This is a genomic window from Paraburkholderia sp. UCT70 (assembly GCF_050434085.1).
Taxonomy (GTDB): Bacteria; Pseudomonadota; Gammaproteobacteria; order Burkholderiales; family Burkholderiaceae; genus Paraburkholderia; species Paraburkholderia tuberum.
Map to the genome: position 1 here is coordinate 2,807,651 of NZ_JBNPVZ010000002.1, position 115,343 is coordinate 2,922,993.

The 115,343-nt window shown below is 61.8% G+C and carries 94 protein-coding genes and 15 pseudogenes (2 of these 109 running past the window's edge); 57 read left to right on the top strand and 52 right to left on the bottom strand.

Features of this window, described 5'->3' with window-relative positions; translation table 11 throughout:
* Window positions 1–821, top strand: partial view of an IS5 family transposase gene (locus tag OKW41_RS15220; RefSeq protein ID WP_429573038.1) — the 3' portion only. Its footprint begins 133 nt before the window's first position; 821 of the gene's 954 nt are visible here — the last part of the coding sequence; its start codon lies beyond the left edge, outside the window; its stop codon occupies window positions 819–821.
* Between the two features lie 301 nt (window positions 822–1,122).
* Here OKW41_RS15220 and OKW41_RS15225 read toward each other — a convergent pair.
* A pseudogene (locus OKW41_RS15225) lies at window positions 1,123–2,678 on the bottom strand (IS30 family transposase).
* A gap of 321 nt (window positions 2,679–2,999) precedes the next feature.
* On the bottom strand, window positions 3,000–3,206 hold the full coding sequence (locus OKW41_RS15230; protein ID WP_429443972.1) for an AMP-binding enzyme: 207 nt from the start codon (window positions 3,204–3,206) through the stop codon (window positions 3,000–3,002).
* 73 nt (window positions 3,207–3,279) lie between these two features.
* Here OKW41_RS15230 and OKW41_RS15235 point away from each other — a divergent pair.
* Window positions 3,280–3,644, top strand: a pseudogene (locus tag OKW41_RS15235) (transposase); the annotation flags it as partial.
* 595 nt (window positions 3,645–4,239) lie between these two features.
* On the opposite strand, the pseudogene OKW41_RS15240 reads toward OKW41_RS15235, so the two are convergent.
* The 7 genes and pseudogenes from OKW41_RS15240 to OKW41_RS15270 all read right to left on the bottom strand — a co-directional run.
* Window positions 4,240–4,569: pseudogene (locus OKW41_RS15240) on the bottom strand (aldehyde dehydrogenase (NADP(+))); the annotation flags it as partial.
* 91 nt (window positions 4,570–4,660) lie between these two features.
* Complete coding sequence (locus tag OKW41_RS15245) at window positions 4,661–4,864, bottom strand: hypothetical protein (protein WP_429573039.1); 204 nt, start codon at window positions 4,862–4,864, stop codon at window positions 4,661–4,663.
* 558 nt (window positions 4,865–5,422) lie between these two features.
* Complete coding sequence (locus OKW41_RS15250; protein WP_429573040.1) at window positions 5,423–6,994, bottom strand: UxaA family hydrolase; 1,572 nt, start codon at window positions 6,992–6,994, stop codon at window positions 5,423–5,425.
* Window positions 6,995–7,088: 94 nt separating this feature from the next.
* The gene (locus OKW41_RS15255; RefSeq protein WP_429573041.1) at window positions 7,089–7,784 is read right to left on the bottom strand and encodes a hypothetical protein; all 696 of its coding nucleotides are present in this window, start codon (window positions 7,782–7,784) and stop codon (window positions 7,089–7,091) included.
* 28 nt (window positions 7,785–7,812) lie between these two features.
* The gene (locus OKW41_RS15260; RefSeq protein WP_429443976.1) at window positions 7,813–8,706 is read right to left on the bottom strand and encodes a fumarylacetoacetate hydrolase family protein; all 894 of its coding nucleotides are present in this window, start codon (window positions 8,704–8,706) and stop codon (window positions 7,813–7,815) included.
* A 13-nt stretch (window positions 8,707–8,719) separates the two neighbouring features.
* The gene (locus OKW41_RS15265; protein WP_429443977.1) at window positions 8,720–9,532 is read right to left on the bottom strand and encodes a 2-keto-4-pentenoate hydratase; all 813 of its coding nucleotides are present in this window, start codon (window positions 9,530–9,532) and stop codon (window positions 8,720–8,722) included.
* On the bottom strand, window positions 9,529–10,341 hold the full coding sequence (locus tag OKW41_RS15270; protein ID WP_429573042.1) for an IclR family transcriptional regulator: 813 nt from the start codon (window positions 10,339–10,341) through the stop codon (window positions 9,529–9,531). Before OKW41_RS15270 ends, OKW41_RS15265 begins: the two co-directional genes overlap by 4 nt.
* A gap of 84 nt (window positions 10,342–10,425) precedes the next feature.
* Between OKW41_RS15270 and OKW41_RS15275 the strand changes: the two genes are divergently transcribed.
* From OKW41_RS15275 to OKW41_RS15295, 5 genes are all read left to right on the top strand, one after another.
* Entirely contained in the window at window positions 10,426–11,859 is a 1,434-nt protein-coding gene (locus OKW41_RS15275) for an MFS transporter (RefSeq protein ID WP_429573043.1), read from the top strand.
* A gap of 124 nt (window positions 11,860–11,983) precedes the next feature.
* Window positions 11,984–12,436 (top strand): cupin domain-containing protein, encoded by a 453-nt coding sequence (locus tag OKW41_RS15280; RefSeq protein ID WP_429573044.1) that lies wholly within the window; start codon window positions 11,984–11,986, stop codon window positions 12,434–12,436.
* 49 nt (window positions 12,437–12,485) lie between these two features.
* Complete coding sequence (locus OKW41_RS15285) at window positions 12,486–13,349, top strand: shikimate dehydrogenase family protein (RefSeq protein WP_429573045.1); 864 nt, start codon at window positions 12,486–12,488, stop codon at window positions 13,347–13,349.
* A 171-nt stretch (window positions 13,350–13,520) separates the two neighbouring features.
* Entirely contained in the window at window positions 13,521–14,540 is a 1,020-nt protein-coding gene (locus OKW41_RS15290; protein WP_429573046.1) for a Gfo/Idh/MocA family protein, read from the top strand.
* A gap of 29 nt (window positions 14,541–14,569) precedes the next feature.
* Window positions 14,570–15,598 (top strand): alpha/beta fold hydrolase, encoded by a 1,029-nt coding sequence (locus OKW41_RS15295; protein WP_429573047.1) that lies wholly within the window; start codon window positions 14,570–14,572, stop codon window positions 15,596–15,598.
* A gap of 486 nt (window positions 15,599–16,084) precedes the next feature.
* On the opposite strand, the gene OKW41_RS15300 is transcribed toward OKW41_RS15295, so the two are convergent.
* Window positions 16,085–16,897, bottom strand: a complete 813-nt coding sequence (locus tag OKW41_RS15300; RefSeq protein ID WP_429573048.1) for an IclR family transcriptional regulator — start codon at window positions 16,895–16,897, stop codon at window positions 16,085–16,087.
* Window positions 16,898–16,909: 12 nt separating this feature from the next.
* Between OKW41_RS15300 and OKW41_RS15305 the strand changes: the two genes are divergently transcribed.
* The 3 genes and pseudogenes from OKW41_RS15305 to OKW41_RS15315 all read left to right on the top strand — a co-directional run.
* Window positions 16,910–17,170, top strand: a complete 261-nt coding sequence (locus tag OKW41_RS15305) for a hypothetical protein (RefSeq protein ID WP_429443979.1) — start codon at window positions 16,910–16,912, stop codon at window positions 17,168–17,170.
* 125 nt (window positions 17,171–17,295) lie between these two features.
* Window positions 17,296–17,906, top strand: a pseudogene (locus OKW41_RS15310) (IS3 family transposase); the annotation flags it as partial.
* 3 nt (window positions 17,907–17,909) lie between these two features.
* A pseudogene (locus OKW41_RS15315) lies at window positions 17,910–18,562 on the top strand (IS701 family transposase); the annotation flags it as partial.
* Between the two features lie 505 nt (window positions 18,563–19,067).
* Here the strand turns inward: OKW41_RS15315 and OKW41_RS15320 are convergent.
* Window positions 19,068–20,219 carry an IS110 family transposase gene (locus OKW41_RS15320; protein ID WP_429573049.1) on the bottom strand — a complete coding sequence of 384 codons (1,152 nt, stop codon included), beginning with the start codon at window positions 20,217–20,219 and terminating at the stop codon, window positions 19,068–19,070.
* A gap of 445 nt (window positions 20,220–20,664) precedes the next feature.
* Here OKW41_RS15320 and OKW41_RS15325 point away from each other — a divergent pair, with 445 nt between their 5' ends.
* Window positions 20,665–21,468 (top strand): DUF72 domain-containing protein, encoded by an 804-nt coding sequence (locus OKW41_RS15325; RefSeq protein ID WP_429573050.1) that lies wholly within the window; start codon window positions 20,665–20,667, stop codon window positions 21,466–21,468.
* 151 nt (window positions 21,469–21,619) lie between these two features.
* Here OKW41_RS15325 and ltrA read toward each other — a convergent pair whose 3' ends face one another.
* Together ltrA and OKW41_RS15335 are read right to left on the bottom strand one after the other, a co-directional pair.
* The gene (gene ltrA, locus OKW41_RS15330; protein WP_187620135.1) at window positions 21,620–22,987 is read right to left on the bottom strand and encodes a group II intron reverse transcriptase/maturase; all 1,368 of its coding nucleotides are present in this window, start codon (window positions 22,985–22,987) and stop codon (window positions 21,620–21,622) included.
* Window positions 22,988–24,031: 1,044 nt separating this feature from the next.
* Complete coding sequence (locus OKW41_RS15335; protein ID WP_429443982.1) at window positions 24,032–24,349, bottom strand: DUF4148 domain-containing protein; 318 nt, start codon at window positions 24,347–24,349, stop codon at window positions 24,032–24,034.
* A gap of 773 nt (window positions 24,350–25,122) precedes the next feature.
* Here OKW41_RS15335 and OKW41_RS15340 point away from each other — a divergent pair.
* A complete protein-coding gene (locus OKW41_RS15340) occupies window positions 25,123–25,389 on the top strand; it encodes a hypothetical protein (RefSeq protein WP_429443983.1) in 267 nt (88 codons plus the stop codon).
* Between the two features lie 601 nt (window positions 25,390–25,990).
* Window positions 25,991–27,013 carry a YncE family protein gene (locus OKW41_RS15345; RefSeq protein WP_429573051.1) on the top strand — a complete coding sequence of 341 codons (1,023 nt, stop codon included), beginning with the start codon at window positions 25,991–25,993 and terminating at the stop codon, window positions 27,011–27,013.
* A 225-nt stretch (window positions 27,014–27,238) separates the two neighbouring features.
* Here the strand turns inward: OKW41_RS15345 and OKW41_RS15350 are convergent.
* The 10 genes and pseudogenes from OKW41_RS15350 to OKW41_RS15395 all read right to left on the bottom strand — a co-directional run.
* Window positions 27,239–27,445, bottom strand: a pseudogene (locus tag OKW41_RS15350) (IS5/IS1182 family transposase); the annotation flags it as partial.
* Window positions 27,446–28,046: 601 nt separating this feature from the next.
* Window positions 28,047–30,314 (bottom strand): annotated as a pseudogene (locus OKW41_RS15355) (filamentous hemagglutinin N-terminal domain-containing protein).
* A gap of 604 nt (window positions 30,315–30,918) precedes the next feature.
* Entirely contained in the window at window positions 30,919–31,722 is an 804-nt protein-coding gene (locus OKW41_RS15360) for a DUF6675 family protein (RefSeq protein WP_429443987.1), read from the bottom strand.
* Window positions 31,723–32,171: 449 nt separating this feature from the next.
* Window positions 32,172–32,360 carry a hypothetical protein gene (locus OKW41_RS15365; RefSeq protein WP_429443988.1) on the bottom strand — a complete coding sequence of 63 codons (189 nt, stop codon included), beginning with the start codon at window positions 32,358–32,360 and terminating at the stop codon, window positions 32,172–32,174.
* A 288-nt stretch (window positions 32,361–32,648) separates the two neighbouring features.
* Window positions 32,649–33,359, bottom strand: a complete 711-nt coding sequence (locus OKW41_RS15370) for an ABC transporter ATP-binding protein (protein WP_429573052.1) — start codon at window positions 33,357–33,359, stop codon at window positions 32,649–32,651.
* Window positions 33,356–34,105: an ABC transporter ATP-binding protein gene (locus OKW41_RS15375; RefSeq protein ID WP_429573053.1), complete on the bottom strand. Its 750-nt coding sequence runs from the start codon at window positions 34,103–34,105 to the stop codon at window positions 33,356–33,358. Before OKW41_RS15375 ends, OKW41_RS15370 begins: the two co-directional genes overlap by 4 nt.
* Window positions 34,102–35,061 carry a branched-chain amino acid ABC transporter permease gene (locus OKW41_RS15380; protein WP_429443991.1) on the bottom strand — a complete coding sequence of 320 codons (960 nt, stop codon included), beginning with the start codon at window positions 35,059–35,061 and terminating at the stop codon, window positions 34,102–34,104. Before OKW41_RS15380 ends, OKW41_RS15375 begins: the two co-directional genes overlap by 4 nt.
* Complete coding sequence (locus OKW41_RS15385) at window positions 35,058–35,927, bottom strand: branched-chain amino acid ABC transporter permease (RefSeq protein WP_429573422.1); 870 nt, start codon at window positions 35,925–35,927, stop codon at window positions 35,058–35,060. The genes OKW41_RS15380 and OKW41_RS15385 overlap by 4 nt, the downstream gene beginning before the upstream one ends.
* Before the next feature lie 136 nt (window positions 35,928–36,063).
* Window positions 36,064–37,326 carry an ABC transporter substrate-binding protein gene (locus OKW41_RS15390; protein WP_429443993.1) on the bottom strand — a complete coding sequence of 421 codons (1,263 nt, stop codon included), beginning with the start codon at window positions 37,324–37,326 and terminating at the stop codon, window positions 36,064–36,066.
* Between the two features lie 848 nt (window positions 37,327–38,174).
* Window positions 38,175–38,465, bottom strand: a complete 291-nt coding sequence (locus OKW41_RS15395) for a hypothetical protein (protein WP_429443994.1) — start codon at window positions 38,463–38,465, stop codon at window positions 38,175–38,177.
* 387 nt (window positions 38,466–38,852) lie between these two features.
* Between OKW41_RS15395 and OKW41_RS15400 the strand changes: the two genes are divergently transcribed.
* Window positions 38,853–39,350, top strand: a complete 498-nt coding sequence (locus OKW41_RS15400) for a hypothetical protein (protein ID WP_429443995.1) — start codon at window positions 38,853–38,855, stop codon at window positions 39,348–39,350.
* 67 nt (window positions 39,351–39,417) lie between these two features.
* On the opposite strand, the gene OKW41_RS15405 is transcribed toward OKW41_RS15400, so the two are convergent.
* The 4 genes from OKW41_RS15405 to OKW41_RS15420 all read right to left on the bottom strand — a co-directional run bounded on the left by OKW41_RS15405 (window position 39,418) and on the right by OKW41_RS15420 (window position 44,341).
* On the bottom strand, window positions 39,418–39,669 hold the full coding sequence (locus OKW41_RS15405; RefSeq protein WP_429443996.1) for a hypothetical protein: 252 nt from the start codon (window positions 39,667–39,669) through the stop codon (window positions 39,418–39,420).
* Between the two features lie 632 nt (window positions 39,670–40,301).
* Window positions 40,302–41,324 carry an IS30 family transposase gene (locus tag OKW41_RS15410; protein ID WP_429448106.1) on the bottom strand — a complete coding sequence of 341 codons (1,023 nt, stop codon included), beginning with the start codon at window positions 41,322–41,324 and terminating at the stop codon, window positions 40,302–40,304.
* Window positions 41,325–41,356: 32 nt separating this feature from the next.
* The gene (locus OKW41_RS15415) at window positions 41,357–43,387 is read right to left on the bottom strand and encodes an ankyrin repeat domain-containing protein (RefSeq protein WP_429573054.1); all 2,031 of its coding nucleotides are present in this window, start codon (window positions 43,385–43,387) and stop codon (window positions 41,357–41,359) included.
* 111 nt (window positions 43,388–43,498) lie between these two features.
* The gene (locus tag OKW41_RS15420; protein ID WP_429573055.1) at window positions 43,499–44,341 is read right to left on the bottom strand and encodes a hypothetical protein; all 843 of its coding nucleotides are present in this window, start codon (window positions 44,339–44,341) and stop codon (window positions 43,499–43,501) included.
* Window positions 44,342–44,818: 477 nt separating this feature from the next.
* Here OKW41_RS15420 and OKW41_RS15425 point away from each other — a divergent pair, with 477 nt between their 5' ends.
* Both OKW41_RS15425 and OKW41_RS15430 read left to right on the top strand, forming a co-directional pair.
* Complete coding sequence (locus OKW41_RS15425) at window positions 44,819–45,172, top strand: TIGR00366 family protein (protein WP_429443998.1); 354 nt, start codon at window positions 44,819–44,821, stop codon at window positions 45,170–45,172.
* 10 nt (window positions 45,173–45,182) lie between these two features.
* Window positions 45,183–46,550, top strand: a complete 1,368-nt coding sequence (locus tag OKW41_RS15430; RefSeq protein ID WP_429573056.1) for a hypothetical protein — start codon at window positions 45,183–45,185, stop codon at window positions 46,548–46,550.
* A gap of 708 nt (window positions 46,551–47,258) precedes the next feature.
* Here the strand turns inward: OKW41_RS15430 and OKW41_RS15435 are convergent.
* Window positions 47,259–48,397: pseudogene (locus OKW41_RS15435) on the bottom strand (IS3 family transposase); the annotation flags it as partial.
* 123 nt (window positions 48,398–48,520) lie between these two features.
* On the opposite strand from OKW41_RS15435, the gene OKW41_RS15440 reads away from it, so the two are divergent.
* The 4 genes from OKW41_RS15440 to OKW41_RS15455 all read left to right on the top strand — a co-directional run bounded on the left by OKW41_RS15440 (window position 48,521) and on the right by OKW41_RS15455 (window position 52,402).
* Entirely contained in the window at window positions 48,521–49,378 is an 858-nt protein-coding gene (locus OKW41_RS15440; protein ID WP_429444000.1) for a 2OG-Fe(II) oxygenase, read from the top strand.
* A 769-nt stretch (window positions 49,379–50,147) separates the two neighbouring features.
* Complete coding sequence (locus tag OKW41_RS15445) at window positions 50,148–50,339, top strand: hypothetical protein (RefSeq protein WP_187639681.1); 192 nt, start codon at window positions 50,148–50,150, stop codon at window positions 50,337–50,339.
* A complete protein-coding gene (locus tag OKW41_RS15450; protein ID WP_429573057.1) occupies window positions 50,332–51,144 on the top strand; it encodes a recombinase family protein in 813 nt (270 codons plus the stop codon). The genes OKW41_RS15445 and OKW41_RS15450 overlap by 8 nt, the downstream gene beginning before the upstream one ends.
* Window positions 51,044–52,402 (top strand): recombinase family protein, encoded by a 1,359-nt coding sequence (locus OKW41_RS15455; RefSeq protein WP_429573058.1) that lies wholly within the window; start codon window positions 51,044–51,046, stop codon window positions 52,400–52,402. Before OKW41_RS15450 ends, OKW41_RS15455 begins: the two co-directional genes overlap by 101 nt.
* A 27-nt stretch (window positions 52,403–52,429) precedes the next feature.
* Here the strand turns inward: OKW41_RS15455 and OKW41_RS15460 are convergent.
* Both OKW41_RS15460 and OKW41_RS15465 read right to left on the bottom strand, forming a co-directional pair.
* Window positions 52,430–53,475 (bottom strand): annotated as a pseudogene (locus OKW41_RS15460) (IS3 family transposase); the annotation flags it as partial.
* A gap of 33 nt (window positions 53,476–53,508) precedes the next feature.
* On the bottom strand, window positions 53,509–54,183 hold the full coding sequence (locus OKW41_RS15465; protein WP_429573059.1) for a hypothetical protein: 675 nt from the start codon (window positions 54,181–54,183) through the stop codon (window positions 53,509–53,511).
* A gap of 575 nt (window positions 54,184–54,758) precedes the next feature.
* Between OKW41_RS15465 and OKW41_RS15470 the strand changes: the two genes are divergently transcribed.
* The 3 genes from OKW41_RS15470 (at window position 54,759) to OKW41_RS15480 (ending at window position 57,571) form a co-directional block, all read left to right on the top strand.
* Window positions 54,759–55,511, top strand: a complete 753-nt coding sequence (locus tag OKW41_RS15470) for a hypothetical protein (protein ID WP_429573060.1) — start codon at window positions 54,759–54,761, stop codon at window positions 55,509–55,511.
* Between the two features lie 564 nt (window positions 55,512–56,075).
* The gene (locus OKW41_RS15475) at window positions 56,076–56,666 is read left to right on the top strand and encodes a TetR/AcrR family transcriptional regulator (RefSeq protein WP_184040704.1); all 591 of its coding nucleotides are present in this window, start codon (window positions 56,076–56,078) and stop codon (window positions 56,664–56,666) included.
* 140 nt (window positions 56,667–56,806) lie between these two features.
* Entirely contained in the window at window positions 56,807–57,571 is a 765-nt protein-coding gene (locus tag OKW41_RS15480; RefSeq protein WP_429573423.1) for a haloalkane dehalogenase, read from the top strand.
* 443 nt (window positions 57,572–58,014) lie between these two features.
* Here the strand turns inward: OKW41_RS15480 and OKW41_RS15485 are convergent, their stop codons facing one another.
* Window positions 58,015–58,761 (bottom strand): SDR family oxidoreductase, encoded by a 747-nt coding sequence (locus OKW41_RS15485; protein WP_429573061.1) that lies wholly within the window; start codon window positions 58,759–58,761, stop codon window positions 58,015–58,017.
* 197 nt (window positions 58,762–58,958) lie between these two features.
* A complete protein-coding gene (locus OKW41_RS15490) occupies window positions 58,959–59,933 on the bottom strand; it encodes an SDR family NAD(P)-dependent oxidoreductase (RefSeq protein WP_429573062.1) in 975 nt (324 codons plus the stop codon).
* 127 nt (window positions 59,934–60,060) lie between these two features.
* On the opposite strand from OKW41_RS15490, the gene OKW41_RS15495 reads away from it, so the two are divergent.
* Window positions 60,061–60,693: a TetR/AcrR family transcriptional regulator gene (locus OKW41_RS15495; RefSeq protein WP_429444007.1), complete on the top strand. Its 633-nt coding sequence runs from the start codon at window positions 60,061–60,063 to the stop codon at window positions 60,691–60,693.
* Between the two features lie 822 nt (window positions 60,694–61,515).
* Here the strand turns inward: OKW41_RS15495 and OKW41_RS15500 are convergent.
* The 3 genes from OKW41_RS15500 to nthA are packed head-to-tail and all read right to left on the bottom strand — an operon-like array spanning window position 61,516 to window position 63,256.
* Complete coding sequence (locus OKW41_RS15500) at window positions 61,516–61,902, bottom strand: nitrile hydratase accessory protein (RefSeq protein ID WP_429573063.1); 387 nt, start codon at window positions 61,900–61,902, stop codon at window positions 61,516–61,518.
* The gene (nthB, locus tag OKW41_RS15505) at window positions 61,899–62,564 is read right to left on the bottom strand and encodes a nitrile hydratase subunit beta (RefSeq protein ID WP_429573064.1); all 666 of its coding nucleotides are present in this window, start codon (window positions 62,562–62,564) and stop codon (window positions 61,899–61,901) included. Before nthB ends, OKW41_RS15500 begins: the two co-directional genes overlap by 4 nt.
* Entirely contained in the window at window positions 62,561–63,256 is a 696-nt protein-coding gene (nthA, locus tag OKW41_RS15510; RefSeq protein ID WP_429573065.1) for a nitrile hydratase subunit alpha, read from the bottom strand. Before nthA ends, nthB begins: the two co-directional genes overlap by 4 nt.
* Window positions 63,257–63,546: 290 nt before the next feature.
* Between nthA and OKW41_RS15515 the strand changes: the two genes are divergently transcribed.
* Window positions 63,547–64,707, top strand: a complete 1,161-nt coding sequence (locus OKW41_RS15515) for an IS30 family transposase (protein WP_429572810.1) — start codon at window positions 63,547–63,549, stop codon at window positions 64,705–64,707.
* Window positions 64,708–64,956: 249 nt separating this feature from the next.
* Here the strand turns inward: OKW41_RS15515 and OKW41_RS15520 are convergent, their stop codons facing one another.
* Entirely contained in the window at window positions 64,957–65,880 is a 924-nt protein-coding gene (locus OKW41_RS15520; RefSeq protein WP_429573066.1) for a class I SAM-dependent methyltransferase, read from the bottom strand.
* A 210-nt stretch (window positions 65,881–66,090) separates the two neighbouring features.
* On the opposite strand from OKW41_RS15520, the gene OKW41_RS15525 reads away from it, so the two are divergent.
* Window positions 66,091–67,650, top strand: coding sequence for a class I SAM-dependent methyltransferase (locus tag OKW41_RS15525; RefSeq protein ID WP_429573067.1), 1,560 nt, complete (start codon window positions 66,091–66,093; stop codon window positions 67,648–67,650).
* Here OKW41_RS15525 and OKW41_RS15530 read toward each other — a convergent pair.
* Window positions 67,582–67,929, bottom strand: coding sequence for a hypothetical protein (locus OKW41_RS15530; RefSeq protein WP_429573068.1), 348 nt, complete (start codon window positions 67,927–67,929; stop codon window positions 67,582–67,584). The two genes, OKW41_RS15525 and OKW41_RS15530, sit on opposite strands and share 69 nt — an antisense overlap.
* Window positions 67,930–68,223: 294 nt before the next feature.
* On the opposite strand from OKW41_RS15530, the pseudogene OKW41_RS15535 reads away from it, so the two are divergent.
* Both OKW41_RS15535 and OKW41_RS15540 read left to right on the top strand, forming a co-directional pair.
* Window positions 68,224–68,893 (top strand): annotated as a pseudogene (locus tag OKW41_RS15535) (DUF72 domain-containing protein); the annotation flags it as partial.
* Window positions 68,894–69,161: 268 nt separating this feature from the next.
* Window positions 69,162–70,280, top strand: coding sequence for a 3-deoxy-7-phosphoheptulonate synthase (locus OKW41_RS15540; protein WP_429573069.1), 1,119 nt, complete (start codon window positions 69,162–69,164; stop codon window positions 70,278–70,280).
* A 244-nt stretch (window positions 70,281–70,524) separates the two neighbouring features.
* Here the strand turns inward: OKW41_RS15540 and OKW41_RS15545 are convergent, their stop codons facing one another.
* Entirely contained in the window at window positions 70,525–70,803 is a 279-nt protein-coding gene (locus OKW41_RS15545; RefSeq protein WP_013092091.1) for an HU family DNA-binding protein, read from the bottom strand.
* A gap of 349 nt (window positions 70,804–71,152) precedes the next feature.
* Between OKW41_RS15545 and OKW41_RS15550 the strand changes: the two genes are divergently transcribed.
* Both OKW41_RS15550 and OKW41_RS15555 read left to right on the top strand, forming a co-directional pair.
* The gene (locus OKW41_RS15550; RefSeq protein ID WP_429444014.1) at window positions 71,153–71,536 is read left to right on the top strand and encodes a hypothetical protein; all 384 of its coding nucleotides are present in this window, start codon (window positions 71,153–71,155) and stop codon (window positions 71,534–71,536) included.
* A gap of 244 nt (window positions 71,537–71,780) precedes the next feature.
* On the top strand, window positions 71,781–73,754 hold the full coding sequence (locus OKW41_RS15555) for a putative bifunctional diguanylate cyclase/phosphodiesterase (RefSeq protein ID WP_429573070.1): 1,974 nt from the start codon (window positions 71,781–71,783) through the stop codon (window positions 73,752–73,754).
* 27 nt (window positions 73,755–73,781) lie between these two features.
* On the opposite strand, the gene OKW41_RS15560 is transcribed toward OKW41_RS15555, so the two are convergent.
* A complete protein-coding gene (locus tag OKW41_RS15560) occupies window positions 73,782–74,495 on the bottom strand; it encodes a DUF899 family protein (RefSeq protein WP_429573071.1) in 714 nt (237 codons plus the stop codon).
* A gap of 238 nt (window positions 74,496–74,733) precedes the next feature.
* On the opposite strand from OKW41_RS15560, the gene OKW41_RS15565 reads away from it, so the two are divergent.
* Window positions 74,734–75,681: a LysR substrate-binding domain-containing protein gene (locus OKW41_RS15565; RefSeq protein WP_429573072.1), complete on the top strand. Its 948-nt coding sequence runs from the start codon at window positions 74,734–74,736 to the stop codon at window positions 75,679–75,681.
* Window positions 75,682–75,763: 82 nt separating this feature from the next.
* The gene (locus OKW41_RS15570; RefSeq protein ID WP_429573073.1) at window positions 75,764–77,044 is read left to right on the top strand and encodes an MFS transporter; all 1,281 of its coding nucleotides are present in this window, start codon (window positions 75,764–75,766) and stop codon (window positions 77,042–77,044) included.
* Between the two features lie 42 nt (window positions 77,045–77,086).
* On the opposite strand, the gene OKW41_RS15575 is transcribed toward OKW41_RS15570, so the two are convergent.
* Window positions 77,087–77,692, bottom strand: a complete 606-nt coding sequence (locus OKW41_RS15575) for a peroxidase-related enzyme (RefSeq protein WP_429573074.1) — start codon at window positions 77,690–77,692, stop codon at window positions 77,087–77,089.
* 177 nt (window positions 77,693–77,869) lie between these two features.
* Between OKW41_RS15575 and OKW41_RS15580 the strand changes: the two genes are divergently transcribed.
* The 6 genes and pseudogenes from OKW41_RS15580 to OKW41_RS15605 all read left to right on the top strand — a co-directional run bounded on the left by OKW41_RS15580 (window position 77,870) and on the right by OKW41_RS15605 (window position 83,467).
* On the top strand, window positions 77,870–78,286 hold the full coding sequence (locus tag OKW41_RS15580; RefSeq protein ID WP_429444020.1) for a cupin domain-containing protein: 417 nt from the start codon (window positions 77,870–77,872) through the stop codon (window positions 78,284–78,286).
* A 306-nt stretch (window positions 78,287–78,592) separates the two neighbouring features.
* Entirely contained in the window at window positions 78,593–79,612 is a 1,020-nt protein-coding gene (locus OKW41_RS15585) for a VTT domain-containing protein (protein ID WP_429573075.1), read from the top strand.
* Window positions 79,613–79,859: 247 nt separating this feature from the next.
* Complete coding sequence (locus OKW41_RS15590; RefSeq protein WP_026226309.1) at window positions 79,860–80,081, top strand: hypothetical protein; 222 nt, start codon at window positions 79,860–79,862, stop codon at window positions 80,079–80,081.
* 378 nt (window positions 80,082–80,459) lie between these two features.
* Window positions 80,460–80,636 (top strand): annotated as a pseudogene (locus tag OKW41_RS15595) (gamma-glutamyl-gamma-aminobutyrate hydrolase family protein); the annotation flags it as partial.
* Entirely contained in the window at window positions 80,629–81,963 is a 1,335-nt protein-coding gene (locus OKW41_RS15600; protein ID WP_429444022.1) for a glutamine synthetase family protein, read from the top strand. The pseudogene OKW41_RS15595 and the gene OKW41_RS15600, both read left to right, overlap by 8 nt.
* A 49-nt stretch (window positions 81,964–82,012) precedes the next feature.
* Window positions 82,013–83,467, top strand: coding sequence for an aspartate aminotransferase family protein (locus OKW41_RS15605; RefSeq protein WP_429573076.1), 1,455 nt, complete (start codon window positions 82,013–82,015; stop codon window positions 83,465–83,467).
* 171 nt (window positions 83,468–83,638) lie between these two features.
* Here the strand turns inward: OKW41_RS15605 and OKW41_RS15610 are convergent, their stop codons facing one another.
* Window positions 83,639–85,612, bottom strand: a complete 1,974-nt coding sequence (locus tag OKW41_RS15610; RefSeq protein WP_429573077.1) for an alkaline phosphatase family protein — start codon at window positions 85,610–85,612, stop codon at window positions 83,639–83,641.
* Between the two features lie 396 nt (window positions 85,613–86,008).
* Between OKW41_RS15610 and OKW41_RS15615 the strand changes: the two genes are divergently transcribed.
* On the top strand, window positions 86,009–86,743 hold the full coding sequence (locus OKW41_RS15615) for an alpha/beta fold hydrolase (RefSeq protein WP_429573078.1): 735 nt from the start codon (window positions 86,009–86,011) through the stop codon (window positions 86,741–86,743).
* A gap of 240 nt (window positions 86,744–86,983) precedes the next feature.
* A complete protein-coding gene (locus tag OKW41_RS15620; protein ID WP_429444026.1) occupies window positions 86,984–87,715 on the top strand; it encodes a DUF2278 family protein in 732 nt (243 codons plus the stop codon).
* 132 nt (window positions 87,716–87,847) lie between these two features.
* Here the strand turns inward: OKW41_RS15620 and OKW41_RS15625 are convergent.
* Window positions 87,848–88,111: pseudogene (locus OKW41_RS15625) on the bottom strand (MFS transporter); the annotation flags it as partial.
* Here OKW41_RS15625 and OKW41_RS15630 point away from each other — a divergent pair.
* From OKW41_RS15630 to OKW41_RS15655, 6 genes and pseudogenes are all read left to right on the top strand, one after another.
* Window positions 88,111–88,629: pseudogene (locus tag OKW41_RS15630) on the top strand (LysR substrate-binding domain-containing protein); the annotation flags it as partial. The pseudogenes OKW41_RS15625 and OKW41_RS15630 overlap by 1 nt on opposite strands.
* An 84-nt stretch (window positions 88,630–88,713) precedes the next feature.
* A pseudogene (locus tag OKW41_RS15635) lies at window positions 88,714–88,994 on the top strand (5-oxoproline transporter, DUF969 family subunit); the annotation flags it as partial.
* Between the two features lie 2 nt (window positions 88,995–88,996).
* Window positions 88,997–89,422 (top strand): annotated as a pseudogene (locus OKW41_RS15640) (5-oxoproline transporter, DUF979 family subunit); the annotation flags it as partial.
* Window positions 89,423–89,432: 10 nt separating this feature from the next.
* The gene (locus OKW41_RS15645; protein ID WP_429573079.1) at window positions 89,433–90,443 is read left to right on the top strand and encodes a DUF2891 domain-containing protein; all 1,011 of its coding nucleotides are present in this window, start codon (window positions 89,433–89,435) and stop codon (window positions 90,441–90,443) included.
* Between the two features lie 155 nt (window positions 90,444–90,598).
* Window positions 90,599–92,992, top strand: a complete 2,394-nt coding sequence (locus OKW41_RS15650) for a DNA polymerase II (RefSeq protein WP_429573080.1) — start codon at window positions 90,599–90,601, stop codon at window positions 92,990–92,992.
* A 492-nt stretch (window positions 92,993–93,484) separates the two neighbouring features.
* Window positions 93,485–93,856, top strand: a complete 372-nt coding sequence (locus OKW41_RS15655) for a BON domain-containing protein (RefSeq protein ID WP_429444029.1) — start codon at window positions 93,485–93,487, stop codon at window positions 93,854–93,856.
* A 111-nt stretch (window positions 93,857–93,967) separates the two neighbouring features.
* Here OKW41_RS15655 and OKW41_RS15660 read toward each other — a convergent pair whose 3' ends face one another.
* The 4 genes from OKW41_RS15660 to OKW41_RS15675 form a co-directional block, all read right to left on the bottom strand.
* On the bottom strand, window positions 93,968–95,458 hold the full coding sequence (locus tag OKW41_RS15660) for an MFS transporter (RefSeq protein ID WP_429573081.1): 1,491 nt from the start codon (window positions 95,456–95,458) through the stop codon (window positions 93,968–93,970).
* 134 nt (window positions 95,459–95,592) lie between these two features.
* Window positions 95,593–97,548 carry an aconitase family protein gene (locus OKW41_RS15665; protein ID WP_429573082.1) on the bottom strand — a complete coding sequence of 652 codons (1,956 nt, stop codon included), beginning with the start codon at window positions 97,546–97,548 and terminating at the stop codon, window positions 95,593–95,595.
* Window positions 97,549–97,681: 133 nt separating this feature from the next.
* Complete coding sequence (locus OKW41_RS15670) at window positions 97,682–98,584, bottom strand: LysR family transcriptional regulator (protein ID WP_429573083.1); 903 nt, start codon at window positions 98,582–98,584, stop codon at window positions 97,682–97,684.
* A gap of 104 nt (window positions 98,585–98,688) precedes the next feature.
* A complete protein-coding gene (locus OKW41_RS15675; RefSeq protein ID WP_184025551.1) occupies window positions 98,689–99,417 on the bottom strand; it encodes a 2OG-Fe(II) oxygenase in 729 nt (242 codons plus the stop codon).
* Between the two features lie 213 nt (window positions 99,418–99,630).
* Between OKW41_RS15675 and OKW41_RS15680 the strand changes: the two genes are divergently transcribed.
* Window positions 99,631–100,278, top strand: coding sequence for a DsbA family oxidoreductase (locus OKW41_RS15680; protein ID WP_429573084.1), 648 nt, complete (start codon window positions 99,631–99,633; stop codon window positions 100,276–100,278).
* A 110-nt stretch (window positions 100,279–100,388) separates the two neighbouring features.
* Window positions 100,389–100,790, top strand: a complete 402-nt coding sequence (locus OKW41_RS15685; RefSeq protein ID WP_429444034.1) for a CPBP family glutamic-type intramembrane protease — start codon at window positions 100,389–100,391, stop codon at window positions 100,788–100,790.
* Window positions 100,791–100,877: 87 nt separating this feature from the next.
* Here the strand turns inward: OKW41_RS15685 and OKW41_RS15690 are convergent, their stop codons facing one another.
* Complete coding sequence (locus tag OKW41_RS15690; RefSeq protein WP_429444035.1) at window positions 100,878–101,198, bottom strand: pyrimidine/purine nucleoside phosphorylase; 321 nt, start codon at window positions 101,196–101,198, stop codon at window positions 100,878–100,880.
* 196 nt (window positions 101,199–101,394) lie between these two features.
* On the opposite strand from OKW41_RS15690, the gene OKW41_RS15695 reads away from it, so the two are divergent.
* Both OKW41_RS15695 and OKW41_RS15700 read left to right on the top strand, forming a co-directional pair.
* Window positions 101,395–101,970 carry a cysteine hydrolase family protein gene (locus OKW41_RS15695; protein WP_429573085.1) on the top strand — a complete coding sequence of 192 codons (576 nt, stop codon included), beginning with the start codon at window positions 101,395–101,397 and terminating at the stop codon, window positions 101,968–101,970.
* 55 nt (window positions 101,971–102,025) lie between these two features.
* Window positions 102,026–102,412: a BON domain-containing protein gene (locus OKW41_RS15700; RefSeq protein WP_429573086.1), complete on the top strand. Its 387-nt coding sequence runs from the start codon at window positions 102,026–102,028 to the stop codon at window positions 102,410–102,412.
* A gap of 142 nt (window positions 102,413–102,554) precedes the next feature.
* Here OKW41_RS15700 and OKW41_RS15705 read toward each other — a convergent pair whose 3' ends face one another.
* On the bottom strand, window positions 102,555–103,331 hold the full coding sequence (locus OKW41_RS15705) for a hypothetical protein (RefSeq protein WP_429573087.1): 777 nt from the start codon (window positions 103,329–103,331) through the stop codon (window positions 102,555–102,557).
* 518 nt (window positions 103,332–103,849) lie between these two features.
* Between OKW41_RS15705 and OKW41_RS15710 the strand changes: the two genes are divergently transcribed.
* The 4 genes from OKW41_RS15710 to OKW41_RS15725 all read left to right on the top strand — a co-directional run bounded on the left by OKW41_RS15710 (window position 103,850) and on the right by OKW41_RS15725 (window position 108,381).
* On the top strand, window positions 103,850–105,040 hold the full coding sequence (locus tag OKW41_RS15710; RefSeq protein WP_429444038.1) for an L-dopachrome tautomerase-related protein: 1,191 nt from the start codon (window positions 103,850–103,852) through the stop codon (window positions 105,038–105,040).
* Between the two features lie 211 nt (window positions 105,041–105,251).
* Window positions 105,252–106,457, top strand: coding sequence for a paraquat-inducible protein A (locus tag OKW41_RS15715; RefSeq protein WP_429573088.1), 1,206 nt, complete (start codon window positions 105,252–105,254; stop codon window positions 106,455–106,457).
* Window positions 106,454–107,749 (top strand): MlaD family protein, encoded by a 1,296-nt coding sequence (locus OKW41_RS15720; RefSeq protein WP_429444040.1) that lies wholly within the window; start codon window positions 106,454–106,456, stop codon window positions 107,747–107,749. Before OKW41_RS15715 ends, OKW41_RS15720 begins: the two co-directional genes overlap by 4 nt.
* A complete protein-coding gene (locus OKW41_RS15725) occupies window positions 107,746–108,381 on the top strand; it encodes a PqiC family protein (protein WP_429573089.1) in 636 nt (211 codons plus the stop codon). Before OKW41_RS15720 ends, OKW41_RS15725 begins: the two co-directional genes overlap by 4 nt.
* Window positions 108,382–108,411: 30 nt before the next feature.
* Here OKW41_RS15725 and OKW41_RS15730 read toward each other — a convergent pair whose 3' ends face one another.
* The 3 genes from OKW41_RS15730 to OKW41_RS15740 form a co-directional block, all read right to left on the bottom strand.
* Window positions 108,412–109,404: a bifunctional helix-turn-helix transcriptional regulator/GNAT family N-acetyltransferase gene (locus tag OKW41_RS15730; protein ID WP_429573424.1), complete on the bottom strand. Its 993-nt coding sequence runs from the start codon at window positions 109,402–109,404 to the stop codon at window positions 108,412–108,414.
* A gap of 281 nt (window positions 109,405–109,685) precedes the next feature.
* Window positions 109,686–110,045, bottom strand: coding sequence for a protocatechuate 3,4-dioxygenase (locus tag OKW41_RS15735; RefSeq protein WP_429573090.1), 360 nt, complete (start codon window positions 110,043–110,045; stop codon window positions 109,686–109,688).
* Window positions 110,045–110,887, bottom strand: a complete 843-nt coding sequence (locus tag OKW41_RS15740) for a gallate dioxygenase (protein WP_429573091.1) — start codon at window positions 110,885–110,887, stop codon at window positions 110,045–110,047. The genes OKW41_RS15735 and OKW41_RS15740 overlap by 1 nt, the downstream gene beginning before the upstream one ends.
* A gap of 391 nt (window positions 110,888–111,278) precedes the next feature.
* On the opposite strand from OKW41_RS15740, the gene OKW41_RS15745 reads away from it, so the two are divergent.
* The 3 genes from OKW41_RS15745 to OKW41_RS15755 all read left to right on the top strand — a co-directional run bounded on the left by OKW41_RS15745 (window position 111,279) and on the right by OKW41_RS15755 (window position 114,201).
* The gene (locus OKW41_RS15745; protein ID WP_429291528.1) at window positions 111,279–111,980 is read left to right on the top strand and encodes a GntR family transcriptional regulator; all 702 of its coding nucleotides are present in this window, start codon (window positions 111,279–111,281) and stop codon (window positions 111,978–111,980) included.
* Window positions 111,977–113,284, top strand: a complete 1,308-nt coding sequence (locus OKW41_RS15750) for a LysR family transcriptional regulator (RefSeq protein ID WP_429444043.1) — start codon at window positions 111,977–111,979, stop codon at window positions 113,282–113,284. The genes OKW41_RS15745 and OKW41_RS15750 overlap by 4 nt, the downstream gene beginning before the upstream one ends.
* Window positions 113,285–113,604: 320 nt before the next feature.
* Window positions 113,605–114,201 (top strand): molybdopterin-dependent oxidoreductase, encoded by a 597-nt coding sequence (locus OKW41_RS15755; RefSeq protein ID WP_429573092.1) that lies wholly within the window; start codon window positions 113,605–113,607, stop codon window positions 114,199–114,201.
* On the opposite strand, the gene OKW41_RS15760 is transcribed toward OKW41_RS15755, so the two are convergent.
* Window positions 114,196–115,343, bottom strand: the 3' portion of a protein-coding gene (locus OKW41_RS15760) for a tetratricopeptide repeat protein (RefSeq protein ID WP_429573093.1). 988 nt of this gene lie beyond the right edge of the window; only the last 1,148 of its 2,136 coding nucleotides appear in the window; the start codon falls outside the window, past its right edge; the stop codon is at window positions 114,196–114,198. The two genes, OKW41_RS15755 and OKW41_RS15760, sit on opposite strands and share 6 nt — an antisense overlap.

The window sequence follows — 115,343 nt, forward strand, 5'->3', positions numbered from 1 at the left end:
AAACCGGTCGGCCACCGTTCCCGATTGCAACGATGCTACAGATTCATTTCATGCAGCAATGGTTCGGTCTGTCAGACCCTGCTATGGAAGAGGCACTCTATGACGTGCCGCTTTATCGCCAGTTCGCGGGTCTCGACGGCGAGATGGTCCGCTTGCCGGATGAAAGCACAATTCTCCGGTTCCGCCATCTGCTGGAAACGCACGGGCTGGCGATGCAAATGCTGGCGCTGGTCAATGAAATCCTGACGGCGCAAGGCCTGATGCTTAAGGCCGGGTCGGCAGTCGACGCCACCCTGATTGCCGCACCCAGTTCGACAAAGAACGACTCCAAAACGCGCGATCCGGAAATGCAATCCACGCAGAAAGGTGGCAACTGGTACTTCGGGATGAAAATGCATATCGGCGTGGACGCCGACTCGGGCCTGGTCCATACGGTCGTTGGGACTGCGGCCAACGTTCACGACATCACCGTAGCCCAGGCGCTGCTGCATGGTGAAGAAACGGATGTGTACGCGGACGCCGGATATCAGGGGATCGAAAAGCGTTGTGAGACTGACGCGGTTCGGTGGCATGTTGCAATGCGACCGGCAAAGCGCAGGAAACTGGATCTGAGTGATTCATTGGACGCGATCTACGATCAGATCGAACGCCTGAAAGCGGGTATTCGGGCCAAGGTCGAACACCCGTTTCGTATCCTCAAGCGGCAGTTCGGTTACATGAAGACCCGCGATCGCGGTTTGATGAAGAACACTGCCCAGATCACTACGCTGTTTGCTTTGGGCAATTTATGGATGGCGCGTAGAGCTTTGCGCAAAGCTTGAAACAGCGGGCCAATGACGGCCATATGTCTGGCTGGAACGCTCCGGCGCACGGAAAAATCCTCCAATCCACGCATCAACACAGATCTGAACGCCGAGGCTGCGCTCAATGTGAAAGGCAACGCTTCAAATGCGGGTTTTGCAGACCTTCCTTAACTTGTGTACTGCTATTCGGTGCTCGTTATGCCTGCATCGCTGCAGTGCCAGCGTTGAAACCTGAGCTTCCCCCGAAATTTCGCCTTCCAAGAGGTCGTGTATAAACTCGACGGAAAGGAAGGGAATCAGGCATGTTCAAGGGGCGGATTCAACCGGTCGTCGCAACGCGAGATTGTTGAACAGATTTTAGGTATTCGTCCAGGGCTTCGGCAGGAGTCTTCCAATTAAGCGTTTTCCGGGGCCTGGTATTCAGTGCATTGGCAACGGCATGGATCTCTCGAGCGCTCCAACGGGATAGGTATGTGCCCTTTGGAAAGTATTGTCGCAGAAGGCCGTTCGTGTTCTCGTTCGTGCCACGCTGCCATGGACTGTGCGGGTCGGCGAAGAATACCTTTACCCCGGACTCGACGGTGAAGCGGGCGTGATCGGATAGTTCCTTGCCACGATCCCAAGTCAATGACTGCCACAACTGGGCAGGCATGTCAGTCACGGTCTTCTTGAGCGCATTGGCCATCGTGACAGTTCCGTAGCCAGCCAGCGCCGGGCCGTTCTTCGTCCGCGGAGTCAACCCATAGCCTTTCTTCCGAGGCAGGCGCACGAGCATGGTGAAACGGCTTGATCCCTCCACCAGCGTCCCAATAGCAGATCGGTTCAGGCCGATGATCAGGTCACCCTCCCAATGCCTGGCACAGCACGATCCTGCGCTTCTGCAGGCCGGCTAGAGATCATCACATTCTCGCTAACGTACGCCCAGGCCTTGGCTTGTGCCCTGGCCCTCGGTACGCGCAACGCCCGCCCCGTGCGCAGACAGCTGAGCAGCTCGCGCCTGAGAGCACCGCGGCCCTGGATATAGAGCGCTTGGTAAATGGCTTCGTGAGATATACGCATGGATTCGTCATCCGGGAAGTCGATCTACAGCCGTTTGGAAATCTGTTCGGGCGACCAGCCATTGACCCATTTGCGATCACCGCGATGCGGTTTGTTTCTTCCTTTGAACGGCGCTTGCCGAGGCCCAGAAATCTCACGACCATCAGCGTCGCGAACCTTGCCCTCCAAACGGTCTTGCACGTAGTGGCGCATCCGCTGGCGCAACAGCGCGATCTTCTCGTACAGGTGCACGGTCTTCACATCAAAACCTGTCGTACCGGTCCGGTCTGCGGTTTCAATCATGTCGAGATATCGCTGCACGCTTTCCTCGATCTGCTCATGACGCTTGTCGATCTTGCCTGCGGTGTAGTTCCTGTCACGGCTGTTCACAGCCTTGAACTTGCTGCCGTCGATTGCCACCATGTCGCCGGATAGCAGCTTAAGTCCGCGATATAGTTCGACGAAACGACGGCATACGTTGCGAATGGCGGGGCCGTTGTCGCGGCGAAAGTCGACGATCGTCTTGAAGTCTGGCGCCAGACGTCCTGTCAGCCACATCAGCTCGACCTTGCGCTGGCATTCGCGCTCTAGACGCCGGCTGGACGGTATCCGGTTCAGATACCCGTATATGTAGATCTTGAGCATCACGCCTGGGTGATACGACGGGCGGCCCGTGATCGCCGGCGTGGTGCCGCTGAAACCAAGGTCCACAGGGTCCAATTCGTCGACGAAGGCCTCTATGACCCTGACAGGATTGCCCTGCCCGATGTAGTCATCTACGCATTCGGGTAGCAGTGCGACCTGCTTGCGGTCATCGCCTTCAACGAATCGCTTCATGAGTCACCTGGTCTCAGTACGTTGATTCGGTTTAGGCGATCAATGCGTTTTCACACACCATCTCGGCCAACTGCAGACGTCCATATGGTTGTGCTGAACGGCTGGTACTCGGGGGCGGCCCGTTCAAACGGCTGGTACTCCCACTCCCTGAACGTCAGGTTGTGGCCGACTGTACGCATTGGCCCATCAAGCGCAGCGACTTCGCACCACTCGCCATCCACTTCTCCTTCCTTGTCCTTATGCCACCGTCCTGTCGGGTGCGATGCGACGCAACGCACTCGATCAAGGAAACAGGCCTCTTCTATGAACGCCACGCACATGCTATTGGCGCAGTGCACGTCGCAAGATCTTTCCGGATGCCGTTTTTGGCAGGTCGTCAACAAACGTGACGATTCGCGGAACCTTGTACGCCGCAAGTCGTGTCTTCGAGGACAGGATCTTGCCGCCTGAGATCTTGTTGCCAGGCGCCAGGCATAGCCATGACGTGAAGTGCTTCGCGCTCGGCCCGCGGGACATTCGTTGCCGCATTCGGCAATGAGCTTGAGTGCCACGTAAGGCCCGAGCCCGTGAATCTGCGTCAGGTCGACACCCAGCATGCCGTTCAGCGCGTCTCGCACTCGAACTGTTCTGGCGGGAGTTCCACAACCAGCGCCAGGCGGGCGCGTGCGTAGGGCTGGTGCCGCAACTTACGACAGCGGCGAGAGCCAGCTGGTCCAGGGAATCAGCAAGCAAAGCAAGCCAACCGACGGGTGCGCGCCCTGCTGATCAAGATGGCGTTGGCCTGGCTGCCCTACCAGCCTAGCAGTGCGCTGACGCAGTGGTTCAACCAGCGCACGCAGGTCACGGACCGATTTGCCGGGCGAGGCGCATTGCAATCGTCGCGGTGGCGCGGCGCCTCGCAGTTGCGCTGTGCGCTATCTGATGGATGGCGTGATACCCCAAGGCGCACAGCTGAAATCAGCCTGAGTCAGCAAGGTATCGCAATACCACCATCATGCACGGTTCCGAAGCCCGGCGCATTGGCCGTTTGAAGTGAACATGCCCGTGGGCAACCTTGGTTACCGACGTAGCCGATTTTATAGATGCGGCATGCTCCTGGAAAAATTCCAGCGTAACACGCATACAGGATGAGGCTGGCCGGGTGCCAGCGGAGAGAAGGTTGTGAGACGCTGGAGTCTTACGCGCGCGATGACCGGCTTCAGACCAGCGACCTAGACCGGATCGCAGCAACTGCTGACCGCAGTGGAACTCCGCTGAAATATGCAGGCGCAAAATGCGCTTTATGTTGGCGAGCGCTATAACTCGCGCTCGCCAACATACGCCAGCATATCGCCCCTTCGCAGCGTCAAGGGTCCGCTGCGCCAGGCTTCGCCTGCCCTTGACCCAGCTACGCGCTTTCACACAAAGGCGCAGAAGGAGGCTCGACCGATGATTCGCCAGTCAGTTCGTGAAAGGCCTTGACAACATCCTGCTCATAGAAGGTTGCCCAATCTCCAGGTCCCTCACTACGTGTTGCGCTTGTCTTGAACTGAGGCCCCTTTCCTGCACCGGCATTACCCGTTAGCTGACCAACTGTGCGACCGCGCTCGCTCTCGACCCGCGCACGCGGCAGACCGCTTTCTGCGACACAGCGCTCGATCAGGCCATCCCCCAAATCAAGGATGTTCTGCGCAATCGCCTCAAGAAAGTCCGCTCTAGCCGGGAGCGAACTCTCCCGGTAGGTGTCGAATGCCGACCAGGCCAGGGCGCAGGCGCATTCGAGGTCGGCATCGGCCGCGCCCCCGAACGGCGGTTCGATCACCTCCTCGGTTGCCGCGTGGATCGCACGGATCGAACCGTTCGTGCGGAGAACAGTCTCGTGGCCTATCAACATCTTTCCTTCGATTCGCATAACTAGATTCTCAAATAAGACTGCACGTTTAATCGGAACCGTGTCCGCTGATACCCAATGAATATCTGCGGACCCATGGGCAATGAAGCGACTACGCCCCCGCCTTCCCGGTATGCCGACGAAGAATGCTCGCGAGCAGTGCGCCGACCCCAAACTCCCAGGGCGCAATGCGATGCGAATAGTTGACCGTGTTGACGAGCGCTCCGAATCGCGGGCTCGATATCGTCACCGTATCGCCGATCTGATGCGTGAATCCTTGCCCCGGCACGCCGCGATCCGCGGTGGGTGCAAACAACGTGGCGCACCGCCTCGGCTTCCGCAGACCCCGGGCGAACGCTTGCGAGCCGATCGCCCAGCACGGACATGACACGCGCGCGCACTTCGTCGGCTTGGCTCGCGTCGCCTCCCGAGCGCTCCTCGATCACCCGCTCCAGCAGGCTTTCGACGAACGTCACACCGCTCGCCTTGACCGCCTGAAGGTCACATGGTGCGATAAGCTAGGGGTGGACGGATCGCGTCGATCGAAGGCGGAATTGGCAAGAACGGGGTCCAGTGCCGCTAGCCTCGGCGGGTTCGCAGCGCCCTCCTTCAGCCGAAGGCCGATTTCTGGTTGCTCAAGCAACGTGCTGGTCGTCAGCGCGACCGACGACACATCCACCAGTTCGCCACCAATAACAGCGACAGGACGGGGGTCGCCGATAGCCGGGCACCATGCGCCCCCACGAGCACAGCCTGCTCCAGATCGTCAGGCAGCGCGGATCGGTCATTCAATGGCATCTATCTTTCTCCAACCTGGGTTATTGCTGAACATCAGTGCGGTGCATGCGCTCTACTTATGCCGGACACCGGCGGCTCACATGATTGCGCTGATTTGCCAAGGGACGAATTCGTTTTGTCCGTAACCGTGCTGCTCGCTACGGGAACGTTTCCCGGAGGCCACGTCGAGCAGCAGTTGGAACAGCACTGCGCCAAGTTGCTCGATCGTTACGCTCCCTTCCAGCACTTCTCCGCAGTTCAGGTCCATGTCGTCGGACTGACGTTGCCAGAGTGCGCTGTTTGTCGCGAGCTTTACCGACGGCGAGGGAGCGCAGCCGTAAGCCGAACCGCGTCCCGTCGTGAAGCAGATCAGGTTCGCACCGCCGGCAACCTGGCCGGTAGCCGACACCGGGTCGTAGCCAGGCGTGTCCATGAACACCAGGCCGCGCGCCTTAACCGGCTGGGCGTATTCGTACACCTCGACGAGATTCGTCGAACCTGCCTTTGCAATGCCGCCCAACGATTTCTCGAGAACGGTCGTCAAGCCGCCGACCTTATTGCCCGCCGACGGATTGTTGTTGATCTGCGCCCCTTGCCGCTGCGCGTACGCTTCCCACCACCGGATGCGATCGACCAGTTTCTGTCCCACTTCGGGCGTTACCGCGCGGCGGGTCAACAGGTGCTCGGCACCATAAATCTCCGGCGTCTCCGAAAGAATCGCAGTACCGCCCTGCCGCACCAGCAAATCGACGGCTGCACCCAGCACGGGATTGGCCGTGACGCCCGAATATCCGTCCGACCCACCACATTGAAGGCCGATGGTGAGATGACTTGCCGAAACCGTTTCCCGCTTAACGTCATTAGCGTAGGGCAACATCTGCCGAACCAGTTCGATACCCTTTGCAATTGTCAGGGTCGTGCCACCGGTGTCCTGAATCGTTAAGGTTCGCAAGCGGTCGTGTTCTTTGAGCCCCTGGGTTTCGAGCAGCCGCGAAATCTGATTCGTTTCGCAGCCCAGGCCGATGACCAGCACGCTCGCGAAGTTGGGATGGCATGCATAGCCGCCAAGCGTGCGCTGCAGGATCGCGAGACCGTCGCCTTCCGAGTCGATGGCGCAACCGGAACCATGGGTGAGTGCGACGACGCCGTCGACATTCGGAAACGCGGCCAGCGCGTGCGGACGAATGTCACGGCGGAAATAGTCGGAAATGGCTCGCGCGACCGTGGCCGAGCAATTCACCGAGGTGAGGATGCCGATGTAATTGCGCGTAGCCACACGGCCGTCTTCGCGCACAATGCCCTGGAATGTCGCGGGCTCAGTTGAAGGGACGCTGGCACGCACGCTCTGACTAAATGCGTAGTCACGGGCAAATTCTCCCATCGCAAGATTATGTGTGTGAACGTGCTGCCCCGCACTGATCGGCTGACTCGCGAAGCCGATGATCTGGCCATAGCGGTGCACCGCTTCACCCTCGTCGATGTCGCGTGTCGCCACTTTGTGACCGGGCGGGATCAATCCCGAGACCGTCACCGCTTCCCGATCCAGCACCGTGCCGGACATAAGCTGATCGAGGGCGATGACGACATCGTCAGCGGGATTGAGCCGAATGACGCGAACCGGCCTGAACGCGGTCGATGCGTCGGACTTGCCCGCAACAGGGGACGACATGGAACTACTCCTTCGTTTCTCAACGTGACGACATTTTCGGGGCCGGCTGCGCGACGTCGCGTGACGTGCCGTGCAGCCGTGTTCAAACGACGTTTCAGCCAGCGCTCCACGGCGTCTTGCAGCGCGTGTACTCCAGTTGATAGAGCGTGGCGTCCGGCGCAACCGCAGCGGCCCCGGGCAAAGCAGCGAGCCCGACACGGAAAGCGTCCACTGCCGTGCGGACATAGTCGGCGCGGCATCCTTCGATCATCACGATCCATGTCGGCACCTCGGTGCCTTCCGAACGCGCCTTCTTCTCGGCAGTTTCTACCTTGCTGACGGCCTCGTCGGCCAGACAAAGGTGCACACCCGTGATGCCCGGCCGGTCGGCGAGCGGCGGCAAGACCTGCTGACGCAATCCCTTCACGACATCGGCCCGCGCCGCCGAAGGCACATCGAAGCGCACCGTCACGAGACTGGCGCCCTGCCCCACACCGTCGGAATACGCCACATGGCAGATCGAGCGGGCCACGCTGCGAAACGAGGCGACGACCTGCTTCGTCCATGGCGTCGGTGAATTGAGCCGAAGCAGGTAGTCCTGCGCGCCGAGCACCTCCACGGTGTCGGCTTCATACAGATTGAAGTACTCGGGGCCCGCATCCAGCGCAATGTAGCGCCGGCCGCGCCTGAACCCCGGAATCCCGGCGCGTTCCGGCATGTGCTCGCGGTTGTGCCACTCGTAGAATTCATCCTTCGCTTCCGGCAGCAGGTCATGCCAGATCGCGACGACGCCCGTTCCAGCAAGGCTCATATCTCCTCCTTTTACAGATTGAATCGTTCTATCGTGCCAACGGATATTCGCCGCGGCCCCATGCCACGCCAAACGGATCCGCGTACGGCACGACCTTCTGGCTCTGCTCGCCGAGTCCGCTGCCGCCGAGGGTCATGGTGTCGCCCGCTTTCAGAAAGACGGGCGGCTTCTGACCGAGGCCGACACCGGGAGGCGTCCCGGTAATGATGACGTCGCCAGCCATCAGCGGCATGAAGCGGCTGAGATACGCCACGATATGCGCGACGTTGAAGATCATCGTGCGTGTGTTGCCCGTCTGACGACGTGTGCCGTTGACGTCGAGCCACAGGTCGAGCACCTGCGGGTCGGGCACTTCATCACGCGTGAGGAGCCACGGGCCGAGCGGGGCAAAAGAGAAGCCGCTTTTGCCCTTGGTCCACTGACCTTCGCGTTCGAGCTGATACGTGCGTTCGGAAACGTCATTGGCAAGGCAGTAACCCGCCACATGATCAAGCGCGGTGGCTTCATCGATCTGCCAGGCGGGTTTGCCGATCACCACGCCCAGTTCGACCTCCCAATCCAGCTTTTGCGCGTCTGCCGGCAAGATGACCGGATCGTTCGGGCCGCTGATCGAACCCGTATGCTTGTTGAACACGACAGGTTCCCGCGGGATCGGCGTATCGGTTTCAGCGGCATGATCGGTGTAATTCAGACCAATGCATACGAGGTTACGGACATTGCCGATACACGCGCCAAGGCGCGTGCCCGCTGCCACGACGGGCAGGCGATTCAGATCGAGTTCGCCCAGCCTTGCAAGGGCCGCAGGCGAAACGGTCGTTCCGTCGATGTCGTCGACGACGCCGGTCAGATCGCGGATCGCGCCGCTCGAATCGATGACACCGGGATGCTCCTGACCAGGCTGGCCGAAACGGACGAGACGCATTTGAATACTCCTATCAAGACGAAAAAAGTATGGGCAATGTGCCGAGATCACCAAAGCCGATATGCAACTCACAGCCGATCGGCAACTCGAGCACGCCCGCGTAGGAGCCCGTGATCACAGCCTGGCCGGCATGCAATCCAAGGCCGCGGACGCGGAGAAAGTTGGCGAGCCACACGATCGGCGCGAGCACGCTGCGATCAGGGTGGCGGCCAGCAAAACTGACCGCCTTGTGTCCGGCGCAAGTCACACTGACGGTGAATTCGACAGGGAGATCGGCCGCCGTCGCGCCGTCGCGCAACTCAACGCGTGGCCCAATGACAAGACCGGCATTGAACAGACCGTCTGCCAGCAATTCAGGAAACGTCAGTGCCTCCGGATGCACATAGCGACTGCCCAGCAGTTCGAGCGCGAGGTGAACATTCCCGAGAGCCTCGAGCACCTCCGCTTCGCTGTATGCTTCGCGCCGTGGCGGCAGATCGCGATCCAGCAAACAGGCGAGTTCAGGCTCTGCCCTTACAGAAGACTGCCCACGCACCGCGCGAATGCGGCATTGGGCGCCTCGATGGATGACGGCGTCATAGATGGGTGCGGCGATGATTTTGCCCGCCGGCGGCAGCGCACATTTCCACGCGCCAGCCTGCTGGCCGAGCTGATCGCCGACCTGTTGCTGGATCGCGAAACCCTCGTCCGGATTCACGGGTCTCAGTTCGACGGGAAGGCGCTCCGCGAGCGTGCCTTGCCCGCGCGCCGCGACGAGAAGGCGTGCTGCCTGCTCATCCAACGCGGCGATTCGCTCGATAGCCTGATGTGCTCCCGGCGTGTTCATGCCGCTTCACTCACATGCGCACCGACGCTCTGGCGCGGCCATACGGCACCCAGCTTGGCAGACGCTTGCTGCAATAGCGCGTAAAAGGACTCGTAACGCTCCGGCTGAACCCGTGTGACCGGCCCGGCAATGCTCATCGTGCCCACCACCGCACCGTCAGGCAGCGAACGCACCGGCACCGCCAGTGCGACGACACCCGGCTCGGCCTCTTCAACGACAAGGCCATAGCCACGCTGCCTGGTCCGCTCCAACTCCGGAATCAACTGCTCGACGCTGGTGATTGCCTTCGGCGTCCATGCGCCGGCGGCGGACGCTTTTCCAAGTCCGCCACGCAGGGCGTATTCGATCGCCTGGTCGTTCGGCATTCCAGCCAGCCACACCTTGCCAACCGATGTGGCATGCAAGACGATGGGGCTGTGCATGGACGGCGAATACATGAGGCCCGGCGCCGCGCCCTGGGACGCTGCCAGCCACGCGAGGGTTCCTTCGTTGACGACCGTCAGCCGGACCAGTTCGCGGCACTGCGCGGCGACTTCGTCAAGGATCGGCTGCACCAGACCCGGCAGACCGAGCCCATGCAGGTACCGCTGACCGAGCAAGGACAGCTTCAAGGTCAGACGGTACTGGGACGTCTGTTCACCCTGCTCCGCCCACCCCTGCTCGCACAGTTGCGCGAGCACCCGATGGGCAGGGCCTTTCTCCAGCCCGAGTTCGGCGGCGATATCGGAGATGCGCATCCAGCGCGCCTCACGTGCGAGCAACTCGATCGCCTGAAGCGACCGGTCAACTGCTCCCTTGACAACTCTCATAATTGACGTAACATGATTCTTACTGGAACGGTGTTACAACAATAGACAACCAGCACCCAAAAGTCAATCAAGACGGAGACAAGCATGACTCGGAACACTCAGGTAAAGCCTCACAGCAAGCGCCAGTCGAAGATAGCCGCGGCCAGCGGCTGGATTGGCTCGGCATTGGAGTATTACGACTTCTTCATCTACGCGACCGCGGCGTCGCTGGTGTTCCCGCAGCTCTTCTTTCCGTCTGATAACCCAACGGTCGCGATCATCGCGTCACTGGCGAGCTTCGGTGTCGGCTATATCGCCCGGCCGGTGGGCGCCGTCGTCCTCGGGCACTGGGGCGACCGCCACGGCCGTAAGACGGTGCTGATCCTCTGCATGTTCGTCATGGGCCTTTCGACAATGGCCGTCGGGGCCCTGCCAACGTATAAGCAGATCGGGATCTGGGCGCCGGTGCTGCTCGTGATTCTTCGCCTGATCCAGGGCTTCGCGGTCGCCGGGGAGCTTTCCGGCGCCAGCTCGATGATTCTCGAGCACGCACCGTTCGGTCGGCGCGGCTACTTCGCGAGCTTTACCCTCCAGGGCGTGCAGGCCGGACAGCTCATGGCGGCAGCGGTCTTCCTGCCTCTCGCGCACTTCATGCCCAGGGACCAGTTCACTTCCTGGGGCTGGCGGATTCCGTTCCTGCTGAGCATCGTCGTTATGATCGTGGCTTACTTCATTCGCCGCGAAGTCGACGAGACGCCGGCCTTCGCCGAGGAGCGCGCACACGGCGAAGTTCCCGCCTCGCCGGTCGTCGAAGTATTCCGGCAGAGCTGGGACGATATCGTGCGCGTGGTCTGCATGGCGCTTACCGCCGTGATCGCCCTGGTCGCTGCGGTCTTCGGTGCCGCCTATGCGGTTCAGCCCGCGTACGGCATCGGCTTCCCGTCCGGCGTGTATCTGTGGATTCCTGTTCTGGGCAATATTTGCGCAGTGATCCTGATTCCCTACGTCGGCAATCTCTCGGACAAGATTGGCCGCAGGCCGCCCGTCATTGTCGGCACCCTCAGCGCCGGACTGCTTTCGTTCGTGTATCTGTACGCTATCAGCATCCATAACCTGTGGCTGGCGATGATTCTCTCGGTGCTCATGTGGGGCATCGCCTATCAGGGCTTCAACGGCGTATTCCCGAGCCTGTTCCCGGAACTGTTCCACACGCGCGTGCGCGTGTCAGGGATGGCCATCGGACAGAACGTCGGGACGACGCTGTCCGCGCTTCTCCCGGCATTTTTCGTCGCGGTCGCGCCCCCCGGCTCCGCCAATATTCCGCTGAAGATCGGAGCCCTGACATTCGGCATCTGTGTCGTGGCCGCGATCGCCGCTTTCACCACGCGCGAGACGTACCGGGTCCGCCTCCACGACCTCGGCGACCGCAACGCGGTCCCCGTACCCAAAGGCGACTACGATCGCCTGCGCGCCGGGACGATGGCCGGGACGACCGGAATAGCCGACCCACAGGACTTAACAAACCAACTGCGCTCGTAGCTGAAGCCACGGCAATATCGCTGCGACCGCCATGTCGGCGCAACTTAGGACGTTCGGATGGGCCGGGCAGGATCAAGCGGTCGCGGCACTTGCGAATATCTGATGCCACACAGGAGAAAGGCACATGCACAACGAAGGTACGCCACGTTACGACGGCCCGCGCGAACTCGCGCACTCCCTGACTCCGTTCGCACGCGTCAGTGCGGCCGCGGCCGTCTGGAACCAGGAGGGGCTGCGCGCGGACTCCGAGTATCGCGACCTCGGGCTCGCCGCAGTGACCAACGGTCGCGTCGGAGCCAAGCACATTCGCGCGCTGAAGCCGTTCACCGATGCCACGGGGTGGCACTGGCACGACATGACTGCGCACTACCTGTATGTGCTGCGCGGATCGGTCACGTTCCGTTTCGCCGGCGTCGAGGGCGACGTGACGCTCCAGGCCGGAGACGACCTCTCGCAGCCCGCCGGCGTTCCGCACAACGTGATCTGGCGCTCCGATGACCTTGAAGTGATCGAGATCAACGAGCCCGCGGTCTACGGAACATGGGATCTCGCCGAACCGCCGGCACCCTGGAAGTGATCACCAAGCTATGACTGCACCTTCCGTCAACATCGGACATGAGGCCGCAATGCATCCACATATCACAGGAAGAACGCGACTCTACGGGTTGGTGGGCGATCCACTGACGGCAGCCAGGTCGCCGCAATTGCTAAACCAGCTTTTTATCGAACAGCGCGCGGACGCGGTTTGCATCCCGTTTGGGGTCAAGGCGGAGGACCTGTCCGCATTCGTGGCCGGCGCACGAGCGATAGGCAATCTTTCCGGCATGCTAGTCACGATGCCTCATAAGCAACGGATGCTCGCTTTTGTTGACGAGCTACATCCAACTGCTCGTCAGGTGGGCGCACTGAACGTCATCCGTTGCGAAGAAGATGGACGCTGGGTCGGTGCCATATTCGATGGCCTCGGCTGTGTGCTTGGCATGCAATGGGAAGGCAACCACCCGGCGAACAAGTCCGTTCTTCTCGTCGGTGCCGGAGGCGCAGGCAGAGCTATCGCTTTTGCCGTCGCGTCCGCGGGCGCCCGGACGTTAACCATATCCGACGTCGACGGGCATCGGGCTGGCGATCTCGCGAAATCCGTGGCTGCCGAAACCGGTTGCATCACGCACGCCGGACCACCCGACCCACACGGATTCGAAATCGTTATCAATGCCACACCGCTCGGAATGAACAGGAACGATGCCATACCGGTAAATCCCGAGCGGCTCGCGCCCGGCACCATCGTCGTAGACATCATCAATGCGCCCGAGCCGACGCCCCTTCGCCGCGCCGCGCAGGCGCGCGGCTGTCGTACCCAGGACGGGGGGCCGATGCATGAAGGGCAGGCATTGCATGCCCTACGCTTCCTTGGGTTCGATTACCGCCCTGCTGGAAGGCCAGCACCAGACGATGGCTTGCTGTTCGCGCCTACCATGAACGCAAGCCCTTGATGCCGAACGCCTCAGGGAAAACGCCAGAATCAACAGTTGTCACCAGTCTGAACGGAGGAAAGATGCGATGAATAGTTTCAACGTTTTCACATCAGTATGTGCGGATGGCCTTAACGCGCGCATCGCGCAAGCACCAAGTCGACTTGTCGGCGGTGCTAAGGGAGAACACGCATGAAAGTCGCATTGCTGGAGGCCAGCCATTGGCATGTCCCACTCTATCTTGATGCGCTCGAGGCGCCCGGGATCCAGGTGGTAGCCGTTTCGGATGCGGAGCAGGCGAAGGGACAGGCAATTGCCGGGCGATTTGGGAGCAGGTTGTACTCGTCAGCCTATGAGTTGCTAGAGCGCGAGGAAGTCGATTTTGCATTTGTGTTCGGGCGACATTCCGAAATGCCGACGCTCGCTGAGGCGGTGATCGCGCGAAAAATTCCATTCGCGCTGGAGAAACCGTGCGGTGTCAACATGTCGCAGGTCACGCGGCTCCGAAAACTGACCGAGGAAGCCAATCTGTATTGCGCGGTACCGTTGATCTTCCGGATGAGCGAGTTGCTCAGCTCACTGCAAGAGGCTGAAGGACGCATACCGTCGGACTTCAACTACATGTCGTTCCGTTTCATTGTGGGTCCGCCGGGTCGTTACGAAGCTGCGGGCGCAGGATGGGCGCTCGACCCCGCGTTTTCCGGAGGCGGATCCACGATCAATGTCGCAACCCACTTCATCGATCTCTTCAGATTACTGACCGGTAAAGAGGTCGCGCGAGTCTCCGCCACCATGAACTCCCGAACGCATCGAGGCGCCGTCGAGGACTACTCATTGCTGACAATGCAAACCGAAGACGGCGTGATCGGGCTTGTGGAGACCGGATACAGCTTTCCCAGTACTCCAGACGAGCAGCGCGAATTCTCCTTCACCCTTTCATCCGATCGCATGTACGCGAAATCGGGCCCCGACCGGATCGAGATTCGGGACCGAAGCAGTCTTGCCTTCGGCACGCGAAGTCGCCGTCTCCAGTTAGAGACTGACATTTACTACCCACTGTTCGTCAAGCGGGTGCTTGCTGAATGCCGCACAGGTGCAAAGCCGATCGCGTCATTGCGCGACGCCGAGGCGATGATGCAGGTCATGGATGCGGCCTACGCTTCTGCTCGGCAAGGGGGTGCGCTTCTGACTCTTGCGCCAATTTCCGTATGACCCGAGCTGCGGGATCGCCCTGCACGCCTATGCCGCTAACGAGATATTGCAATTTGGCCGATTATCCTGCACCGAAGGAAGGCGACTGGATCGCGCGAGACTTCCGTTTCCACACCGGGGAGGTGATGCCGGAGCTGCGGCTACACTACCGAACCATCGGCGACCCGTCGGGAGAACCGGTCCTGGTCCTGCACGGCACGACGGGCACAGGCGCCAGCATGCTGACGCCCGCATTCGCGGGAGAGTTGTTCGGGCCGGGACAGCCGCTCGATGCAAACAACTATTTCATCATTCTCCCGGACGGGATTGGAACCGGCGGATCGTCCAAGCCGTCCGACGGGCTGCGCACGCGGTTCCCGGATTACAACTACGACGACATGGTGCTTGCGCAGTACAGGCTCGTAACCGAGTGCCTGGGCATCAGGCACCTGCGGCTGTTGATCGGCAACTCGATGGGCGGCATGCACGCATGGATCTGGGCGGTGCGATATCCGGACTTCATGGACGCGCTGGTGCCGCTGGCGTCGCAACCGACAGAGATGTCCGGCCGCAACTGGATGCTGCGCCGCATGCTCACCGAGTTGGTCCGCAACGACCCGGAGTACCAGGATGGCAATTACGCCAGTCCGCCCCGCTCCTTGCGCATTCCCAGCGCGTTCTTCGCGCTGGCCACCAACGGCGGAACGCTGGCCTGCCAGAAGGCGGCGCCGACAATGGAGTTGGCCGACAACTACGTGGACACCCAGTTGGCCCAGCCCTTCACGTTGGATGCCAACGACTACTTATATCAATGGGGTGCCTCGCGCGGCTATAACCCCGCACCGGGTCTGGAGCACGTCCAGGCTAAGGTGCTCGCCGTCAACGCGGCCGACGACGAACGCTATCCGCCCGAGACTGGTCTGCTGGAGCGCGCGATGCAGCATGTGCGCCACGGCCGGCTGTTTTTGATCCCTGCCAGCGGGGATACGTGCGGCCACGGTACCAGCGGCCTGGCTCGTTTCTACAAAGCTGAGCTGCAGGAACTGCTGCAATCGGCCCCACGCCGCGCCTCCAGGTGATGCTGACCCGACAATACGGCGCCCGTTCGTCCGGCGCGTCGCTATTGCGCTGGACCTACACAACATGTCTTTCGAGCAACGACCATGGTTCCGTTCGGCGACGAGTGTTGCTGTCGCCGCGCGGCGGCCGAACGTGACGCTGCTGCTCTCACGTCGGCCTTGAGCGGCCGCCCGATGGTGTTGTCGCTGCGATGCTCGTATTGGCCGTTCAGTGGATCAAGCGAGCTGGCGCCAAAGCCCGTTGCGACATAGAAGCGCAGCGGGACGACTGGAAGCGTCCGCTCCGCAGTCCAAAGTGAATTCCGCTGCGATCAATAAATGGCTGCGGCCAAGGCACGCTAGACTATCGATTGTCGGTCACGAGTATCAGCCCATTGCATAAGCGTGAGCGCCGCTTGTCCCGCCGACGCGCCGCGACGAGAAGGCGTGCTGCCTGCTCATCCAACGCGGCGATTCGCTCGATAGCCTGATGTGCTCCCGGCGTGTTCATGCCGCTTCACTCACATGCGCACCGACGCTCTGGCGCGGCCATACGGCACCCAGCTTGGCAGACGCTTGCTGCAATAGCGCGTAAAAGGACTCGTAACGCTCCGGCTGAACCCGTGTGACCGGCCCGGCAATGCTCATCGTGCCCACCACCGCACCGTCAGGCAGCGAACGCACCGGCACCGCCAGTGCGACGACACCCGGCTCGGCCTCTTCAACGACAAGGCCATAGCCACGCTGCCTGGTCCGCTCCAACTCCGGAATCAACTGCTCGACGCTGGTGATTGCCTTCGGCGTCCATGCGCCGGCGGCGGACGCTTTTCCAAGTCCGCCACGCAGGGCGTATTCGATCGCCTGGTCGTTCGGCATTCCAGCCAGCCACACCTTGCCAACCGATGTGGCATGCAAGACGATGGGGCTGTGCATGGACGGCGAATACATGAGGCCCGGCGCCGCGCCCTGGGACGCTGCCAGCCACGCGAGGGTTCCTTCGTTGACGACCGTCAGCCGGACCAGTTCGCGGCACTGCGCGGCGACTTCGTCAAGGATCGGCTGCACCAGACCCGGCAGACCGAGCCCATGCAGGTACCGCTGACCGAGCAAGGACAGCTTCAAGGTCAGACGGTACTGGGACGTCTGTTCATCCTGCTCCGCCCACCCCTGCTCGCACAGTTGCGCGAGCACCCGATGGGCAGGGCCTTTCTCCAGCCCGAGTTCGGCGGCGATATCGGAGATGCGCATCCAGCGCGCCTCACGTGCGAGCAACTCGATCGCCTGAAGCGACCGGTCAACTGCTCCCTTGACAACTCTCATAATAAGACAGGCATGAATCGGAACACCCTGGTTAAGCCCCACGACCAGCGCCAGTGGAAGATCGCCGCACCCAGCGGCTGGCTTGGCCCGGCATTGGAGCATTACGACTTCTTCATCCGTGCGACTGCGGCGTCGTTGGCGTTCGCGCAGCTCTTCTTTCCGTCGGACAATCCAACGGTCGCCATTATCGCACCACGCGACCGGCGCCAGGCGACGTCGCGCTGTTGTCGTGCGCCGATAAACCATTGGTCGGCATCGGATGAGAAGCAATGATGCATACGTTATTTTCCAGTGTGCATTCCAACGTGCTTAGAGGTGGGCGCGCAAATTCGGACAGTCGGATAAGTGGAATGCTCGGGGCCTGAGCCGGCGATAATGCCGACAAAGGAACCAGGAAGATGACGAAGAGAACCCGACGGACGCACTCAGCCGCGTTCAAAGCGAAAGTGGCGATGGCGGCGGTCAAGGGCGAGCGGACGCTAGCCGAACTGGCGCAGCAGTTCGATGTGCACCCGAACCAGATCACCGAATGGAAGCGGCAGTTGCAGGAACGTGCCGCCGAAGTGTTTGGCGCAGGCGGCACGGCGTCGAGCGAGCCGCAAGTCGATTTGAAGGAGCTACATGCGAAGATCGGCCAACTCACGCTCGAGAACGATTTTTTAAGCGGCGCGCTCAACAAGGCGGGATTGCTGAGCGCAAAGCGATGATCGATCGTACACACGCATTGCCGGTCTCGCAGCAGGCGCGACTCGTTGGTATCGCAAGATCGAGCGTGTATTACCGGGCGCAACCGGTGAGCAACGCAGACCAGTTGCTGATGCGCCGGATCGACGAACTGCACATGGAGTTTCCGTTTGCCGGAGCGCGGATGCTGGCGCGACTGCTGCGTCGCGAGGGACACGAGATTGGCCGCAGGCGCGCGCGCACGCTGATGAAGCGCATGGGTATCGAGGCGCTGTACTGCGAGCCGAACACGAGCCGACGCAATGCGCGGCACAAGATCTGGCCGTAATTGGGACTGGCTTACGCAGTGGGTATTCAGTCCAGCGCCCGCGTCTGGGCTCCCGGCACGGCACCCCTGAGTGTCGAGCCGCCCACCGGACAGCCTGGGCGGCCACGCAAACTGTTGCGCCGCGCGCCCGGGCACGAGCCGGTATCAGTCAAAGCGCTCGCGCTCGGTCTAGATGCCGAGTGCTACCAGGTGATCATTGGCGCGAAGGAACCCGTGCCGCCTTGAGTTCGCGGTTTGCTGCCGTACGCGTACGTGCCTCGCACCGTGATTACTGGCGCTCCACACAGCGCGATGAGGAATGGCTGCTGATTGAATGGCCTCAGGGCGATCCTAAACCGGCTAAATATTGGCTCTCAACACTTCCGAATGTGACGTCCCTGCAACGCCTGGTGAATGTCGCGAAGATGCGTTGGCGCATCGAGCGCGACTACCAGGATCTGAAGCAGGAGTTCGGCCTGGGCCACTTCGAAGAGCGCAGTTGGCGCGGGTTCCACCATCATGCGTCGCTCTGCATCGCGGCCTACGGCTTTCTGGTTACGCAGCGCCTGATTCAGGGCGCTGGTAAAAAAAACTTCGCCGTCGGCAGCTTCTTTACCCTACCCGACGACTACGTGCCGCGAGGCTCCCCAGCGCGCCCAACGGCACGTGGCTGATTCGATTGCCAGCTTGCGCTGGCGTCTCGCGGCTTACATCGCGCAACGCCTCCGACGATGTCCGTTCTGCTCTTCATCAAAATATTTTGTGACACAGTAAGATTTCTATGGGGCAATGGAAGTCAAGCCCTTTCGCGATCCGTTTTTCCGTCAGTTATCTCCCATTCGAGAGCGCGACAGGTTATCCACGGCCGGCCGGCGGGTCGCCTGTTACGACCACGACGCCGGCCAGTGGTGGATAACCTACTCGATCAGATGTTTTGCAATCCTCCATATCAAGCGAGAACAGTAGTGAGGTCGGGGTGTCTGAAGTCCGGACACTTGACCGGACCAACTTCTATCCGTGCCGGCACGAGACCGGGCACCACGTACCGCATGCGCAAGGCGCTGGAACCACCCCATTATGGACGCGCCCCATCTAGAACTACGGTTACCTGCGAAGGTAACCCTCTTACTGTCCGGGCGCGCCGAACCTTCAAATGCTGTTGCCGCTCGACGTTGGTACTCAGGTCGCTGTCGCCTTCTTCGCGGGGGGCTTGAGGGTTGCCCCGAGGGGAATCTCGCCGAATTCCAGATAGCGCCATAGCGCGACCGCCAGACGTCTGGCAAGTGCCACAATGCCGATGCGTCGCATACGCTTGCCGCCGCCTGCAAAGCGCTCGTTGAACCAGTCGCTTAGCTCGCTGCTGCGCTGGAAGCGCAACCAGCTCCACGCCAGTTCCACCATCAGCCATCGGGCTCGCTTGTTGCCGATCTTGCTGATGCCCTGCTCAACTTCACTCGTACCGCTGGCATAGGGCGTCGGGGCCAGGCCCAGGCAGCCGGTCACTTCACGGCGGTTGTGAAACTGCCGCCAGCCGAACAGTTCCCTGATCAGGACCCAGGCGCTGCCGGTGCCGATACCCGCAAGGCGCGCGAGCCGCGCGATCGCGGGTTGCGCACCGCTGCGCACCTCGCGCTGTTGCGGTACCTCGAGCGCCCTGATCTGCCTGGCAGTGAGCAACAGCCGTTCGAATTCGCGTTCGATCTCGGCGCGCAGGGCTGGCAACAGCTGTGTGGTGTGCTGCGCCCACCAGTGCACCCACGCGCGGCCGCTGATTCGCTCGGGCCGCAGGTTGTGGAGTACCAGCAGCGAGCGGATGCGGTTGCTATGGGAAGTGCGCTCTTGCCGCAGGCGATCGAGTTCACGGTGTACCCGCCGCGCATCTTCCTGTTCGGGGGTGGGGATACGTGCGACCGCCCAAACCCGGAGCTCACCACCGTAGTAGCGCATCAGCATCGACAGCAGCTTGTCGCTGTCGAGACGGTCGGTCTTGGCGCGACGTCTGCGCCGGTTCACTTCGATACTGGCTGAATCCACCACGAGGTTCGTGATCTGATGTGCTTCCAGGCAGCGGTGCAGCCAGAAGCCGTCACGCCCGGCTTCATAACTGCTGCGCACCGGGGCATCGGTGGCCAGATGACAGCGCACTTTGGCCTTTGAAATCGCCGTGAAGACTGCAGCCGTATCGCCAGCGGCCACTGTGCAGCGGCTTGGCGAGCGCACCCCATCGCCCAGCGAGAGATTCCAGCTCCTGTCACCCAGTTCGAAGGCGACATACAGCGATCCGGTGATGGTTGTATCCTGCCCATGAAGGGCCGTGCGAGGCGCATTCATTTGCGTACTCCTCTCGGAAAACGGGTGTTGGAATCCTCGTTTTACTCCAGGAGGCTTACTTCCGCGGCCCTTCCATAGTATCTAGTGTCTTTGGCTGGATTGAACTCACGACGCTCGCGAGAGTTCTCCTCGCGTTTACTGCGCGATCGCGCCATTCCAGCTCCCGCACCGATGCCTGCAGGCTTTTGCCTCCCCGCCCGGCTCCGGGCAGGCCTCACGCTCGCGGTCGTTTTCCGCAATGTTCCCCACCCCCGTCATTACCAGCGACGCATGATCGGGCAGGCTGCTACTAGCAGACAGGCGTGGGTGTTGTCCGCTACCATTGGCGAGACAGTTGTAATAACGACCCACAGGTCATGCCTGCATGGACGCACGGTACAGCTATTAAGTTGGAGTCGACACCTGAGCGCCCCGAGGCAACCCGGAGCTACGAGGAAAACCGCATATGGCGACACGCACGAAACCGCGAATCCGGGTTGGCGTTGGAGGCTGGACCTATGGCCCATGGCGCGGGGTGTTTTATCCGCCGGATCTGACGCAAAAATGCGAGCTCGAATACGCGAGCCGCCAGCTGACGACCATCGAAATTAATGGGACCTTCTATGGCTTGCAGAAACCCGAGAGCTATATGAAGTGGCGCGACGAGACGCCTGACGATTTTGTATTTGCACTCAAGGCGCCGCGCTACGCGACCAACCGGCGTGTGCTGGCCGAGGCCGGCGACAGTATCGAACGCTTCTTCGGCAGTGGCCTCGTGCATCTGAAACAAAAACTCGGTCCGATCAACTGGCAGTTCGCCACAACCAAGCAATTCGACGCAGACGACTTCGAAGCGTTTCTGGCGTTGCTGCCCAGGAAGCTCGACGGACTCACGCTAAGGCATGCCGTCGAAGTTCGACACGAGAGTTTCCGCAACGAAGTCTTTGTCGCGCTGGCGCGCAAATATGGCGTGGCGATCGTACTCGCAGGCGATAGCCATTATCCTCAGATCGCCAGTCTCACCGCACCCTTTGTGTATGCGCGCATCATGGGGACGTCCGAAAAGCAGGCCCAAGGTTATTCGAAGAAGGCGCTCGATGCGTGGGCCGAGCGCGCACGCCAGCTTGCCGCAGGCACCATTCCCGAAGATATCGAACCCGTCGAGGCCAAGGCAGCCGCAAAAAGCGCGCGCGATGTTTACCTCTACGTGATCAGCGGCTTCAAGGAACGCAACCCGGACGCGGCAAAAGCCATCATCGAGCGCCTGTGACAGGCTAAGGTTGAGTGATATGCGTACGCGTTGATCGTATTGCGAGCAGAACCCGAGGTGCACGCAATCGGCATAGGGGGCAGCCTGAGGCTGCGCCCCTGCCACACCACCCGGCATGCGGGTCCGCACCGGGCGGTTCGGGAAGTTGAGGTTAGGAGAGTCGGGGCACACCCAGCTGATCGAAGTAAGTGATGGTCAGCACGCTGTTGAGGAGCTTGCCGCTGTTGCACCACCAGCGGCGACTGTTCGCCGCCACCTGTTGTGCCACAGAGCATGACGCGCCCAGCGCGCGCAGTTCCCGGTAGATGGTTGAGCCACGGCGCCAATGCTTAAGCTGGATGGCGCGTAGTCGGTGGCGCAGCCACTCATCCAGCTCACGCCAGACTCTGGGGGTTTGCGCCAACCGGAAGTATGCCCTCCAGCCCTGCACATAAGTCCGCAACCGTGCCACCACGTCCTTCATGCTGCGCCCGCCAGATCGGCGGGTCAGTTCACGAATGCGGTGCCTGAACGCCAGCAGCGGTTTGGCCGCCACCTTGCGCTTGACCACACCGCCTGGAGCCACCCATAAGCTGTAACCCAGGAACTTGCGACCGAACACACTCGCGACCGCACTTTTGGTCTCGTTGACCTTCAGGCGCAATCGCCCATACAGACGTCGCAGCAGCACCATTACCCGTTCGCCCGCGCGGCGGCTACGAACATACACGTTCGCATCGTCGGCGTAGCGCGCAAAGCAGTGGCCCCGCCGCTCCAGTTCCTTGTCCACCTCATCCAGCAACACGTTGGCCAGCAGCGGCGATAGCGGCCCGCCTTGCGGCGTGCCCTGGGCTCGCTGCTGAACCACTCCATCATCCATGATGCCGCTGTTCAGATACGCCCTGATCAGCCGGATTACACCAGCGTCTCCAATGCGTTTCTGTAGGCGGTCGATCAGGATGTCGTGGTTGACCCGGTCGAAGAACTTCTCCAGGTCAACGTCCACCACGATTCGCCGGCCTGACTGCACGTACGACTGCGCGGCAAGCACCGCATCGTGTGCACGCCGTCCGGGCCGGAAGCCGTAGCTATGCTCGCTGAAGGTGGGATCCAGAACCGGCTGCAGCACCTGCAGCAGAGCCTGCTGGATCAACCGGTCCGTTACCGTCGGGATACCAAGCTCGCGCTCGCCTCCGTCCGGCTTCGGAATCGTCACCCGCCGTACCGGGCTGGGCCGGTACGTCCCCTTCAGCAGTTGTTCACGAATCGCTGGCCACGCCGTCACCAGATGGCGCGCAGTCTGGTCAACGCCCAGACCATCCACCCCAGCGGCTCCTTTGTTGGCCCGCACCCGTTTGAACGCCCGCTTCAGGTTCTCTCTCGTCAACGCCGCTTCCAGCAACGCTGACCCTGTGCTCCCGGGTTCATGCCGCGGGCAGCCGGCTTCGTCGCTCACAGGTACATGCGCAGCTTCACCACGCGCTGCTCCCGCTCGCCCCGTTTGCACGGGCATCTGACGCATTGCCTGCCGCATCGGCATATCCCTGAACACTCCTTCCCGTTCGGTCCTTCGTCACCAGCTTCAGCCTTGCCGACCTGTCCTGTGACTACTACGACCTCGGCTGACTTCTCGCTCCGGTTCGACACCGTTGCCCTTTCAGGCATGAGGCGAGATCTCCCCAGGTAAGAACGCACTCCTTCACCGCACAACCGCCGGATTTACGGCACCAATCCTTGACCACAAGAGCTTCGCAGATTCGTGCCCGCTCGCCCTGATCGGTGCCGCCTCATATCCGGTTCTTGTCCATCGGCTCACGGCTTTGCTCCACGCTTCCTCCCCACGCTCGGTCACCCTTACGCAGTTGCGCTTCACTTCATTCGCTGTGGTCAGCTTATGGGAGGACTTGCACCTCCAGGAGTGCGCCCATGCTGGGCGCACACGAAAAAGAGCGAAGCCCGCAAAGGGTTCGCTCTCAAGCTGGCGCGTCACAGCATTAGCAACTTCGGTCCAGCAGCCAATTTTTCCTCCAATGGCTGCTTCGAGTAAATCCAAACAGCGCTTTCGGTTCGGAGTTATGTATTCATCCAGGTGGGTAGCGAACTTCCACCGTTGCCTTCGGTGAATGGCCGGACTAAACCAGTGTCCCGTCGTACCCATCCTGGTCGACGAGCGTCCGCCCTGTCCGAACTTCAGTCGTTGTGCGCGCAACTACCGCTGCCTGCTTCTCGGCCATTGCCGACATTGGGCCGGTCCGGGTTCGGCGTCAGCAATGCGGCGGTTTGCCGACGACGGTGGCGTAGTGCAGCGGACGACAGCTTTCAGTTTCGGCAAACTCACACTTTCGACCCGGAGCAGCCCTTCGATCCGGCGCGAACTCAACGTCAGTTGCCAATGGTGTAGCGGCCACTCGTTAGACATGTGGGATGGCAAGTGATCGGTCAAACGGGATTTTCAGGCTCTTGGACTGCAGCCGGTCATCCATGTCTGATCCTGGCGATCACGAACAATGGTTCGGACCGCCTAGCAGCGGATCAACGTCGCATCTCAGCGGTTGGCGAGGGCTGCTCGCAGGACATCCGAGCATCAGTGACCGAAGTAGATCGAGTGAGTACCTTCGGTCGCCGTTGGCGCACCCGCCTGCGAGGAGCCATCCGACACTCCGCCTTCGCCTGTGCTCCCCGACATCGTGACGTTCTGCGCTTGAAGCCGCGCCTCAGCCGCCTGGATATCTGCCGGGTAGTGCACATCGTTGGCGGCCGGCCGGTACCCGGCGTGTTCTAGCCGAACTAGATCAGCGCGCACTTCGGCACGTGACAACGGCGCGGTAGCGTCCTGTGCAAAAGAGACCGCGGGAGCGACAAGTACGCCGGCAACCAGCGCTGCATAGATAAGAGCCTTCATAGTGAATCACCTCCTGAATTTAGGGTATGAGGAGCTTCACGCGCGATGATTGAAGCCCCCGATCTCACCATCTCGTCGGAAACGGGAGTGAGTAAGCTTCATTCTGTACAACGAAGGTTGATGCACGCTGACGCTCACATTACATTGATGTCATGTTCGGATTGCCTGCGAAGCGTAACCAGCAGAAATCATCGGCAAGAGATACGTTTGGCTGCAACCGTCGAATGGTCTATCGAACGCTTTTTGGCCACGCTTGCGATGCGGCAATCTGAACTGTCGTTTGCTAGATCAGGGACGACCATCGCGACGTAGTTCGGGAGGGTCAAACACGCTGTTACTGAAGCACCCGCGCGGTGAAAGCGGGTGCTCGACACGGGCTGCGGATGCGGGGGGCGAGTTCCTGCTTCGGCCGGAAACGCAATGATGGTGTCTTGAATCCGAACGTCTGTTGGCAGGGGCGGAGAAGACCTTCGAATGTCCGTTTGGAAGCTCGGACCAACGACCGTAGTTGCCCGATCCCGGAAATCGAGCGGCCTCCGGTGATCGTCGGCCGCACCTCCGCGTCGAACTTCCGTAGCCGACCCTGATGTGCCATTCAAAGCCCCACTTTAGGTGAGACCGGTATGCAGCCGAAGATGCCACCCCGCCGGGCAGACCTTCGACAACCAGCCGAAGCCGCCTGTCATCAGTGCGGCGGTCGCCTAGCGGTCGGCCACGAGGACGCGTTGTGGGACAATCCAGTTCGGCAACCACCAGTCTGGAGGGCGAACGCCATGGATTCGCCACACATCAAACTGACAACCCCAATCGTCGACAGCCGGTCAGCGCTGTGGTTCTCCGCGTACGGCTTCGGGTGGGGATACTGCGCCTTCGAACTCAGACCGGAGGTTGTTTGCGAATACCTCGGAGCGGCAGACGACAGCCAGAAGCAGTTGCTGCTCGCGTTTCAGTTGGGAAAGCAAAAGTTAGTGGGCGTTGCGGAACGCAAAATACCTCCATCGAGTGGAGAGCGCATCGAGATTACTGGCCAGGATCTTTAAGCCGCGCTGCAGCGGTGCACACGACCGGCCGGTTCGGTCCAAGTACCCGTCATTCGCGCATGAAGTCCGACTGACCGGACCTGGGCCGATTCCGGAAATCGAGCGGCCTCCGGTGACCGTCGGCCGCACCGCCGCGTCGAACTTCCGTAGCCGACCCACTTCGGCCCTTCGACCCAGCGTGTCCTTGACGGCGGCTTCCAAGGGATACTGTTGAAAAAGTCGCCGCGTGGTTTTCTCAGTTCTCCTGCGCGAAAATCGACCTCTCAGATCGGCCTACAAACCGCTCGCGCGTGCCGGCTAAGGGTAAGAAGACCCCTAAAAACCTCGCGACAGAGACGGTCAGCGACTTTTTCAACAGTATCAAGGTACAACGGCCGTTCGCGCATTAGTGCAGGTCGGAGGTTGCTCGGCCGAAGCCGCCGTTAGGGCTGTCACAGAATCAGCATCTCGCGAATGACAGCCCTCGGGACGTTCGAACTCAAGCACCTGTCGCGATCGCAATGACAGATCTGTAATCATCGCGTCGCCGCCCGTTAACCTGCGTGGCTCATAATGCGGATTCCTCAAACAAGGCGCTCGTCGCTCGGATGATCAAAACGTCATGAACGTACTCCCGACTCTCCTCCGTCTGTTTTCGGCTTGCCTGATCATTTTTCCATTGATGGCGACGGCGAGCCCGGCGCCGTTGACTTGGTTAAAAACGATACCGTTACCGGCTGTCACGGGCGGAGACTTTGATCATTTCGCTGTCGACTTGCCCCATCGTCGGTTGTACGTTTCGGCAGAGCAGTACGGGTCAATCGAGGTGTTCAGCCTGCCAGACGGCGAGCATCTGTCAAGCAAACGAGCCGTGGCAAAGTCGCCGCACAAAATCCTCCTGACGAACGACGGCAAAACTATGTTCATCGCGGATGCTGGCGATGCAAATGTTAAGATCGTCGATATGTCGAATTTCCAGGTGGAGAAGACGATCTCCCTTGAACCCCAACCCGACTCCGGGGTCGCTGACAGGAAGAACGGAATATTTTATATGGGAAACGGAGGCGTGCAGTCCCATCAAGACGACGCCTATATCACTCTGCTCTCGCTTTCGGATGGCGCGGTTCTCGGAGAAATCCACGTGCCCGGCGCTCAGTTGAAGGGGATGGTCATTGATCATGCCTCGGGCCGCCTCTTTGTAAATCTTCGCGACAAAAACCAAGTCGGCGTGATCGATCTCAAAGCACGCAAGTTAGTTGGCGTCTGGACCGTTCCCGGCCCGAGCCGTAACTCTGCGATGGCATTCGACAGCGAGCACAAGCGCCTGTTCATTGGTTCGAGGACGCCGGGGAAGCTTTACGTGCTCGACTCCGATTCCGGATCTGTTGTCCAGTCGCTTAATATCGTTGACGTATCCGACGACATGCACTTCGACGCAAATCATCATCGGCTCTATGTCACGGGCGCAGGCGGATTGGACGTTGTGCAGCAAACGGACCCTGACCACTATCGGATCGAACAGCATATCGACACCCTAGGTGGCAAGACCTCTGCTTACATCCCTTCGCTGCACCGGTTATATGTCGTGCATACGAAGGGGCCTCAAGCCGCCGAAGCCGGCCTGCAGGTTTTTCGCGTCAATTGACCAGCGCGCATTGCGTTGAGCGCCGCTGAAGGTAATTGGGCTTTGCTACCTTCGTCAGGCGACGTTCGTGAACCCGTTGGCGAACATTAGGGCAACGCTGAACGAGCCGATGAATTTGCGGTGTGTCAACGCTTTGAATGCGGCGAATTCATGAAGCCGCGCTTCACCCATTGGATTTTGGTCCGAGCGGGCCTTGCGCGAGAGCCTTTAGCCATCTTTCACCCGTTACCGGCGCGCGCGAGTTATCAATTGCGCGCGCGAGAAATGGATGCCCGCCAAGGCCTGCGCCACGAACGCGCGGTTTGGATTCTTCGCCAGACCGCGATAGGGCACGTTCGTGCATCTCCACAGACGCTTGACGACAGCGCAAACATAGTCAATTCGAGCCAGGATCTTCGACTTGTTGCGATTCTTGCGACGCGCTTTCACGTCTGCAAGGCAGGCGTCAAACAAACCTCCAGATGACGCGACGGACACGGTCGCCGCGCGAAGGTCCGTTACCTGCGTGGAGGCGACGTTTGAATGTCCGCCTGAAAGCACGGGCCACAGGCCGAAGTTGGCCGATCCCGGAAATCGAGCGGCCTCCGGTGATTGTCGGCCGCACCGCCGCGTCGAACTTCCGTAGCCGACCCTCAACGGTCCCTCGGGCACGGTCGCCATGAACGACCGTTTTCGAAGTCTTTGAGACGTCCGCGCGTTGCTGCCGGCGACCGGTAATCGGCGATGCGATACGCGTACACAAAAGCGTTCTCGGTGCGTATCACGCCAAGGCACACAGGCGTCATCTCGGATGACTTCGCCGTCGAGCGAGATCCGTGAAGCTATCACAATCTCGTCCGTGCCCACTTCCCCTGACAACTCCTCAATTAGAGCAGCAATCAATCGGTCGAAGACGATGGGTCAACCGGCCAGTTCCGGAGAGAACGCAATTTCCACTGCCCGCATTTCCGACTCATCCAATGACCGTGGTGCCCGCAATCCGACTATGCGACTGAGGCTGTGCTATTGATGCTCCGCAAGACGAACCCTGGGTTCAGTGCGGGGCGACCTGCCAGGCGAGAACGGGGTGGGTGGCACCGGGCAGCATCACCCACACGCCGTTGGGACCGAAGTTCCACCCAGCAAAACTTGTCGGGTCGCTCATCTGGGCGGTAGTGAGCCCGTTCGCCGCCGGCAGATTGCCGCCGCTCGCCGGTTGTCCCGTCGTCTGGACGTTCCAGTAAACGTCGCTCCCAAGAGCACCGCACGTGGCGCAGATACCGCCAGCTATCCCCGATAATGCGGACACCCTTCCGGACGCAAACGACTGTGTGATCGTGCCGGTGTTCCCAACGAATGATCCAACGAGTCCTCCGGCTGAACTGTGCGAGCTAAATCCGGAGACCGGGCCGGTGGCATATGACTCGGTGATCGTGCCTTCGTTACTGATAACCAGCCCGCCGACAGCACTATCCGCCGTGACGGTAGCGCTGCTGCCCGAGCGCGCGATCAACCCGAAGTTGGTCGCGACAAGTCCGGCGTAGTCGTTGCCAGGGTTCTCTGAGGCAATGACCCCGGACGTAAACACGTTGGCAATGGCGCCGTGATTCTGAATGGCCAGTATCGCGGTCCCGTTAGCAAGGAAAAAAACACCTGGCCGACGTTCGCGTTGACGTTCAGGTCGCGCACGACGCCGCTTGGACCGATATCGCCAAACACCGCATCGAAGCTCGGCAAGAGGTTGGAGATCGTATGCCACATACCGTCGAACTGCCCCGTGAACGACGTGCCGGCAGCGAAACCAAGCGTCTGGAACGCGGAATTGCCAGCGTCGAGGTCTTTGCCTATCGCGTAATTGCCGGCAAGATTGTTTCCGATGTTCTGAAGGTCCGTGACCGAATTGACGAGTTGATAGCCGGTTATCTGCGTGACGAGTCCGCTGTAGAGCGGCGCTTGCCAGGTCGCATTGCTGACGAGCGTGCCGGGGCTGAAACTGCCGTTCATATCGTAGAGCGCGCTGACGATGCCCGTGCTCTTCGACCAGTCGACCGTGCCGCCGTTGACGACACTGCCGCTGTTGTCGATTCCGGAGGCGTCGGCACGCAAGGTCAGATTGCCCGCACCGCTGTTCGCGATCGTCGTGCCGTTCGCGACGGAGACATCGCGGTATGCGGCAAGCGTGAGCGAAGCGGGACCGTGCCAGCGCAGGCTCGACGCGACGCCCAGGTCGCCCGTCGCGCCGTTGGCGCCCGTCGTCTCGACGTCCACCGAGGTGCCCGCGTTCAGGCTGCGCTGCAACGTATGCGCGGCGGAGTCGTCGATCGTGAAGTCGGGCGTCGACAGATTCCACTGCCCCGCGTAAACCGCTGCGTGCCTGCCGAAAGTGAGTTGTGCCGCTTGCGTATCGACCGTTCCGCCGCTGCCGTCCGCGTTGTTTGCGGTGATCGTGCCGTACTGTTCGACACGGCCGCTGTCGGCGACCAGCCACACATGGCCGTCGCGGCTCGCCGTGCCCGTCGCGCGGATGCGCGTGCCGCTGCCTGCGAGCGCATACACGTTGCCGTCAGCAGCCTGCAGACTGATCTGCGCGGCGGTTATCCGCCCCTTGTTGACGACCGTGCCCTGACTGCCTGTCTGCACAAACACCTGCCTGCTGCCGGCCGAGTCCTGCAGCAGTACCTGCTCCCCCAACGGCACGGCGGAACTGGCCGTGGGGCGCTGCGACGGTGCCTGCGTTGATGACGTCGTGTCGCGCAATCAGGAATACATCGCCGCCGCCCGAACTGATCTTGCCGAGATTGATCACGGCTGCGTTCGAGTTGCCTGACAGCGTGAGCGAGCCGCTGCCCTGTATGAACGCGTCGTTGCAGATGTCCAGCGTCGACGCGACGAAACGTCCGCCGGTGGTAATCACGCCCGATGGCCCGACGACGATGCCCTGCGGATTGATCACATAGACGCTGCCGGTTGCGCCGAGCCTGCCGAGGATGGCAGAGGGCGAGCCGCCGGTGACCCTGTTCAAGGTTGCGCCGGTGCCATTGTCGAACCTAACGCTGTTGCTCCCGCCGACCGAAAAGCTGTTCCAGTCGATCACACCGCGGGTCGAACCGGGTTGGGTGATCACGAGGCTGTTGCCCGCGCCCGGTATCGTGCCCGTGCCGGCGACGTAACGGCCGCCCTGCGGAAGGCTGCCCGCCGCGAACGCCACGGGTGTCAGGGACAGTCCAGTCAGCGAAATGCCAATGGCGAGCCAGATGCGTCGGTTTGACTGTTGACGATGGGGTGCGCATCGCGCGGACCGAGGTTGTTCTGGACGTGACATACAGCCCCCTTTCCGCATGCATGCGGAACGGCCGCCAACGACCCGCAGAGCCGACCGGAGACGCGTGAGTCGCGACGTCTGAAGAATAGCAGTTGGCCTCGCGCGTGCATGCCTATATCTCAGCGCTTCGCGCCTTCTTATCGGACTTTTGTGCCACCTCGCTTGTTCAGAACGCGGTAATCACAAGGGAAACAAGGGAAGGTCCAAACCAAGGCTGTAGACATACCGAACCCGAAGAAGGCGGACCAAGAAGATCAGTTGTGTTGCGGTGGCCAATGGCCGCTGGCGGCTGCAGAACCGACGTCTAAATGTCTGGTCAACAGCAGCGGCGAATGACAGTTCCTGGCCGGGTGTTGTCACACGAACAGAACAGCGGCCGATACGCCCCCTTCGGCGCGAACCGGCTCATAGTCGGACGTGGGGAACTCAGTTCCCATAAATCGAATTATTGAATTCCCACTGACGGTTTTCGATTAAGACGAACAACACTGCGAAACGCGAGGCCGTACAACACGCCCGCAAGCGTCCGCGCGCGAAGCGCGGCAGGAGATTGAGGTATCGACGAAGGCATTGTCCGCGTCAGATCACGCCCTTACGACCCAAGTCATCGCACGGCCGGTGGATCGGCGTCGGTCGGGACGCCGGCCAAGTGCCGGTACAGTGCCAGCGCCCGGTTCGCCGTAGAAGCCTCGTGCCCGCTCGCAATGAAACTGCTGGCTTGCCTGTCGATACGCACAAGAATGTACAGGCCCCATACGTCGTTCGTCTGGCGCTGTGCGAACACCACCGTCTGCAGCGCAGCCGGCTGAAACAGCGTCAGTCCCAACGCTCGGACCGGCGACACATTTTCCTCGGCCAGCGCCACCCGGTGCGGGGTATGCTCCAGCACCCGCACCCGGTACACCAAGGGTCCGGAGCGGCTGTCGTCCACCCAGTAGTAAAAGGTTCGACCGGCTTGCAGTTCCGACGGGCGGAAATCACCGCGCCGCTCCCCGCCCTCGGCGGACAGCGCTGCGGCATCCAGGAACAAGGGACGCCACCTCTTGTCGGTCGTGGACCAGTAGCGCACGGTGCGCAGGGCGGAGACCGCCCCGGCACGTCCCAACAGCGTCTCGGGACCGTCGGCGACGCGGACCAGCCCCGCGACCGCAACGACAACCCGTGAGCGGGACGCGGCAGGCCATCCGGTGCACGAGGACGGCCGCCACACGCCCGTATCGAGCTCCTCGGCGCGCACGATCGCCATCGCGGGTTGCATGCCCAGCGACGCGTAGGCCGGCACCGGCGGTGTCCCGCACGGCGGCGTTGGTAATGGGGTTGCCGCGGCGAAGCCAGCGGCAACGACCAGCGGCGCGCAGCGGGCGGCTGCCTTCAGGCAATACGTACCGCGAGGACGCGTGACGCTCATCCGGGCTTGCCTCCCAGCAGCGGCTCCGCCAGAAACTTGACGACGTAGATGGCTGCGGCGCCGATGTGGAAATATCACAGCGCGACGTAGTGGCGCATCAAGGGTCCTGGCCATCTGACGGACAGGAACGCCGCCGATCCGAGAAGGGCGATCAGCATCGGTCAGTTGATCGTCGCGAGCCACTCGGTCTCGCCGCGGCCTTCAACGCGTCCGGAAAGCCTGTCCGTTACCGGCGCGCAAGCGGAGCAGAAAGTGAGGCGCGCTTTCGTGATATGGAGTCTAGTCGAATAAGGAGTGTGTTGAGTCAGAAAAGTTATCGCAACGACACAGCTACCGAGCGCATTTCCTACGTCATCGCAACCAGCTCTTAAACTAAGATCAACAGAGCGCCATGGGCGTCCGTCGACCCGTTGCCGTCATTCGGGTCTCCGCGATGCCTATGACCGTTCTCAAAGGATACTGTTGAAAAAGTCGTTGACCGTCTCTGTCGCGAGGTTTTCAGGGGTCTTCTTACCCTTGGCCGGCACGCGCGAGCGGTTTGTAGGCCGATCTGAGAGGTCGATTTTCGCGCAGGAGAACTGAGAAAACCACGCGGCGACTTTTTCAACACAATCAAAGTCTAACCGCCATTCGTTCACGTTCGGACGCCGGTCCTTTGTCGGCTAAAATCGCCGGTCATTCCTTCACAACCGAGGTGATTCCACAATGACCGGTTTCGAGCGACGCGATCGGGCGACACGACCTTTGCCGGTCACTCGCTGCTATAGGCGAAGCGACCGTCCATCGCGCTCTAAGAAGCACCGCTAGAAGATCCTCGCTGACGGTAGACTCTCACTTTCGCACGCGCGGGCCGCAGGCGTCGCGTCTGCCAAGAAGCAGACACGGACTCTGTGCAGCGGAGACCGGCAAGCCGGCTATGCAGGCGCTCATTGCTCCGCGCTCGCACCGGTTAGGGCTCGGACACGGCTTTCATCGGTAGCGAGCTCGCGTGAATTTCCTGAATAGACGATGCCCCCATCGTCCAGGACATAAGCGTAATCAGAAATCTCAAGACTCATGCGCGCATTCTGCTCGACAAGCAGGACTGAAATCCCCTCGTTGCGCATCTGCGACACAACGCGAAACACGTCCCGAACCATCAGCGGGGCAAGGCCCTGCGACGGCTCATCGAGAATGAGCAGCCGGGGATTGAGCAGTAGCGCGCGACCGATTGACAGCATCTCCTGCTCGCCGCCGGAGAGCTGGCGCCCTCGGCTGAACTTGCGCTCTGCCAGGCGCGGAAACAGTTCGTAAATCCGCGCGATTGTCCAAGGGCCGCCTCGTTCAAAGGGCACTTTCAGATTTTCCTCGACACTGAGATTGGCAAAGATTCTCCGCCCCTCAGGGACATAGCCTACGCCGCTCGCCGCGATCTGGAATGTCGGCCAACGCGTGGTATCCATGCCGAAGATCGTCACGCGCCCTTGACGCGCCGGTGTCAAGCCCATGAGAGTCCGCAAAGTCGTAGTCTTGCCGGCTCCATTGCGGCCGAGCAATGCGGTGATCCGACCTTCCGCAACCTCCAGGCTCACACCATGCAGGACATGGCTTTTGCCGTAGTAGGTATTGAGGCCTTGTGCGGTAAGCGCTGCACTCATGCGGTATTACCCAGGTAAGCGGCCTGTACGGCCTCGTTGGAGGCGATCTCCTGGGGTGTGCCCTCGGCGAGGAGGCTGCCTTGATCGAGGACCGTGACTCGATCGGCGAGACCGAAGACCATGCGCATGTCGTGTTCGATCAGCACGATGGTGAAGTTGTTGTTGCGATGCAGGCGGCGCACGAGCTGCGTAATCTCGCCGGTCTCCTGGTCGCCCATGCCGGCGGTGGGCTCGTCGAGCAACAGCAGACGCGGCCGCAGTGCCAGCGCCATCGCGATCTCGGCGACTCGCTGGTCGCCATGCGAGAGCTCTCCGACCAGACGGTCGGATTTGGCACGAAGACCTGTTAGCTCGAGCGTCTCTTCGACTTTAGCGCGGACCCTCGCCCTTTCGTACCGGCTGATCCACGGCCGTAGGCGAAAGCCCTCTGTCACTTCCGTGCTGACGCGCACGTTCTCGAACACGGTGAGTTCGGGAAAAATCTCTGTTATCTGGAACGTGCGGGCGATGCCGGCAGCGACTCGGCCATGTGCTGGGAGCGCCGTGATGTCGCGTCCGTCGAATACGATCGTTCCAAGGGTCGGTGGGAAAAAGCCACTGATGAGATTGAAAAAGGTTGTCTTGCCAGCGCCGTTCGGTCCGATAATGGCGCGCAACTCGCCCCTCTCCACGGCAAGCGATACGTCGCGCACCGCGACCAGACTACCGAAGCGCTTGCTGACGCTTCTGACCTCGAGAACGCTCATGATTCGCCCTTGCGCCGAACGAAGCCGAGCAAGCCGCGTGGGAAGAACAGCACGATCCCGACGAACAGCATGCCGACGAACGACATCCAATTGACGGTGACGCTTGACAGGTAATCCTGCAGCACGACGAATACCGCGGCGCCAAGCAGCGGTCCCCATACGCTGCGCATGCCGCCCATGACCGCCATCATCACGAAATCGCCGGACTGGCTGTAGTGCAGCCCGCGCGGGTCGGCGAAGTTGTTCAGCAGCGCGTAGAGGGCACCGGCGAACCCCATGAAGAAGCAGGACAGCGTGAAGGCGATCCAGATATGGCGGTCGACGGGAATACCGAGAAAGCGGGCGCGCCGCTCATTTTCGCGGATCGCGATCATCGTGCGGCCGAACGGGGAGCGCAGGATGAAGCCCATCAAGCCGACCGCCAGCGCGAGACAGAACAGCACGAAGTAGTAGAACGCGTTGGAGTTCGAGAGGATGTCGACCCTGGCGATGCCGAGATTGAGCGGCTGGCGCGAAAACCCGCGCAACCCGTCGTCGCCGCCAGTCAAGGAACTCCATTGGAAGGCGATGTAGTAAAAGACCTGCCCGAAGGCGATGGTGACCATCGCGAAATAGACGCCGCGCCGTCGTGCGATGAGCGCGCCAAGCAGGGTGCCCGCAATCCCGCCCAGCAGCGTGCCGCACAGCAGCGCGAGAGGCGTGCTCGGCGCCAGGAATTTCAAAGCTAAGCCGGCGCCATAGGCGCCGAGCCCGAAATACGCCGCGTGACCGAACGACAGCACACCGGTGAAGCCGAGCAGGAAGTTGACCGACATGGCGGCCAATCCGAGCACGAGAACGCGCGTGCCGAGCGCGGTATAGCCGCCGAGCGGTGTCATCCAATACGGCGCGAGCAGTAGCGCGGTCCAGATCGCCGCCACCGCTAGCAAGCGGCGAGGTCGCGCCTGTTCGCTCATGTCAGCATGCCTTCTTCGCCGAGCAGGCCACGCGGGCGTATCAGCAATACCACGGCCATCAGCACGTACATGACCGCCTCACTTGCTGCAGGAAGGAATACCGCCGTAGCGCCCGAAGCGATGCCGATCAGCAGACCGCCAAGCAGCGTGCCGGTTAGGCTGCCGACGCCGCCGACGATGATAGCGATGAAACTCGGCATCAGCAGTCCCGTTCCCATGGTCGGCTCCAGCCCTAGTTGACCCGCGGCGAGCACGCCGCTTAGACCGGCGAGATAGATGCCGACAGCGAAATTGAGCGAGCGCAGCCTGCCGACGTTGATGCCGAGCGCCGCGACGGTTTCGAGATCGAGGGTGCCTGCGCGGATACGGATGCCGAGCCGGCTGTACCGCAAGAGCATGAAGAGTCCCGCGACTGCGACACTCACGGTGCCGACCATGAAAAGGCGGTAGCCCGTGATGAAGAAGAACTCATTGCTCAAGGGCTGAGCCAGCGCGGCTGGAATTGTCACCGGCTTGCCCTGTGCGCCCCAGATGAAACGTGTGCCGTCCTCGAAGACGAAGGCCAGTCCAAACGTCAGAAGCAGGCTGTAAAGCGGATCGCGCCCATAGACTCGCCGGATGAGTGTACGTTCAAGGACCAGACCGATGATGGCTGTGAAGAGCGGCGCGATCAGCAGCGCGCCCCAGAAGCCGACGTACGGCGTGATCGTATATGCAATGTAGCCGCCAACGACGAGGAAGCCTCCGTGGGCAAAGTTGATCACGTTGCTCAAATTCAGAATTAGCGATAACCCAAGCGCCATCAGCACGTAAAACGCGCCGATGATCAGCCCGTTTGTGACGTTGAAGAAGAGTAGTTGAGTCATCGGCCGCTCACATCCTGACGCACACCGTGTACAAACTACGTCGGGCGGCCTGGGCCGCTGTTTTTCCATGCACGCGCGTCATCGTCATGGTCATTGGAACGACGCCAGCAATAGCGCGCCCGCACCGTTTTCGGTATCAGGCGGGCCACTGCAGCTTGCAACCCGTCGCGTCCTCGGGTGGCGCGGTCTTGTCGCCGGCGACCACGCGCTCGACACGGAACAGGTCTTCAGGATCACCAGCCGGCTGAGACAGTGCTTCACCCACGAACGACGAGGTCATGAGCTGATGGTCGCCCTTGCGGTAGTAACACTTGTTCGGCTGCAGCTTGATGTCGTTCGCCAGCTCGAATCCGCCGAGCGCCTCGGCGAGTTTTTTCGCATCGAGGGTCTTTTCCTTGTTGGCAACGGCCGCGAGCGTATGCACCGACGTATAGCCGAACCAGTGACGCGCGGTGGGAACCTTGCCCCCGTTCATCTTGCGGATGTCGGCAACGAACTTGTCTACGCCTGGGACACCCGGCTGCTTCCAGTACCACTCGAACATCCAGAAGCCGACGCGCGCTTCCGGCGGCATCGCCTCGAGCGATTCGAGCTCCTGCTGCAGGCCGGCAATGTGAATCTGCTTTCCGATGCCGAACTGCGCAATCTGCTTCAGGCAGTTGACCATGTCGGAGCCCTGCGGCAGCACCAGCAGAACGTCTGGATTGGCAGCACGCGCCTTGATCAGATACGCGGAGAAATCGGTCGTTCCGAGCGGCGTGAGCTCGTTGCCGGTCATCGTGCCGCCGAGCTTCTGCAAATCCGCTACCGCGGCCTTCTGCAAAGTGTGGCCGAACGCGTAGTCCGGTGTAATGAAATGCCACTTTTTTCCGTACTTGGTGAAGAGGAGGTCCGCGACCGCGTTGGCCTCCATGCTGGTCGTGTTGCAGACGCGGAAAACGTTCCACTTGCAATCGCTGCCGGTGATCGTGTCGGTGTGGCCTCCCGACACGATGTGCAGCACCTTCTTCTCATTGCTGACCTGCGCGATCGCTTGGGCAATGCCGGAATTCACGTCGCCGATCAGAAAGGTGACCTGATCACGGTCAATCAGCTTGCGTGCCTTTTGGACACCGGTGCCGACGTCGTTCGCCGAATCCTCCACCAGAAGCTCGATGGGTCGCCCAAGGATGCCGCCTTTGGCATTGATCTGCTCAACGGCAAGCCTGGCGCCCGTCACTTCATTCTGTGCGACCGCAGCATAAACGCCCGTCAAGGGATCGACCATACCAATTCGCAGGGGGGTCTCGCCGCGGGCTTTGATGAGGAAGGGAGGGACGAACTGCACGGCGGCGGCGGCCGCGGCTCCCTTGAGCAGCGTGCGGCGACCAAAAGTGCGGATACGACTCGGTGTTTTCATAGGGGTTCTCCCTGACCTTCACGTCGAACCGGTCAATCGTCTGAGTTCCGAATCGGAGCGTGAGAATCCTCTGCCAACAATCTTGAACGTGTTAGATAGGATCCACAAGTTCCCCGTCTTAGCGTCGGTGGCCTAGCGCACACGAGTCTTCGGGAAACCAGAATATGGTCGCTATACACGGAAGCGGACACTGTGCATTGCCCCTACTGGAAGGGCGCGAACGGCAGGGTTGGCCGATGAAGCAACATTCGTCTTCGCCAATCGAACTGCCGTTTAGCGGGCGGAGCCGACGTCTGACCGTCCGAGCGACGCGACGGGTGAATGGCGCTTCATGCCCGGTCGCTGCCTTTGCACGCCGTCATGGCGAAATCGCGCTACCCCGGAGGATGTCCAGAATAGCCCTCGCGTTGCGCTACCCTGAGTCTTGGGAAATTGTTGATCGATACACCGCGATCGTTACCGTTGGTCGCTATGGGACCGTTATCGGACCCACTCCGGCCAGTCAATCCTCTCCGGACCAGCCGTTCAACGTTCGACGTGAGTCACGTGCGCGGCTTGTCCGCGACTCGCCGCTCGACAAAAAGGAAAACGGATTGCCGTACGTTGAACCGGCAGCGGCGTGGTGCTGCTTGTTCGCGGAGAACGCTGCCGAAGTCAACACAAGCCATCCGCAGCACCTCATGAGATCGCCGAATTCTCAATCCGCTCAGTGGGCTCTTCCGGATAATGTATAAGGTCCGGTCTGGATGAACTCGGCAAGAAGTGTGCGCGAGAAGCAGCCGGTGAGGCCGCTTGCGTACTTCGCAATCCGCCCGCTGAACTCACGCGCTGCCAGTCGCGAGGCGAAGTTACTTCAGGTGAATGAGGACTGATCCCTCCGATATTTCCGGCGCGGCCGCGCCAGTGTTTCCAGCGTTCTTCGCGATCCAGTCCTTCGCCTTTTGCACGCTTTCATCGATGCCGGCCTTGTCCTGGCAGACAGTAACCGAGAATCCGCCATCGCCGCTGCGTGCGAGGGTGTAGCCGACGAAGCCTTTGACCGAACGCAGCAGTTCTTCGACGTCAGCCGCTCTTTTCTCCAGTAGATCGAATAACTCCTTTGCACCCTTTCCGGAATATGTCCTTATTACGGTTTGCATGATTGTCTCCTCCTATTTCATGGACCAACGACACGAGCACGCCGCACAAACCATGTGTGCAGCCTCCTCGAACTGCTCTTTCGGACGGCGTGGAGTGTGCGCAACGAATTGAGAAGGCCACGCACCTGATATCCGCGAGCCTTACCAAGTGTAGTCACTGTGCCGCCACAGTAAACCTGGGAAGCGATGCAAAATCTTGGTGCCTTCACCGAACGTCGGCAATTGGACCGTACTCCGCGCGATCCCTTGCCGGCGGCTGGCTGTATGAAGGGCATATCCCGACCCAATACCGCCGTACAAACCTACGTTATCTCAATGGCAGCTTAATGGGGCTTCGGTCATCCACGCTCCCGTGCTCTATTCGGCGTCCCTGCGACACGACGTTACTTGCCGACCGTGCTGCACGCACTGCAAACCAGCCAGGTCGGCGCCGCGTATCTGGTTGCGCTTGCCGCCCTCCTGCTTTGCGGCTGGATCGTGCGTCGACCGGAAGGCAAGATGCCGTGCGTGCGAGATGCCGTCGTGAGCGGCATGTTGCATGCCTCCGTAAAGGCCAGAACGGGAGCCCTGGCCCCGGCAGAACCGATCGAATCCATAACCCTTCGCCTTCGCGCTAACACGCCACGCTCTGGACGAACGGCCTTCTTCGACAAACTATCAGATCTTGCTAAGCAGGATCTGGCGTACCTCCTCAAAAGGTTTGCGCATCATCTCTTCATCGACTTCGACCTCGTGGTGCTTGTGGTTTGGGTGCGGCAATGCATGGACATGGAGCGTGTTTTCCCCGTCTTGGACCGTGCCGGAACGTACCGCGCCAAGAAATTTACCCGCTGTGTCTGTGACGACCGTCATCTTGTGCGTCATGATATTCCCTGCCTTTCATAGTGATCTGGGCAACGGCTTGAACGCTCGTGCTCAGAAGTGAATGTTGGAAGAGCGAGTATGGGTACACTCAGGTTTGCCCGCCCCCGTGAAGGCCGAAACGGCAGCCGCGGCCGTCGCAGTGCAAATCGAATGCGTAGGAAAACAAGCCGTCATCTCCAAAACCGATTCGAGCGTTAGTCGTTGTAAGCGTATTGCCGGCGTCTTGTGGCTCGCCTTCCGCCCACTGCGAACCAAAATTTTGCCCGCCATTGATCAGAAATCCGACTCCGATCGTGGCGCCGTTTTCAATGACGCCCCAGTTATCGACGTTGTAAGCCATTTCCAACTCCTTCCGCTGTTGAGGATGCACTTGTCGCGCCGGATTTGACGTGACTCTTTCAAAACGATCTGGGCAACAAGAATTTAGAACAAAGGAGCGGTTGTAGAAATGATCCGTGTAGTTGTGCGCAAGGGCAGCGTAGGCTGCTCCGTCAAATAGTGAGCTATTTAAAATAGACGACTCACTGCCGCGCTGGCTGGGGGCGCATGCCGATCGCGACTGATATACGGGTGCAGAGGAGGCTCCTTGCCAGTGCTCTTTGATCTGCCCGCGCCGACCGTACGAGCTTACGCACGTGAAGCAGTGATCGCCGAAAAATCCCGGGCGATGGTTGCGCTGGAGTCGCCAACAGCAGGATTAAGGACTTTTACGACAACTGGCTGCGCTCGCGAAAGGCCGCAAACGCGCATGATGCGGCGAGCGCAATTGGCGGCCGAAGGTCCGCTGCTTGGGTCGAGCCGACGTTCGAATGTCCGGCCCAGAGCGCGGTCGAACGGCCGGAGATAGCCGAAAGCCGCCCAAAAGAAATATCGGCAAGTCACCCCTTCTTTCGTCTTTCGATTTCTTGTTTCACACGTTCGATTTCAAGCCGTTTAGCTTGGCGGTTTCAAGAGTGAAGCGCAACAGCGGGTTTAATGTTTAGAGCCTTGAGGTTGACTTGCTGAAGCAAGGGTCGCGGCGAAGACCTCGAACGGCGAATGGAAGGCATGAGTTGCACGAGGTCGGCTGTTCAGACTGTCGGCGATAGCGTCAAGTTCGTCCTGACTGTAGACCGAAAGGTCCGTGCCTTTGGGCAGATACTGGCGCAGCAGCCCGTTGGTGTTTTCGCAAGTGCCGCGTTGCCAGGGACTGTGCGGGTCGCAGAAGTACACCTTCACGCCGGTTGCGGCGGTGAGTTCTTGATGCCGCGACATTTCTTTGCCCTGGTCGTAGGTGAAGCTCTGCCGTAATGGCGCGACAATCGAATTGAGTTTGGCGGAGAAGCCGGCCAGCGCTGAAGCGGCGGTGGCATCTTCCATCCTGGCAAGCAGCACCAGACGGCTGGTCCGTTCGACCAGCACGCCTACCGAGGACTGGTTGCCGGCACCCTTGATGAAGTCGCCTTCCCAGTGCCCAGGCAGCAGTCGGTCTTCGATTTCGGGCGGCCGCACATGAATACTGACCATGTCGGGAATCTGTCCGCGCCGGTCTGTGCCCCGTGTACGCGGCATGCGCGTGCTGTGGCCATGGCGCAAGCACGCAATGAGCTGACGGCGCAGTTCGCCGCGCGGCTGGGCGTAGATAGCCGTGTAGATGGTTTCGTGCGAAACCTGCTGGGTTGGGTCGGTCGGATACATACGCTTCAGTGTGCCCGATATCTGCTGAGGTGACCATTTCCACTCGAGCAGAGTGAGAACGATGCGCCAGCAGACGCTTTGCAGGCAAAGCTTTGGGGGGCGGCGACCCGCGCTGCGGCGTGCGGCACTGAGCGCTTCAGCCGACACGGACGCGTAGCCAGCAGGCAAGCTGTTTCGCGCCAGTTCACGGCTAACGGTGGCTGGCGAGCGACCGAGTATCCGGGCCATGGCCCGGATACTCGAACCCTGCAGATGCAGACTTGCAATGATCAGGCGCTCTTCAGGCTGAAGTTGTTGATACTGAGTTCTTTCGTGCATCGCAACACCTTATACGAAACAGGTGTTGCACTTCAGATTTGAGGCCGCCCTTCCTTTGTTCCCCATCGTGGCGCTCTGTTCCGGGTGGCTTCGGCGGTGGCACGAATGCGTGCTTTGGCAGCAAGTTGATTGGCTCTGCGTTCGTCCAGCTCCCTCATTTTGGCCGCTTGCCGCTCGGCGAAGCGTTCAGCCGCGATGGGTGTGGTTCGTTCAGGTAGTCCAGCAAGGACCACAAGCTTGTCGATATTGTCCCAGGTGCTGATCCAGCCGTCGTTGTAGGCAAACTCGCTAATCAACGGGAGATTGAGTGCCGTGTAGATCGGGACCCAGTTTTCTTCTTCGCCCTGGCGGCGACGCACAGCGAGTTTGGGATTGAACTGGTACCGCCCGGTGGATACGCGCAGGAACAGGGATCTATTGTAGGCATAGTCTCTGTCGATTTCGTTCCTCGCCAGCACGCCAGAAAGATGCTGGCGCTTGTTGCGCTCTGGCCGCGCGATGTTAGCGGGTAAGTGTTGCCAGGCATCGAGGATGATTTGGGTCTGGAACGCGCTGTCTGCATTGCCTCGTATCTTGCTGAATCGGGCTTTGAACAATACCCACAAGGTCTGAAACAGAAAGTATTCAGACAGATGCCGGTCGATGCGGACCAGGCGATCACCCGCTCTGACATCAATGCAGGGCGGAGCCAGGCATTCATAGATTGCCGCCAGCGGGCCAGCAGCGAACGTTGCATCGCCAAATGCCTGACGCAAAGCCCAGTGCAGGGCATTGTGACCATAGTGATCGACGGCATCGCGGTCGGCACCGCGCTCCAGCAGGGCTTCCACCAGCGCCACATTTCCTGCAGCAGCTGCGGCCATCAGCGGCGTCTGGTTCATTGGCAGACGATGATCGACGCCATGCTGGTCACACTGCCTGAGGATGTCCTTGAAGCGGTTGGCGAAGAAAGGGACGTAGCTCTTGCGGGCGAACACCGGGCGCTGCTGATCAAAGGTTCGTGCCTGCTCGAATTTCGCCTCGACTGCCAGCCACTCGGCGAGCTGCGGTTCATCGAAGCAGGTGGCATAGTCAAAGAGTTGCTGCTTGCCCTTGTTGCCCGGAGACTGCTCGCGGAAGACCTTGATCAGCAGTTCCCTGACCTTGGCCTCATCGAACACCGGCCACGGCACCGGGACCTGCTTCAAGATGGTGCGACGGATGGCCTCCGCCTGCTCCTGCTTGCCCTGCAGTTCAAGTTTGCGTGCTTCCTTCTGCCAGTCTTCGAGCGTGGATTGTCTGGCCTCGATCCTGGTCTGGCCGACGATCAGATCCAGCAACCCGAACAGGTCATGCCCTGTGTCCGACTCGACCATGTAGATGTTCTTGATGGCGCGCGTCAGCGCTACATACAGGGCATTGACGAAGAATTTATAGACTTCGAGCGACTTGTCACTCTTGTCTTTAGCGCGTTTGTAATCCAGTGTCTCGACCGCCAGATCGGTCTTGGCGATGCCCTCGACAATGTCGTTGAACTCGCCCCGGTGATCCGAGATGAAACGGTAGAGCACGATGTTCTCGTATTCGAGACCCTTGGCTTCGTGGATCGAGAACAACAGTGGCGTGGCAAAGTGCTTGCGGGCGTCGGCCTTGTCCTCATCGCGCATTACCAGGACGGCGAACTGGGCGGATTGGCGAATCTTCTGGTCCAGTTCGCGCTTGGTGGCGTCCTTGTCGGGTATCAGTGTAACTTGGCCGGTCTCGCCGCCGACGGCCTGGACCAGGAAGTTGCTCTCCCGGTCGATGGAGCCGAAGCGCCGCTGCTTGATCTTGAGCAACTGATTGGCGACGCGAGTGGCCTCCAGGCCGTTGCGAAAGTTGGCCATTAGCACGCGTAATTCCTGCCGCTCGGCCAGTTTCGGGTCCTTCCAGAACAGGCTCTTGACTTGACTCCAGGAAAAAAAATTGGGATGGACAATCTGGTTGGAATCCCCGCAGAGCATGAAATGGCCAGGCCTCTTCATGGTTTTCAGCACGAGCGCGAGTTGCACGGTGGTGATGTCCTGCACCTCGTCAATAACCACGAAGTCGTAGCGCGGCGCAGCCAGCGCTTGCCAGTCCTGGGCGACCAGATTCAGGTCGTAGAGCTTTGCCTCGGCCAGCCAGGCGCGATACTTCTCAAACAGATTGTAGAGTTAGTCGCGCCGTTCTATGGGAAAGATCGATTGACGCACCCCCAGTGCTTGATACTCGTCGCGCGACAGGACACCGCCCGACCCGGCGGCAATCACGCCGCGAATCTCCTCGAAAGCCTGGTGGGCATCGACATCCTTGAAGTTCTGCCGTATACGCGAGTACCAGCCCGCAAAGTCGCGCCAGCTAGCCTCGCGTCCTGCCGGAACGCGGATCGACTCGACAAACTCCCGGTAGGACAGAAATACGGCATCCTGACCGCCATGCTCGAAACCGTTGGCGTAATAAAGGTCACGGGCGCTCTGCGCCAGGAAGGCGGAGTGAGTGACGTAGAGGACCTCACCTTCGGCATGCTTGAGCTTTTCAAGCGTCAGTGCGGTCTTGCCGCTGCCAGCGCTGCCGACGACAACCAAGGGAGGTGGCTGTCGGTAAATGGTCTCCTGCGTGTCATCAAACGAGATCGGTTTGTCGAGCAGGTGAATGCCGGTACGCTCGGGATGAAGGTAGCGTAGAGCTTGCGCCTCCCTGATGGCGTCATCAGCGCTGATGTCTGGAATTTTGCTCTCGTCAATCGCCGCGCCGCGCAGGAAACGTGACTTATCGTAGGCGTGATTGGCGATCACTTCCAGCATCAGTGCGCAGACTTCATCCCCCTGGCGCACCAGCGAGAACAACAGCCGGTCGGCGTCATCTAGCTTGGCCCGGTAGAACTTGCCGTGACTCAGATTGGCGAGCTTCTTGACTTGGGCAGCCCGGAAGTCGTGGCGGGCGATGGCCGCGGACACCTTGTCGTAGCTGGCCTTGACGCGTGAGGTGTCGAGACCTGTGTATTCGAGAATCTTCATGAGGCGATGAGGACAAGTGCAAGAGCAAGAACAAGAATTCTCTCATGGCCGTCTGGCCTGCCGGCCTCTATAGCAAGTTTTCCGGTCATTCCTGAACGGCAGTTATCCGCCGACCTGAACTGGACGCCCTAGAGTATTTCCTCATGCTGAATGACGGGTTCTTGCCGCCTGCTGCCCGACCCGCGGCCGTAGCCGACCCCAAACCGCCCTTCAGCTCGCCCAAAAGCAGCCATTCCAGGTAGAGACTCCAGTAGCATCCCCGAAGCATGAGGAACGATCTGCATTGATTGTTTAGGTGCGCATGAGCGCTTCGACTATTAAAATTTCCAACGTTCTGTTGGCTGCGTCGCGCGCGGCGTTGTGGTGGTTACGCAACCTACCTGTAATGCTCGGGATCGGTGGCGTGCCCGCGATGCAGCGCCGATGGTCCACACCAGCGTAAGCTGCATAACGACATGCAATTGCAGGAGACACGCCATGGAAAACAGAAACAGCAATTCGTCGGCCATCACGGCGAACGCCGTGCCGAGCCGTAGGTTCGTAGCATGGCTGGTTTATGTGTTCGAACAGGTCATGCCTAACCCGTCCGTGCTTTCAATCGGCTTGACGCTGGTGGTCTACCTTCTGGCCACATTCTTCGCGCCGTGTGCATCGCTGCCGACGATGCCCACTGCCTTGCACGGCGGCACGTTCAACATCCCCGGCCTCGCGTTGCAGATGATTCTGATCCTCGCGACCGGCTACGCCATCGCCGATGTGCTGGCCGTGCAGCGCCGGCAACGCGCCCTCGCCGCGCACATCCAGACACCGGCCGCGCCCGTGTTGAGCTGACGGAGATCCCATGTCCATCGAAGAACCCCGCGCGCCGGGCGAGCTCAATCCAGAGTTCTACCGTAGGCAGGCCGACGTCTGTCGCACGGCGGGCGACGAACTCGCCGCGCTCGCAAATCTGATCGCCGCTCGAATGCTCGACGCTTTCGCCGCGCAACCGTCCGTCGCACAAACGCGCAATCTGTGTGACGTCGCCACCGGCTATTTCATGAAAGGCGACTACGAGGCCGCTGCGCATTGGTATCGTCTCGTGCTCGATATCAATCCCAATACCGCCGTCGCTTGGTTGAACCTGGCGGCGATCCACGCCGAACAGGACGACGAACACGAGGCCGCGGCATGCCGCGAGCGCGCGTACAAGTCTCAGCGCGTGTTCATCGAACAGACGGGCGGCGAGACGCGCCGCGTGTTGATTCTTTGTAGCGGCAGCGGCACCGGCAACGTGCCGTTCGCAGCGTTGCTGCCCGGTACGGTCAATTGCCGCATTAAATACGCAATCGATCACGCCCTCGACGAAGAAGACGCTAATCTTCCGCCATTCGACATCGTGTTCAACGCGCTCGGCGATCCGGACATCGCGGAGCTGATTGCCAAGCGCCTCGCTCGGTTCGAGTCGCGCTCATCGCGGCCCGTGCTCAACCGCTCGGCCGTAGTGGCGCGCACGCGGCGGCATTGGCTGCCCGAATTGCTGCGTGGCCTGACCGACGTGGTAAGCGCGCATTGCGTGCTCGGCATCGCACCGACTGGCGCCGAAGAACCGCTCGCGCGCCGCGTCGCCGATAACGGGCTGACGTTTCCACTGTTGTTGCGGCCGGTCGCCTCGCATGGCGGCGATAGCCTAGTGCGCTGCGACGACCCCGACACACTTAACGCTCATTTACGCGTAATGGACGGCGCGCATTACCTGAGCGCGTTCCACAATACACGCGACGCGGATGGGTTTTATCGTAAGTACCGGATGAACTTTATCGACGGCGAGCCGTTCGCGTATCATCTCGCGATCTCGCCACACTGGATGGTCCACTACTTCTCGGCGGATATGGAGGCGCAGGCGTGGAAGCTCGATGAAGAGCGCCGGTTTCTCGCCGATCCGCGTGGCGCGATCGGCGACCGCGCTTTACGTGCCATCGCGAACATCGGCCAACGGCTCGCGCTCGATTACGCCGGCATCGACTTCACGATCTTGCCGGACGGCCGCGTGTTCGTCTTCGAAGCCAATGCAACGATGCTGGTGCATTACGAACGCGACGACGGTCCGCTGAAACACAAGAACGGTCACGTACAACGCATCGTGGACGCTTTCGAGCAGATGATGATTCGCCGATCCCTCTCTCATGCAGGCCCGCGTGATTTACGTCGTCACACAGAGTCGACATGATCGGGCACCGCACCACCTTGGCCACCGTGGCAGCCCCGTCGGGCCTGCTCGCCGAACTACAATGCTGCGAGTTGCGCATAGAGCGGCAAACTGACGGGCAGTTCGGCCTACTATCCCGTCAAAGCATACGAGTCGGTGCAACGAAGATTGGCGTCTGTTCCAATGCCGGATCAACCGGCCGCCCTTCAATATGCAAGTTGCACGACGCGGGACACAAGAGATTATCGAGCGGTCTCAAGTTGGCCGATCGAATATACGACCTGTCAAACTGACACCGAAAACATTGGCAATGGGTGCGTTCAGCAACCACCTCCTTAAGCCTATATCCGCCCGGTAACCCGTTGCAATTTTGTTGCTGCCGCGTTGGATTCACAGATTGTCAACGATCGCGACACCGATGGCGAATGGCCGATACTGGCCGGGTGCCGCCTCATGCGATTGGCATATTCGCTTTGGCCTTGCATGACTACGACCGGCAGCACGCGACACGATTCCGACGTTGCTCCAATGGCCGTTGTCACGCTATGTGAGGTTGACCCGGTTCGACGGACGGATTTGCAGCCTGCGATTTGATGCGATCTAACCTCCGTTGAGTGTTGAGTCGCGGGTTGTCCACGGGCGGGCGGCGGGTCGCCTCTCACGACCATGACGCTGCCCGCCGGTGGACAACCCGCAAGGCGATACGGTTTGCCTTTTAACGTTGAGGTTTTCGAATTCAAGCGGCGAACGATAGCCAATGCCGCTGTGTAAGCGGCGTACGTTGTACCAGCCCTCCAGGAACCAGAAGATGCGTTGCCGGGCCTGTTCACGAGTCGCAAAGAGTTCTCGCGAGAGTAGCTCCGCTTCAAGCGTGCCGAAGAACGATTCGCACATCGCGTTGTCGTACGCGTCGCCGGCCGTCCCCATCGACGGTTGCACACCGGCTTCGCGGCAGCGCCGTCCGAATGCAATAGAGGTGTATTGGCATCCCTGGTCCGAATGTAGAATTACGCCCTCCTGGCGTCGCTGCAGCAACGCCATATCGAGTGCGCGCAGCATCAGTTCGGTGTACAGATGGCTTGACATCGCCCAGCCTACAATTCGGCGACTGAACACGTCGAGGACTACGGCCAGATACAGAAACCCCACGCCAGTCGGGATGTAGGTGGCGTCCGCCACCCACAGCATGTTTGTCGCCTCCGCGCAGAAGTGCCGACGCACCAGATCCGGAGCGCGCCGAGCCCCCGCGCGTTGCCGCGTGGTGTGTGGCCAGCGCCGCCGGCTCGCACCATGCAGGCCGGCCAGGTGCATCAGACGTGCGACCCGCTTGCATCCCACATGCACGCCTTCCCACGCGAGCTGCGCATGGATACGTGGCGCCCCATATGTGCCGCGTGAATTCGCATGCAGCGTGCGGATGCGCTCGAGCAGTTGCGCATCGCTACACGAGCGTTTCGATGGCTCACGCACCAGCCATGCGTAGTAGCCGCTCGCGGAGACCCTGAGCAGCCGTGCCATCGTGGCAATGGGCCACCTGGCCCGGTTCGCTCTCATGAATCCGTACCGCCCTTCGGCGGAACGGCTCCCGTCTCCCTCGCGAACCAGGCCGCGGCCTGCGAGAGAATGTCCCTTTCCATCTTCAGTTGCCGGTTCTCGCGACGCAACCGTGTGAGTTCCTGCCGCTCGGCCGTGGTCAGCCCGTCGTGACGCACACCCGCATCGCGATCGGCCTGCGCGACCCAGTTGTTGATCGTCTGTTCGGTCGGCTCGAACTCGCGCGCCAGATCCTCAGGCGTTCTTCCGGCCTTAACCAGCTCGACCATGTGAGCCCGGAATTCCACAGGGTATGGGGTACGATGCCTGCCCATTTTCGACACCTCCTGATCAAAAGCATAGGTGTCCGTTTTCGCGGGTCAACTTCAATGAGCATCGGCCAAAGCGTTCGATCGAGTATCAACGGTCAGTTCGTCCCACTCGTGTAGACTGCGCGGTTGTCCCAACAGATCGACCACCTCGACCCGGCTCTTCCTCTTGGGTCCGGCGTGTGTCAATGCCCGCGTTCGACGCGCCCCCGACAACGCTTGATGGTTTTGACCAGCAGACCCGAGCGAGTACTCGATCGAGCCGCCAGCGGAAGAACAAATAAAACGGATGCATTTCTGGAACATCCCCTGATTGAAGCGGAAATCGAATTGCTGGTTGATTGCCTGATCGGCGACGCCGCGCCGGACGAGGCAATCGATGTCGCGTCGAATTCCCGATCCAGCGAATTCGACATCGCGACACGCGCGCTCGCCGTCGACGGCTGGTGTGTCGTGTCGAACTTTTTGTCACAGAGCCAGACGCAGGCCTTATCGACCGAATGCATGGCCATGCACGACGCGCAGCTGCTGACACCAGCCCGTGTGGGGGCCAATCGCGCTGCCACACTTTTGCGCGGCGATAGCACGCACTGGTTCCAACCCGACGCGCTGAGCACGCGGCAGCAGGCGTTCGCCGATCGCATCGACGCGCTACGGAACGCGCTCAACCGCGACCTGTTTCTCGGTCTGGTCGATAGCGAATCACACTACGCGGTATATCCGCCAGGTGCCGGATACGCACGCCACCTCGACTGCCTGCGTAACAGCGACAGCCGCGTGATTTCCGCTGTGTTCTACCTCAACGAAGCGTGGCAGGACGCCGAGGGCGGCGCACTGCGGCTATACCTTGCCGATCAGTCTTATCACGACGTCTTTCCGCGCGCCGGAACGCTGCTCTTGTTTCTCTCGGCGGAGTTTGAACACGAGGTGCTGCCCGCCACGCGCGACCGCATGAGCATTGCATGCTGGATGAGGCAGCGGGTGTAAGCCGAACCGCGTGCGCATCTGTGGTTAACGTCCAGGATCGCGCCCTTTCGGAGCAGATTGACAATCAATTGCCGGATTTCGTTAGTGTCCAGTTCGGCATGGTGCCGATGGCATACGCGCGAAGCCAACGCCGAGTCACGACAATGTGGCCGAGCTCGGAAGCTCAATCAAGCCGTGAGCCCTCCTTTCGCCCCCGTCACGCTGGGTGCAGCAGACGCGGGAACAGAGTCCCCAAAAAGTAGCTCAGTGTTGGAGATTTTCCTCGGAATCAGAGATGGCCTCACTCGTTCGGACAGTCTTCTGAGATTTTTAAGTGGAACGTCCGGGGCAGTCATGCTGCCAATTTGATCGCAGGCAGCGTCGCGAAGTATGCCTCATCCGGCGTGCGGTCTTCCAGACTCGAATGAGGTCGTCTCTGGTTGTACAAGCCGTCAACACAACGCCCATATCGGCGAATCAAAGGAGGTTCTCTACCGCTGGCACCCGTGGTACGGGCACACGGTATGGATTTTCACCACGATAGAGAGGAAGAACGCCGAGTCAGTGCTGCGCTGTGGGCGAGAGCCGTTCGACACGGCGGGCTTGCTGGAGGTGCCGCAATGGATGTTCGATCCCGTTGCCTGCTGTCGCATTACCTCGGCAACGTCTCCCGCCGTCAGCTGTGAAGCATTGAGGGAACTGAAGTACCTGTTGGCGCAGGCGCCTGCTGCCACGCCGCGCGGTATGGTACAAGCCGAGCACCATCCTTTGCTCCGTACAGGAGGTGCTGATGCGACGCCAGACAAACCCCCAACCGGGCGGTCAACTCGACCTGTTCCGTCTCTTTCCGAAGACACCACAATGGGAGCACCTGCCGCAAGAGGTCCGGCAGCAGACGGTGCGTTTGCTGGCGCAGCTGCTGCGGCAACACCGTCGCGGGCTGCTCGCCGCCGTACACGAGCCGGAGGTGCGCGATGAGTGACAAGATTCGGGCGCAGCATCTGGCGCGCAAGGCCATGCTGTACGTGCGCCAGTCGTCGGCCTACCAGGTCAGCCACAATCTGGAGAGCCAGAAGCTGCAGTATGCGATGCAGGATCGTCTGCATCAGTTGGGCTGGAACGAGATCGAGGTGATCGACGAGGATCTGGGACGCTCTGCGGCCGGAACGCAAACGCGCACGGGCTTCGAACGGATGGTCGCAGAGGTCTGTCTTGGGCACGTCGGCGCAGTTGCCGCTCGCGAGGTTTCACGATTCGCGCGCAACAGTCGCGAGTGGCAGCAACTGGTTGAGGTGTGCCGCGTCGTCGACACGGTGCTCGTCGATCAGGAGACCGTCTACTCACCGCGGCAGAGCAACGATCGTTTGCTGCTCGGCTTGAAGGGCAGCCTGAACGAATACGAGCTGGATCTGTTGCGTCAGCGTTCGCTCGAAGCTCGTCGGGAGAAGGCCAAACGCGGCGAACTCATTGTCGCGGCGCCGGTGGGTTACTGCAAGACCGAAGACCAGCGCCTGGAGAAGGATCCGGATTTGCGCGTGCAGGACGCCATCCGCTCAGTATTCCGCCAGTTCGGCGCGATTGGTTCGGTGCGTCAGACGTTGTTATGGTTCCTGGAGCACGGCCTGCAGTTGCCGGCATGCATGCCGCGCGGCGAAATCCAATGGAAAACGGCCGAGCTACGGCACGGTGTACCGGATCCTGACCAACCCGATCTACGGTGGCACGTATGCCTATGGCAAAACCGAATGCGCGATCCATTACGAGGCTGGGGAACCACGCAAACGTGATCGCCGCAAACCACGGGATCAGTGGCTTGCGCTCATTCCGAATGCCCACGAAGGGTACGTTGACTGGGACGAATTCGAACGGATCCAGTGTGCCATTAGCGGCAACCTGCGTCTGGCCGGACACGCTGGCGCCCCGAAGAACGGTGAGGCCCTGCTGGCGGGACTATTGCGCTGCAGGCGCTGCGCGAGCAAGCTGACGCTACACTACACGGGTAACAGGCACGACGCCTTGCGCTATAGCTGTCATCGCGGCTGGATGGACAAGGGGCAACCGCGTTGTATTGCGTTCGGTGGCACACGCGCGGACGCGGCCATCGCCGAGGCGGTCTTGCAGGTCGTTCAACCGGCGGCAATTGAGGCAGCAATCGTGGCGCGCGAAGAAGAGACCCTGAAGCAGGACGAAGTGCTGGCCGCGTTGCAGCGGGATCTTCAGGCTGCACGCTACGCCGCGCAACGCGCGCAGAAACAGTACGATGCTGCTGACCCCGAGAACCGGCTCGTCGCCGACGAACTGGAGCGGCGCTGGAATCATGCGCTACTACGCGTAGAGGAACTGGAATCGCGTATCGAGCAACAGTCGCGCACATCCGGCCAGATACCGCCTACCCAGCCAGAGGAGTTTGCCGATCTTGCCACTGCATTGGAATCGATCTGGCCGCAGGCCGACGCCCGCCTGAAGAAGCGCATAGTGCGCACCCTGATCCACGAAGTCGTCGTTGACGTTGACGACGCAACGAGCGAAATCGTGCTCGTCATTCACTGGAAGGGCGGAGTACATACCGAGATTCGCGTGCCGCGGCGGCGCCGCGGAGAGAACACTACGCATACGTCACGTGAAGCAATTGATGCCGTGCGCCAGCTTGTCCGTATCTGTCCGGATCTGGTGATCGCCGGCGTACTCAATCGCAATGACCTGCGAACCGGCCGGGGTAACTTCTGGACCCAGGAGCGAGTCACCGCGTTGCGCAGCCACCATCAGATCCCGGTCTATTCGAGCGAACGACGTGCTGCTGAAGGATGGATGACGTTGACCGAGGCATCGGCGTTCATCGGTGTGAGCCCCGGAACGCTCAGGCTCGCAGTTGAGCGCAACAAGATCCCAGCCGAACATCCGTTACCCAACGGGCCATGGATCTTCAATCGCAATTCGCTGACCGGGGACGCAGTTACCGAACTCGTCGGACGGGCTCGCGCACGGCGTGGACACCCCACAATACCAACGACACAACAGGGCTCTCTAGATTTATCAACAACATAGCGAGGTTGGGCAGTATGAAACGCACTTGTACAGATTGATGTAATCGCCGATTGAGCGCCGGGCGTGGCCTACCGATTCATAGGCTTTCAGATACACCTCTTCATATTTCACGCTTCGCCACACGCGCTCGACGAACACGTTGTCTCGCCAGGCACCTTTGCCGTCCATCGACAGGCGGATGCCCCGGCTGAGCACGGCCTCGGTGAACGCTATCGCGGTGAACTGGCTGCCCTGGTCGGTATTGACGATCTCAGGTTGCCCGTACTTCGCGAACGCTTCTTCCAACGCCTCGACAGCGTGCATCGCCTCCATCGTGATCGCTACGCGGTGGGCCAGTACCTTCCGGCTGGCCCAGTCCACCACGGCGGTCAGATACACGAAGCCGCGCGCCATCGGGATATAACTGGTATCCAGTGCCCAGACCTGGTTTGCCCGACTGATCGTCATGCCCCGTAGCAGATACGGCCAGATCTTGTGCTGCGCATTGCGTCGGCTCGTATTCGGCTTGCAATACAGCGCCTCGATACCCATGCGCTTCATCAGCGTGCGCACGTGCCGACGGCCAATCTCGTGTGCCTCGCGACGCAGCAGTCGCGCCAGCATCCGCGCTCCGGCAAACGGAAACTCCATGTGCAGTTCATCGATCCGGCGCATCAGCAACTGGTCTGCGTTGCTCACCGGTTGCGCCCGGTAATACACGCTCGATCTTGCGATACCAACGAGTCGCGCCTGCTGCGAGACCGGCAATGCGTGTGTACGATCGATCATCGCTTTGCGCTCAGCAATCCCGCCTTGTTGAGCGCGCCGCTTAAAAAATCGTTCTCCAGCGTGAGCTGGCCGATCTTCGCATGTAGCTCCTTCAAATCGACTTGCGGCTCGCTCGACGCCGTGCCGCCTGCGCCAAACACGTCGGCGGCACGTTCCTGCAACTGCCGCTTCCATTCGGTGATCTGGTTCGGGTGCACATCGAACTGCTGCGCTAATTCGGCTAGCGTCCGCTCGCCCTTGACCGCCGCCATCGCCACTTTCGCTTTGAACGCGGCTGAGTGCGTCCGTCGGGTTCTCTTCGTCATCTTCCTGGTTCCTTTGTCGGCATTATCGCCGGCTCAGGCCCCGAGCGTTCCACTTATCCGACTGTCCGAATTTGCGCGGCCATCTCTATCTTCCCAGTACCGAAGCGGATCGCGATATTGTGGATAGTGTAAGTTGAGCCACGCCGACAGTCTGGCCCAGTCGGGATGGTTGGTACCGGTTTGGGCAGACCATATTGACGATCTTTCAAGACCCTGACCGTTCACGCGATCACGGACAACCAGGCTGCCCAGTCCGCTTGAACTGTTCGTCTGTGACTCAACCAGATACCGCGGCAGAATCCTGAGCTCAGCGTCCTCGGCCCACCCGTATAAGGCGCGGACCACGCCGGAGGGATCTCGCAACTCTATGGGTCCGCTTTCCGGGCGAACGGCTGTCCAACCTTCAGGAAACTCAGTGACAACCTCGTTTTTACCTTCCCTTATCCACTTCGCGTGCCATGCTTTCGCCATCGCCTCGCGTACGTGAGCCACCGACTCGTAGCCAGTAGGCAGCTCGATCGCCATCGGAAGAGTAATGAGGTTGTCCTTCCAGAGTTTGGTTTCGTTGTCGACGCGCTCGACTACGTCGAACGCCCCGGCTTCGAATGGGTTCTCGGGCCGGCCGCTTACTTTCACGTTCCCGCTGGGCAGGCCTTCGAAAAGGCGCTCGGCATCGTGGCGGGTGAGTTTTGTCTTTCCTTTCTTCATGGTCTCACTACAGCAAGGTTGTCTCACTAACATGGAGGCTCTGACGTCCAAAGTCGGGCGCCACGTCCTCTCGCGTGCGCGAAGATGCGCGCAATTCTATTCTGCGCCATTTGCCTGTTACCGGCTCGCGCGGCGGCAATGGCGCGGCTTATGCCGCCGCTCCTGCCGCCGGACATCAGACGGGTCGATCCTCGCAAAGGACCAGAGGATGAGCGGACGGGCGATTATCGACTTCTCGCGAAGTCTCCTTCTACCACAGCGGTTATCGAATGGAAGGAGGTGGCAGAATCCGGGCAACTGAACTGCCGTACACGACCCAAGTCAGCCGTTGGTAGCCACAATGCTGCAATGGCCGCTTTCGAAAGCGGCCTTAACGCAGCGCTTGGTTGACCGGCGGCTGGGTCGACCTTCGCCTGTCGGCGAGCCGACGAGCCACCGTTCAGCAGTTGATAACACCGGCGAATGTGATTGACGTGTAGAACGGTCTCCAGGCATGGGGCGCTAAAATTGTACGTAGCATTGGTCCGTTCCGTGAAACCGATTGCCCCATCCCGATCTATCAACGGCAGGCAACCATGAACACTCACTACGCGTGTTTCGTTCGTCCGGCGCTGGCTGCAATTTGCGTGGCTTCCCTCGCAACGCTCGCCGCTTGCGGCGGAAACGCCTGTATCGGCCTCGACAGTTGCGGTGGCGGAAACGTGACGCCAACCGTCGCTATATCCGGCACGGCCGCCACCGGTAGTGCGGTCGCCAGCGCGACGGTCAGCTTCAGTTGTGTGCAGGGCTCGGGCTCCACCCTGTCCGACGGCGGTGGACACTACGCGATTACGTTCAATGCCACGCCTCCCTGCATCCTCACCGTGACCTCTGGTGGCATTGGCCTGCATTCGGTGGCATTGGCCGGCGGCACCTTCAATACGACGCCAGAGACCGAACTGATGTTTGTCGACATCGCTTCGCAACTCGGCACGAGCGAGAGCGGTCTGATAGCGGGCTTCCCGACCAACTCACAGTTCCAGGAGGTGCTGGCAAACCAGGCCGACGTGCAGGCTGCGCAATCGGCAGTCGTCACGAATCTACAGCAGCGCTATGCGGTCACGCTGACGGCACCGGCGTTTCTAACAACATCCTTTACAGTTGACCAAATAGGTGTCGACAGCGACCTGAGCGCGCTAGCGGCAGCAGGGGCTCTCGACGCCAATGGCATGCCCGATCAGGCCGCCGTCTCGCTGCTGTCCGCGGCGGGTCTCGCCCATCCGCTTACAGCGACGTCCGCACCTTCTTCCGGCACTGGCAGGACTGGCAGCAACAGCGGAATGATGTGACGTGCGGCGAGCCCGGGGCCATCGAGTCAGCCCCGGTGCCACAAGAGGTTGCGCTCGTCTACTTGGAAGAACACCACCCATCTTCCTGCTGCGCAGCGTGGGCAATGAGCATCGTGGACTGGAGTCGGCCATCTACGGTCCTCCGCAATTCATTGGCGAATGTCTGCTCAAGAGTTGCCGAGCCGCCGTTTGATCCCGTAATGGAAGCCACTCCTCAGCCCTGGCTGACTCTCTGGTTGAGACGAAGCTCAGGATTTCGCAATGCCCGTTCCACGGCTGACAAACGGGCGTCGATAAGCCAATCGTCTTGGAGATGAAGGTGCGGCTTATCCGGCCAATTTGTACGAATCCTTGCCACTGCTAAGGCTTTGGCGTGCCGATCTATCGTCTGCTACGGCCGGAAGCCCCCCTAGCCGTGCCACCCGTAGCTGCCGGTCAAATTAATGCGGCTCCATCCAGGCGACGGTACATGCGATGGGCAGGCTCCGGGCGGTTAAATTAGAACTTGACACATGAATACGCACGACTGTATTGTATAGGAATACGTACGACTGTATTCCTATTATGAGCAAACCATCATTTCGCGAAGACATTCTCGCTGCCGGCCTCCAGGTGATGCTTCGGTCGGGATACGAAGGGGCGAGTGTGCGCGATATCTGCGCAGCGGCAGGTGCTCCGCACGGCTCCTTCACCAATCACTTCCGCTCCAAGGAGGCTTTTGCGGAGGAAGTGCTGGACCGCTATTTTGCTCACACCAAGGGATTAGTCAAAGAGGCTTTGAACGACAAGTCACTTACTCCCCGGCAGCGACTGAAGCGGTATCTGGACATCATCAGCCGCGTGCTGGCAGACGACAAATGGAATCGCGGTTGCCTGATCGGCGATTTCAGTCTTGAGACCGCCTCTCAAAGCGAGCTCTTGCGCGAAAGGCTCGAGGCGATATTCCAAGAATGGCGTGCTCCATTTGCCTCGTGCATCGCCGAGGCTCAAGCCGCCGGCGAAATCGATTCAACGTTCGATCCGGTGGATCTCGCCGAATTTCTCCTGGCTTCCTGGGAAGGCGCAATTCTTCGCATGAAGGTGGAACGCGGCCCTGCCGCCCTCGATCGCTTCAAGAACATCGTTTTCCAAACCATATTCAAGGAGCAGAAATGATCGTCCTTTCTGACGTTGTATTGCCGCGAGTGAATGTGCTGGGTTCCACCATGGCCTATCGGGAAGCGGGAAATCCCGAAGCACCGGTCGCGCTTTTTCTGCACGGAAACCCAACGTCGTCGTACATATAGCGGAACATCATTCCCCTGGTCTCACCCGTGGCGCACTGCATCGCGCCGGATCTCATCGGGTTTGGTCAATCGGGAAAACCGGACATTGCGTATCGGTTTGCCGATCATGTTCGATACCTGGATGCGTTCCTCGATAACGCTGGAATCTCGTCAACATTTGTCATAGCGCAGGACTGGGGAACCGCACTGGCATTTCACCTGGCTGCCCGAAGGCCGGAGTTTATCCGTGGGCTTGCTTTTATGGAGTTCACCTGGCCAATGCCTACCTGGGAGGATTTTCACGCGGATGCACGCGAAACTTTTCAGAAGTTCAGGACGCCTGGCGCGGGTGAAAAAATGATTCTTGATGGAAATGCATTCGTAGAGCAGGTTCTTCCCGCTGCAACCGTACGAAAACTGACGGATGAGGAAATGTCGGTTTACAGAGCACCATTTCCAACTCCCGAGTCGCGTCGACCAACCTGGCGTTTCCCGAATGAACTGCCGATCGCTGGAGAACCGGCGGATGTGTACTTAACCTTGGAGAACGCACATCGTGCTCTAGCACAGTCGTCTTATCCGAAGCTGCTTTTCACTGCAAATCCAGGCTCTCTGGTCTCGCCGACCGTCGCCGAGAGTTTTTCGAAGAAACTTAACGACTGCAGAGTAGTTGAGCTTGGCGCTGGAATTCACTACTTGCAGGAGGATCATCCTGAGGTGATCGGCGCCACTATCAATGAGTGGCTAGTCGGACTGGGAGTAAGCTCCAGCCCAAAACAAAGGCTGACATTATAGGCATTCCTCTGATACTTGGTCGGCGAGCTGACGCACAGCCGTTCAAACAACAACCGCTAAGCGCCTGAAACTTAGACCGGACAAAGGGATATCAATCTATCAGGCGCCTCGCAACCCTCAACACCCTGTGGTACTCACGAGAGGTTAGCGGCTGCTTCCAAGGTGTCAATGCTTTCGGCATGACGACAAGTCGTCGGCGATTGCCGACGTTCAGGTCTCGCCCTTCATCGGGCAGCTTCAGGTTGCCTTCCTGCCGTTCGAATCTGCACAACCGCGAATGTCGTGTTCACTATCAGCGGATGCGTACTACCGACCCGAAGCTGCCATCGGCCTGGCCGCACCGAGCGCCCGGAAGCGGACGCTCATCCGGTCGAGCAGCGGATGGCTGCCAACCTATTCATCGTGAAGCCCCCGTCTGGTAACGCGTGCGGTCTGTACCGCGTTCAAAGCTGCGACGCCCCCCCGTCAACCGGCAGTTCGGCGCCGTTCGTGAAGGTCGCGTCGAACCCGAGGAAGAGGACGGCCTTGGCGATTTCCTCCGACGTCCCGAAGCGCTTCATTGGAATGATGCCGTTCATCTGCTCCCTAATCTGGGCGGCCGCGTCTTTATCGGGGAAGGACTTGTCGAGGATCGGCGTGTCGATGGGACCGGGCGACACCGCGTTGACGCGAATCTCCCGAGGTAGAAGCTCAGCGGCGAGCACCCGGGCGAATGACCGCAGCGCAGCCTTGGCCGCTCCATATGCGGCGACGCCGGGCATTCCCTTGACGTTGGCGACCGAGGTCGTGAGGACGACTGAGCCTCCCCGATTGATCAGCGGTGCGAGCTTCTGGACCGCGAAAAAGGGGCCCTTGGCGTTCAGGTTGAACATCTCGTCGTAGATAGCCTCGGTCATGCTCTCGAGAGGCGCTCGGAGGGCGAATCCAGCGTTGACGAAGAGCAGGTCGAAGGTGTCGAACTCGGCCTTCACCCGAGAGGCGAGGGCGTTGATTTCCGTCAATGAGCGCGCGTCGCTCGAAACCACGATGGCGCCCTTCCCAAGCTCTTGCTGCGCCGAATCCAGACCCGCCTGCGAGCGACCCGTCACCAGAACGCGCGCACTCCCATCGAGGAGCATCTTCACCGTCGCGAGCCCCATGCCGCTCGTGCCGCCGATGATTACAACCTTTTTACCTTCGTACCGTTCCATGCGTTTTCTCCTTGCGACGTCTGGGTCGCTTTGCTGATTTAGAACTGTTTTGTACAATAATAGGCATGATCATCGCGGCCAAGGACTTTTGAACTAATTATTTCAAAATTCAGTAGGACCCGGTGGATGACCATGTAGCTCCGCAATCGCCTGCGGATTCTGGTCACCGCGACCATTTCGCCGCGACCAGCGCTTCTTCAGGACACCGCGCTCAAGGATGCTGGGTTAGACAAGTCGACGCCGGAGACCTTGACGACGGTCTGCCATGCGGCTTCCTGGCTGGCGCGATCGTGGAGGTGTGGGTGGAGCTGCGCCTCAATTGGGCCTGTGAGCTTCCCGGGCGCCGAGGCGAAGAATTGCCCTGAGACGTCGGTTCCGAACTCCGACGCCTGGAGGTACCGACGGGCCGCGGTCTCCGGCGTCTGAGACATGCCGGGGATGAGCTTCACCAGTGGAATCATCAGCCACTTTAGGACCGGGCTAGCGTTTCGCACCGCCTGGGTGTCGGGCGCGCTACCGGGCGAGACGGCGTATACGGCCATGCCGGAGGGTAGCCGGCGAGCCAGCGCCGCGACCCACCAAGCGATGATGAGCTTCGCGTCGGCATACGCCCGGTTGGGCACGTACTTCACGTTCGGCCCGTTGCGCAGCAGGGCTTCAACAGCGGCGGTTCGGTCACCCTGGTGGTGTTTGGCCGCGAAGGCTGGCACGTCGGTGTAGCTGAACAGGGGTACGCCCCCTCGGGCAGGTTCCGCCCCGGCGATAACGATCCGCGCGTTGGGGCTCAGCAGGTTGGCGCGGAGCAACCCGACAGTCAGTTGATGATGGCCGATCAGCGGGGCCTGAGCCGCCTCGACGCCCGTCGCAGTGAGCACGCGCTTATTACCTGGGACCATCCCGCCATTGAGCAGTAGGAAATCAATCGGCCGACCTCGCTTGACGAGCTCGGCGAGGATGGACTGAACGCTGGACGGCGTGTCCAGCTCCAGCTCCAGCGGCGTGAAGACCTGTATTCTGGTCTCAGCGGCGAGCTGAGCGGCCGTTTGCTGGGCCCGAACCAGGCTGCGCCCGGTGACGATGATCTCGCGCCAGCCTTCTCCTGCAAGAATGCGGGCTGCCGCATGCCCGAGCCCGGAAGTGGCGCCGGTGACGAGAGCGATCGAATGTTCCATGGGCGGCTCCGTGGTGAAAGGTGAAGGTCGAGTCGTGAGGCCCCGCAAAGCCAGGGCCGGCTTGCTAATTTCGAACTGTTCGGTTATATATTGATGCGATAGCCATTGTCAATGAGTTTTGAACCAAATGATTCAAAATACTGCTAGGCCGCGGGGTCGACCGCGCAGCTTCGACGAGACGGGGGCGCTGGAAAAGGCGACTCAGGTGTTCTGGTCGAAAGGCTACGACGGAGTGACGATTGACGATCTCGTCGCCGGGATGGGTGTGGGACGGCCGAGCCTGTATGCCGTCTTTGGGGACAAGCGGGCGATATTCTTGCGCGTCCTTAGGGCGTACGCAGAACGGAAGGGCGCATCAGCCGCGAAGGCACTCCTCTCGCCACAGAGTCTTCGCGACTCGATCGAGGGCTTTCTAAGGTACGCCGTCGAAAGTGCGACCGAGAAAGGGTCCGCCCGGGGCTGCCTTCTGGTGTGCGTCGCCCCGCTTGTGAACGACGCTGAGGTTCAGCGGTTTCTGCAGAGCACGGTCGCGGGCGGCGCGGCGCTGGTGGAGCGCCGTTTCCGGGACGGGATCTGTGCGGGAGACATCCCGCCTGCCTTTCCGGTAGCCGTGCGCGCGATCCAAGTCACAGATTTTGCTCGTGGCCTGACCATGCGTGCGCGGATAGGCACGCCGCGCAAGACGCTCCTCAAAGATGCTGAGGAAGCGGCCGACTTGGTGCTCCAACCGCGGCGTGGAAACGCGGCGCCAGAAAGTTGACGCCGGCGTTAAGGGGCGTTGCGGGGCAGTAGGCTTTGATAGTTGCCGCTTCGCGCGCCCCTCAAACCCGATCAATCGTTTCCCGTTTCGGATAGGAGGGGTCACCTTGATTTGGAAGTCGAAGCCCGTAAGCCAGTTGGCCCCAAGCGCGGTCCCTCTCGGGTGGCGATTCGCGGCAGCATGAGTTGACCACGCTCTCTCGAAATCGTTGCGCGCAATCTCGGCAACTGGAAACCCCGCGGCATCGCACGGCTTGTCTGTGACAACTCCGAATCACCTCAAGATGCTGTTGCTCGTACTGCAGAACGACTGCCGCGGTACACCTCCATCTGCCGCACTACGGTCTTCTTCGGCTCGACCTCGAAGTACCAGTCGGAAGCTCCCTACTAGGCAAATTCGTCACCTCGATCTTCGTCCCAACGTCCGTTGTAGTGGCGCATGCTCGTGTCCGATGAGGCTTCTAGGGTTCCGTGTAGGCTACTCCGAAGCGGCCCTTCACAACCGGCCGTTGTTGGCCGAGCCCGGCCCGACCGTTGCACGGGCAGCGTGGTCGACCACCGGCGGGCCGCATCGGGCAGCCGTCGACCCCTAGCCGCACTTCGACTTGACGCGACCGCTGCGGCAGCTTCGCCAACTGAAACGGCGATTCGATCAGCGATATCGACCGGCCAGTCGTCCGGGCGAGAGTCCTCGCCGGGCTCATCACGACGATGAGTTGCTGCGTCTCGAAGGCTCCCGCCTGACAACGAGCCCGTCACGACGGGAAGGTTCAGTAACGGCAACGCGGGCCGACTTCGATTGCCGCAGGACGCCGTCTGCCGCTCAGTCGAGTTCGATCGGCCGCCCGTGGGGCGTGCGGCGCGCCGCTACGTCCCATGCGTTTTTCCGCTTCACCAGTCCATCGCGCGTCACGCAGCCCTTCGCGGTCGCGATCCGTTCGAGCGCGGTCAGCCAGTGAACATAGTACGTGTCGCCGCGGTCCGGATCACCTTGCGCTTGCGCGTCGCGGATAGCATCGGCGAGTTGGGCCTCCCATTCGGCCCAGGTGAACACGCCGCGCTCATGAAGCAAGAGCGTCATCGCGAAGGCCGCCGCCTGCCACGGCGCGGCGAAGACCGGGCCGGCATCGTCGCGCGGCAAGCCGGGCAGTGCATCGAGCAACACGCGAGGCGCAGTCTTGAAAGTCTTCCTCGATGAGGGTACGCTCATGTCGTTCCGCTCGCATCCAGATACGGCTCCCAGCAATCGGCGCACACGGAAGCGGCCGTCGTATCGCGGCCCCACAATTCGACCGCATCGAAGCACACCGTGTACAGCCACTGCGGATCGTCGCCGCGTCCCACCGCGTTCGAATCAGGGAACACATGCGCGCCGTGCACTGCGACGATCCGGCCGCGCTTGCCACGGCAGTAACGCGGCAAGCGCGTGTGCGTTTGCGGGTTGAGCAGCCGCGTACGTACCTCGTCGCCGACGGCAAAACGCGCCGGATGCGGCGGCGTGCGCGTCACAGGGCTCCCGCTAAACAGCGTGGGGTTGACCTGATCGCGAGCCAGCACGCGCGGCACCGGCGCGGCGGGATGCTGTGATACGCCGCTGTCGATCTCGTCGGGCGTGGCGAGGCGCGAGTTGATCAGAAGCTTGCACAAGCCGGCAAACCAGATCTGGTAATAGCTGCTCGACAGATACTGCGCCGGCGGCAGGCTCTCGCGCGCGGCGCGCGACATGTCGAGATTCCATGTGCCCGTCGCGCCCATCGCGATCGTTAGCGCGAGCACATGGCGCTCCCAGTCGGCGTGGAAGTAGGGTTCGTCGGCCTCGGGTACGACCGGCCCGAACGACTGCATCCCGCCCAGATCCTGCGCGCCATTCACGATGAGCCTCCGTTGCGCACTTTCGCCTGGTGCGCAGGGAGCGGTAAGCCTGTGCCGATCATCGAGTCGCGCGTGACAAGATCGGCGAGTTCGTCTCCGTTCAGCGCGTCGGTGCCAAGCGAACGCATTGGCAGCACCAGATAGCGTACCTCGGCCGTCGAATCCCACACGCGGATCTCGATGTCGTCCGGCAACGCTACGCCAAAATCCTCCAGCACGCCACGCGGGTCGATCACCGCGCGCGAGCGGTACGGCGCCGACTTGTACCAGACGGGTGGCAAGCCGAGCACGGGCCACGGGTAGCACGAGCACAGCGTGCAGACGACCATGTTGTGTACGCCCGGCGTGTTCTCCAGCGCGACCATGTGCTCGCCCTGGCGCCCCGTGAAGCCAAGCGACGCGATGGCGGCTGTCGCATCGTCGAGCAGCCAGTGTCGAAAGTCCGGATCGCTCCACGCCTTTGCGATGACGCGAGCGCCGTTGCGCGGACCCACTTTCGTTTCGTAGGTTTCGATCAGCACGTCGAGCGCTTGCGGATCGACATAGCCCTTCTCGATCAGTAGCGATTCGAGCGCACGCACGCGCAGATCCATGTCGGGCAGTGCGCTGCCTTCATGTCCTTCATGCGCCTGAGGGTGGTGAGGCGCGTGATGGCGCGAGGGGTCATGTACGGGGTCGTGATTCATCTGCATCCGCCTCGAGAATGCGACATTCACAAAGTATGGACGGGCAAGACGTCGAATGCAAACGGCCGACACGCGGTTTCGGGCAGCGCGATCGATTATGTGCGACGCCCACCGGCGTCAGTTCCTGTCCGAACGTGCTAATTCCCTTTTATGCGTTGAGGCTCGTAATATGACCGTCGAAACCCGACCCACTTCGGCCCTTCGACGCCGCCCGAATAGAACGGCGGCTCGCAATGGCGGATTCAACCGGTCGATGCAACACAATGAACGTCGCATGAGCGGCGGGAGTGTTGCAAATGAAACAGAGGCGCCGGATCTATTACAGCGAAAGCCAGAAGGCATTGATGTGGGAACGCTGGCGCAAAGGCGAGTCGTTGCAGCACATCGCCCAGCTATTTGACCGCAATCACTCGTCAGTACAGGGAATTCTGGCGCAAACTGGAGGAATCCAGCCTGCACCCCGCCAGCGATCCAGGCTGGCGCTGACGCTTGCCGAACGCGAGGAGATTTCGCGAGGCCTCGTCGCGGGTGATTCGATTCAGGCAATCGCCCGGCGACTGTCGCGATCACCGTCCACGGTCTGTCGCGAGATCAAGCGCAACAGTGGGCAGGGCGGCTATCGGGCCAGCCACGCCGACCAGCTGGCATGGGATCGGTCGCTGCGCCCGAAAGTCTGCAAACTGGTCGAGCACCGGAAGCTGGCTCATATCGTGGCCGACAAGCTCCAGTTGCAGTGGTCGCCCCAGCAGATTGCTGGATGGCTCAAACGCGCCTGGCCAGGCAACGAGGACTACCACGTGTCACACGAGACCATCTACCGCAGTCTTTTCATTCAGGCACGGGGTGCACTGAAGAAAGAACTGCTGGAGCATTTACGGCGCACCCGGGCCATGCGCCGCTCGCGCCATCACACCCAGAAAACGGACGATCACGGCAGAATCCGCGAAGCGGTATCAATCAGTGAACGCCCCGCCACCGTGGAAGATCGCGCGGTGCCGGGACACTGGGAAGGCGATCTCCTGTGTGGCAGTGGCGGTAGCCAGATTGCAACGCTTGTAGAGCGTCAGACGCGCTATGTGATGCTGGTGAAGATCGCCAGCAAGGACAGCGAAACAGTAGTCAATGCGCTCATCAGACATGCCGGAAAGCTGCCGAAGGAGCTGTATAAATCGCTTACCTGGGATCGGGGATCAGAGATGGCGAACCACAAGCAGTTCACCATCGCCACGGACATTGCCGTGTACTTCTGCGATCCGAAACACCCCTGGCAACGGGGCTCGAATGAAAACACCAATGGCCTGTTGAGACAATACTTCCCGAAAGGCATCGATCTGTCGGTCTACTCACAGGCCAAACTCAATGCCGTGGCTCGAAGGCTGAACGAGCGTCCAAGGAAGACACTGGATTACGAAACGCCGGCTGAACGGTTCCATCGAACTATTGCATCGACCGGTTGAATCCGCCATGTATAACAGCCGTTGGTACAGCCTCGTTGGCCGGCAAATGATCAGCCGAAGCGTCGTTCGCGCGGTATTGCGCACTACTTTCCCGGATGACCACTCGGCGCGAATCCTGCGCTGGCGATACACCGAGAGCGGCTACCGAGCCCGGGGTGTTCAAACACTTCCAATGGTTCGGCAAAGCTTCTTGGCCTACCGGCGTTCCCGAACGGAAACTGAGCTAAATGATGGAAGCGGCCGCGCGCGTCAGCGAGGAGGCTTTAGTGCGGTAAGGTAAGCGGTGCGCTCGGCCGTGACCAATCGGCGACCTTCAACTTGCGGGCGGAGGATCTGTTCGAAGAACAGTCGTTCGTCCGCTGTGAACTGTTTCGCGAGAATGTCGCCGAGCCGCGGAGCCCAAGGGTGAGGGGAGCTGCCAAGCAGCACATCCCAGGAGGTGACCGCGGCGGGGCGTACATCAATGTGGAACTCCATATGAATATCCGTGAACCCTGCATCTAATGCGAAGCGGACCAGATCGCGTTCGCCGTAGTTTACAATCGGACTCGCAGAAATTTTTTCCTCAGTATCGGGAAATTGAGCGGCTTTCCAGCGATGCAGCAGGTGAAAGAAGTTGTCCCCGGCGTTCTCGGGCAGGCCCTCAACGACTTGCCTCAGAGAGCTTGCCTCGATTGCATCGTCGCGCATAATCGGTTCAGCGATCGATAGCCGGCCGCCGGGTCCGAGAATCCGGTGAAATTCCCGTATGGCGGCCATCTTGTCGGGGACATAAGCGAGAACTGCCCGTGTCGTGACTGCATCGACAGAGTCGCCTTCAATGCCGTTGAGCAATTCGGCGGAGCATTGGATGAAGACGCATTGATCCTGAATGTTCCGCTGAACTGCGAGTGCTTCAGTGTGACGAAGCAGAGGCGCCGAAATATCTGTCAAAAGCACGCGCAGTGATGGGCCTATGCGGTCGATAGCGCTAAAGCCGATCAGGCCATCACCGGCACCGATGTCGGCGAGCGTCATGCCAGGAGCAAGCCTCGCGCCGTCCAGGACGCGGTCCGCAGATTGTTTGAGTTCGGCATGGAGGGCTCGTTCGTGCCCTGGATCATCGGCATGCCGAATATGCAACAGCCAATCGGACCACACATCGGATTGCGGCTGGGAGTCGCGGCTATTCATGTCGAGGGGCCATTGTCGATTGGGGGCGTTACTGTCGGCGCATGAATGTAGAGGAAGTTACCTTATGAGAACCTGAAGGACGTGTCATCAGTGCGGGAAATCGCAGAGGAATATTTAGCGTCGAACTGTGGATAGACAAAGGAGCCTGCGCTATGAGAGGCTTCGCATCATGCCGGCACGGCGATCCTTAAAGATAACGAGAGCTAGAACGTGAGTGAGTGGGAACCTGGCAGCATTGATGGTATTGCGTACACGTACGGCTATTGCGACGAACTGGATCCGCTGCGCCTTAGACTTCCGTTGCTACAGTCGGGCGTCGCCCCTCCGGCGCTGCATACCGCCTGCGAGCTAGGATTCGGCCACGGCGTCAGCGTGAATATCCACGCAGCCGGGTCAGCTACAGAATGGTTCGGTACTGACTTCAACCCGTCTCATGCAAGCTTTGCACGGCAACTGACACAGTGCGCCGGATCGCAGGCGAGATTGTTCGCTGAAAGCTTCTCGGAATTCTGTATGCGAGACGATTTGCCGAAATTTGATTTCATCGGCATGCACGGCATCTGGAGCTGGATTTCCGACGAAAACCGTGTGCTCATTGCCGATTTCATACGACGCAAACTCAATGACGGCGGCGTCGTGTATATGAGCTATAACACCCAGCCCGGGTGGGCCACGATGTTGCCGGTGCGCGAATTGATGCACGGTCATTTTCAGGCGAGCGCGCGACTGAATGCACACGGCGACGTGCCCACCGAAACGCGAGCCCAGACGCACATTGCAGCGGCGATAGACTTCCTAAAGACCGTGATTGCGACGCAACCCGGCTACACAGTGGTCAACCCTCTGCTGGCTGAACGTGTCGACGCATTGTGCAAGGAGAACACGCACTACCTAGCACATGAATATTTCAATCGTGACTGGCAGCCCATGACTTTCTCGCAGGTCACATCATCGCTTGCCGCGAGTGGTTTGACTTATGGCTGCTCTGCAGACTATCGCGATCACGTTGACGAGATCAATCTCAACCCAGTTCAACGCGCCTTGTTGGCGGGCATTCCAGATACCGCTTTACGTGAGACCGTCCGAGACTTTTGCATCAACCGGTCAATGCGGCGAGATTACTGGGTCAAAGGGAGCCGGGCGCTCGGTGAAGAGGCGCAGCAGACGGCGCTGCGCGCGCATCGCGTCATGCTGGCGCTGCCGAGGGCTTCGGTCTTGCTGAAGGTGCGCGGAGCGCTGGGAGAAGCGACACTACCGGAAAGCTCATATGGTCCGATTCTCGACGCACTTGCCAGCCATCACCCCGCCAGTCTGGCCGATATCGAAAACAACGTCCGCGGACGTGGGATTACGCTCCCCTTCATCGTCAAGGCCGTGACATTGTTAGTGGGGGCCGGCGTGTTGCTGAATGTACAGGATGAGGCGCGCGTTGAGCTCGCTCGTCCGTCATCGGACAGGCTGAACGCCGCTATTTGCGAGCAGGCGCTCCAGCAGGGGGACGTACAATTTCTGGTCAGTCCGGTGTCCGGATCGGGTGTTTTGATTCCCCGTGTTCCACAGCTCTTCCTATTGGCGAGGCGGCGTCACTTAAGGGAACCAGCACAGTGGGCCGGATTCGCCGAGGCTGCTTTGCGCACGAGTCCCGCGCCAACTCACGCCATGGAGGACGTTTCCGTTAGCCCGCCGAACACCAGCCGCGATCTAATTGCGGAAGCGAATCGCTTCGCTGAAATACATCTTCCGATATTGCAGGCGCTGGGAATCGCTTGAGGAAGAGATACGGTCGGCGGCATCGCGCGCTAACGCAAGCGCCAGAAAACCAGGTAAAGCCACTGCGTCGCGCGAAGCATGTGGCCATGCAAGCGCGCGTCGCAATAAGCCGTTCTGCGAACGGCCGCTGTCTAAATGGATCGGCCACTTGAATGTCCACCGCTCGATGCGGCTGAACGTCAGCAACTGGCCGACCAGCGCCCGACGAACGAGCGCGACGATCGTCTCGGGCGTGCGAGCTATGCAAAAGGCATGAGCCGACCCGTTGCCGTCGTTCAACCCAGCGCTGCTCTGGCGGCCGCTTCCAGGCACAACGGTCGTTCACTCGACCACATTGGCTGGCTGATGGTCGGCCTTATGCGAAGCTTTCCATAAGGCCGATGACGCTACCTCCATCCCAGCGATTTCAATCCTCTCCCCTCAATCTTTATCGGCCTCCGGTGCAGTCTGCAGCGACGTACGGTATGGCTGTTGAGACTGGAATCGGCGCTGGAACGCAGCTGGGTAGCCAGGTGGGTAGCCGCACTGCTAGCTCTGCGATACACCAGCCTTATCTGGCAAGCCTTACAACGCTCCCCCGAGATCAACGGCACGTTCTACGGTTTGCAGAAACCGGCCAGCTATGAGAAGTGGTATCAGGAGACGCCCGACGATTTCGTGTTCTCGTTAAAGGCGCCGCGTTACGCGACCAACCGCAAGGTGCTCGCCGAAGCCGGCGACACCATCGAGCGATTCTTCGCAAGCGGCGTGCTGCTGCTCAGGCAGAAGCTCGGGCCCATCAACTGGCAGTTCGCGCCGACCAAAAAATTCGACGCTGACGATTTCGAGGCCTTTCTGAAGCTGCTGCCCGCGAGCATCGAAGGACAGAAGCTGCGGCACGCGGTCGAGGTTCGTCACGAGTCGTTCAGGACACCGGAATTCATCGCGCTGGCGCGCAAGTACAAGGTCGCGGTCGTGCTCGCGGCCGACAGCGAGTATCCGCAGATCGCCGACATCACCGCGCCGTTCGTCTACGCGCGCATCATGGGCACGAGCGAAAAGCAAGCCAAAGGCTATTCGACGAAAGCGCTCGACGCATGGGCCGAACGCGCGCCAGCTCGCCGCGGGCATCACGCCCGACGATCTCGAGACCTGCGCGGAGCCGCCCGCGAAAGCCGCCACGCGCGACGTCTATCTATATGTGATCAGCGGCTTCAAGGAGCGCAATCCGGCCGCCGCGATGGCGTTGCTCAGGAAGCTCTGAATCCGCCGCGCCGCCTGCCTGCCGGTCCGCCCGCCATGAGGCCGGCGCGGGTGTCATAATCGCGCCAGCGCAACCGTGCGCGGACGCGTCGGCTTCGCGTCAAGCCCGACGCAAGACCTTGCGTCAAAACCTCGCCCGAGGCACGCAGTAACCCAACCCGCACGGCCCACGTCAAACCCACGCGGCGCCCGCACGCCCTCATCGCGGCGGCGCTCGCATAATCAGGCGGCAAGGCCGCCCGCCTCATCAACCGATTGCGGAGAACATCTTGAGCGCCCTCGACAATCCCCTGCACGATCAGGAAGTCGGCTCGGCCGACGCCACCCAGGACACCACGCGCATCGACGACGTGCGCATCGGCGCGGTCCGTCCGCTGATTTCCCCCGCGCTGCTGCAGGACGAACTGCCGGTGCCGCCCGCGGTGCAGTTGCTGGTCGAGAAGACTCGCGTCGAAATCGCCGACATTCTGCACAGCCGCGACGACCGGCTCGTGCTGATCGTCGGCCCCTGTTCGATTCACGACCACGACCAGGCGATCGAATACGCGCGCAAGCTGAAGGCCGCCGCCGATCACTACCGGGACGATCTGCTGATCGTGATGCGCGTGTACTTCGAGAAACCGCGCACGACGGTGGGCTGGAAAGGCTACATCAACGATCCGCGTCTGGACGGCAGCTTCCGCATCAACGAAGGCCTGCGTCTCGCCCGGCAATTGCTGCTCGACATCAACGCTCTGGGCCTGCCCACGGCGACCGAGTTTCTCGACCTGTTGAGCCCGCAATACATCGCCGATCTGATCGCGTGGGGTGCGATCGGCGCGCGCACGACCGAGAGCCAGAGTCATCGTCAGCTCGCGTCGGGCCTGAGCTGCCCGATCGGCTTCAAGAACGGCACCGACGGCGGCGTGCAGATCGCCGCCGACGCGATCGTCGCGGCGCGTGCGAGCCACGCGTTCATGGGCATGACGAAAATGGGCATGGCCGCGATCTTCGAAACGCGCGGCAACGACGACGCGCACGTGATCCTGCGCGGCGGCAAGAAAGGGCCGAACTACGACAGCGCGTCGGTGCAGGCGACCTGTGAAGCGCTAAGTTCAGCGGGTCTGCGCGAGCAGGTGATGATCGACTGCTCGCATGCGAATTCGAACAAATCGCACTTGCGGCAGATCGAGATCGCGGACGATATCGCGCGGCAACTGTCGGAGCGCGAGCGCCGCATCATCGGTGTGATGCTCGAAAGTCATCTGGAAGAAGGCCGTCAGGATCTGAAGGCCGGTGTGCCGTTGCGTTACGGCGTGTCGATCACGGATGCCTGCGTGAGCTGGGCGCAGACCGAACCGGTGCTCGCCACGCTCGCCGAGGCAACCCGCAAGCGTCGCGCGGGCTGACAGGGCAACGCACGGACTGCCCGATCGCGATGGCCGCGCCGGGTCCGCTTTAGACTCGATCGAAGCCGGTCGAGCCCACGAACGCCTGGCTCAAGGAGCCAGACACACGCGCCGCACCAGTTGCCGGCGAATCGCCTGGCCGGGTTGGGCAGCGCGTGATCCTCACGCCCGACGCATCACTCACGCGCGCCTCACAGCGGGGCTGCGGCGCGCATCGCGAATGCTCCGGCGTGAAGCGCGTTGCTTACGACGCGTTGACGGCTTCCTTGAACGCCTTGCCTGCGGTGAACTTCACCGTCTTGGCCGCGGCGATCTGGATCTCTTCGCCCGTCGACGGATTGCGCCCCACACGTGCCGCGCGCGCGCCGGTCGAGAACGAACCGAAACCGACCAGTTGCACCGTATCGCCGCTCACCACGGCCTTGGTCACTGCCTCGACGATCGCGTCGATGGTCTGGCCGGTTGCCGCTTTGCTTTCGCCCGTCGCTGCGGCGACTGCATCAATCAGTTCCTGTTTGTTCATAGCACTTCCCGTATGGTAATCATGGAACCGGCGCCCTCTGAGGCGCCGGGACCGACACACTAACGCATAGGCGCACCTTCGCGCAAACCCTTGGTGTAAGGCTTGTATCAAGGCGGAGGCGCCGGTTTGACGTTTTTGCGCCCCAAACTGCCATAAGAATCGCGAGCTTATGCGCGTGCGCCGCCTTATGACCGTTCGCCGCGCATCACAATCCGTTGCAATTTCAGTACTTTAGGTCGCGTTACGCGATCCCGCGCCGGCTTCCCGATGACGATAGCCCCTTTCGCGATGCGCGGGCGCGCCATTTGCGACACATGTCACAAGTTAACGATCGGCAAGACATAAAGAAGTGAGAATTCGCCACTTTGCAACATTCGCGCTGCTCGCCGCGTTGTCGTCGGCGGCGGCCGCGGCCGACGACAACGCGTGCGCGACCCTCGTCGGTGCGACGAACTCCAGCACCGCGCAGAGCTTTCCGCTACGCGACGGCGAACCGGTCGACTTCGTCGGCGGCGGAAAAACCGTGCACGGCAAGCTGCTCGTGTTCAGCGACGGCGACGTGTTTCGCGCGTACTGGCAGCCGGATGACAGCCCGGAAAAATACGTGCTCGCGAATGCTGGCGCCGACGCGGTCCGGCTCGTCTCGGCCGCGCCGCGTGGCACGCCCGCGCCGGCCGGCCAGCCCGGCACCGCCATGCGGCCGCAGCGGGTCCTGTCGTGCCCCACGCTTTGAGCATGCACGAAGGCCGCCTTTTGCTGCTCGAGTCTCGCGATCGGCATCCGGCACAAACGTCTGGTTCCAGCGCCGCCAACACGCGCCGCCAGGTAGTACTTACCGCCCGACTATCCGTAAGCGCGCAGCCGGGCTCACAGGCCCTTGACTGCGATGCTCCGTTATCCCCTGGAGCGCTCAAGTTAATCAGCCTCGCGCCGATATAAACAGCTGCGTTTAGCGCGCAAACGTTAAAGGGATGGCGATGGCCTGGCTTGCGAGATTGAAGAAGGTACTGTCGGTCGCCGAGGGCGACCGGGAGCTGATGCGTGCGCAGTTGCACGCGTTCCGCCGCCAGGTACCGCTTCTCTACTTCATCCTGCTCGTCAACACGGCGGCGGTGGCGGCGACGCATCTGGACAGCTCGCCGGCCTGGCTGTCGATGTATGTGCCCGGCACGCTCGGCGCGCTGTGTGTGTTTCGCTGCGTGCGCTGGTGGCGCAAACGCAACCATAAGATGACGGACGCTCAGGCGGTCCGCGAATTGCGCAGCGTGACATGGATCGTCGGCGTGTTCGGCGTCGCGTTCAGCGGCTGGTCGGTGCTGCTGTTTCCGTACGGCACCGCCTACCAGCAGGCGCAGGTCGCGTTCTATATGGCGACGACGCTGGTCGGCAGCATGTTCTGCCTGATCCATCTGCGCAAGCCCGCGCTTCTGCTGCTTTGCATCGTCATCCTGAGTTTCTCCGGCTTCCTCGTGTCGAGCGGCTCGCCGGTGTTCTTCGCGATGGCCGTCGACATGGCGCTGGTCGGCGTCGCGCTCGCGGTGGTCATCCAGCTTTACTGGCGCACGTTTGCAGACGCGGTGCACGCGCAACGCGAACTGCAGGCAAGCCAGCACAACACCCAACGGCTCAGCGACGACAACTACCGGCTCGCCAGCATCGACAGTCTGACCGGCCTGCCGAACCGGCGCAGTTTCTTCGCGGCGCTGAGCGCGATATCGGAGCAGGCGCTCGAAACCGGTGGCGGCTTCAACGTCGGCCTCATCGATCTGGACGGCTTCAAGCAGGTCAACGACATTTACGGTCACGCGAGCGGCGACCTCGTGCTGCAGGAAGTCGGCACGCGGCTCGTGTTGATCGGCGAAACGGGCCTGATGTTCGCGCGTCTGGGCGGCGATGAATTCGGCGTGCTCGTACGCCACAAGGTGTCGAACGAAGCGCTGGTCGAGTTGGGGCAGCGTATCTGCGATGCGCTCAGCCAGCCTTATCAAGTCGCCGACAATGTCGCGGAGCTGTCGGGCACGATCGGCTGGGCCGCGTTTCCCGACGCGGGCTCGACAGTCGCGCAGGTGTTCGAACGCGCCGACGCCGCGCTCTATGTCGGCAAGGAAAACCGCCGCGGCATGCCGGTAATTTTCTCGACCGAACACGAAACGCAGATGCGGCGTCTAAGCCTCGTCACGCAGGAGCTGCGCCATGCGGACCTCGAAGCGGAACTGTTCCTCGAGTTCCAGCCGATCTACGATCTGCTCACGCGCCGGCCGATCGGCCTCGAAGCGCTCGGTCGATGGCACAACGCGCGGCTCGGCATGGTCAGGCCGGAGGAATTCATTCGGATTGCAGAGCGGACCGAGCTGATCCTCGGCATCACCGACGTGCTGCTGCGCCAGGCGCTCGCCGAGGTCGCGCACTGGCCCGCCGATCTGTATCTGTCGTTCAACCTGTCCGCGATCGATATCTCGACGTCGGCGCGCGCGCGCCGCCTGATCGACATCGTCGCGGCAAGCGGCGTGTCGCCGCATCGCGTGACGTTCGAAATGACCGAAACCGCGTTGACGCGCGACTTCGAGCAGGCGCACAGCGCGATGACGATGCTGAAGCAGGCCGGCTGCCGGCTGTCGCTCGACGATTTCGGCACCGGCTATTCGAGCCTAAGCTACGTGCATCGGCTGCCATTCGACGCGATCAAGATCGACCGCAGCTTCGTGAGCGACGTCGATACCAATAGCGCCTCGAAGAAGATCATCAAATCCGTGATCGACCTATGCCGCAACCTCGGGCTCGAATGCGTGGTCGAAGGACTCGAAACACCGTTGCAGGCCCAGGTCGTCAAGGCGCTCGGCGCGCGCGCGGTGCAGGGTTATCTGTTCAGCCTGCCGATGCGGGCGAGCGCGGTCGGCACGTTTCTGTGGACCGCGCTCGCCCAGAGCCACGCGGCGGAGACGCATTCGTAGCGCTCGATCGCTCCATGGCAGCGCCGCTCAATACGCCAGCTTCGGATACCAGTCGGTGCCACGGCCGCCCGGCGTCATGTCGAGGATCGTCCACAACGGCATCGGATCGGGCGCGCCGCGCGGATCCTGTCCGGGGTCCGACGTCGACGGCCCCATCTCCTCGGCCCAGAAGTGCCGCACGACGCCGCCCGTGCGCGTGAATACGTTCAGCGCGGGAAGGTCGTCGCCGGCGGGATCTTCGGCCGCGTAATCGCGATTGAACGTGTTGCCGCCCGACGAATATAGCCGCAGATGCCGCCAGCCGCGCTCCTGCTTGAACGCGACGAGCCTGTCGATCGGCGAGCGGCCGATCACCGCGAACGCGACGCGCTGCAGGATATCGGGCATTTCGCCGTCCCACGCGCTCAGTAGCGACGTGCACATCGGGCACGGCCGCGCGCGTTGCGGTCCGAACATCCAGTTGTAGGTCACGAGCGTGTCGTGCGCGCCGAACATCTGCGATAGCGGGACCGGGCCCGCTTCGCCGTCGAAGCGGTAATCCTCCGGCACGACGCCTCCCGCCGGCAGCGCGCGACGCTGCGCGGCGACACGCTCGATCTGGCGGCGCAGCTCGATCTCCTCGGCGAGCAACGCGTTGCGCGCGCGTCGATATTCGGGGCTCTCGCCCGGAAAGCGCGAGGGCAAGTCGGCCAGTTCGCGGGCCGGTTTCAGCGTATGCATCGAAGTGTTTGCGTCGTTCATCAGTCATCTCCTTGTGAGAAATCGTCAGAAAAACGGACGGAAGACGAGCGGGCATCGTCGCTTTGCCGCCCTTCCTGTAGGGACGACGAACGAGGCCGCGGAAAATCGACAGGCCTCGCCATGATTTTGCAGCGGCGGCTTTTTGCGGCGATTTTGCCGGCGGTTTGACCACCCACTCGCCAGGCGTCGCCGCAAGGTATGCTTGCGCCAAACAGCAAGCTCGCCTTGGGGAACGCACATGCCGCTTCGTCTGCCACCCCTGCCCGCGCTTCGCTTTTTCGAAGCGGCCGGCAGGCATCAAAGTTTCAAGCTCGCCGCCGCCGAGCTGAACGTCACGCCGAGCGCGATCAGTCACGGCATCGTCGGACTCGAGGGAGCGCTCGGCGTCGAACTGTTCGTGCGCGAGCCGCGCGGCATCTCGCTAACGGCGATTGGCGCGGATTATCTGTCGTACGTCTCCGAGGCGTTTTCGCTGATCGCGATCGGCACGCAACGTCTGCCCAATCATCGCGCGGATCGGCCGATCGCGCTCAGCTGCGCGCCGACCTTCGCGTCGCGCTGGCTGCTGCCGCGCCTCGCCGGTTTTCGGGCGCGCTGGCCCCATGTCGTCGTGAGCGTGGACACGTCGCGTCGCCAGGTCGGCTTTCCGGTCGACGGCTTCGACTTTGCGATCCGCATGAGTCGCGCGCCGGTCGCCGGCACGGCATGGACGCGCCTGTTCGGCGAGCGCTTCGTGCCCGTGTGCAGCCCTGCTTATCTGGAAACGCTGCGCGACGAGCACGGTGTCCCGAGCCTGCGACGCGCGACGCTTATTCACGTGAACGCCGCAAGTGAAGACTGGCAGGCGTGGCTCGACGCGACCGGCACCGGCGGCATCGATACACGCGGCGGCTTGCACGTCGACACGATCCAGCTCGCCTTCGAGGCGGCCAGCATGGGCCTCGGCGTCGCGCTCGGCCGCAAGCCGCTGGTCGACGGCGATCTGGCGAGCGGCGCGCTGGTCGAGGCTTGCGCGGCCACCGTCGCATCGACCACCGCCTACTGGCTGGTCAGCGCGGAGAATGCGGACAGCGCGATCCGGCGGCCCGAGCTCGCCGATTTCAAACGTTGGCTCGTCGACGAGGCGGCGGCCTTCGACGCGCATGCGGACGCGGCGGCGAACGACGAAATAGCAACGCATAGGTGAGCCACTTTCACCTGTCGTCGAAATCTTTTCCTTTGCCGGCTGCGCGGCGGGCTGCGACGATGGTGGCCAAGGAGGAGCCGCCATGTCGACGACCCATAGCAAGCAACCCGCCCCCGCCCTCGCTCCGGCGACGACCGTCACCACGACGCTCGTGATCGTCGCCGGTGCGCTGATCCTGAGCGCCGCGATGGGCATCCGCCAGACCTTCGGCCTGTTCATCGGCCCGTTCTCGTTCGACCGCGGTCTGCCGGTCACACTGATCGCTTTCGCGATCGCGCTGCACAATCTCGTGTGGGGCTTCGCGCAGCCGTTCGCGGGCGCGGCCGCGGATCGCTATGGCTCGGCGCCGGTGGTCGCGTTCGGCGCTTCGACGTTCGCGGCCGGCCTCGCGCTGTCGGCGGTCGCCCCGAGCGGTGCGCTACTGGTGACCGGCATGGGATTGCTGGTCGGCATCGGCGTGAGCTGCACGACCTTCGGCGTGGTGTTGCCAGCGGTCAGCCGCGTTGCGTCGCCGGAGAAGCGCAGCGTCGCGATGGGGCTCGTCAGCGCCGGCGGCTCCGCCGGACAGGTGCTGATGGTGCCGCTCGTACAAGGCATCCGGCTGCATTCGGGCATCGCGACATCGCTATTCGTGCTCGCTTTCGCCATGCTGCTGATCGCGCCGCTCGGCATCGTGCTCGACCGGCGTGCGCCGATCCACGCAACGGCTCAGGCGCGGTTCGAGGACGCGCCCGCGGCGGCGCTGCGCGAGGTTCTGTCACAAGCGATGCGCCATCGCGGCTACCGCTTGCTGACGCTCGGCTTCTTCACCTGCGGCTTTCAGCTCGCGTTCATCGCGACGCATCTGCCCGAGTATCTGACGCTGTGTCATATGCCGATCGGGCTGGGCGCCACCGCGCTTGCGCTGATCGGCCTGTTCAACATGGCGGGCAGTTGGGCATGTGGTTGGCTCGGCGGCCGGTTCCGCCAACATCATGTGCTCGGCTGGCTTTATCTGATTCGCAGCGCGACGATCGCCGCATTCTTCGCGCTGCCGAAAAGCGCTGTGTCCGTGGTGATTTTCGCGGCGGTGATGGGCCTCACGTGGCTCGGCACCGTACCGCTGACGAGCGGGCTAGTCGCCAAGGTGTTCGGCACGCGTCACCTCGGCAGCCTGTTCGGCGTGTGCTTTCTGAGCCATCAGATCGGCTCTTTTCTCGGCGCGTGGCTCGGTGGCCTCGTGTTCGATCTGACGGGCTCGTACTCACTGCTATGGGTAGCGACGGTCGCGGCGGGATTGATCGCGGCACTGCTGCATTTCCCGATCGACGACACCGTGGTGATGACGCCCGCGCGGCGTTCATCTCGCCCCGCGCAGGCGTGATGCGAATTGCCGATAGAGATGATGAAGCGATTCCAGTCGAGGCTACTTTTTCGGTGCATCCGCCGTGGCTTTCGGCACACGCCCCATCAGATAGAACTCGTCGTTCGGACGCATCGAGATCACGTTGGCCATCCGGTTCGACAGCCCGAAAAACGCGGTGATTGCCGCGATGTCCCAGATGTCTTCATCGGTGAAGCCGTGGCCGCGCAGTGTCTGGAAGTCTTCTTCGTCGACCGTGCCCGACGCGCGGCACACCTTCAGCGCGAAATCGAGCATCGCCTTCTGGCGGTCCGTGATGTCGGCCTTGCGGTGATTGACCACGACCTGATCGGCGAGCAGCGGCGCTTTTTCGTAGATGCGCAGAATCGCGCCGTGGGCGACCACGCAGTAAAGACAATCGTTGACCGCGCTCGTCGCGACCACGATCATCTCCCGCTCGCCTTTCGTTAGACCGCCCTCTTTCAGCATCAACGCATCGTGATAAGCGAAGAACGCGCGGAATTCGTCGGGCCGATGCGCGAGCGTCAGAAACACGTTCGGCACGAAACCCGCTTTCTCCTGCACTTCGAGAATGCGGGCACTGATGTCTTCGGGCCACTCGCTCGGCTCGGGGACCGGGTAGCGGCTGATGGGCTGAAGCGTGGCCATGCGCTGTCTCCGTGATCTCGGTCGGGGTATGCCGACCATTGTAGCAACGCGATTTCGCGGTCGCCCGCGCTTCACCGGGTCCGCTCGATCACGTCCGACATTGCCGCCCGTATCGTCTAGACTTTCAGTTCGGCATGCGTGAAGCCGCCCGGCACGGCGGCGACGAAAGGAGCGACCATGTCAAACGTTACGCACGACGCGCGGGCCCCGGTGGTCAAGGTGCGGCCCGAACGGGAAATGGCGACGATGCAGCGGCTGCCCTATTTCGTCGGGATTTCGGCGAGCACCGCGGGCAGCACCGGGCTGTCGATGTACATGGTCGTGGTCCCGCCTGGCGGCCATGCGGAGCCGCACTTTCACGCCGACTACGAGACAGCGATCTATATGCTCGAAGGCAAGATCGAGACGCGCTACGGCCCGGGCTTGCGCGAGTCGGTCATCACCGAGCCGGGTGACTTCCTGTTCATTCCGCCGGGCGTGCCGCATCAGCCGTTCAATCTCGACGCGAACGCCGCGGCGCGCGCGATCGTCGCGCGCAATCACGCGGACGAGCATGAGCGCGTGGTGCCCTATGATCCGTCCGAGGATGCGTGAGGCAACGGGCCTCTTCCCGGACCGCCTCGCCTGAAACGAGGCAAATCATGCTTCTCAACCCGGTTTGATCAACTTGCCGCGCGGCGCATGCAGGCCGCGCCGCGTCGTGCGCCGCGCCCATTCGTCGGTCGCGCGCGATTTCGTCGGCGTTCTTTCACAACGCCGACTCGCCACCTGTGCTTAAATCCGTCTTTCGCGTCGACGCGCGCGCGTGCCCCCGCACGGCCGTTCGCGTCGTTTGTGGCATGTATCGGCCTCGGCGCTGACGATTCTTTTTTCTTTTATTGGCTTATCAGGAGCGCGGTTGTGTGGCATTTCCCGGTCGCTATTCCACCGTCTGCCGGCGTGTGGGCCGTCTTCATGAGCGTGCTCGTCACGCAGCTCGGCATGCCGATTCCGGCCGCGCCGATGCTGATTCTCGCTGGAACGATGGCCGCGGTGGGAGAAGCCTCGTACGTCAACATGATCTGCGCGGCGGTCGGTGCGACGCTGATCGCCGACTCGCTGTGGTTTTTCACCGGACGCGCGTACGGCCGCCGTCTGCTCAATTACCTCGTGCGCTTCTCTTTGTCGCTGGACACCACGGTACGCGTCGCGCGCAATACCTATGAGCGCTATGGCGCACCGATTCTAACCGTCGCGAAGTTCCTGCCCGGTCTCGGCCTGATTTCCGCGCCGCTGCTTGGGACGACCGCTATCGGCGTCGGCGTGTTTCTGTGGTGGGACATGGTCGGTGCCACGCTGTGGGCCAGCGTCTGGGTGATCGGCGGCGGCGCCCTGCACGACCAGATCGTGCAAATGATGCTGCTCGTGCGACACAACGGCGGCACGATCTTCGATACGTTCGCGGTGATCTTCGCGGCGGTTCTGGTGTATCGCTGGCTGCGCCGCTTGCAGTTTCGTCGCTGGCTCGCGCATACGCGCATTTCGCCCGATCAGCTCGACGCGATGATGAAGTCGAACGAACCGCCGCTGATTCTCGACGCGCGCCCGGGCACCGTCCGCGAAAAGGAATCGCACCGCATTGCCGGCGCGCGGCCGCTCGATCTCGAGTCGCCCGATCCGATTCATCCGGAATACCTGAAGCGGCCGATCGTCGTCTATTGCGTGTGTCCCAACGAAGCGACCGCGAAGCGCATCGTCAGGCAATTGCATCGGAAGAACATTCATCACGTGCGCGCGCTGAAGGGCGGTCTCGATGCGTGGGAAATGCGCGGCTATCCGGTCGAGCCACTGCCGACCGACTTCAATATGGCGATGGCACACATGCTCGAAGACAAGGGCAACGAAGGCGAATACGCGGTGCGCGCACGTCTCGCGGTGTGAATGAACAGTGGACGAAACACGCGGCATCACGCTCGATGCCGCTTTGCCAAAATCTAAAAATAAATTGACGGCATTTTTAGCTCGTATATTCTAGCTATTGGGAGATCGCGTGGGCGGCGCGGCGAATTAAGCTACTACCGTCTAGTACCGTTTCTTCTCGATCAACCCGTGTCCTGTTTCTTCAATATCCGCTGTGGAGTCGAAACAGGCCGTTCAATACCCTCAACTACGCCAGTCGAGTGTCATTGTGAGAGTCCGAGGCCCTTTGGTGAATTGGAATCGCAGTCAGGCGCGTTGTACTTGCGCTGACGGCGCCAGCGCCGACGGCAGCAACGGCAGCCTTGCGTTTCGCCGCTTTCTGTCCGTCATCACAGTCCTGTCGCGTCGTTCCGTTCGACGCCGCAACGTCCTCTCCGCGCGCGCGTTCATCGCGGTGCGCACAGACGAAGTCGCTTCGCTGCTGCCGTAGCGCCTCTCCTCTTTCATCTCTTTTCGCTGCTCGATTCGTCCGTTTGCACGCGTTTTCGCGAACTGGCTGCTTGCGTCCGCGCGGCACTGACTGATCACCGCGCATCGCGACGGATTCAATCGAACCGCTTCTAATCTGGTAAGCGCTGCGCGTAATTGCGCGGATTCGCTTTGGCGTCGACTCGCCTTGGCGTTTTCCCACCTCGCCGCGCGCGCTATTTAACGCCGTTCACGTGGTGTGCGGCGTGGGATCGACACGCCTATTCGTTATGCGAAACCAACCAATAGCAGGAATCACCGCCGATAGAACGATGCTCCGCGCTCATCCGTCGCACGTGGTCGGCGGACTGAACGACCATCGCGGGAACAAGGACGACTCGCTCGCGCATTTGCGCTCGGCGTGCAATGGCATGCGGAATGGAAACATGCTGCCGACTCGTTATCGACCGCGATATTTCGCGCCTTCGGCGACGCGTGTCGCCAGCGCATGCATACACGAAACCCTGCACACATGACCCAGGTCGCGGACCAAAACAGAGAGAACAATCATGCATGACATCGACGAATTTCTGAAAAAGCATCATGTCACCGAAATCGAAGCAATTATTCCGGACATGGCCGGCATCGCGCGCGGCAAGATCATTCCGCGCAGCAAGTTCGGATCGGGCGAATCGATGCGTCTGCCGCAGGCGGTGATGATCCAGACCGTCACCGGCGACTATCCGCAAAGCGATTCGCTGACCGGCGTCACCGATCCCGACATGGTGTGCGTACCCGACGCGAGCACGATCCGGATGATTCCGTGGGCAGTCGACCCGACCGCGCAGGTGATTCACGATTGCGTGCATTTCGACGGCACGCCGGTCGAAATCTCGCCGCGCTGCGTACTGCGGCGCGTGCTCGATCTATATAAGGCACGCGGCTGGAAACCGGTGATCGCGCCGGAGCTCGAGTTCTATCTGGTCGACATGAACCGCGATCCCGATCTGCCGTTGCAACCGCCGGTCGGACGTACGGGTCGCGCGGAAACCGGACGCCAGGCGTATTCGATCGAAGCGGTCAACGAATTCGACCCGTTGTTCGAAGACATCTACGAGTACTGCGACGTGCAGGAACTCGAAGTCGATACGCTGATACACGAAGTCGGCGCCGCGCAGATGGAAATCAACTTCATGCACGGCGATCCGCTCAAGCTCGCGGACAGTGTGTTTCTATTCAAGCGCACCGTGCGCGAAGCGGCGTTGCGTCACAAGATGTACGCGACTTTCATGGCGAAGCCGATGGAAGGTGAACCCGGCTCGGCGATGCACATGCATCAAAGCCTCGTCGATATGGAAACCGGCCGCAACCTGTTCACCGCCGCCGACGGCGAGCCGACCTCGCTGTTCACCGGCTATATCGCCGGCTTGCAGAAATACACGCCGGCGCTGATGCCGATCTTCGCGCCGTACATCAATTCGTACCGGCGTCTGTCGCGTTTCATGGCCGCGCCGATCAATGTCGCGTGGGGTTATGACAATCGCACGGTCGGCTTCCGGGTTCCGCATTCCGCGCCGGTCGCGCGCCGCATCGAGAACCGGATTCCGGGTGTCGATTGCAATCCGTATCTGGCGATTGCCGCGACCTTGGCGGCGGGCTATCTCGGCATCACGCAGCGGCTCGCCGCAACCGAACCGCTGGCGAGCGACGGCTATGCCCTGCCCTATCAATTACCGCGCAATCTCGAAGAAGGCTTGACGTTGATGAGCGCGTGCGAGCCGATTGCCGAAGTACTCGGCGAGCAGTTCGTCCGCGCGTATCTCGCGTTGAAAGAGACCGAATACGAAGCGTTTTTCCGGGTGATCAGTTCGTGGGAACGCCGGCATTTGCTGCTGCACGTTTGAGTGCTGCGGGCCAATCGGTCAATGAGAACCTTGAAAAGACGGAGGCAGTATGAGCTATAAGACTGAAGACGTGATGTATGCGGAAAAGGAAACGTCGCAGCATGGCGGCACGAAAGACGCGCCGACCTCGCAAGCCACATCGCGCAGCACCGCCGAATACCGCGCGCTCGATGCCGCGCATCACATCCATCCGTTCTCGGATATGGGCTCGCTCAATCGCGCGGGTTCTCGCGTGATCGTCAAGGCGCAAGGCGTGTACCTGTGGGACTCGGAGGGCAACAAGATCATCGACGGCATGGCGGGACTTTGGTGCGTGAACGTCGGCTACGGCCGCCAGGAACTGGCCGACGCCGCATTCCGGCAGATGCGGGAGCTGCCGTACTACAACACGTTCTTCAAGACGACGCATCCGCCCGTGATTGAACTGTCTGCCCTGCTCGCCGAACTGACGCCCGCCCCATTCAATCACTTCTTCTACTGCAACAGCGGCTCGGAAGGCAACGACACCGTGCTGCGCATCGTCCATCAATACTGGGCGACGCAACGACAGCCCGCGAGGAAGTTCGTCATCGCGCGCAAAAACGCTTATCACGGGTCGACGATCGCGGGCGGCACGCTCGGCGGCATGGCTTATATGCATGAGCAGATGCCATCGAAGGTCGAGAACATCGTACATATCGATCAGCCCTATTTCTTCGGCGAAGCGGCAAGCGATCAGACGGCGGAAGAATTCGCACTGGCTCGCGCGCGGCAGCTCGAAGCGAAGATTCTCGAACTCGGTGCGGACAATGTCGCCGCATTTATCGGTGAGCCTTTCCAGGGAGCGGGCGGCGTGATTTTTCCGGCTGAGACGTATTGGCCGGAAATCGAGCGCATTTGCCGCAAGTACGACGTGCTGCTCGTCGCGGACGAAGTGATCGGCGGCTTCGGCCGAACCGGCGAATGGTTCGCGCATCAGCACTTCGGCTTCGAGCCGGACCTGATCACGCTCGCGAAGGGACTGACGAGCGGTTACGTGCCGATGGGGGCCGTCGGTCTACATGATCGCGTCGCCCGCGCACTGATCGACAACGGTGACTTCAATCATGGCCTCACCTACTCCGGGCATCCGGTCGCGGCGGCCGTCGCGCTTGCGAATCTGAAACTGCTGCGCGACGAGAGGATCGTGGAGCGCGTCAAAGTGGATACGGGTCCGTACTTTCAGAACAAACTGCGTGAGACGTTCGCCGGTCATCCTATCGTTGGCGAGATCAGCGGCGCGGGCCTCGTGGCGGGCGTGCAACTCGCTGAGAAGCCGCTCGAGCGCAAGCGCTTCGCGAATGGCGGCGATGTCGGTACGATGTGCCGCGACTTCTGCTTCAACGGCAATCTGATCATGCGCGCGAGCGGCGACCGGATGTTGCTGTCGCCGCCGCTCGTGGTCAGCCGGCCGGAAATCGACGAAATCGTCTCGAAGGCAGAAGCGGCGATCGATGCGACCGCGCGGCAGGTGGGCATCCGATAGCACTGCGTGGTTGCGATTCAGTTTCCCTCAGCCCTCGAGTGCCCGCACAGCCTTCAAATCGCCGGTCGGCCGCAGGATCGCACCAATCATCTGCCCCCCCGTGACCGCCGCCGGAACGCGCGGCGGTCCTGCTTTACGTTGTACCGGTCGCGCGAGCGTTCCAGGTTATGGTCAGAAAGGCCACCAGCCCTTACCGCCGTTGTCTGCATCATGGTCCGGGTGCGACCCGTCATGATGCCCGTGCGTGTCGGAGTCCCGGTCGAAGTCGAAAAGATCGAACAGGTCGCCGATCGCGGGCGCATTGACCGGCACGTATGGGTTATCGCTGTGCTGGACCGGGTTCGGCAAGTTGTCACGACTACGTCCGGTAATCGGTGGCAGCCCCCAGTTGCGTTCGATGAACTTGACCAACGACGCGTGATCCGCATAGCCGTGCGAAATGCGCCCGCCAGCGGAATACTTCGACACTGCGATCATCGGGATACGCGAGCCGTCACCAAAGTAGTCGATGGGCTGCACATAGCCGGAATCGTAGTAGCCGCCGCCCTCGTCGGTGGTGATGAGGATCGCGGTAGTGGCCCATAGCTTCGGATCGCTCTTCACCGCGTCGACCAGTTTTCTCACGAATGCCTCGTAAAGCCCAAACTTCGACGATGTCGGATGCCCATCGAGCAGTCCGCCAGGCTTCACGAACGACACAGCTGGCAGATTGCCCGCCTGGATATCCGCGTACAGGTCTGGCAAGTCCGCAAGATGTGTGTTCCGGACGTGCTTGTTCGTCATGATCGACGTCTCGTACAGGAACGGATTGCAGATGTTGCAGTAGACGCTTGTCGACGGATCCTTAATGAAGCTGTTCCAGCCCTCCCCGTAGTACTTCCACGGGATCTTGCGATCAAGCAGCGTGTCCCCGACGGTGCGCACGGGTGACGGGGGGATCGTGAACGGCGACTTCGTTCTGTCGAGCACCGTGCCGTCGCCGTTATATCCCGGGTTGTAATTGTTGAGCAGGTAATAGTGCTTCGGCGCGCAGTTCGGCTTGGGATCGTAGGGCAGCGATTCAAGGTATTGGCGGATCGCGCCGACGCCGGGCTGGCCCGGGTCCGAACAGTTGCTATAGCTGCCCCCCGAGTAACCGTCCTGGGTGTACCAGTTGTTGGTGCCGGCCAACGGATCAGCGTTCTCGATCTGATCCGACGGCGGCGTTGCCGCATTGCCGCTGCCGTCGGTGTAGTAGTACGCATCAGCCGCACCGATCATGATGCTGTTCGCCCCGGTTCCGCCCATCACCGGTTGGTGATAGTTATCGCTCATCGCGTATTGCTGGGCCAGTTTCGTGAAGTACGGCATGTCGCCGTTGTTCACGTTGTAGAAGCCAAGCGCATTCGAGCCTTCGCCGGTGGTCTGATCGGTAAAAGGCGTCGGTTGCGGCTTGCCGTTGCTGCCCGCGCCGATGGTGGTTTCCACCCATGCGAACAGATCGCCGAGGCACCCGCTCGGATTCTCGCGGCTCGCATGTGCGACGGCACAATCCGCTTGCTGCCACGCCTGATAGAAGCGGTGCACCGGACCGCCCATGTACGCATCGTAGAGTGGCGGCTGCAACAGATATGGACCGCTCGGCAACGCGTTGTAGTTGGCCACCCGCGAATCCTTTACATCCTTCGGCAGTCCGGTCGCGCCGCTCAGCAACTGATCGATGTCGGACGCCTCGAGTGCCGTGCCTTCGGCCTGCACGGCCGCATCGTGAGTCGCGAAAGGTGGCGGACTTGCGTCGCTAGCCGCCGTCGGCGCACCGCCGGTATTGGGGGCCGGCAGCAGCATGTACGGGGTTTTGTTCGGCGGGGCTAACGCAAATTTTGCCGGTCCAACCAATTGCGCTTCGTATTGCTGCGCCTTGTTGAAGTTCGGGCCCGGCGAACCATCCGCATTGACGATGCCCCGCGACAGCAGATTCCACACTGATTGGCCTTGCGGTGGTTGGTAGGTGCCGAACACGTGGTCGAACGTTCGGTTTTCGCCGACAACGATGATCACATGCTTGATTGGCGTTAGGGTCTGGGCCGCATGATCGTCCCTTGCCGCAGACACCCCTGTGGGCATCGTAGCGAATGCGAGCGCGGCCGCTCCCGCAACTGCTGACATCGAAAGTCGTAGGTACAGCTTATTGCATCGTTGTGACAGGTGGAATGTCGCCATTTGCCGTCTCCTTACCGTTGGTTACAACGGTAAGACCTTAGGGTTCCTGCATGAACATGGAGAGTCGCTCGCATTACAGTTGGCTGTCGTCGGACTGCCTGAACGCATTGCGTCCACGATAGGGCGATTGATTACTGACAAGTGTCCGAAACGGCCGAATCATGGCTATGAATGGCCGGTTATCGACGTCGGCGGCATGACATTTGCGCAGTGTTCCGGAAAGGACTCGCAGGTCGGTGTGCGCGTTTCGTTCAGAGTTTTCCGCGTGCGCCGTTACCATTCGACGATGGCCTCGTATCGAGTGCCGTCCTTTATCCGTCTAACGCATCACAGGACCCACCCATGACCCACCAGATCGCTTTGCTCCCTGGACTGCTTTGCGACGACGCAGTGTGGGCCGATCAGCGCGGCGCGCTTGGCGCGATCGGCGCCTGCTTCGTGCCCGACTACGGCATGCGCGACTCGCTCGGCGCGATGGCCGAACGCGTGCTCGAGTCGGTTTCGGTAGACCGCCTGCTGGTCGCGGGTCATTCGATGGGAGGACGGGTCGCGCTCGAAGTGGTCCGGCGCGCACCGGAACGGGTCGCCGGGCTCGCGTTGCTCGACACCGGCTATATCCCGCGCGCCGCTGGCGAGGCCGGCGAAAACGAACGCGCGCAGCGACTGCGCCTGCTCGAGCTCGCGCGCACGAAAGGCATGCGGGCCATGGGCAACGAGTGGGCGCCCGGCATGGTCAACGCCGACCGCCACGATTGCGCCATCTACGAGGCGGTGCTCGACATGATCGAGCGAAGCACGCCGGACAAATTCGCGGCGCAGATCCGCGCGCTGCTCGATCGTCCCGACGCAACGGCCCTGCTTCGCGACATCGCGTGCCCGACGATGATCGTCTGCGGCCGCGATGACAAATGGAGTCCGTTGGCGCGTCACGAGGAAATGCACGCGCAGATTCGTGGCTCGAAGCTTCGCGTGATAGAACGAAGCGGTCACATGTGCACGATGGAGCGGCCCGACGATGTGACCGAAGCGCTGGTCGAATGGGCTCGGTGGGCGGCCGGGTTCGATACGGCTCGTTGATCTGTTCGACGGCCGCCTGGCCGTCAGCCGTCGTCCGACGCGAGGAAATGCCACGCCTTGTCCTTGCGCGTCTCCAACCCGTAGCGCCACGCGTAATGATCATTGCTCGCACACCGCAATAGCGGTGCGATAAAAACATTGCAAGCGTATGACAGCGGGCGCGGTTGTTTATCGACGTGTAGCACCGTATGCTTGGATACGTCGCTTTCCATTCGTCAACTTCGAGAAGGTCATTCAGTCATGAACGAATACTGCATGTTCAAGGGAAAACTACTGCGCGCGGCGCCTTTCAAAGATTCGTATATAGGCAGTCCGCACTATGTGATCACGGTGACTGGCAACGACAACACGCCATTCAACATCGTCGTCAATTCGGCGTCGACGCAACCGGGCGCAAGCGGTAACGACGACGTGTACTTCTATGCCGATCTGAACTTCGCCGATCCACTCACCGCGAAACTGCAGCCCCTGAACCTCGGCCTCTACACGAGCGGCTTTCCACGGCTCGATTACTTCCAGGACAGCAGCCTGCTCGACATTCACCGCATGCGGCCGGTCCCCTACGAGGATCGAAACGGCAACCGCGCCGACGTCAACGACATCATCGACGAAATCCTCACCATCGACGAAAGCAAGCCGTCGCAAAGTCTGCCCTACGACAACGGCAGCGGCCAGTTGCACAACCGCGATTTCTGGACACCGACCACCGCGGGCATCGTGGTCTACGGGTTCGGCTTTCTGTTTCTGCCGAAGAAGGACGGTCTTCACGAGACTCACATGAATCAGGGCAATCCGCGCGGCCCGCATTACAACGAAAACGGCGCGTTCCAGGACGGCGCGGTGATCGTGCAGCGCGCCGATGGGTTTGCCGCGATGTTTACCGCGTTTCAGACACAGTATTTGCCGACCAATGCGGCCGGCGATCCGGCGGCGAATGCAGTGGCGTTGCCGGTTTATATTCAGCAAGGTTGATAGCGTCGCTCGTGCATTGGGCAAGTGGAAACCGCCGCGATGCGCGAGAAACAGGTTCTTGCAAAGGGGAAAATCAGATCGCGCGCAAAAGTCCCTCGCGATAGGAACGCACCGCGAGAGACGTCGCGTCGATCAGCGCGCGCTCGCGGCGCCTCGACGCGGAATATGCCGCTGCACCACCGCCAGCGCGATCAGCACGATGACCATTGCGATACCGAGCATCAGCAGATAGCCAGATGCGCCACCGGCCGTGATCACCGCGGCACCGGCGAATGCGCTCAGAATCGCGCCGACGCGGCCGAACGCGAGTGCCGACGCGGTGCCCGTCGCCCGCACGCTGGTCGGATAGACGTGTGCGCACAGCGCGTACATCGTCGATTGCACCGCATTGACGAATGGCCGTGCCCGATACCGACGAGATCACCGCGATCGCCGATTGCCGCTGGGAAGACGCGAGCTACGTGGTCGCCGCGCTCGATCATCCGCTGCGGCGCAAGCCTGACCTCACGCTCGCCGACACGCTGGGCGAACGCTGGGCGATTCCGCCACGCGGCACCGGCCCGTTCGAGCACATGCAGAGCGTGTTTGCCGGGCGCGGGCTGGGACTGCCGAACGTCGTCGTCGAAACGCGCTCGGTCACGGCGCTGAAGAGCCTGGTCGCGCGTTCGGGCTTTCTGAGCTGGATGGCGTCGACGATGTACGTGACCGAAAGCAAGGCCGGCGTGTTCGATACGCTCGGCGTCCCAGGCGTGGTCGGGCGGCGCACGTTGACCGCGTTCCGGCGGCGCCAGGGGATTCTGCCGAGCCCGGCGGTCAAGCTGCTGGAGCAGTTGCGGCAGTTGACGGCGGAGGGCACGACTGCGGGTCGATCGTTTCCCGCACACGCTGCCACTTTCTCGGCGTTTACCCGATAAGTATATTTTATCGACTATTTATCAATAAAGTCTCGTGTTAGATTCCGTCGCCATGCGTCGAGGAAACGAAGCAAGGAGAGCCGGATGGGGGTTTTGATTGGCGTGCCGATCGTGGTGCTCGGCTTCGCATTGCGCTTCAACGCGCTGCTGGTGGTGACGATCGCGGGCGTCGCGACCGGGATAGCCGGCGGCTTGCAGACGGGGGAGATCGTCAGCGCGTTCGGCAAGGCATTCGCGGATAACCGCTATATGGGCCTGATCTGGCTCACGCTGCCGGTCATCGCGCTGCTCGAACGCAACGGTCGAAGCAACAGGCGCGGCATCTGATCTCGCGCTTGCATGCGGCCACCACCGGCCGCGTGCTCTCATCACGTTGGTCGGTACCCTGACGCTCAAGTACGCGCCCTTCGTCGAAACGAAGAACGTCACGCTGATTTCGCTCGTGCTCGGCGCGCTGTTCGCGGTCGTCGCGGCCTACACGTTCGCCATGGCCATCTTCACGATGATCATGGGCAACGCGTTCGCCGCGTTTCCGGTGATGACGGCCGGCATCGGCCTGCCGCTGATCGTGCATCAGTTCAACGGCAACCCCGCGATTCTCGGCGCGATCGGCATGCTGTCCGGTTTCTGCGGCACGCTGATGACGCCGATGGCGGCGAACTTCAACATCGTCCCCGCCGCGCTGCTCGAACTGAAGGACCAGAACGGCGTGATCCAGGCGCAATGGCCGACCGCTTTACTATTGCTGATCGTCAACACCATACTGTTGTACGCGTTCGTATTCCGCTTCTGAGGAGCCGCCGATGACCACCCAGCTCACCCGCGAATTCGCGTCCAGATTCGCCAATGTCGCGCTCGCCCATCTCACGCGCGAATACCCGAACAAGCTCACGCACTCGCTCGAAGGACCGCAGGACGTGCAGGGTCCGCGCGCCTTGCATCCGATCTTCTACGGCAGCTACGACTGGCATTCGTGCGTGCACGGTTACTGGCTGATCCTGCATCTGCTCGAACGCTTCCCGGATCTGCCCGAGGCCGCGCGCATCATCGCCGTGGTCGACGAGCATTTCACCGCGGCGAACGTCGCCGGCGAACTCGCGTATCTGGACCTGCCGCACAACCGCGGCTTCGAGCGTCCGTATGGCTGGGCGTGGCTGCTCGCGCTCGGCGCGCAGTTGCAGTCGATGAAAATCTCGGAAGCCGCGCGCTGTGCGAAGACGTTCGCGCCGCTCACCGAGGCGTTCGTCGAGCGCTTCGAGGAGTTCCTGCCGAAAGCAACCTATCCGCTGCGCGTCGGCACGCACTTCAACATGGCGTTCGCGCTCGCGCTGACGCTCGATTTCGCGCGGCAAACCTCGCGCGAATCGCTCGAGGCGCTGATCGTCCGCACCGCGGAGCGCTGGTATCTGGACGACGTAGCGTGTCAGGCGTGGGAGCCGGCCGGCGACGAGTTCCTGTCGCCGTCGCTGATGGAAGCGGAGTTGATGCGGCGTGTGTTGCCGTCGGCGCAGTTCGCCGACTGGTTCGGACGCTTCCTGCCGGACCTCGGCGCGAAAAAACCGGCGACGCTGTTCGAGCCCGTCACCGTGACCGATCGCAGCGACGGCAAGATCGCGCATCTGGACGGCCTCAATCTGAGCCGCGCGTGGTGCCAGCGTGCGCTCGCGCGTGCGCTGCCCGCCGGCGACGTGCGTCGCACCGTGCTGTTCGATGCGGCCGAGCGTCATCTGCACAGCGCGCTGCCGCATGTGGCCGGCCACTACATGGGCGAGCACTGGCTCGCCACGTTCGCGACGCTGGCGCTCGAAGCTTGAGCGAACCGGGAACGAACTGAACCGGCTTTGAAGAGTTGAAGCCGTGCTGGTTGGGGCGCTTCAGTACGAAGCGCCCTTTTCATTGCCCGTTCAACAGTCCCTGCCTGCGGCGGTAAAATCGCGCAAGGCGATTGCGCCGCTTTAAAGGTGGAAGTTTGACTGAGTTCGAGCAGGGTTTCATTTTGACCCGACATTGGCGGGACACGCCCGCCGGCACGGAAATCGAGTTCTGGCTGGCCACGGACAGCGGGCCGCGCCACATCCGTCTGCGCCCTCAGCCGTCCGTCGCCTTCATTCCGGCCGAACATCGCGAACGCGCCGAAGCGATCCTGCGCCGCGACGCACCGCTCGATCTGCGTTCGCTCGAATTGCGCGACTTCCAGCATCGGCCGGTCAGCGGGCTTTACTGTGCGCAATACCGCCAATTGAAGGGCTTCGAGAAGCGCCTCAGAGAAGGCGGTGTCGATGTCTACGAAGCCGATATCCAGCCGCCCGAGCGCTACATGATGGAGCGCTTCATCACCGCGCCGGTGTGGTTCAGCGGCGTGCCGCAGCAGAATGGTCCGGGGCTCGATGGCCCCTGGCTCGACAGCGAACTCAAACCGTCCAACGAATATCGTCCGCCGTTGAAGCTCGTGTCGCTCGACATCGAAACGAGCGCGCATGCCGAGCTATATTCGATCGCGCTCGAAGGCTGCGGCGAGCGGCAGGTGTATATGCTTGGGCCGCCGAATGGCAACGACGGCAACGCCATCGACGCCATCGACTTCAAGCTCGAATACTGCGAAACCCGCGCACAGCTGCTCGAAAAGCTGATCGAGTGGATGGAGCGGCACGATCCCGATGCGATCATCGGCTGGAACCTCGTGCAGTTCGATCTGAAGGTACTGCAACAACATGCCGAGCAGTATCGCGTGCCGCTGCGCATCGGACGAGGCGGTGCGGTGATGGAGTGGCGCGAACACGGCGTCACGCGCAATCACTTTTTCGCGGGCGTGGCGGGTCGTTGGGTCATCGACGGCATCGAGGCATTGCGTTCGGCGACGTGGAGCTTCCCGTCGTTCAGCCTCGAATACGTGTCGCGCTCGGTGCTGGGCGAAGGCAAGGCGATCGACAATCCGTATCAGCGGATGGACGAAATCCAGCGCCGCTTCGACGAAGACAAGCCCGCGCTCGCGCGTTACAACCTGAAGGACTGCGAACTCGTCACGCGTATCTTCGCGAAGACCGAGTTGCTGCCGTTCCTGCTCGAACGCGCGACCGTGACCGGCCTGCCCGCCGATCGCAGCGGCGGCTCGGTCGCGGCGTTCACGCATCTGTACATGCCGCGCATGCATCGGCAGGGCTATGTCGCGCCGAATCTCGGCGACGTGGCCGGCGCCGCGAGCCCCGGCGGCTTCGTGATGGATTCGCGGCCCGGGCTCTACGACTCGGTGCTCGTGCTCGACTACAAGAGCCTGTATCCGTCGATCGTCCGCACGTTTCTGATCGACCCGCTCGGTCTGGTCGAAGGCATGCTGCATCCCGACGACGCGAGCTCGGTACCAGGCTTTCTCGGCGCGCGCTTTTCACGCACGCGTCACTGCTTACCGTCGATCGTCGCGCAGGTGTGGCAGGCACGCGAAGCGGCCAAGCGCGAGCACAACAAGCCACTATCGCAGGCGCTGAAGATCATCATGAACGCGTTCTATGGCGTGCTAGGCTCGACCGGCTGCCGCTTCTTCGATCCGCGGCTTGCGTCGTCAATCACGATGCGCGGCCACGAGATCATGCACACCACACGCGAGCTGATCGAGGCGCAAGGCTACGAAGTGATTTACGGCGACACCGATTCGACCTTCGTCTGGCTCAGGCACGCGCATGACGAGGAAGACGCCGCGCGCATCGGCCGCGCGCTCGTCGAACATATCAACGCGGCGTGGCGGCAGAAGCTGCAGGCGCGCTTCGGTATCGACAGCGCGTTGGAACTGCAATTCGAGCGGCACTATCGGCGCTTTTTCATGCCGACGGTGCGCGGTGCCGAGGAAGGCAGCAAGAAACGCTACGCAGGACTTACGGTATTGCCGGACGGTCGCGAGGACGTGGTCTACAAAGGGCTCGAAACCGTGCGCACCGATTGGACGCCGCTTGCGCAGCAGTTTCAGCAGGAGCTGTATCGGCGCATCTTCAAGCAGCAGCCGTATCAGGATTACGTGCGCGACTATGTGCGCGATACGCTCGCCGGCCGGCTCGACGATCAGCTCGTCTATCGCAAGCAGTTGCGCAGACCGATCGACGCTTACGAGCGCAACGTGCCACCGCATGTGCGCGCGGCACGCGTCGCCGATGAGTTCAATCGCCAGCAGGGACGTCCGCTGCAATATCAGAACGGCGGCTGGATCAGCTACGTGATGACGGTGGCCGGCCCCGAGCCGCTCGAAACGCTGCGCTCGGCGATCGACTACGAGCACTATCTGACGCGGCAATTGCAGCCGGTTGCCGACGCGATTCTGCCGTTGCTACGCGACGATTTCACGACGCTGATGTCGGGGCAGAAGCAGTTGTTCTGATCGGGGCGGCGAACGCGCGGCTGCGAGCATGGACGAATTGCCTACTTCACCATGGACGGCGGCCCGGCCTCTTCATCGGAGTGCGTGTTATGCACAGCAAAGGTGCGGCAGAGCGAGTTGCCGCGGGTCGCGTATCGCATGCTCCGCGCTCTCCAGGCCGGCGTAAATCGACGGCGCAATGTAACTGTGCCGCTACATCGGGGATGGCTAAAAATGTCAATCAGACACCGGTAATCCGTGGTTAAAGGCGGAAAAAAACTAATCCTTAGTTTTGATTTGCAACCCTATCAACAGAATTAGAGAGCCATCATAATTTGAAGTATTCTAATTTCTTCGGTTGTCCGCGCAATTGGCCGGATTTGCATTGTTGCTTGACCTAACCCTTTATTGTCCTATAGTGCCATTTGATCGGCCTCAGAAATATTGTGGGGGCGTGTGTGTGATATCCGTGAATCTGTAGCCCCAACGATCTGCAACGACAGGAGAAGATGCATGAAAGCAATCCACGCCGTCAAACTGGTCGGTACCGCCCTTCTGATTTCGGGTTCGATTCACGCCTATGCGCAGGCGAGCAACGCTAACGCCCCTGCGTCTGCCCCGACCACGACGCCCGAAGCCCGATCGCATTACAAGTCAATGAAAGCAGCGAACCGGGCGCTACAGCGTCAGGTTCGAAATGCGCTGGTGAAAGACAGGAACATCTCAACGGCCAATATCACAGTTCGCGCCCGCGATGGTGCTGTCACGCTGCAGGGCAGCGTACCGCTTCAGGCACAAAGCGACCGGGCAACCGAGGTGGCGAAAGGGGTACCTGGCGTAACTTCGGTCAGGAACGCGCTGTCGATCCGTCCTGTGGGCACCTGAAGCAGTCCTGGACCCCGCTTTGCAGGAAGGCCGGCGCTCTGACCGTGCATTCCATTGATGGCATAGCAAATGCGGCACATGGTGGCGGGCCGGCTCGACAGCCGGCCTTCGCTATGCGGATATCTTCTCGAGTTCGAGCCCTTTCGTCTTCGGCCCCATCAAGCCAATCGCCAGCATCACGATCAGCATCGCGCCCGCGATGAACACGAACACGCCGGTCGTGCCGAAGTAGCGCAACACGGCCGCGATCAGAAAGGCCGTGAAAATCGCGGAAAAGCGGCTCCACGAGTAGACGAAGCCGACCGCGCGCGCCCGGATGCTGGTCGGAAACAGTTCGGCCTGGTACGCGTGATAACTGTACGAAATGATGTTGCCGGCCAGCGTCAGGCACACTCCGAGGCTCACGAGAAGCACCGCACCCGATACCTGACTGAACCACAACCCGCACACGATATTGACGCCGGCCATCACGACGATCACCGTCTTGCGCTCGAAGCGATCGCCGATAAACAGCCCGATGATCGGACCGAGCGGCGCGGCCAATGCGATCACGCTCGAATACATCAGGCTCGTCGTGATCGTGATGCCCTGCTTGATCAGCAGCGTCGGCACCCAGTTCGCGAAGCCATAGAAGCCGACCGTCTGGAAGACGTTGAAGATCGTCATCATCAGCGTGCGGCTGCGGTACGGCGGTACCCACATGTCGCGGAAGCTGCCGCGCGGTGGGATCGTCACCGGCGGCGCCGGCGGCGGCAACTCGCGGCCATATTCGTGACGTACCTTCGCCTCGAGCGCGTTCATCACGCGGTCGGCTTCGGCGAGACGTCCTTGCTGCGCGAGCCAACGCGGGCTTTCCGGCAACGCGCGGCGAATCCACCAGACGAATAGCGCGCCATGCGCGCCGATCAGCACGACCCAGCGCCAGCCGTCCAGACCGAACAGCGTGCGCGGCACCAGCAGAAACGATAGAAACGCGACCACCGGCACGGCCGTGAAGCCGACCGCCTGCTCGCACGCGAACGCGCGGCCGCGGATCTGTTTCGGCACCAGCTCGGAGATGTACGTGCCGATCGTCACCAGTTCGACGCCGATGCCGACACCGGCGACGAAGCGCCAGAAATTAAGGCCCGTCGCGGTCTCCTGAAACGCCATCACGACGTTCGCCGCGGTGTACCACAGCAGCGACCAGGTGAACACCGCGCGCCGCCCGAAGCGATCCGCGAGGAAACCGCACGCGATCGTGCCGATAAACAGGCCGCTAAACAGCGCAGCGATGAAACTCGCGACGCCGGTCGAGCCGAACAGGCCATGCGTGGTCGCGGTCAACATGCCGCTTTTCACGAGGCCCGGAGCGATATAGCCGGAGTACAGCAGGTCGTAGAGTTCGAAGAAAAAGCCGAGGCTCAGCAGCACCACCAGCTTCCAGACGGAGCGCGTGGCGGGCAAGCGGTCGAGGCGCGCCGAAATGCTGCCGGCGTCGAGCGATGCGTGGCCCGCCACCTGCGCGGGCGCGCTGCGCTCGGCGCTGCCGGCCGCGTCAGTGGAATGCGCCACGGTACCGCCGCTGCGCGCGACGGACCCCGCGGGATCGGGGAATGCCATGTTGTCTGTCTCCTTCTGTTGCGACTGCTTTTACGGCAGGGCTGATCGCTTACCGCGGCCGGTTCGATGCCGGCCTTGCGTCTTGTCGCGCGTCGCACGCGCCACGATGGGTCGACCGGAGTCCGGCCAGCATTCTAGCCGTGCCCGCGTTGCAATTGTTCGAACGTGGTGATTTTCCCGGCCAGCGCGCTCGCCGCGACCGTGTACGGGCTCGCGAGCCAGACGTCGCCTGGTCCCGAACGGCCGGGGAAATTGCGGTTGATCGCGCTGATCGTCACGTCGTTCGGGTTGGCCGATTGCCCCGGTCCGCAGTTTGCGCACGAGCCGCAGCCAGGCATCACGAGCGTCACGCCCGCGCGCTCGAACACCGACAGATAGCCCTGCTCCTCGCAATACGCGCGCACCGCCATCGTGCCGAATTGCAGATACAAACGCGTGCGCTCGGGCACCCGTAGGCCGTGCTCGACGCCCCAGCGCAGCACCTCGTGATAGAAATCGAAGTCATCGCGCTTGCCCGCGGTGCACGAGCCGCCGTACGCGATATCGATCGCGACGTCCTGTTCGAGCCGCGGCGCCGGCACGCCATTGCCGGGGTCGCCCGGACGCGCGAGCATCGGTTCGATCGCGTTCGCATCGATATGGATCGTGTCGCGATAGATCGCGTCCGCGTCGCTTTTCATCCAGCCTTCCAGCACGAAATCGACGCCGCGCCGCTCCTTCAGGAACGCGACCGTGCGCTCGTCCGGTTCGACGATGCCGGTGAAGCCGCCGAGTTCCGCGACCATGTTGGTCAGCGTCGCACGTTCGTCGATCGACATCGCACGCACCGCCGCGCCGCCGTATTCGAACACGAGGCCGATCGCGCCGCCCGAGCGAATCGCCTCCATCCGCAACAGATGCAGCACGACGTCCTTCGCGCTCACGCCGTCGCGCAACTGGCCGTCGATCTCGATGCGCAGCGTCTCCGGCACCTTGCAGCGCACGTAGCCCGTGACCCAGCTATTGGCGATTTCGGTCGCGCCCGCGCCAAATGCGAGGCAGCCGAGCGCGCCCGAATGCGGCGTGTGCGAATCGGTACCGCATGCTACCTGGCCCGGCAGCGCGTATTGCTCGGCCATCAACGCATGACAGATGCCCTCGGAGCCGGGCACACCATCGAGCGCGCCGTGCGAGCGCACCGGGTAGCCGCGCGAAAACGACGTGTGGCCTTCCATCAGATTCGCGACGCCCGGCAACAGACCGTCGCGCACGTGAGGGATGCTCTGCGGCGCGAGCACCAGATGATCCTGGAACGCGATGATGTGATCCGGCGCATGCAGCGGCGCGGGCTTGCCGAACGCCCGATGCATCAGATGCGCGCACATGCCGGTGAAATAGTCGTGGCTGAAGCGCCAGTCGGCGGCGATGAACACGCCGTCGCCGCGCTGCGCGCTCGCGGTGCCCGGATGCAGATGACGGTCGATGATCTTCTCGACCAGCGTTTTCGGCTCGGCGCCCGGCGCCTCGTTCGGGGCATCGCTCGCGCGGCCGCCCGGCGCTGGCCACTCCGCGAACCGGCTATACGCGAGCAGCCCGCCGCTGCGGATGATCTGCTGCGTGAGCGAGTCGCGGCCTTTCAGGAATTCGTCGATCGGCACCGCAACGCCTGCAAGCAGGCGATCGAGCACGGAAAAATCGGTCGTGGTCAGAATGCCGATGTTGTCGCAGTTCTGCTGATAGATACGCTCGAAGCTTTCGGCAACGATCAGGCGAATACCTGCGGACAACTCCGCGAGCGGGCTCGATTCGCGCGACGAGCCCTTGCCGTAGCGCTTGCCGGCCACCGTCACGCGAAAGCCGCCGTCCTTCACCGCATTGCGGCCGATCGGCAGACGCTCGCCGGCCTTGAAGCCGACGTACGGGTACTGGCCGAGGCGCTCGTCGTAGGTGAGCATTACGGTGACGGGCGTGATCTCGTCCGTCGACACGTTGTCGCGCAACGGCCCCGCCGTGTCGCGAGTGAAGTTTTCGCCGGCCAGTTGCGCCTCGATCACGGCCGGGTCTTGCGACAGGTACAGCACGCGGCCGTCCAAACGAATCGTATCGCTCATCACTGCATTCTCCTTGCGCTCACTATACGGTGCGCAAGGCGGATGCCGAAGTGCCGGTGCGGCAACGCTGCCGTCTCGTTTCGCGAATGCTCGATGGCGCAGCCGCGGCGCGGAGTGCGGGTGGTGGAATCGTCTAAGGCGGGTTGCCGAGGAACGACACCAGCGCGGCCGCGCTCGCGCTCAACTGCTCGCGCGCCTTGAAGATGATGATCAGATGACGCTCCGCCCAGGCATCGGCAAGCGGCAGCAGCCGCACGTCGAGCGTGTTCACGTAGAGCAGGCCGACCGGCTCGGGCACGATCGCGATACCGAGCCCCGCATGCACCATCCGGCACAGCGCATCGAGACTGCTCACGCGCATCCGCACGTCGAGCTGCTGGCCCGCGCTCGCCGCCTGCTGCGCGAGCAAACGTGTGAGCGCGCTTTCGCTGCGCAAGCCGACGAAGCTGTCGTGCAACAGATCGTCGAAGTTCACCCGCGCCGCGCTGGCGAGCCGATGCCCACCCGGCACGAGCACCGCGAGCCGGTCCTGCCGGTACGGCACCTGCTCGAACGCCTCGCTGCCAGCAACCGGATTACAGATGCCGAAGTCCGCGCCGTGTTCGTCGACGATACGCAGCACGTCCGCGCTGTTTTCTTCTTCGAGTTCGATCGATACATCCGGGAACGCGCGGCCGAACGCGGCCACGTCTTCAGGCAGAAACTGCACGATCGACGACAGATTCGCGACCACCTTCACGCGCCCTTTGACGCCTGTCGAAAAGCGCGACAACTCCGCGCTCATCCGCTCGATATTGCCGATGATCGCGAGCGCGTAGCGCAGCACGGTCTCGCCGACCGGCGTCACGGTAATGCCGCGCGACTGCCGCTGAATCACCGGCAGGCCGATCAGCGCCTCGATCTCGGCGATGCGCCGGCTCACCGCCGACGACGCGATGAACTCGCGCTCCGCCGCGCGCGCGATATTGCGCTCCTGGCAAACGGCGACGAACAGACGCAGCGAAGTCAGATCGAGTTTCTTGAGCAGGTTTTCCATGGGACGAGGCGACGGATCTTACGACAATGGCGGCAGATCGCTGGAATCGTGGTCGTTATCGTCTCACGGCACGCGGTGTTGCGCCATTGCGCCGACGGCGGTCCTCACAGCGCATCATGAAAGATGATGCCGACCGTATGCCGATGTCCCGAGCGCAGGCGGCTCACGCCGTGCCGCAGATTCACGCGATACGGCCCGCGCGTACCCTGCACGGGCCGGCTGTTCACGGTGAACACGACCGCGTCGCCCTTCGCGAGCGGCACGACTTCGGCACGCGACTGCATGCGCGGACGCTGCTCGGTCATCACGAACTCGCCGCCTGTGAAGTCGCGCCCCGGCTCCGACAGCAGTACCGCAACCTGCAGCGGGAACACGTGTTCGCCGTACAGATCCTGATGCAGGCAGTTGAAATCGCCCTCGCCGTATTGCAGGATCAGCGGCGTCGGACGCACCTGGCCGGCGTCATGGCAGCGTCGAATGAAATCCGCATGTTTCGGCGGATAGCGCACGTCGATGCCCATCGCCATGTTCCAGCGGTTCGCGACCGGCACGAGGTGCGGATAAAGGGCACCGCGCAAGCCGCCGACGAGCGACGGCAGCGGATACGCAAAGTACTTGTATTCGCCGCGACCGAAGCCGTGGCGCGCCATGACGACGCGGCTGCGATAAAGCGCGTCGCGTGTATAGAGCGCGCTCAGCGCGTCGCATTCGCGCGGCGTCAACAGTTGCGGCACGGCGGCGCAGCCGTACTGATCGAGATCGTGCTCGATCCGCGGCCAGTCGAGTGCGTCGGCGCGTTGGTCGATCGTTTGGGTGGGAGCGATTGCGTTCATCGTCGATGAGTGGGCGGCGCGGGCTCGTCGCCCGCGCCATCAAAGTAGGTAGCTCGATGAGCTTAGTGTACGAGTGTGGTGGCGGGAAAACACTCCGGGTCTTGCTATCAAATTCAGCCGCACGGCACGGACGCACGATTCACGCTACGCTGTCGGTATCGTTGCGGCCGCATTTGCCGCCGCCGCATCGCACTTCATTCCGCCAGGACAACCATGAAACAGCAGCTCGCCATCGATTTTGTTTCCGACATCGCCTGCCCGTGGTGCGCGATCGGCCTGTCGTCGCTGCAGCTCGCGCTCGCGCGGCTTCAGGACAAAATCGACGCGCGTATCGTCGTGCATCCATTCGAACTGAATCCGCAGATGGGACCGGACGGCGAAGACATCGTCGAGTATCTCGGCAAGAAATACGGCCGCACGGCCGCGCAGATTGCCGAAACGCAGGCAATGATCCGCGAACGCGGCGCGAGCGTCGGCTTCGATTTCGGACCGCGCACCCGCACCTACAACACGTTCGACGCGCACCGCCTGCTGCATTGGGCCGGCCTGAAGGGCCACCAGTTACCGCTGAAGCTCGCGCTATTGCGCGCGTATCATGCCGACGGCAAGAATCCGGGCAATCATGACGTGCTGGTCGAAGCGGCCCGGTCGGTAGGACTCGACGCCGACGAAGCGCGCGACGTGCTGACGAGCGGCGCGTATGCCGATGAAGTGCGCGAAGCGGAAAAGAACAATCAGGAAATGGGCATTCAATCGGTGCCGTCGATCATTTTCAACCGCCGCTATCTGGTGACCGGCGGCCAGCCGGTCGAGCAATTCGTGCAGGTGATCGAGGAGATCATGGCGAAAGAGACAGCGTAAGATCCGGCCAATTGCTAACGGAGCCCATCTTGCACGCGCTGACGGTTTTAACGAAAAGAAGCTGGAACGAGGTGCCCCGATGGGGGCTGATAATCGGCGGCGCGGCAATCATGTTTTTCGGGCAGGTCGCGCTGATATTTGCTCAATACGCGCTGTGGGGCCCGCCGGCGCCGCATAAAAACCCGCTCGCCGATAAACCGATTCCGGTTCAGCTGTTCTTTATCACCATTCTGATGCCGTTCCTGGAGACGATCGTCGGGCAATGGTTGCCCATTCGGCTCATCAACGGCGTCTTTCGTTCGTCGTGGCGGGTTGCCGCGGCGGCGTCGATCGCGCTGTTCACGCTGATGCACGGCTATGTCGATCGTGCGGTCGCGACGATTCTGTTGGGCGCGGTGGTGCTGGCGGCGGTGTTCATCGTCGAAGCGAAGCGTAATGGACGGCCCATTCTGAGCACCTGGCTCACGCATGCACTCGCGAATGCTTGCGTGTTGTCTCTTCAACACATCTGAGCCAAGATAGCCTGGGTCCATTGTCCAAGCCGTCCCGGCTGCTTGCAGCAGGTCTTTCTTATCCCACTGCACGCGCCTTAAAGCCGCTTACAGATAGCTGCAAACGTAGTCCAGCGTTTCAACCACATCGATATCGAAGCGGCTCTTGCCAGGCACCGAGAACGATTCGCCCGCGCCATAGGTCTTCCACTCATCGCTGCCGTCGAGACGGATGCGGCATTTGCCCGCCTGCACTTCCATCAGCTCCGGCGCGTCGGTGCCGAAGTTCCGCGTGCCGGGCAGGATCACGCCGAGCGTCTTGCGCGTGCCGTCGGTGAACAGCACGGTGTGCGACACGCACTTGCCGTCGAAGTACACGTTGGCTCGTTTGACAACAGAAACCTGGTCGAATTGCGTTGCAGCCGTCATGGCGGTCTTCCTCTGGATCATCTTGAAGGGATGCGTTGCGGCCCGGTGGGCGCGGCAGACGGCGCGCGATCCGCGCAAGCCGCCCGCGCAGGGCCCCTGCCGGGCGCGAGCCCGCCATCATACATGCCTATTGATGGCGGCAATACGGTAAAGTCTGCCAGAATCATATCGACACCCACACAGACTCATTCGACCCATGCGCTCTCCCGCTCATCCCGCCGGCGCCGTATTGTTGTTGATCGATCTGCAACGCGCGATCGATCATCCGAGCTGGGGCGAGCGCAACAATCCCGCAGCCGAGACGCAGGTGAGCCGCTTGCTCGCGCATTGGCGTAGCCGAGGCTGGCCGGTGTGGCATGTGCGGCACGACTCGACGGAGCCTGGGTCGCACTATCGGCCGGGTCAGGCGGGACACGAATTCAAGGCGTCGAACGTGCCGTTGCCCGACGAACCGGTGATTGCGAAACGCACGAATAACGCGTTCATCGGCACGGGACTCGAGGACCGCCTGCGCGCCGCCGGCCACACGACGCTGGTCGTGGCGGGTGTCATCACCAACAACTCGGTCGAGGCCACGGTGCGGATGGCCGGCAACCTCGGTTTCGATACGTATCTCGTGGCCGACGGCTGTTTCACTTTTGCACGGACCGACTGGCACGGAACGCCGCGCAGCGCCGACGACATTCATGCGATGTCACTGGCCAATCTCGATCACGAGTACTGCACGGTCGTCACGACGGACGCGCTATTGGGCAACGGGCAACCGCAATAGTCGCAACGTCGATCTGCCGCGCGGCGAGCGACAATCAGGTGATACAGGAGGACTTGTGAGAAAAGACAGCGCGAGCACCCTTATTGGCACCATTGCCGCGGCAGCGATTGCGATCGGCACTGCGACCTGTGCGAATGCGCAAACCAGTGGCGGCATGCCGAACGATGTTTCCGCGCAAAGCCAATCCATCGCGGCATCGCCGGCTCGCAACAGACCCGATAGCGAGCTCGCGCGCGACGTGCGGCGCGCGCTCGCACGCACGCCGAACCTGCATTCAACGTCGATTCACGTGCAGGCGCGCCGCGGTATCGTGACGCTGACCGGTTGGGTACCGCAGCGCGCTCAGGTGCAACGCGCGAGCAGTGTCGCGAGATCGGTGCGCGGAGTCAGACAGGTGAATAACCATCTGAATGTGCGCACGAGAGGTGCCAGCGGTCACTAGCGCGAAACGAATAAAAGAAAGTACTCAGCCCGACACGAATGCGCCGGGCTGAGTACTTTCTATCAACCAATCAATCGATGCGTGCGAGTATTCGCCGCGGCGCTCCATTGTTGCGCAACGCCGCCAGGACTCGCGCAATACCTCAACGCCACATACGATAGCTGTAGACCGGCGCGCGATACGAATACACGCGCGGCTGCGCCCAATAGACCGGCGGACGATAAACCTGATAAGCGACAGGCGCGGCCGGTTGAACCACCGTTTCCACGACCTGCGGCATTTCATCGTATTGCGCCTGCGGATAAACCGGCACGTACTGCACGGGCGGCTGAGGATAGTCCTGCCGCACGTATACCGGCTGGTTGTCGTAGACCGGCTGCATCTGCGCGTAGGCCGGCGCCTGCTGGTATTGCATTGGCGGCGGCGCGTATTGCGGCTGCTGGTACACCTGCTGATATTGCTGTTGCGGCGGCGGTTGCGGCACCTGACGCTGCGCGTATTGGACCGGCCGCGGCTTCTGAGGCTGCGGCGGAATACTCGTGTACTTCGAGTTATCGTCTTCGGGAACGCCCGGCGGCAGCGGCGGCACGTCGACCCGCGCGACGTCGGTCCTGGCGGGTTGCCGCTGACCGTGATTGTGCGAGTCGATCATTGCCTGGTAATCGGCCTGATCCTGCTTGCCGCGGTTGATATAGCCATTGCGATACGCGCGGGCCACGTCCGACATCTTCGCATTCGGATCTTCTTTCATGCCGTCCGCATTGACCTTGTACTCGTTCGGACTGAGCGAGCCGGCCGGCACCTCGTCGTCGGACGCATACGCCGCTTCGGGCCCGTCGGCCCACGCTGGATAACACTGCAGCGTTAGCACCGAAGCGACCGTCGTCACCCCGAGCCCCCAAAGCGTCCTTGTTCTCATGATCCACCTCGCGGCCGATTAAGAGTGTTGAAAGCCGAAATTTTTACTTGCAGGTGTGGCTATTTGTCTGCACGTGCAATTGTTATTTTTTAGCACATTCCTTTGACGTCGGCATTATTTTTTCTTTGCAAATGAGCGGTGTAGCGCACGAGTGACACGGCGGGTCCAAAGGCGAGTCAGGAGAAACCCTGAGAGTCAGAGTTGCCGAAATGGACTGCTTGGTACGGCGGCTCCGCACGCCGCCGCGGAGCGATTCTTTTCGCCCTGAATGACGTAGTAGCAACGCGGCCTTTTAGCGCGCCATGTCGTATCAAGCGCCACGCGACAACTCAGCTTTCCCTATTGCGCGCACTACCGTTCTCTGCTCGCGCGAAAGTCAAACAATTCGCATAAAGGACGGTCCGCAATTCACGTTGAATACCTTCCGAAAGATTCGCGGATTACGATTCACTTTATCTTTGCACGCGGCATTCGCTTTACTGAATACGGACATTTCCGTCCTGTCCCGGAGACAGCCCATGAAAGACACCGCCACGCCAACCGCCGCGGATCGGGTTCCACTGACCGCCGCGCCTGCATCGAGCGCCGGTGACGACGGCTCGCTGCCGCATCTGCGCGAGATTGCGTCGTTCGGGCACCAGGTGACCGGCGTCGCCGTCGCCGCGGACGGACGCATCTTCGTCAACTTCCCGCGCTGGACAGAAGACGCGCCGATCTCCGTCGGCGTACTCACGCCCGATGGCGACGTCCGTCCTTATCCCGACGATCGATGGAACGGCTGGCGCAACGCCAGGCGTGACGAGTTGAACCCGCAGGATCGCTGGGTCTGCGTGCAGGCGATGCTGTGCGATTCCCAAAACAACCTGTGGGTACTCGACCCCGGCGCGCCGGCCCAGGCGTTCGTCGTGCCGGGTGCCCCTAAACTGGTCCGCATCGATCTTGCGACGGATAGCGTCGCCGGCTGCATTGCGTTCACGCTCGAAATCGCGCCTCAGGGCAGCTATCTGAACGACGTGCGCATCAGTCCCGACGGCCGTTTCGCCTACATCACGGACTCTGGAACACGCGGCGCGATCGTGGTGGTCGATCTCGGCACCGGTCAAGCGTGCCGCGTGCTCGACGGGCATCCGTCGACGCAAACGGATCCGGGCGTCACGGTCCATGCAGGCGGCGCACCATTGCGGCGTCCCGATGGACGCGGCGTCGAATTTGCGGCCGACGGCATCGCGCTCACTCGCGATGGACTGTATCTGTACTGGCAGGCGGTGAAGGGCAAAACGCTTTACCGCGTACCCACCGAAGCGCTTCGCGATACCACGCTCGCGACCGATGAAGTCGGCAACCGCGTCGAGAAAGTGCTCGAGCATCGCCCCGCCGACGGGCTGCACATTGACCGGACGGGACGCCTGCTGATTACCGCGGTCGAAGAACATGCGGTGAAGGTATGGGACGGCGCGACATTGACGACGTTGCTGCACGAGCCCGGCCTGCGATGGCCGGATACGTTCGCGGAAGGGCCGGACGGCACGATCTACCTGACCGATTCACGCATTCCCGAGATGAACTGGTTCAAGCCGGGCCATCCCGACGCGCTGTCTTCGAGGTTGCTGATCATTGCCGACGCCGCTCCGTCAGCGGCGCCGGACACCAAACCGGGCACGCCGCCCGGCTCGCAAAGCGAAGCGGATCGGAACCGCTCACCCGACTGACGCCACACCGCGGCCGCCGTTCGTCCGTGCGGCCCGGCGCGCCGAGGCCGGCCGGGAACGCGCCATGCTGGTGGAGGACAAGAGCTGGCGCGCCAGCGCGTCTGCCGTATATGCACGCGCCAAACGGCGCCAGGGGTCGAGTGATGATCGGCGAAACCTCATTCGCAACGCACTGCCCGCCTGAAAACGGACAGCCGATGGAGAACGTCGCATGACGATCGGCTGCCCCGAATGCGGCGCGCTCGAAGACATCCCGCCGCTCACCGCACATACCTACGCGCGTTGCCGCGCCTGTCACTTTCCGCTCGAGCGGCGTAGCGGCCGAAGCCAGACCGCGGCGCTCGCCTGCGCGAGCGCGACCTTCGTATTGCTGTTTCCGGCCAACCTCGCGCCCCTGATGTATGTCCATATGCTCGGCGTCGAGCGCTCATCACTGCTGTCGTCGGGAATCGTGGAGATGTGGAACGATGGCTGGTTCATTCTCGCGGTACTGCTCGGCACCTTCGGTATCGTGCTGCCATTCATCCGCTTTGGCGGCCTCGTGATCGTCCTCGTCGCGCTGCGGCTCGGCCGGCGTACCAGAGGAATCGGTGCGCTGTTTCGCTGGACCACCTCGCTCGATATCTGGACCATGCCCGATGTCTATCTGGTCGGCTGCTTCGTCGGTTACGCGCGCGTGACGCAGAATCTGACCGGCACGATCGCCCCCGGCGGCTACTGCTTCATCGCGGCGGCGCTGCTGTCGATGCTCACGCGCGCGTCGCTCGACCGGAGAACCGTGTGGCGCGCGATCGCCGCGGAAAACGAGTTGCCGGAACATGAAGCGCCGCTGTCCTGCACGGTTTGCGATCTGGTCGTGCCGATGTCGCAGGAGGGGCGCCCCTGCCCTCGCTGCGCACTGACGTTGCGCGCTCGCAAAACCGACGCCGTCGTGCGCGCGGCTGCGCTGTCGCTCGCCGCGCTCGTTCTGACGATCCCGGCCAACTTCTTTCCGATGACCACTTCGATGCAACTCGGGCGGACCCAGTCGCACCGGATCATCGACGGCGTCTATCAGCTGTTTCACGCTGGCCTGTGGCCGATCGGCATTCTGATCATCTGTACGAGCATCGTCATTCCGGTGGCGAAGATTCTCGGCATGGCATGGTTCGTCGTCTCCGTTCGGCGCCGTTCGCGCCGGCATCTGCGGGTCAAGGCGCATCTGTACCGCCTGATCGACGAACTCGGCCGATGGTCGTACGTCGACGTGTTCACGATCGCCGCGTTCGTGCCGCTGATCCAGTTCGACGGCATCGCCGCGGCCAGACCCGCCATCGGCGCCACCGCGTTCGCGCTGGTCGTGTTGCTGACGATGGCCGCTTCGCGCGCATTCGACCCGCGCCTGATGTGGGACGTCCACCCGCGGAGCAAGCGATGAGCGGCACGCGTCCCCGTCGTTCGCAGGCCCAGGTGCGGCGCAGCGCGTGGCCCGGCTGGATCTGGGCGGTGCCGATCGCAGCCTTCGCGATGGCCGGATGGCTCGGCGTTCGCGCGTTGATGCATCAGGGCGAGACGGTCACGGTGACCTTCGACAACGCGTACGGCATGAAGCCCGACGACACGATCGTCACGCTGCGCGGCGTGAAGGTCGGCGCCGTCTCGGAGATCACGCTCGCGCCCGATGGCCAACACGTGCAAGCCGAGCTCAAGATAGATCGCGCCGAAAAAAAGTATCTGCGCAGCGAGACCAGGTTTTTCCTGCGCGGCGCACACGTGGATCTCAACGATCCAGCGTCGTTCAAGGGAGTGCTGTCCGGCCCCGAGATCGTGATGGAGCCCGGGCCCGGCGAACCGGCATCGCGTTTCGACGGAGTCGATCGCCGCCCCGCGCTCGCGCCGGGGCACGGCCCGGTCGTCACCTATCTGGTGCGCTTCGACGGTGCGGTCGGCGACCTGAAGAGTGGTGCCGATGTGCAATTGCGCGGTTTCGACGTGGGCACCGTCACCAGCGTGCGCCTGAACTACGACGCACGCACGGGCGCGCTGAGCACCCCGGTGCAGATCGCGCTGAACCCGTCGCAGCTTGGCATCGTCGGCGCGCCGCCACCGGCCGACGGGGACTGGCGCCCGCTCGTCGACGGCATGCTCACCCGCCTCGTGGCCACCGGGTTGCGCGCGCGGTTGTCGCAAGACCCGCCGGTCGTCGGCGCGGCCAAGATCAACCTCGACTTCGTGCAAGGCGCGCCGGTGGCGACGCTCGCCAGCGAGGACGGCATGCCCGTCATTCCGAGTGTCGCCGCCGCGAATCTCGACACGACGATGGCCAAGGCCAACGAGGTGATCCAGAAAATCGACGATCTTCCGATCCGGCAAACCGGCGAACAGGTCCGCAGTATCGCCGCGCATATCAACGCGCTCAGTTCCTCGCCTCAGATCAAGGACAGCCTGACGCACATCGACCACTCGGTCGCGCAGATCGATCACACGTTGCAGCAGGTCTCGCCACAGATCGGTCCGCTCGTCGCGCAATTGCGCGAGACGGCGAACGCGGCCGATCGCACCGTTGCCGCGGCGAACCGGACGCTAGGCGGCGACGCGTCGAGCCAGAACGACCTGCCTGCCGCCATGCAGGAGCTGACCGACACCGCACGCTCGATTCGGGCACTGGCCGACTATCTCGACCGCCATCCGGAGGCGCTGATCCATGGCAGGCAGCAGGAGGCTCAATGATGACGAGGTCCACGTTCCCCGTCGGACGCGCCGTCGCGACATCGCTCGCGACGAGCGTCAGGACGGCGGCGTTTGTCGTAACCGTCGCGGCGATGACGCTCGCCGGATGCGGACACAGCATACCGACACGCTATGTGACGTTGAACCCGATGCCCGCCGACGCGCCGCCCGCCACGGCGCCGATCCCACCGATTCAACTGACCGCCGTGCATATTCCCGCGGTGCTCGATCGGCTCGAAGTCGTCACGCTGGCTTCGCAGAACCGGCTGACGATCGACGATAGCGACCGGTGGGGCGCACCGCTCGCTCAGATGATGCGCAAAACGCTTGCCCAGGACTTGCTCATGCGGCTGCCCGCCGGATCGTCCGTCGTTCCGGATGCACCCGCACCGCCCGGCACGCGCACGCTGGTCGTCACCGTGCTGAATGCCATGGCCGACCCGAGCGGCACGCTGACGCTGCAAGCGGAGTGGACGCTGCTGGCCGGGCACTCGGATCAGGCGCCGCTGCGGCAGCAGGTGACGCTCGACTCCGCGATCAATGGACACGATGCGCTCGCGCAGGCGGCCGCGTTGAGCCGCGTTCTCGGCGAATTGGCCGACCGGATCGCGGCGTCGGTCCTCGCGCACTGACCGACGGCGTCGAGTTCGCTGCCGCATCGATCACGCAGTACCGCTATCGCCTTTCCTTGCGGAAAGCCGGTTGAAACGCTGCTCGACCACGCGTGTTCCCCATTGCGTGCCTTCCGATTCTTCACTTAGCCGAAAGCCGAATGACTCGTACAGATGACGCGCCGCGTCGAGTCCCTTGAACGTCCATAGATAGGTTTCGTCGAACCGCTCGTCGACGAAACGCATGGCATGCGACAGCAATTGCCGTCCAATCCCGGAGCCGCGCAAGGAATCGTCGACGATGAACCAGCGCAAATGAGCGACAGCCGTGTCGTTATCCCCGTCGATCGCGACAGACGCGAGCGTGCGGCCGTTTTCGACGTATAGCCAAAGCCCTTTACCTTCGGCCGGCAATGCGCCCGCGAACTCCGCCAGCCCCGTCGCGACCTTCTTTTCGAAGAAGGCGCCGAAACCCCAGTGTTGCGCGTAATAGCGCCCGTGCAGACTCGCGATATCGCCGATGCAGCCGGCTTGGTAGCCTTCCACGATTCCCGCGGACCCCGCTTCCGGCGCGGCAAGCTTGCTGACGTCGCCTTGCGCGAGGGCGTCCGCGTACAGCGCGAGAGAACGGACCAGCGCCTGCTGGTCGGCGGGAACCATGCGCCGCAGCGCGCCGGACACGCGATCGGTCGCGAACCGGTCGATCTTTTTGCGCAACTTCTGACCTTCGGCCGTCAGGTACAGCTCGGAGGAACGGGCATCGTCTAAAGAGACCGTGCGCTCGACCAGTCCGCTCGCTTCAAGCTTTGCGATCTGCCGGCTCGTATTCGATTTGTCGAGCCGCAGGATGGTCGCCAGATCTTTGGCGCTGATGCCCGGCGACATGCCGATCTCGATCACCGCATGCACGGCCGATGGCGCCAGATCGCTGTCGGCGATGGTCGTGCGCATGAAACCAAGTTCGCGGACCAGCCGGCGGGAAAACTCGCGGAGTTCGAGAATCGTCGTGTCGCGGGGCTTGGCGGGGGCGTCGATCAGGTCCACGATGGGGCTCACATATCAGTTGCGTTGCGCAATCAATATAGTTGCGGCTCGCAACTTAAGCAAGAGCGAAGTGGCAGTCGCGATCGCTGCAACGCAGCATCCAGATGAAAAAAACCGGGCTCAACCGAACCCGGCTTTCTTTTCCGAACAACCTCGTCAATACCGCTGATTCTCCATCAACCGCTTGACGGTCAACGCCAACGGCACAGTAAAGAAGATATGCGACGTGAACCCGCCGATAATCACGGTCGAAGTAAGTCGGATGGTTTGGACTACGGCCTTTAAACGGCGTCGGGTACCTGACGAGTTTTCAGAAACGCTTCGAGCGTTTCGCCGCGCATGCTCGCGTACACGCCGAGATTGGTGATCTTCACCACACGCGCGAACTTCTCGAGCACGAAGAAAGACACCCCATAACGGATCAGACCGATCCAGTCGGTGTTGTCGACCAGCGTGCGTTCTTCCGGCGTCAGGCCGGCCGCATCGTATGAGGCGGTGCGGTCTTCGAGCCACAGCGCGCGCGCCGACGCTTCGCGCATCTGCCAGAAAAAGCGGTTCAGGCGCATCGCCTTCATGCTCTGGCGGATATCGAACGGATACGTGCCGGTCAGTTCTTCGACGCCAATTAGTTGCGGATTCATTACGCCACCTCTTCTTCGTAGATCGTCACGGCCATCGCGGTGCTGGTCGCCAGGTAGTAGTTGCGATGCAGCTCGCGGACCTTCTGGCCCAGCGCGCCGCGCATCGCGAGCCACATGATCGTCTCGACGCTTTCCGCGCCGCCGAGGCGCACGTAATCGACGTGCTTCATCGCGGCAAGACGCTCCGGATCGCTGACGATCAGGTCGAGGAATTCCATGTCCCATTCGGTGTTGTTGAAGCCGCTGCGTTCGCCATGCACCTGGTGCGACAGCCCGCCCGTGCCGACCACCACGACCTTCAGATCCTGCTCGAACGATTCGATCGCGCGACGCAGCGCCTGGCCGAGCCGGTAGCAGCGATTCGCGGTGGGCAGCGGATACTGCAGCACGTTGACTTCGAGCGGCACCAGCGACAGCGGCCAGCCGCCCTGATGCGCCAGCATCAGCGACAGCGGCGAATTGACGCCGTGATCGAGCGGGCGGTCCTGGAAGACGGTCAGATCGAATTCGTCGGCGACCAGTTGCTCGACGATATGGATCGCGAGATCCGGATGCCCGGCGATGTCGGGCAGCGGACGCTTGCCGGCGCCTTCATCGGCGAATTCGTGGTTGGGCGACACGCCGAGCGCGAACGTGGGATAGCAGTCGAAGAAGAAGCTGTTCGCGTGGTCGTTGTAGAACATCACCATCACGTCGGGCTTCTGCTCGGCCAGCCACTGCGCCACCGGTTCATAACCCTTGAACATCGGCGCCCATGCCGGTTCGTTCTGCTTGCCCTTGTCGTACGCCAACCCGATCGTGGGTACATGGGACGTGCCGATACCACCAATGATTCTTGCCATATTCGTTCTCTTCCGTCACTTCGTGCTGCTGCCAATCGGATAGGTCGCCAGGTTTACCGCGCTGGTCACCACGACCGTCTTGGGATACAAAGATAGAAATTGTGCCGCGATACGGGAAGCACGGGTATACCTCAGGCAGCGCAGGGTTGATGAGTAAAAACCCGGCATTTGCGCGGCCGGAGCGCGGATGAAGCGCGCCCTGACCCACGCCGCGCAGGGCTCCCTCGGTATCCCAAGCCCGTGAGGCAAGCCTTCCCCGACGCCTTGGCATCTCGTCACGCGATAAATAAAACAGATGGCCCGGAAAACAACTCGCAACGCACATTTCCAAGGCTTGGAGCGGTGCTGCACGCGTGGCTATACTGCGCTGCTTCCGACGAGCGACGAAACGATGAACGAGACCACCCAGCAAGCGATTGTGCAGACCTTACGCGAGAAGATCCTGTCGGGCGAACTGTCGCCCGGGCAGCGGCTCGTCGAAGCGCAGCTTGCGCAATGGCTCGGCGTGTCGCGCACGCCGCTGCGTTATGCGTTGAGCGTGCTGTCGTCGGAAGGCCTGCTCGATCGTTCGGGCTCGCGCGGTTACGTCGTGCGCCGCTTCAGCGTGCGCGACGTGCTCGACGCGATCGACGTGCGCGGCGTGCTCGAGGGACTCGCCGCGCGCTCGGTCGCCGAAAACGGCGTGAGCCCCGCGCTCGCCGCCGCGCTCGACGACTGCCTGCGTGAAGGCGACGCGATCTTCGAGCAAAAGCATCTGCAGCCAGGCGACGACGTGCGCTACGCGCAGATGAACGGCCGCTTTCATGCGCTGATCGTCGAAGCGGCGCAGAACCAGGCGGTCACGGCCGCGCTCAGTCTGAACGACAAGGTGCCGTTCGTGTCGCCGTTCACGATCGCGTTCGACGAATCCGCGCGCGAGCGTCAATTCATGATGCTGATGTACGCGCATCGCCAGCATCACGCGATCGTCGACGCGCTGAAAAAAGGCGAAGGCGCGCGCGTCGATGCGTTGATGAAGGAGCACACGCATATCTCGAAGGAAAGTCTGAATCTGTCGCTGCCGTCGTTGCATCTGATCGCGGGCGCGGCATGAGCAACGACACGCTTTCCGCCGCAACCAGCCAGGCGACCGCCAAAGCGCCGCTGTCGGTCAGCAGCAAGGACCTGCTCAATCTCGCGCAACTGCGCGCATTCCGGCTCGTCGCCGATATGGGCAGCGCGACGCGCGCGGCGGCCGCGTTGTTTCGCGCGCAGTCGGCGGTCACGCGCTCCGTGCAGGAGCTCGAGTCGGCGCTCGGCGAACCGCTGTTCGATCGCGGTCCTTCGGGCATGCTGCCCACTCCGGTCGGCCGCGCGGTGCTGCATCGCTGCGAGCGGATCTTCGCTGAACTCGAAGAACTCGCCCGATGGTGCACCACGCGACAGACGCGCCGCCGGCCCGTCGCGGAAGGCGCATTGCCCGCGTACCTGCTCAACACGCGGCGGTTGCAACTATTCGCGGCGCTCGCGCGGCATCGGCATATGCCGAGCGCGGCAAAAACCTTCGGCATCAGCCAGCCCGCGGTGAGTACCGCGATCCGGGTACTCGAAAGCGGCTCGGGACTGAGTCTGTTTCACCGCAGCCCGCGCGGCATTCTGCTGACGGCCGAGGGCGAGACGTTCCTGCTTCACGTACGCCGCGCGCTGAACGAACTGCGCCACGTCCCCGACGATATCGCCGCATTGCACGGCAAGATTCAGGGCTCGGTGACAGTCGGCGCGTTGCCGCTCGGGCGCACGCTGATCCTGCCGAAGGCGATCGCGCGAATGACCTCGGAGAATCCGGGCGTGCGCGTGGTCACCGACGAAAGCGCATACGAGACGCTCGTGGCCGGTCTGCGCGCGGGCGACATCGATTTCATTCTCGGCGCGCTGCGCGACAACGACGCGACGAGCGGCCTGAAAAACGAGCGGCTGATGTCGGAAGATATGGTGGTGCTGGTGCGCCGCGGTCATCCGCTGACTCACGCGCACGATCTGACCATCATGGGTCTGCGCGACGCGCAGTGGATTCTGCCGCGCAGCAACGCGCCGGCGCGTGCGCTGTTCGAAACGCAATTCAAGCGGATGAAGGTGAAGCCTCCTCTGCCGACCGTCGAGACCGCCGACCTCGCGGTGATTCGCGGCCTGCTGCTCGGTACCGACATGGCGGCGGCCTTGTCGGCGCAGCAGCTGCATCACGAGATTCAGTCCGGGCAACTGGTGGTGCTCGATGTACCGCTGCACAACACGCGGCGCGAGATCGGCCTGACGATGCGCGCGGCGGGCACGCCGTCACCGGCGGCGCGCGCATTGATCGACGCGATCCGGCTGTCGGTCGTCGATGTGACGCGCACCGTCAGTATCGGCGCGAACTGAGCACTTCCATTGATTAGGGTGACAAAGAGTTGATGTCGAGTGTGATTTCCCCGATGTACGCGAGGCTTCTTGCGTTGCGCCTGGTTCGTGCGTCCCTTGGCATTGGAAAAGGACTTCGTCATAAACCTGCGAAGACGCGCACCGCATTGGACCGCCGCGCAAGGAACCGTGCCAGCTCCGGCACGAACCGCATGCGGAAATAGCATAGGGAATGACGCGTTAATGAAGCATCGCCGTATCACCTGCGGCGACAATTCTCCGACAATAGAAGAGCACGTACCTCACCACGCGGCGCCTCGACGACACCCGGAGAAAACGTAATGAACAAACGCCAGTTCCTGACCAGCGCCGCGGCACTGGGCGCGGCGGTCGCGCCCGCATTCGGCGCGAAGCGTGAGCACGCCGAATGCGGGCCGTCTCCAGTCGTCCTGACGATCTCCGGCGCGATCAGGCACAGCAATCGCGGCGCGCTCAATCCGGCTCTCGATCAACTGCTGGCGAAGCATCAGGTGAAGTTTTCGCAAGCGTACGGCGTCGATCTGCCGTGGCTCGCCCGCATGAAAACCGTGACGATCCATCCGACGATCGAATACGATGCGCACATGCATACGTTTAGCGGCCCGCTGCTCACCGACGTGCTCGCAAACGTCGGCGCGCCCGACGCGGGCAGCACGCAAATCGTCATGCACGCGGTCGATGGCTACGCAGTGTTGACGACGCTCGACAAGGTGCGCGAGTTTCACTTCATCGTCGCGACACAAATGGACGGCAAGCCGCTGGCGCTCGGCGGCGTGGGGCCGTTATGGACGATCTACGACGCCGATCAGATTCCCGAACTCGCGGCCAGGCCACTGAAGGACCGCTTCGAATTGTCGCCGTGGGGCCTGTATCACATGCAGCTCACAGAGGCGTCATAGCGCGCCGCCGAATCGCTCGACGCACGCCTGCCGCACGCGCTCGACCGAGCTCGCCCAGTCCTCGCCCGGCGCGCGCCGGAACAGGCGCAGCGTGTGCGGATACCACGGCGAATCGTCGCGCTCGTGCATCCAGCGCCAATCGACGTCTCTTTCGGGCAGCATGACCCAGCACGGCTTGCCGAGCGACGCCGCCAGATGCGCGATCGATGTGTCGACGCAGATCACCAGATCGAGTTGCGCGACGATCGCCGCGCTGTCCGCGAAGTCCGTCACGCGCGCGCCGAGATCGAGCAGCGGCCGCGTGACCGGCGCATTGCGCGCTTCGTCCTCGCCCTGCCCCTTCTGCAAGCTCACGAAGCTCAGGCCTGGCACGCTCCACAGCGGCGCGAGCGTGGCGAGCGACGGCATCGAGCGATTCGCGTCGTTATGATGCTTCGCGTTGCCCTTCCAGACCAGACCGACCCGGTGGCCGGGCGGCAGTGCGTCGAGCGCGGGGCGCCATTGTTCGATGAGCGCGGGATCCGCGCTCAGTCGCGCGGGACGCGGAATCGTATCCAGCGTCGTGCGCAGATACAACGGCACGCTCAGCAGACTGGTCCAGCAATCGTAGGTCGCAACGCGCGCGAGCGCTCCATGGTGGTCGAGCACCGCATCGACGCCATCCACCTCGCCGATCAGCCGATGCAACGCCGGCGCACACGCAAACGCGATATGCGCGGCCCCCAGCGCTTTCAGCAGCGGAACGTAGCGGCTGAATTGCAGCATGTCGCCGAGGCCGTCTTCCTGCCACAGCAGCACGGACCTGCCCCCGAGCGGCTCGCCGAGCCATTGCGGACAACTGAGCATCGCCCGCGACTTTCGATGAATGAAATGGGGCTGCTCATAGCGGCATTCATAGAGGGGCCAGCCCTCGTCGAAGCGGCCGAAGCCGAGCAGCAACACGGCGAGGCTGAAACGCGCCTCGCCATAGTCGGGTTTCAATGCAATCGCCTGTCGATACGCGCCTTCAGCCTCGGCAAAGCGCCCGAGTTGCGTCAGCGCGTTGGCAATGTTCGAGTGCGCCTCGGCGAGTTGTGGCGACACCGCGAGCGCTTGCCGGAACGCGTCGAGCGCTTCCGAAAAACGCTCGAGCACGCGCAGCA

Bases quoted from the DNA above. Each gene is read 5' to 3' on its own strand.
- OKW41_RS15665 (WP_429573082.1), bottom strand. From the start codon at position 97,548: ATGAGCGATACGATTCGTTTGGACGGCCGCGTGCTGTACCTGTCGCAA.
- OKW41_RS15270 (WP_429573042.1), bottom strand. From the start codon at position 10,341: ATGAGAGTTGTCAAGGGAGCAGTTGACCGGTCGCTTCAGGCGATCGAG.
- OKW41_RS15705 (WP_429573087.1), bottom strand. From the start codon at position 103,331: ATGAGAACAAGGACGCTTTGGGGGCTCGGGGTGACGACGGTCGCTTCG.
- OKW41_RS15755 (WP_429573092.1), top strand. From the start codon at position 113,605: ATGAACAAACGCCAGTTCCTGACCAGCGCCGCGGCACTGGGCGCGGCG.
- OKW41_RS15300 (WP_429573048.1), bottom strand. From the start codon at position 16,897: ATGAGAGTTGTCAAGGGAGCAGTTGACCGGTCGCTTCAGGCGATCGAG.
- OKW41_RS15335 (WP_429443982.1), bottom strand. From the start codon at position 24,349: ATGAAGGCTCTTATCTATGCAGCGCTGGTTGCCGGCGTACTTGTCGCT.
- OKW41_RS15470 (WP_429573060.1), top strand. From the start codon at position 54,759: ATGAACACTCACTACGCGTGTTTCGTTCGTCCGGCGCTGGCTGCAATT.
- OKW41_RS15555 (WP_429573070.1), top strand. From the start codon at position 71,781: ATGGCCTGGCTTGCGAGATTGAAGAAGGTACTGTCGGTCGCCGAGGGC.
- OKW41_RS15425 (WP_429443998.1), top strand. From the start codon at position 44,819: ATGGAAAACAGAAACAGCAATTCGTCGGCCATCACGGCGAACGCCGTG.
- OKW41_RS15340 (WP_429443983.1), top strand. From the start codon at position 25,123: ATGGATTCGCCACACATCAAACTGACAACCCCAATCGTCGACAGCCGG.
- OKW41_RS15715 (WP_429573088.1), top strand. From the start codon at position 105,252: ATGACGATCGGCTGCCCCGAATGCGGCGCGCTCGAAGACATCCCGCCG.
- OKW41_RS15520 (WP_429573066.1), bottom strand. From the start codon at position 65,880: ATGAATAGCCGCGACTCCCAGCCGCAATCCGATGTGTGGTCCGATTGG.
- OKW41_RS15265 (WP_429443977.1), bottom strand. From the start codon at position 9,532: ATGAACACGCCGGGAGCACATCAGGCTATCGAGCGAATCGCCGCGTTG.
- OKW41_RS15655 (WP_429444029.1), top strand. From the start codon at position 93,485: ATGAAAGCAATCCACGCCGTCAAACTGGTCGGTACCGCCCTTCTGATT.
- OKW41_RS15325 (WP_429573050.1), top strand. From the start codon at position 20,665: ATGGCGACACGCACGAAACCGCGAATCCGGGTTGGCGTTGGAGGCTGG.
- OKW41_RS15735 (WP_429573090.1), bottom strand. From the start codon at position 110,045: ATGAATCCGCAACTAATTGGCGTCGAAGAACTGACCGGCACGTATCCG.
- OKW41_RS15290 (WP_429573046.1), top strand. From the start codon at position 13,521: ATGAAAGTCGCATTGCTGGAGGCCAGCCATTGGCATGTCCCACTCTAT.
- OKW41_RS15750 (WP_429444043.1), top strand. From the start codon at position 111,977: ATGAGCAACGACACGCTTTCCGCCGCAACCAGCCAGGCGACCGCCAAA.
- OKW41_RS15405 (WP_429443996.1), bottom strand. From the start codon at position 39,669: ATGGCTTACAACGTCGATAACTGGGGCGTCATTGAAAACGGCGCCACG.
- OKW41_RS15720 (WP_429444040.1), top strand. From the start codon at position 106,454: ATGAGCGGCACGCGTCCCCGTCGTTCGCAGGCCCAGGTGCGGCGCAGC.
- OKW41_RS15740 (WP_429573091.1), bottom strand. From the start codon at position 110,887: ATGGCAAGAATCATTGGTGGTATCGGCACGTCCCATGTACCCACGATC.
- OKW41_RS15685 (WP_429444034.1), top strand. From the start codon at position 100,389: ATGTTTTTCGGGCAGGTCGCGCTGATATTTGCTCAATACGCGCTGTGG.
- OKW41_RS15710 (WP_429444038.1), top strand. From the start codon at position 103,850: ATGAAAGACACCGCCACGCCAACCGCCGCGGATCGGGTTCCACTGACC.
- OKW41_RS15345 (WP_429573051.1), top strand. From the start codon at position 25,991: ATGAACGTACTCCCGACTCTCCTCCGTCTGTTTTCGGCTTGCCTGATC.
- OKW41_RS15610 (WP_429573077.1), bottom strand. From the start codon at position 85,612: ATGTCAGCAGTTGCGGGAGCGGCCGCGCTCGCATTCGCTACGATGCCC.
- OKW41_RS15620 (WP_429444026.1), top strand. From the start codon at position 86,984: ATGAACGAATACTGCATGTTCAAGGGAAAACTACTGCGCGCGGCGCCT.
- OKW41_RS15395 (WP_429443994.1), bottom strand. From the start codon at position 38,465: ATGCAAACCGTAATAAGGACATATTCCGGAAAGGGTGCAAAGGAGTTA.
- OKW41_RS15745 (WP_429291528.1), top strand. From the start codon at position 111,279: ATGAACGAGACCACCCAGCAAGCGATTGTGCAGACCTTACGCGAGAAG.
- OKW41_RS15465 (WP_429573059.1), bottom strand. From the start codon at position 54,183: ATGAAGAAAGGAAAGACAAAACTCACCCGCCACGATGCCGAGCGCCTT.
- OKW41_RS15275 (WP_429573043.1), top strand. From the start codon at position 10,426: ATGACTCGGAACACTCAGGTAAAGCCTCACAGCAAGCGCCAGTCGAAG.
- OKW41_RS15305 (WP_429443979.1), top strand. From the start codon at position 16,910: ATGAATCGGAACACCCTGGTTAAGCCCCACGACCAGCGCCAGTGGAAG.
- OKW41_RS15605 (WP_429573076.1), top strand. From the start codon at position 82,013: ATGAGCTATAAGACTGAAGACGTGATGTATGCGGAAAAGGAAACGTCG.
- OKW41_RS15375 (WP_429573053.1), bottom strand. From the start codon at position 34,105: ATGAGCGTTCTCGAGGTCAGAAGCGTCAGCAAGCGCTTCGGTAGTCTG.
- OKW41_RS15360 (WP_429443987.1), bottom strand. From the start codon at position 31,722: ATGAGCGTCACGCGTCCTCGCGGTACGTATTGCCTGAAGGCAGCCGCC.
- OKW41_RS15725 (WP_429573089.1), top strand. From the start codon at position 107,746: ATGATGACGAGGTCCACGTTCCCCGTCGGACGCGCCGTCGCGACATCG.
- OKW41_RS15670 (WP_429573083.1), bottom strand. From the start codon at position 98,584: ATGGAAAACCTGCTCAAGAAACTCGATCTGACTTCGCTGCGTCTGTTC.
- OKW41_RS15570 (WP_429573073.1), top strand. From the start codon at position 75,764: ATGTCGACGACCCATAGCAAGCAACCCGCCCCCGCCCTCGCTCCGGCG.
- OKW41_RS15560 (WP_429573071.1), bottom strand. From the start codon at position 74,495: ATGAACGACGCAAACACTTCGATGCATACGCTGAAACCGGCCCGCGAA.
- OKW41_RS15645 (WP_429573079.1), top strand. From the start codon at position 89,433: ATGACCACCCAGCTCACCCGCGAATTCGCGTCCAGATTCGCCAATGTC.
- OKW41_RS15450 (WP_429573057.1), top strand. From the start codon at position 50,332: ATGAGTGACAAGATTCGGGCGCAGCATCTGGCGCGCAAGGCCATGCTG.
- nthA (WP_429573065.1), bottom strand. From the start codon at position 63,256: ATGCAGATGAATCACGACCCCGTACATGACCCCTCGCGCCATCACGCG.
- OKW41_RS15565 (WP_429573072.1), top strand. From the start codon at position 74,734: ATGCCGCTTCGTCTGCCACCCCTGCCCGCGCTTCGCTTTTTCGAAGCG.
- OKW41_RS15675 (WP_184025551.1), bottom strand. From the start codon at position 99,417: ATGAACGCAATCGCTCCCACCCAAACGATCGACCAACGCGCCGACGCA.
- OKW41_RS15445 (WP_187639681.1), top strand. From the start codon at position 50,148: ATGCGACGCCAGACAAACCCCCAACCGGGCGGTCAACTCGACCTGTTC.
- OKW41_RS15485 (WP_429573061.1), bottom strand. From the start codon at position 58,761: ATGGAACGGTACGAAGGTAAAAAGGTTGTAATCATCGGCGGCACGAGC.
- OKW41_RS15370 (WP_429573052.1), bottom strand. From the start codon at position 33,359: ATGAGTGCAGCGCTTACCGCACAAGGCCTCAATACCTACTACGGCAAA.
- OKW41_RS15410 (WP_429448106.1), bottom strand. From the start codon at position 41,324: ATGCACGAAAGAACTCAGTATCAACAACTTCAGCCTGAAGAGCGCCTG.
- OKW41_RS15260 (WP_429443976.1), bottom strand. From the start codon at position 8,706: ATGCGTCTCGTCCGTTTCGGCCAGCCTGGTCAGGAGCATCCCGGTGTC.
- OKW41_RS15390 (WP_429443993.1), bottom strand. From the start codon at position 37,326: ATGAAAACACCGAGTCGTATCCGCACTTTTGGTCGCCGCACGCTGCTC.
- OKW41_RS15545 (WP_013092091.1), bottom strand. From the start codon at position 70,803: ATGAACAAACAGGAACTGATTGATGCAGTCGCCGCAGCGACGGGCGAA.
- OKW41_RS15500 (WP_429573063.1), bottom strand. From the start codon at position 61,902: ATGAGCGTACCCTCATCGAGGAAGACTTTCAAGACTGCGCCTCGCGTG.
- OKW41_RS15285 (WP_429573045.1), top strand. From the start codon at position 12,486: ATGCATCCACATATCACAGGAAGAACGCGACTCTACGGGTTGGTGGGC.
- OKW41_RS15280 (WP_429573044.1), top strand. From the start codon at position 11,984: ATGCACAACGAAGGTACGCCACGTTACGACGGCCCGCGCGAACTCGCG.
- OKW41_RS15660 (WP_429573081.1), bottom strand. From the start codon at position 95,458: ATGGCATTCCCCGATCCCGCGGGGTCCGTCGCGCGCAGCGGCGGTACC.
- OKW41_RS15420 (WP_429573055.1), bottom strand. From the start codon at position 44,341: ATGAAGATTCTCGAATACACAGGTCTCGACACCTCACGCGTCAAGGCC.
- OKW41_RS15230 (WP_429443972.1), bottom strand. From the start codon at position 3,206: ATGCGGCAACGAATGTCCCGCGGGCCGAGCGCGAAGCACTTCACGTCA.
- OKW41_RS15320 (WP_429573049.1), bottom strand. From the start codon at position 20,219: ATGAATGCGCCTCGCACGGCCCTTCATGGGCAGGATACAACCATCACC.
- OKW41_RS15475 (WP_184040704.1), top strand. From the start codon at position 56,076: ATGAGCAAACCATCATTTCGCGAAGACATTCTCGCTGCCGGCCTCCAG.
- OKW41_RS15680 (WP_429573084.1), top strand. From the start codon at position 99,631: ATGAAACAGCAGCTCGCCATCGATTTTGTTTCCGACATCGCCTGCCCG.
- OKW41_RS15250 (WP_429573040.1), bottom strand. From the start codon at position 6,994: ATGTCGTCCCCTGTTGCGGGCAAGTCCGACGCATCGACCGCGTTCAGG.
- OKW41_RS15690 (WP_429444035.1), bottom strand. From the start codon at position 101,198: ATGACGGCTGCAACGCAATTCGACCAGGTTTCTGTTGTCAAACGAGCC.
- OKW41_RS15695 (WP_429573085.1), top strand. From the start codon at position 101,395: ATGCGCTCTCCCGCTCATCCCGCCGGCGCCGTATTGTTGTTGATCGAT.
- OKW41_RS15495 (WP_429444007.1), top strand. From the start codon at position 60,061: ATGATTCAAAATACTGCTAGGCCGCGGGGTCGACCGCGCAGCTTCGAC.
- OKW41_RS15580 (WP_429444020.1), top strand. From the start codon at position 77,870: ATGTCAAACGTTACGCACGACGCGCGGGCCCCGGTGGTCAAGGTGCGG.
- ltrA (WP_187620135.1), bottom strand. From the start codon at position 22,987: ATGCCGATGCGGCAGGCAATGCGTCAGATGCCCGTGCAAACGGGGCGA.
- OKW41_RS15600 (WP_429444022.1), top strand. From the start codon at position 80,629: ATGCATGACATCGACGAATTTCTGAAAAAGCATCATGTCACCGAAATC.
- OKW41_RS15490 (WP_429573062.1), bottom strand. From the start codon at position 59,933: ATGGAACATTCGATCGCTCTCGTCACCGGCGCCACTTCCGGGCTCGGG.
- OKW41_RS15575 (WP_429573074.1), bottom strand. From the start codon at position 77,692: ATGGCCACGCTTCAGCCCATCAGCCGCTACCCGGTCCCCGAGCCGAGC.
- OKW41_RS15615 (WP_429573078.1), top strand. From the start codon at position 86,009: ATGACCCACCAGATCGCTTTGCTCCCTGGACTGCTTTGCGACGACGCA.
- OKW41_RS15515 (WP_429572810.1), top strand. From the start codon at position 63,547: ATGAAACAGAGGCGCCGGATCTATTACAGCGAAAGCCAGAAGGCATTG.
- OKW41_RS15430 (WP_429573056.1), top strand. From the start codon at position 45,183: ATGTCCATCGAAGAACCCCGCGCGCCGGGCGAGCTCAATCCAGAGTTC.
- OKW41_RS15255 (WP_429573041.1), bottom strand. From the start codon at position 7,784: ATGAGCCTTGCTGGAACGGGCGTCGTCGCGATCTGGCATGACCTGCTG.
- OKW41_RS15380 (WP_429443991.1), bottom strand. From the start codon at position 35,061: ATGAGCGAACAGGCGCGACCTCGCCGCTTGCTAGCGGTGGCGGCGATC.
- OKW41_RS15385 (WP_429573422.1), bottom strand. From the start codon at position 35,927: ATGACTCAACTACTCTTCTTCAACGTCACAAACGGGCTGATCATCGGC.
- OKW41_RS15295 (WP_429573047.1), top strand. From the start codon at position 14,570: ATGCCGCTAACGAGATATTGCAATTTGGCCGATTATCCTGCACCGAAG.